Source organism: Leptotrichia sp. oral taxon 223, assembly GCF_013394795.1.
In the GTDB taxonomy this organism is placed as follows: Bacteria; Fusobacteriota; Fusobacteriia; order Fusobacteriales; family Leptotrichiaceae; genus Leptotrichia.
Genome location: NZ_JABXYU010000001.1, coordinates 749,728 through 865,070, shown reverse-complemented (window position 1 = coordinate 865,070; position 115,343 = coordinate 749,728). Strand labels below are relative to the sequence as shown.

General features: G+C 32.3%; 90 protein-coding genes, 5 tRNA genes, 6 rRNA genes, 1 other RNA gene, 3 pseudogenes and 1 other annotated feature (2 of these 106 only partly in view). Of the genes and pseudogenes, 76 read left to right on the top strand and 29 right to left on the bottom strand.

What is annotated here, in order from left to right; all coding sequences use genetic code 11:
- Positions 1 to 134: the start of a helix-hairpin-helix domain-containing protein gene (locus HW275_RS04050; protein WP_178935353.1), read on the bottom strand. The gene continues 448 nt to the left of window position 1, outside the view; only the first 134 of its 582 coding nucleotides appear in the window; the start codon lies at positions 132 to 134; its stop codon lies beyond the left edge, outside the window.
- Positions 135 to 1,036: 902 nt separating this feature from the next.
- Here HW275_RS04050 and HW275_RS04045 point away from each other — a divergent pair.
- The 7 genes from HW275_RS04045 to HW275_RS04015 all read left to right on the top strand — a co-directional run bounded on the left by HW275_RS04045 (position 1,037) and on the right by HW275_RS04015 (position 7,611).
- A complete protein-coding gene (locus HW275_RS04045) occupies positions 1,037 to 2,866 on the top strand; it encodes a DUF4153 domain-containing protein (protein WP_178935351.1) in 1,830 nt (609 codons plus the stop codon).
- 89 nt (positions 2,867 to 2,955) lie between these two features.
- Entirely contained in the window at positions 2,956 to 3,480 is a 525-nt protein-coding gene (locus tag HW275_RS04040) for an NAD(P)H-dependent oxidoreductase (RefSeq protein ID WP_178935349.1), read from the top strand.
- A gap of 324 nt (positions 3,481 to 3,804) precedes the next feature.
- Positions 3,805 to 4,437, top strand: a complete 633-nt coding sequence (locus HW275_RS04035; protein ID WP_178936401.1) for a hypothetical protein — start codon at positions 3,805 to 3,807, stop codon at positions 4,435 to 4,437.
- 229 nt (positions 4,438 to 4,666) lie between these two features.
- Positions 4,667 to 5,407: a deoxyribose-phosphate aldolase gene (deoC, locus tag HW275_RS04030; RefSeq protein ID WP_178935347.1), complete on the top strand. Its 741-nt coding sequence runs from the start codon at positions 4,667 to 4,669 to the stop codon at positions 5,405 to 5,407.
- A gap of 57 nt (positions 5,408 to 5,464) precedes the next feature.
- The gene (locus HW275_RS04025; RefSeq protein ID WP_178935345.1) at positions 5,465 to 5,845 is read left to right on the top strand and encodes a transaldolase family protein; all 381 of its coding nucleotides are present in this window, start codon (positions 5,465 to 5,467) and stop codon (positions 5,843 to 5,845) included.
- Positions 5,846 to 5,992: 147 nt separating this feature from the next.
- Positions 5,993 to 6,751: a DeoR/GlpR family DNA-binding transcription regulator gene (locus HW275_RS04020; protein ID WP_178935343.1), complete on the top strand. Its 759-nt coding sequence runs from the start codon at positions 5,993 to 5,995 to the stop codon at positions 6,749 to 6,751.
- 41 nt (positions 6,752 to 6,792) lie between these two features.
- A complete protein-coding gene (locus HW275_RS04015) occupies positions 6,793 to 7,611 on the top strand; it encodes a YdcF family protein (RefSeq protein WP_178935341.1) in 819 nt (272 codons plus the stop codon).
- A gap of 68 nt (positions 7,612 to 7,679) precedes the next feature.
- Here the strand turns inward: HW275_RS04015 and sfsA are convergent, their stop codons facing one another.
- Complete coding sequence (gene sfsA / locus HW275_RS04010) at positions 7,680 to 8,417, bottom strand: DNA/RNA nuclease SfsA (protein WP_178935339.1); 738 nt, start codon at positions 8,415 to 8,417, stop codon at positions 7,680 to 7,682.
- A gap of 161 nt (positions 8,418 to 8,578) precedes the next feature.
- On the opposite strand from sfsA, the gene HW275_RS04005 reads away from it, so the two are divergent.
- The 5 genes from HW275_RS04005 to pflA all read left to right on the top strand — a co-directional run bounded on the left by HW275_RS04005 (position 8,579) and on the right by pflA (position 16,423).
- Positions 8,579 to 9,403, top strand: a complete 825-nt coding sequence (locus HW275_RS04005; protein ID WP_178935337.1) for an undecaprenyl-diphosphate phosphatase — start codon at positions 8,579 to 8,581, stop codon at positions 9,401 to 9,403.
- Complete coding sequence (locus HW275_RS04000) at positions 9,404 to 10,927, top strand: coproporphyrinogen III oxidase (protein WP_178935335.1); 1,524 nt, start codon at positions 9,404 to 9,406, stop codon at positions 10,925 to 10,927.
- A gap of 481 nt (positions 10,928 to 11,408) precedes the next feature.
- Entirely contained in the window at positions 11,409 to 12,845 is a 1,437-nt protein-coding gene (locus HW275_RS03995) for a hypothetical protein (protein WP_178935333.1), read from the top strand.
- A 358-nt stretch (positions 12,846 to 13,203) separates the two neighbouring features.
- Complete coding sequence (pflB, locus tag HW275_RS03990) at positions 13,204 to 15,435, top strand: formate C-acetyltransferase (RefSeq protein WP_178935331.1); 2,232 nt, start codon at positions 13,204 to 13,206, stop codon at positions 15,433 to 15,435.
- A gap of 259 nt (positions 15,436 to 15,694) precedes the next feature.
- Positions 15,695 to 16,423 (top strand): pyruvate formate-lyase-activating protein, encoded by a 729-nt coding sequence (gene pflA, locus HW275_RS03985; protein ID WP_178936400.1) that lies wholly within the window; start codon positions 15,695 to 15,697, stop codon positions 16,421 to 16,423.
- Between the two features lie 52 nt (positions 16,424 to 16,475).
- Here pflA and HW275_RS03980 read toward each other — a convergent pair whose 3' ends face one another.
- A complete protein-coding gene (locus HW275_RS03980) occupies positions 16,476 to 17,129 on the bottom strand; it encodes a 2'-5' RNA ligase family protein (RefSeq protein WP_178935329.1) in 654 nt (217 codons plus the stop codon).
- Positions 17,130 to 17,251: 122 nt separating this feature from the next.
- Positions 17,252 to 17,959 carry a type 1 glutamine amidotransferase gene (locus HW275_RS03975; RefSeq protein ID WP_178935326.1) on the bottom strand — a complete coding sequence of 236 codons (708 nt, stop codon included), beginning with the start codon at positions 17,957 to 17,959 and terminating at the stop codon, positions 17,252 to 17,254.
- 176 nt (positions 17,960 to 18,135) lie between these two features.
- Between HW275_RS03975 and HW275_RS03970 the strand changes: the two genes are divergently transcribed.
- The 26 genes and pseudogenes from HW275_RS03970 to HW275_RS03845 all read left to right on the top strand — a co-directional run bounded on the left by HW275_RS03970 (position 18,136) and on the right by HW275_RS03845 (position 48,678).
- Positions 18,136 to 19,665: a nucleotidyltransferase family protein gene (locus tag HW275_RS03970; protein ID WP_255460009.1), complete on the top strand. Its 1,530-nt coding sequence runs from the start codon at positions 18,136 to 18,138 to the stop codon at positions 19,663 to 19,665.
- Positions 19,666 to 19,852: 187 nt separating this feature from the next.
- Positions 19,853 to 20,806: an alpha/beta hydrolase gene (locus HW275_RS03965; RefSeq protein WP_178935323.1), complete on the top strand. Its 954-nt coding sequence runs from the start codon at positions 19,853 to 19,855 to the stop codon at positions 20,804 to 20,806.
- A 97-nt stretch (positions 20,807 to 20,903) separates the two neighbouring features.
- Positions 20,904 to 22,232, top strand: coding sequence for an MFS transporter (locus HW275_RS03960; RefSeq protein ID WP_178935321.1), 1,329 nt, complete (start codon positions 20,904 to 20,906; stop codon positions 22,230 to 22,232).
- Positions 22,233 to 22,277: 45 nt separating this feature from the next.
- Positions 22,278 to 23,096: a transketolase gene (locus tag HW275_RS03955; RefSeq protein WP_178935319.1), complete on the top strand. Its 819-nt coding sequence runs from the start codon at positions 22,278 to 22,280 to the stop codon at positions 23,094 to 23,096.
- Between the two features lie 248 nt (positions 23,097 to 23,344).
- Complete coding sequence (locus tag HW275_RS03950; protein ID WP_178935318.1) at positions 23,345 to 24,271, top strand: transketolase family protein; 927 nt, start codon at positions 23,345 to 23,347, stop codon at positions 24,269 to 24,271.
- Positions 24,272 to 24,312: 41 nt separating this feature from the next.
- Positions 24,313 to 24,660, top strand: an RNA gene (gene rnpB, locus HW275_RS03945) — RNase P RNA component class A.
- 370 nt (positions 24,661 to 25,030) lie between these two features.
- Positions 25,031 to 27,295 carry a glycogen/starch/alpha-glucan family phosphorylase gene (gene glgP, locus HW275_RS03940; RefSeq protein ID WP_178935317.1) on the top strand — a complete coding sequence of 755 codons (2,265 nt, stop codon included), beginning with the start codon at positions 25,031 to 25,033 and terminating at the stop codon, positions 27,293 to 27,295.
- Positions 27,296 to 27,489: 194 nt separating this feature from the next.
- Positions 27,490 to 27,639: a 50S ribosomal protein L33 gene (gene rpmG / locus HW275_RS03935; RefSeq protein ID WP_178935316.1), complete on the top strand. Its 150-nt coding sequence runs from the start codon at positions 27,490 to 27,492 to the stop codon at positions 27,637 to 27,639.
- 16 nt (positions 27,640 to 27,655) lie between these two features.
- Positions 27,656 to 27,731 (top strand) — tRNA-Trp (locus HW275_RS03930).
- 172 nt (positions 27,732 to 27,903) lie between these two features.
- Positions 27,904 to 28,119: a preprotein translocase subunit SecE gene (secE, locus tag HW275_RS03925; protein WP_178935315.1), complete on the top strand. Its 216-nt coding sequence runs from the start codon at positions 27,904 to 27,906 to the stop codon at positions 28,117 to 28,119.
- A gap of 1 nt (position 28,120) precedes the next feature.
- Complete coding sequence (gene nusG, locus HW275_RS03920; RefSeq protein WP_178935314.1) at positions 28,121 to 28,747, top strand: transcription termination/antitermination protein NusG; 627 nt, start codon at positions 28,121 to 28,123, stop codon at positions 28,745 to 28,747.
- A gap of 134 nt (positions 28,748 to 28,881) precedes the next feature.
- Entirely contained in the window at positions 28,882 to 29,307 is a 426-nt protein-coding gene (gene rplK, locus HW275_RS03915) for a 50S ribosomal protein L11 (RefSeq protein WP_178935313.1), read from the top strand.
- Positions 29,308 to 29,417: 110 nt separating this feature from the next.
- On the top strand, positions 29,418 to 30,125 hold the full coding sequence (gene rplA / locus HW275_RS03910) for a 50S ribosomal protein L1 (protein ID WP_178935312.1): 708 nt from the start codon (positions 29,418 to 29,420) through the stop codon (positions 30,123 to 30,125).
- Positions 30,126 to 30,432: 307 nt separating this feature from the next.
- Positions 30,433 to 30,599: a sequence feature (ribosomal protein L10 leader region), on the top strand.
- 11 nt (positions 30,600 to 30,610) lie between these two features.
- Entirely contained in the window at positions 30,611 to 31,120 is a 510-nt protein-coding gene (rplJ, locus tag HW275_RS03905; RefSeq protein ID WP_178935310.1) for a 50S ribosomal protein L10, read from the top strand.
- 68 nt (positions 31,121 to 31,188) lie between these two features.
- Entirely contained in the window at positions 31,189 to 31,560 is a 372-nt protein-coding gene (gene rplL / locus HW275_RS03900; RefSeq protein ID WP_178935308.1) for a 50S ribosomal protein L7/L12, read from the top strand.
- Between the two features lie 748 nt (positions 31,561 to 32,308).
- On the top strand, positions 32,309 to 35,755 hold the full coding sequence (rpoB, locus tag HW275_RS03895) for a DNA-directed RNA polymerase subunit beta (RefSeq protein WP_178935306.1): 3,447 nt from the start codon (positions 32,309 to 32,311) through the stop codon (positions 35,753 to 35,755).
- 79 nt (positions 35,756 to 35,834) lie between these two features.
- Positions 35,835 to 36,290 (top strand): hypothetical protein, encoded by a 456-nt coding sequence (locus HW275_RS03890; RefSeq protein WP_178935305.1) that lies wholly within the window; start codon positions 35,835 to 35,837, stop codon positions 36,288 to 36,290.
- A 92-nt stretch (positions 36,291 to 36,382) separates the two neighbouring features.
- A pseudogene (gene rpoC, locus HW275_RS03885) lies at positions 36,383 to 40,449 on the top strand (DNA-directed RNA polymerase subunit beta').
- A 161-nt stretch (positions 40,450 to 40,610) separates the two neighbouring features.
- Positions 40,611 to 41,156, top strand: coding sequence for a guanylate kinase (gmk, locus tag HW275_RS03880; RefSeq protein WP_178935303.1), 546 nt, complete (start codon positions 40,611 to 40,613; stop codon positions 41,154 to 41,156).
- A 114-nt stretch (positions 41,157 to 41,270) separates the two neighbouring features.
- Positions 41,271 to 41,468, top strand: coding sequence for a DNA-directed RNA polymerase subunit omega (locus HW275_RS03875; protein WP_178935301.1), 198 nt, complete (start codon positions 41,271 to 41,273; stop codon positions 41,466 to 41,468).
- Positions 41,469 to 41,569: 101 nt separating this feature from the next.
- Positions 41,570 to 43,393: a DNA primase gene (dnaG, locus tag HW275_RS03870; RefSeq protein ID WP_178935299.1), complete on the top strand. Its 1,824-nt coding sequence runs from the start codon at positions 41,570 to 41,572 to the stop codon at positions 43,391 to 43,393.
- Entirely contained in the window at positions 43,386 to 44,564 is a 1,179-nt protein-coding gene (rpoD, locus tag HW275_RS03865) for an RNA polymerase sigma factor RpoD (protein WP_178935297.1), read from the top strand. The genes dnaG and rpoD overlap by 8 nt, the downstream gene beginning before the upstream one ends.
- A gap of 50 nt (positions 44,565 to 44,614) precedes the next feature.
- The gene (locus HW275_RS03860; RefSeq protein WP_178935295.1) at positions 44,615 to 45,565 is read left to right on the top strand and encodes an RNA polymerase subunit sigma; all 951 of its coding nucleotides are present in this window, start codon (positions 44,615 to 44,617) and stop codon (positions 45,563 to 45,565) included.
- Positions 45,566 to 45,591: 26 nt separating this feature from the next.
- The gene (locus HW275_RS03855) at positions 45,592 to 46,404 is read left to right on the top strand and encodes a Nif3-like dinuclear metal center hexameric protein (RefSeq protein ID WP_178935293.1); all 813 of its coding nucleotides are present in this window, start codon (positions 45,592 to 45,594) and stop codon (positions 46,402 to 46,404) included.
- 168 nt (positions 46,405 to 46,572) lie between these two features.
- Positions 46,573 to 47,847 (top strand): NRAMP family divalent metal transporter, encoded by a 1,275-nt coding sequence (locus HW275_RS03850; RefSeq protein WP_178935291.1) that lies wholly within the window; start codon positions 46,573 to 46,575, stop codon positions 47,845 to 47,847.
- 204 nt (positions 47,848 to 48,051) lie between these two features.
- Positions 48,052 to 48,678 (top strand): hypothetical protein, encoded by a 627-nt coding sequence (locus tag HW275_RS03845; RefSeq protein WP_178935288.1) that lies wholly within the window; start codon positions 48,052 to 48,054, stop codon positions 48,676 to 48,678.
- Between the two features lie 320 nt (positions 48,679 to 48,998).
- Here the strand turns inward: HW275_RS03845 and HW275_RS12255 are convergent, their stop codons facing one another.
- The 6 genes from HW275_RS12255 to HW275_RS03820 form a co-directional block, all read right to left on the bottom strand.
- Positions 48,999 to 49,574 (bottom strand): NAD(P)-dependent oxidoreductase, encoded by a 576-nt coding sequence (locus tag HW275_RS12255; RefSeq protein WP_255460074.1) that lies wholly within the window; start codon positions 49,572 to 49,574, stop codon positions 48,999 to 49,001.
- On the bottom strand, positions 49,564 to 49,848 hold the full coding sequence (locus HW275_RS12245) for an NAD(P)-binding domain-containing protein (protein WP_218975085.1): 285 nt from the start codon (positions 49,846 to 49,848) through the stop codon (positions 49,564 to 49,566). Before HW275_RS12245 ends, HW275_RS12255 begins: the two co-directional genes overlap by 11 nt.
- Positions 49,849 to 50,102: 254 nt before the next feature.
- Positions 50,103 to 50,672, bottom strand: a complete 570-nt coding sequence (gene cbiT / locus HW275_RS03835) for a precorrin-6Y C5,15-methyltransferase (decarboxylating) subunit CbiT (RefSeq protein ID WP_178935287.1) — start codon at positions 50,670 to 50,672, stop codon at positions 50,103 to 50,105.
- 83 nt (positions 50,673 to 50,755) lie between these two features.
- Positions 50,756 to 52,120 carry a PFL family protein gene (locus tag HW275_RS03830; protein WP_178935285.1) on the bottom strand — a complete coding sequence of 455 codons (1,365 nt, stop codon included), beginning with the start codon at positions 52,118 to 52,120 and terminating at the stop codon, positions 50,756 to 50,758.
- Between the two features lie 50 nt (positions 52,121 to 52,170).
- Positions 52,171 to 52,446, bottom strand: coding sequence for an ACT domain-containing protein (locus tag HW275_RS03825; protein WP_178935283.1), 276 nt, complete (start codon positions 52,444 to 52,446; stop codon positions 52,171 to 52,173).
- 243 nt (positions 52,447 to 52,689) lie between these two features.
- Complete coding sequence (locus HW275_RS03820) at positions 52,690 to 53,307, bottom strand: lipopolysaccharide assembly protein LapB (protein ID WP_178935281.1); 618 nt, start codon at positions 53,305 to 53,307, stop codon at positions 52,690 to 52,692.
- Positions 53,308 to 53,524: 217 nt separating this feature from the next.
- On the opposite strand from HW275_RS03820, the gene sppA reads away from it, so the two are divergent.
- The 12 genes from sppA to HW275_RS03760 all read left to right on the top strand — a co-directional run bounded on the left by sppA (position 53,525) and on the right by HW275_RS03760 (position 67,359).
- Positions 53,525 to 55,309 (top strand): signal peptide peptidase SppA, encoded by a 1,785-nt coding sequence (gene sppA / locus HW275_RS03815; protein ID WP_178935279.1) that lies wholly within the window; start codon positions 53,525 to 53,527, stop codon positions 55,307 to 55,309.
- Positions 55,310 to 55,552: 243 nt separating this feature from the next.
- A complete protein-coding gene (locus HW275_RS03810) occupies positions 55,553 to 56,701 on the top strand; it encodes a cysteine desulfurase family protein (protein ID WP_178935277.1) in 1,149 nt (382 codons plus the stop codon).
- 32 nt (positions 56,702 to 56,733) lie between these two features.
- Positions 56,734 to 57,924, top strand: a complete 1,191-nt coding sequence (thiI, locus tag HW275_RS03805) for a tRNA uracil 4-sulfurtransferase ThiI (RefSeq protein ID WP_178935275.1) — start codon at positions 56,734 to 56,736, stop codon at positions 57,922 to 57,924.
- A 37-nt stretch (positions 57,925 to 57,961) separates the two neighbouring features.
- Positions 57,962 to 59,530 (top strand): YihY/virulence factor BrkB family protein, encoded by a 1,569-nt coding sequence (locus tag HW275_RS03800; RefSeq protein ID WP_178935273.1) that lies wholly within the window; start codon positions 57,962 to 57,964, stop codon positions 59,528 to 59,530.
- Between the two features lie 19 nt (positions 59,531 to 59,549).
- Positions 59,550 to 60,986 carry a DNA recombination protein RmuC gene (rmuC, locus tag HW275_RS03795; protein ID WP_178935271.1) on the top strand — a complete coding sequence of 479 codons (1,437 nt, stop codon included), beginning with the start codon at positions 59,550 to 59,552 and terminating at the stop codon, positions 60,984 to 60,986.
- A gap of 58 nt (positions 60,987 to 61,044) precedes the next feature.
- Complete coding sequence (nadR, locus tag HW275_RS03790; RefSeq protein ID WP_178935269.1) at positions 61,045 to 62,103, top strand: multifunctional transcriptional regulator/nicotinamide-nucleotide adenylyltransferase/ribosylnicotinamide kinase NadR; 1,059 nt, start codon at positions 61,045 to 61,047, stop codon at positions 62,101 to 62,103.
- 295 nt (positions 62,104 to 62,398) lie between these two features.
- Positions 62,399 to 63,910: ribosomal RNA gene (locus HW275_RS03785) — 16S ribosomal RNA — on the top strand.
- A 43-nt stretch (positions 63,911 to 63,953) separates the two neighbouring features.
- Positions 63,954 to 64,030, top strand: a tRNA-Ile gene (locus tag HW275_RS03780).
- 12 nt (positions 64,031 to 64,042) lie between these two features.
- Positions 64,043 to 64,118 (top strand) — tRNA-Ala (locus tag HW275_RS03775).
- Between the two features lie 73 nt (positions 64,119 to 64,191).
- A 23S ribosomal RNA gene (locus HW275_RS03770) occupies positions 64,192 to 67,096 on the top strand.
- 57 nt (positions 67,097 to 67,153) lie between these two features.
- Positions 67,154 to 67,266: ribosomal RNA gene (rrf, locus tag HW275_RS03765) — 5S ribosomal RNA — on the top strand.
- Together the 16S, 23S and 5S rRNA genes with 3 tRNA genes alongside form the textbook arrangement of a ribosomal RNA operon.
- Positions 67,267 to 67,282: 16 nt before the next feature.
- Positions 67,283 to 67,359 (top strand) — tRNA-Asn (locus tag HW275_RS03760).
- A 68-nt stretch (positions 67,360 to 67,427) separates the two neighbouring features.
- Here HW275_RS03760 and sufU read toward each other — a convergent pair.
- The 10 genes from sufU to metF all read right to left on the bottom strand — a co-directional run bounded on the left by sufU (position 67,428) and on the right by metF (position 76,776).
- Positions 67,428 to 67,877 carry a Fe-S cluster assembly sulfur transfer protein SufU gene (gene sufU / locus HW275_RS03755; protein ID WP_178935267.1) on the bottom strand — a complete coding sequence of 150 codons (450 nt, stop codon included), beginning with the start codon at positions 67,875 to 67,877 and terminating at the stop codon, positions 67,428 to 67,430.
- A 44-nt stretch (positions 67,878 to 67,921) separates the two neighbouring features.
- Complete coding sequence (locus HW275_RS03750; RefSeq protein ID WP_178935265.1) at positions 67,922 to 69,127, bottom strand: SufS family cysteine desulfurase; 1,206 nt, start codon at positions 69,125 to 69,127, stop codon at positions 67,922 to 67,924.
- A gap of 32 nt (positions 69,128 to 69,159) precedes the next feature.
- Positions 69,160 to 69,648 carry an OmpA family protein gene (locus HW275_RS03745; protein ID WP_178935263.1) on the bottom strand — a complete coding sequence of 163 codons (489 nt, stop codon included), beginning with the start codon at positions 69,646 to 69,648 and terminating at the stop codon, positions 69,160 to 69,162.
- 89 nt (positions 69,649 to 69,737) lie between these two features.
- Positions 69,738 to 70,865 carry a Fe-S cluster assembly protein SufD gene (sufD, locus tag HW275_RS03740; RefSeq protein ID WP_178935261.1) on the bottom strand — a complete coding sequence of 376 codons (1,128 nt, stop codon included), beginning with the start codon at positions 70,863 to 70,865 and terminating at the stop codon, positions 69,738 to 69,740.
- A gap of 36 nt (positions 70,866 to 70,901) precedes the next feature.
- Positions 70,902 to 72,314, bottom strand: coding sequence for a Fe-S cluster assembly protein SufB (gene sufB, locus HW275_RS03735; RefSeq protein WP_178935259.1), 1,413 nt, complete (start codon positions 72,312 to 72,314; stop codon positions 70,902 to 70,904).
- A gap of 32 nt (positions 72,315 to 72,346) precedes the next feature.
- Positions 72,347 to 73,093 carry a Fe-S cluster assembly ATPase SufC gene (gene sufC / locus HW275_RS03730; RefSeq protein ID WP_178935257.1) on the bottom strand — a complete coding sequence of 249 codons (747 nt, stop codon included), beginning with the start codon at positions 73,091 to 73,093 and terminating at the stop codon, positions 72,347 to 72,349.
- Between the two features lie 249 nt (positions 73,094 to 73,342).
- Complete coding sequence (locus tag HW275_RS03725) at positions 73,343 to 74,233, bottom strand: immunity 49 family protein (RefSeq protein ID WP_178935255.1); 891 nt, start codon at positions 74,231 to 74,233, stop codon at positions 73,343 to 73,345.
- A 38-nt stretch (positions 74,234 to 74,271) separates the two neighbouring features.
- Complete coding sequence (locus HW275_RS03720; protein ID WP_178935253.1) at positions 74,272 to 74,796, bottom strand: HEAT repeat domain-containing protein; 525 nt, start codon at positions 74,794 to 74,796, stop codon at positions 74,272 to 74,274.
- Positions 74,797 to 74,945: 149 nt separating this feature from the next.
- Complete coding sequence (gene pdxK / locus HW275_RS03715; protein ID WP_178935251.1) at positions 74,946 to 75,758, bottom strand: pyridoxine/pyridoxal/pyridoxamine kinase; 813 nt, start codon at positions 75,756 to 75,758, stop codon at positions 74,946 to 74,948.
- Between the two features lie 142 nt (positions 75,759 to 75,900).
- Positions 75,901 to 76,776 (bottom strand): methylenetetrahydrofolate reductase [NAD(P)H], encoded by an 876-nt coding sequence (gene metF / locus HW275_RS03710; RefSeq protein WP_178935249.1) that lies wholly within the window; start codon positions 76,774 to 76,776, stop codon positions 75,901 to 75,903.
- Between the two features lie 516 nt (positions 76,777 to 77,292).
- Here metF and HW275_RS03705 point away from each other — a divergent pair.
- From HW275_RS03705 to HW275_RS03690, 4 genes are all read left to right on the top strand, one after another.
- The gene (locus tag HW275_RS03705) at positions 77,293 to 78,282 is read left to right on the top strand and encodes a PTS sugar transporter subunit IIB (protein ID WP_178935247.1); all 990 of its coding nucleotides are present in this window, start codon (positions 77,293 to 77,295) and stop codon (positions 78,280 to 78,282) included.
- Positions 78,283 to 78,297: 15 nt separating this feature from the next.
- Positions 78,298 to 79,104 (top strand): PTS mannose/fructose/sorbose transporter subunit IIC, encoded by an 807-nt coding sequence (locus tag HW275_RS03700; RefSeq protein WP_178935245.1) that lies wholly within the window; start codon positions 78,298 to 78,300, stop codon positions 79,102 to 79,104.
- An 18-nt stretch (positions 79,105 to 79,122) separates the two neighbouring features.
- Positions 79,123 to 80,040, top strand: a complete 918-nt coding sequence (locus HW275_RS03695) for a PTS system mannose/fructose/sorbose family transporter subunit IID (RefSeq protein ID WP_178935243.1) — start codon at positions 79,123 to 79,125, stop codon at positions 80,038 to 80,040.
- Between the two features lie 196 nt (positions 80,041 to 80,236).
- Positions 80,237 to 80,620, top strand: coding sequence for a DUF956 family protein (locus HW275_RS03690; protein ID WP_178935241.1), 384 nt, complete (start codon positions 80,237 to 80,239; stop codon positions 80,618 to 80,620).
- Positions 80,621 to 80,737: 117 nt separating this feature from the next.
- Here HW275_RS03690 and cobJ read toward each other — a convergent pair whose 3' ends face one another.
- The 7 genes from cobJ to HW275_RS03655 form a co-directional block, all read right to left on the bottom strand.
- Positions 80,738 to 81,487: a precorrin-3B C(17)-methyltransferase gene (gene cobJ, locus HW275_RS03685; protein ID WP_178935240.1), complete on the bottom strand. Its 750-nt coding sequence runs from the start codon at positions 81,485 to 81,487 to the stop codon at positions 80,738 to 80,740.
- Between the two features lie 49 nt (positions 81,488 to 81,536).
- Positions 81,537 to 82,907 (bottom strand): hypothetical protein, encoded by a 1,371-nt coding sequence (locus HW275_RS03680; protein WP_255460006.1) that lies wholly within the window; start codon positions 82,905 to 82,907, stop codon positions 81,537 to 81,539.
- Positions 82,908 to 83,085: 178 nt separating this feature from the next.
- On the bottom strand, positions 83,086 to 83,598 hold the full coding sequence (locus HW275_RS03675; RefSeq protein WP_178935238.1) for an HXXEE domain-containing protein: 513 nt from the start codon (positions 83,596 to 83,598) through the stop codon (positions 83,086 to 83,088).
- A gap of 2 nt (positions 83,599 to 83,600) precedes the next feature.
- Entirely contained in the window at positions 83,601 to 84,614 is a 1,014-nt protein-coding gene (gene cbiG, locus HW275_RS03670; protein ID WP_178935237.1) for a cobalt-precorrin 5A hydrolase, read from the bottom strand.
- 49 nt (positions 84,615 to 84,663) lie between these two features.
- Complete coding sequence (locus tag HW275_RS03665; protein ID WP_178935236.1) at positions 84,664 to 85,638, bottom strand: hypothetical protein; 975 nt, start codon at positions 85,636 to 85,638, stop codon at positions 84,664 to 84,666.
- A gap of 43 nt (positions 85,639 to 85,681) precedes the next feature.
- Positions 85,682 to 86,449, bottom strand: a complete 768-nt coding sequence (locus HW275_RS03660; protein WP_178935235.1) for an NUDIX domain-containing protein — start codon at positions 86,447 to 86,449, stop codon at positions 85,682 to 85,684.
- A 15-nt stretch (positions 86,450 to 86,464) separates the two neighbouring features.
- Positions 86,465 to 86,827, bottom strand: a complete 363-nt coding sequence (locus tag HW275_RS03655) for a DUF488 domain-containing protein (RefSeq protein ID WP_178935234.1) — start codon at positions 86,825 to 86,827, stop codon at positions 86,465 to 86,467.
- A gap of 603 nt (positions 86,828 to 87,430) precedes the next feature.
- On the opposite strand from HW275_RS03655, the gene HW275_RS03650 reads away from it, so the two are divergent.
- From HW275_RS03650 to HW275_RS03575, 15 genes and pseudogenes are all read left to right on the top strand, one after another.
- Positions 87,431 to 88,669: a D-alanyl-D-alanine carboxypeptidase family protein gene (locus tag HW275_RS03650; protein WP_178935233.1), complete on the top strand. Its 1,239-nt coding sequence runs from the start codon at positions 87,431 to 87,433 to the stop codon at positions 88,667 to 88,669.
- Between the two features lie 94 nt (positions 88,670 to 88,763).
- Complete coding sequence (gene murI / locus HW275_RS03645) at positions 88,764 to 89,549, top strand: glutamate racemase (RefSeq protein WP_178935232.1); 786 nt, start codon at positions 88,764 to 88,766, stop codon at positions 89,547 to 89,549.
- A gap of 62 nt (positions 89,550 to 89,611) precedes the next feature.
- Complete coding sequence (ruvA, locus tag HW275_RS03640) at positions 89,612 to 90,247, top strand: Holliday junction branch migration protein RuvA (RefSeq protein ID WP_178935231.1); 636 nt, start codon at positions 89,612 to 89,614, stop codon at positions 90,245 to 90,247.
- A gap of 326 nt (positions 90,248 to 90,573) precedes the next feature.
- Positions 90,574 to 92,085, top strand: a 16S ribosomal RNA gene (locus HW275_RS03635).
- A gap of 108 nt (positions 92,086 to 92,193) precedes the next feature.
- Positions 92,194 to 95,098: ribosomal RNA gene (locus tag HW275_RS03630) — 23S ribosomal RNA — on the top strand.
- Positions 95,099 to 95,155: 57 nt separating this feature from the next.
- Positions 95,156 to 95,268, top strand: a 5S ribosomal RNA gene (gene rrf, locus HW275_RS03625).
- A gap of 16 nt (positions 95,269 to 95,284) precedes the next feature.
- Positions 95,285 to 95,361 (top strand) — tRNA-Asn (locus tag HW275_RS03620).
- A gap of 213 nt (positions 95,362 to 95,574) precedes the next feature.
- A pseudogene (locus HW275_RS03615) lies at positions 95,575 to 95,859 on the top strand (ABC transporter substrate-binding protein).
- Between the two features lie 385 nt (positions 95,860 to 96,244).
- Positions 96,245 to 98,308 carry a transcription antiterminator gene (locus HW275_RS03610; RefSeq protein WP_178935230.1) on the top strand — a complete coding sequence of 688 codons (2,064 nt, stop codon included), beginning with the start codon at positions 96,245 to 96,247 and terminating at the stop codon, positions 98,306 to 98,308.
- Positions 98,309 to 98,373: 65 nt separating this feature from the next.
- Positions 98,374 to 98,808: a PTS sugar transporter subunit IIA gene (locus tag HW275_RS03605; RefSeq protein ID WP_178935229.1), complete on the top strand. Its 435-nt coding sequence runs from the start codon at positions 98,374 to 98,376 to the stop codon at positions 98,806 to 98,808.
- A 41-nt stretch (positions 98,809 to 98,849) separates the two neighbouring features.
- Entirely contained in the window at positions 98,850 to 99,161 is a 312-nt protein-coding gene (locus HW275_RS03600; RefSeq protein ID WP_218975084.1) for a PTS fructose transporter subunit IIB, read from the top strand.
- Between the two features lie 70 nt (positions 99,162 to 99,231).
- Complete coding sequence (locus HW275_RS03595) at positions 99,232 to 100,416, top strand: PTS fructose transporter subunit IIC (protein ID WP_178935228.1); 1,185 nt, start codon at positions 99,232 to 99,234, stop codon at positions 100,414 to 100,416.
- A gap of 1 nt (position 100,417) precedes the next feature.
- A complete protein-coding gene (locus HW275_RS03590) occupies positions 100,418 to 103,111 on the top strand; it encodes a glycoside hydrolase family 38 C-terminal domain-containing protein (protein ID WP_255460005.1) in 2,694 nt (897 codons plus the stop codon).
- 896 nt (positions 103,112 to 104,007) lie between these two features.
- A complete protein-coding gene (locus HW275_RS03580) occupies positions 104,008 to 105,105 on the top strand; it encodes an AAA family ATPase (RefSeq protein ID WP_178935226.1) in 1,098 nt (365 codons plus the stop codon).
- A 2-nt stretch (positions 105,106 to 105,107) separates the two neighbouring features.
- The gene (locus HW275_RS03575; protein WP_178935225.1) at positions 105,108 to 107,444 is read left to right on the top strand and encodes a S8 family peptidase; all 2,337 of its coding nucleotides are present in this window, start codon (positions 105,108 to 105,110) and stop codon (positions 107,442 to 107,444) included.
- A 38-nt stretch (positions 107,445 to 107,482) separates the two neighbouring features.
- Here the strand turns inward: HW275_RS03575 and HW275_RS12240 are convergent.
- Positions 107,483 to 107,581 (bottom strand): annotated as a pseudogene (locus tag HW275_RS12240) (relaxase); the annotation flags it as partial.
- Between the two features lie 144 nt (positions 107,582 to 107,725).
- On the opposite strand from HW275_RS12240, the gene tnpA reads away from it, so the two are divergent.
- The 5 genes from tnpA (at position 107,726) to HW275_RS03550 (ending at position 112,489) form a co-directional block, all read left to right on the top strand.
- Positions 107,726 to 108,181: an IS200/IS605 family transposase gene (tnpA, locus tag HW275_RS03570; RefSeq protein WP_178935224.1), complete on the top strand. Its 456-nt coding sequence runs from the start codon at positions 107,726 to 107,728 to the stop codon at positions 108,179 to 108,181.
- 156 nt (positions 108,182 to 108,337) lie between these two features.
- Positions 108,338 to 110,326, top strand: coding sequence for a translation factor GTPase family protein (locus HW275_RS03565; RefSeq protein ID WP_178935222.1), 1,989 nt, complete (start codon positions 108,338 to 108,340; stop codon positions 110,324 to 110,326).
- Positions 110,327 to 110,871: 545 nt separating this feature from the next.
- Positions 110,872 to 111,042: a hypothetical protein gene (locus tag HW275_RS03560; protein WP_255460004.1), complete on the top strand. Its 171-nt coding sequence runs from the start codon at positions 110,872 to 110,874 to the stop codon at positions 111,040 to 111,042.
- Positions 111,043 to 111,924: 882 nt separating this feature from the next.
- Positions 111,925 to 112,203, top strand: a complete 279-nt coding sequence (locus tag HW275_RS03555; RefSeq protein ID WP_178935220.1) for a type II toxin-antitoxin system RelB/DinJ family antitoxin — start codon at positions 111,925 to 111,927, stop codon at positions 112,201 to 112,203.
- 7 nt (positions 112,204 to 112,210) lie between these two features.
- Positions 112,211 to 112,489, top strand: a complete 279-nt coding sequence (locus tag HW275_RS03550; RefSeq protein ID WP_178935218.1) for a type II toxin-antitoxin system YafQ family toxin — start codon at positions 112,211 to 112,213, stop codon at positions 112,487 to 112,489.
- Positions 112,490 to 114,169: 1,680 nt separating this feature from the next.
- Here the strand turns inward: HW275_RS03550 and HW275_RS03545 are convergent.
- Positions 114,170 to 114,784 (bottom strand): helix-turn-helix domain-containing protein, encoded by a 615-nt coding sequence (locus HW275_RS03545; protein ID WP_178935216.1) that lies wholly within the window; start codon positions 114,782 to 114,784, stop codon positions 114,170 to 114,172.
- 152 nt (positions 114,785 to 114,936) lie between these two features.
- Between HW275_RS03545 and HW275_RS03540 the strand changes: the two genes are divergently transcribed.
- Both HW275_RS03540 and HW275_RS03535 read left to right on the top strand, forming a co-directional pair.
- Positions 114,937 to 115,143, top strand: coding sequence for a helix-turn-helix transcriptional regulator (locus HW275_RS03540; RefSeq protein WP_021770108.1), 207 nt, complete (start codon positions 114,937 to 114,939; stop codon positions 115,141 to 115,143).
- Positions 115,144 to 115,200: 57 nt separating this feature from the next.
- Positions 115,201 to 115,343, top strand: the 5' portion of a protein-coding gene (locus HW275_RS03535) for a Rha family transcriptional regulator (RefSeq protein WP_178935213.1). Its footprint extends 583 nt past the window's final position; the window shows 143 of its 726 coding nt (coding positions 1–143); it begins with the start codon at positions 115,201 to 115,203; its stop codon lies beyond the right edge, outside the window.

Genomic DNA, 115,343 nt, shown 5'->3' with positions numbered 1-115,343 from the left:
TTAGCCTTATTTTTTTTATAATTTTTTTCCTTACTAATCTCAATTTCAGGAATATTTTTATCCTCAATTAAAAGTCTTAAAAAATTTCCCCCAATTAACAGCATTATAAAAATAATGACATATTTTATTTTCATAAATAATCCCCCTTTTGATCATTTTATTTAACAATTTTTGAAAATCTGCCACTTAAATAAAATAACTTATATTTTATGACAAATTATACCACATTGATTTGTTATTTGATAGATAAAAAAATTAAAATTTAAATTTTATCATTTTTTTAAGCAAGGGAAATCAATCGCCATTTCCCTTTATTTCGCAATAACAGTTATTTTAACATATTTAAATAATGGCATGCTCAAGATAATAGCGAAAGTGCTATGCACTATCCCTGGCTCGTCTAAGCATTTTTAATTCAATTACAATATTTAATTGATTAAGATAAATAATAAAAAAGTTTTGCATTAATTGAAATAGTTCATAGAATATTTCGTCATTGATCCCAAGTTTTAGTCATAATAAACCCTATTTAAATAACGGATTTATTATAAACTTTTCCAACAAAGGATAAGATCTAGTATTTTCAAATAATCAAAATATAATTTTTTAGTTTCATAAATTGACGGAGCTTTTATTTGTTCAACTACGACTGTTTGACGACTGTAAGGAAGAGTTTCGGAGTTGGGCAAATAAAAGTCGTAGTCTAGCCATAGGTATTGCGTAGCAATCTTGCCACAAGTTTAATTATTAGAATAAACCTTTACTGCAAGATAAGGATTTGCGGCAATGAGCAATCCTGCGAAAATAAATAAAGAAAAAACATAAAATTAAAAAAAATATTTATTAACAAAAATAATACTAAAATAAAAATTTAGAAAATAACTTTGTTGAATTTTTTGAGGTAGAAAACAAGAAAATAAAATAATTTTCTCATTTTACTTTAATAAAAAGGTGCTATTATTATTATGAAATAAATAATTTGCTCTAATTATTTAATTTTTGAGAAGAGATTGAAATATGATAAGAGGTGATTTTTATGAAAAAAATTAGAGAAAATGTGAAAAAATTGCTTTTGCATTTTAAAAGTGGATTTGAGAGATTTCCGATAACGATTATTTTAACTTTTTTGCATTTTATTACAGGGGTGTATATAGCTGAAATTAGAAGTTTTGAGTCTGATTATTTTATTGAAATTAATTTGCTTTTGTTTGGAAGTGTTTTTATTACAGCGATGTTTGAAATGGTTCGAGAAAAATATTTTTATAAAAAAAATAGATGGCTAGTAAGAGGAATTTATTCGCTTATAACACTTGTTATATCAATTATTTTTTATGTAGAATATTTACGAACTAATGATTATTACAATATTTATTATTTTACATTAATTCCGATTTCTATAATTTTATTTTTATTAATCCCTATTTTAAAAAAGGAAAATAAGGAAAAATATTTGCAGTCAGTATTTTCAAGTTTTATTATAACAGGAATTTTTGCTGCGGTTCTCTGGGGTGGAATTGAAATAATACTGATAACAGTTAATTATTTATTTTTTAATTTTTATGATAAAGATAGTTTGTTTTTAAGATTATCTATGTACTTTTTCTGGTTTATAGTTGAAGTATTTGGAGAATCATTGTTTCTATCTTTATTGAAAAAATCTGATGATAATCTTGAAAATTATGAATTTCCGTTTATTTTTAATTTATTGATTAAATTTGTAATTATTCCGTTAATTATTATTTACACAGGTGTTTTATATATTTATATGGCGAAGGTTCTTATATCCATGCATTTGCCAAAAGGATTAATTTCTCACCTTGTTCTTTGGTACACAGCACTTAGTGTCGCTGTTATGATTTTAATAACACCATTTACACAGAAAGATAAATTTTTTGAGAACTTTAAAAAATATTTTCCATATTTTTCGATACCTTTAATTTTTGCTTCACTATTTGCAGTTTTTCAAAGAACGTATCAATATGGAATTACTGAAAATCGTTATTATGTACTAATTTCAATATTTTGGCTGTTTTTCTGCATGATTTTATACATAAGAAGAATGAATGTTACAGGAGTTTTCATAAGTTTAATTGTCTGTTTTATAATTTCAGTTTACACTCCGCTTAGTGCCAAAAATGTTAGTAATTTTAGCCAAAGTCAAAGATTGAAAAGAATGCTTGTAAAATATGGAGCTTTAAAAGATGGAAAAATTTCCAAAATTACACAAAAACTGACTGATGAAGAAGGTAGCCAGATTCATACAACGATTCAATACATATCTGATAACAGCACTATTGCGAAATTAAATTTCAAAAATGAAAAAGGTGAAGTTTATTCGACTCTTGGAGATTTGGAAAAAGGACTGGATGTGAAAGAATCTTGGAAAGATTATTATTACAGAAGTTATGATGGTGAAAATTACGAAGAACGGAAAGTTGTCACATATAAAGTAAAAAATATTGAAAATGCTGAAGTTATATCTGATATAGCAGGTTACGATAACTTTATATCTTATAAAAATGTTTATAATGAAGATTCGATAAATCAGGAAAATGAATCTGAAAAATATAAAATTATTTTAAAAAATAAAATAATCACAATAAACAGCAAAGATGGAACAGAACTTGCCAAAATAAATTACGAAGATGCAGTAAAGCAAATAGTGTCCAAATTAAAAACTTTAAAATTACAGGATGCAAATGATGCAGTGTATGAGGTTTCACAAAAAGATTTAGAATATATTGGAACAATAGGAAAAATTAATTATAAAATTTCTTTAAGAAGCATTAACGAAGAGACAGTAGATGGAAAACCAAAGGATTTGTATTATGATGAGTTTGATTTTATGTTTTCTGAAAAGAAATAGTTTTTGAAATAATCTTAAAACAGCCAAAACTCTTGAGTTTGATTTTAAAAAATGTTACTATGAATAAAAATGAAAGGAAAAATTAAATTATGAAAACTTTAATTATCTTGGCACATCCCGATATGGAAAATTCGAGAATTAACAAAAGATGGAAAGAAGAACTTGGAAAATATCCTGATAAAATCACAATCCATGAACTTTACAAGGAATATCCAGATTGGAACATAAACATTGAAAAGGAGCAGGAATTGCTTTCAAAACACGATAATATAATTTTTGAATTCCCGCTCTACTGGTACAGCAGTCCGCCAATATTAAAAAAATGGTTTGATGAAGTTCTTTCATATAACTGGGCTTACGGAAATGAATACAGGCTTAAAGTTAAAAACATAGGTTTTGCCGTATCTGTCGGAGGGCCGGAGCAGGAATATTCAAAAGAGGGTTCCGTTAGATTTTCGATGAATGAAATTTTAGTTCCTTTTGAAGCCACTGTCAAATACATTAAGGCAAATTTAATTCCCCATTATTTTGTTTTTGACACTGAAAATTTGAGCGATGAAAAGTTGTCAGAAAATGCTGAAAATTATATAAAATATATTTTCAATATAAAGTAGTTAAATTTAATAGAAGAACAATAAAAAATCGGGATTTTTCCAGCTATATTTTGACTTTCCAAAATTTTAAAAATTGCAGTCAGAAATTTGGCATTTAGCTTTAAACCAAGTTTGTTATTGCTTGTGGATTTATTCCGATTTTTTTGTGAAAGGAGAAAAATGACAATAAGAAGAAAACTTATGTTAATAAACATTTCTTTTATAACATTTGTATTATTAATTATATTTGTTTTTTTATTATATTTCCAATACACTGTTTATAGTTATATTTTAATTACCATATTAATATTGATTCAAGTATTGAGATTAGATAAAAAATTGCTCATGTATTATTATAAAAAATATATAAATATTTTAGATAAAGAACTTGATCCTGAAAAATTTATAGAAATTACGCAAAATGAATATAACAGAAATAATAATAAGCGTTATAGAAATTATATGAAACTGAATCTTTGTGCTGGATATTCTTCATTAGGAAAAGTAGAAGAAGCGTATCAAAATTTAAAAGATATAGATTTATCTAAAAAATCATTATTTAGAGAACAGGATAAAATATTGTATTATTATAATGAGGCTTTATTATTGCAGGAACTTGACAGAAAAGAAGAAGCGATAGTTATTTACAAAGAAAAAATTTTACAACTTAAAGAGAAATTTAAAACTAATAAGGAATTAGAAGGAATAAATCCTCTTATTGAATTTTTAAATGGTATTTTATTTTATGAAAATGACAATACAAAAATGATTGAAATTTTATCGGAATCATTAAAAAAATTAAGTAATAAACGTCAGATTCTAGTAATTAAAAATTTATTAGCAAATTATAAAGTAAAAGTAGGAGAGGTAGAAGAGGCAAAAGAATTATATGAAGAAGTTATTGAGAATGGGAACAAATTATATGTTGTGGAAAAGGCAAAAGAAAAGTTAAAGAAATTAGTAAATAACGAAAATTAAATTAATAAGTCGGGATGAATCTTTAAAGATTGTTCCGATTTTTTTGTAAAATGTACTAAAATTTATGTTTTATATTCATTTCATTGTTAATTTTTACTATTTTTATAAAAATTCAAACAAAAATGAAAAAATGTTGTTGACAAATGTTTGTTTATGTGTTATTATGTTTTTAGGAGGAAAGATGACACACATAATAAAACAAAATTGAAAAGTGTTATCGGAAAATATTATGAAAAAATTGACTAAAAAAGCAAATGAAATGAATTTAAAGGAATTGGCAGCGTATATTGATTATTCAGTTTTAAAGCCTGAATTTACAGAAAAAGAAATTGTTGAATTGACAAAAGATGGGGTGAAATTGGAGTGTGCTACGATTTGTATTAATCCAGCGTATATTGAATTATGCGAGCCATATGTAAAAGGAAGTGACACAATGTTGTGTCCTGTAACGGATTTTCCATTTGGAACAAGTTCTACTGAATCACGAGTTAAGCAAATTGAAGCAGTTGCGAAATATGATACGGTTAAGGAAATCGACATAGTTGCGAATTTTGGGCTGATAAGAAGTGGAAAATATGAGGAAGTTACAAAAGATATAAAAGCATGTGTTGAAGCGGCACACAAGTTTGGAAAGGAAATAAAAATTATTTTTGAAACGGATGCCTTGAATGAGGAGCAAATTAGAAAAACTTGCAAATGCTGTATTGAAGCAGGAGCTGATTTTGTAAAGACGAGTACAGGTTTTTTGACTGGACACGAAAATAAAGGGGCGATTCCTAAAGTTATAAAAATAATGCAAGAAGAAGTTGGAAATAAATGTAAAGTAAAGGGAAGTGGAGCAATACGGACAAGAGAGCATTTCCTCGAATTGATAGATATGGGAATAGATAGAATGGGGATTGGTTATAAATCTGTTCCAGTTGTTTTGAATTTGAAGGGTGAAAATGATAATAGTACAGACGAATATTAATATTATTTGATAAAAAACAAATATATAAATACAAATATAAAAATGGAGGATAAAATTATGAAATTCTTTATAAATCAATTAATCGGAAAAAATATAAAAACTAATGATACTTGGAAAAAAATGGTAAAAAAAGGACGAAAACTAGCAAACATTGATTTAGACAAAATAGTTGAAATACCAATGTCTCTTCAAGGCTTAAAGGCGTGTAAAGTTCTCTCGGGAGAAGGAATAAAAGTAAATATAACATCAATCTCTTATTCAGCACAGGCATTACTTGCAGCACGAGCAGGAGCAGATTATATTTCTCCAGTTATTGAAAATATAAAAGGAGTTGATACAGTAAAAGAAATTTCAGAAATGTTTAAAAGAGAAAAAATAAAAACTAAAATAATATTTGAAAAGAAAGAAATGCCATTGTATACTGCTAATTATGCGTAATAAAAAATATCCTTTTATTTAGTTTTTTTGTTTGATTTTTGAAAAAAATTATGTTATATTAAAAAAATAAGATAGGAAATATAATTTAAACATTAATTTTCATAAAATTAAACACAAAAAAGAAAAATTAGGAGTGTGAAAAGTTAAATGCTTGCAAGCGAAAGATTTGAAAAAATTGTAGAAATGGTAAATGAAAAGGGTATTGCAAATACAAAAGAGCTGGCTCAGATTTTGAATGTTACAGAAACTACTATTCGTAGGGATACAGAATTTCTGGAAAAACAGGGGAAAATTATTAGAGTCCACGGCGGTGCAAAAAGCATAAATCAAAAAACGGTTATGTCCAATCAAGATGAAAAGGATATGAAGGATCGTACAGAAAATTATGAAAAAAAAGATGAAGTGTGTAAAAAAGTGGCATCATTTATAAAGAATGGCGACTGTATTTTTCTTGACGGTGGAACTACAGTAGCTCCCATAGTAAAGTATCTGAAAGGAAAAAACGTAAAAATTGTAACAAACAGTATGCTTGTTGTCAAAGCCTTTAATGACAGCGATTCTGAATTGTTTGTGATAGGTGGGAAATATATAAAAGAGTATGATATGTCTGTTGGCTCAATTGCCTTAAATAATTTGTCAAATTTCAATTTTGATTATGCGATTTTAGGCTGTGCAGGACTGGATATTGAAAGACAGGTTGTTTATACAACCGAGATGGAAACAATGCTTATAAAGGAAAAAGCAATGGGGCTGGCTGTAAAAAAATATTTGCTGCTAGACGATTCAAAATTGTCAATACGAGGTTTTTACACATTTGTAAACACATTCGATTTTGACGCGATAATATGTAATAATTCTGAAAATTTGAACGAAGAAGAATTACCAGATAACTTTATAATTGTTTAATTAATTTGGTTTAAAAGCAGAAAAGAAAGGGTAAAATTGTAATGGATAAGAAAATTAGCAAATATGAAATTGCAAATTGTATCAATGTATTAGGAAATTTTTGTGGAAAGAGAGATATTGATGAATTAACAGCTTTTGAACTGATAAAAAAATATGGAGTTGAAAAAGCGGATGTGATGGTGCTTTTTGGCGGTTCTATTTTGGCTGGCGGGGATATTTTGGCAAATGCTATAAAAAATGATGTTGCTAGAAAATATGTTATTGTTGGGGGAAAAGGACATACAACGGCTTCATTAGAAAAACAGTTTTATAAATTATATCCAGATTCTGATAAAAGTTCCATTTTATCAGAAATTTCCGAAGCTGAAATTTTTAGAAATTATTTAAAATATAAGTATAATTTACAGCCTAATTTTCTTGAAATTTATTCCACAAACTGTGGAAACAACATTACAAACTTACTAAAATTACTAAAAGAAAAAAATATAGCTTTTAAAAATATAATAATTTCCCAAGATGCAACAATGCAGCTGCGAATGGAAGCTACTTTAAAAAAATACCTTTCAGAAAATATAAAAATTATTAATTTTGCAACCTATTCAGTCAAAGTTTGTGTTAAAGATGAAAAATTATGCTTTGAAAATGATATATTTGGAATGTGGGATATTGATAGATATATAACTTTGTTAATGGGTGAAATTCCAAGGCTTACAGATGATGAAGATGGATACGGACCTAAAGGAGCTGGCTATATAGCTCACATTGATATTCCAGAAGATGTTAAAAATGCCTTTTTGATATTAAAGCAAATTTATGGCGATAAAGTTAGAAAAGCCAATCCTTTGTATGCTTCTAAATAAATAATAAAAAAGAGCGTTCTTTTATAATAATTGAATGTTCTTATTTTTTGTATTTCAAATTTATCTTTTTAAAAATTCTTTTCCATAACTTCTATATTTTTCACAAAACACACCTTTCCATCTTCCCTATACTCCAAAAGCATTGGATAAATTTCCACTCCATTTTCCATTGCTTCATAAAAAGTTTCTGAAAATTTCCTGTCGATAATATGTTCAGGTGCAAAAATTTCAGACTTTCTAAATATGAGAATAAAGACAGCTGTTCTAAATCCTTCCTTTTTGAGTTCCATCAATTCTTTCAGATGTTTTAAGGCACGCACGGAAGGAGAGCCAGGAAATTGGGCAGTTTTTCCATTTACCAAAGTACAGCCTTTTACCTCAACATAAATTTTATCCTTTTCAGTTTCCAGATAAAAATCGAGTTTACTATTATTATGTTTAATTTCAGGCTTTATATATGAAGGCTTTCCAAATGGCGAAATTTCTGTATTGTTAAATATAGACTCTGTAATATACCGATGAAAAGCTGTGTTTATAAGTATAATTTCCCCGTGAACCTTTACTGCGATAACATCCCATTTAGTTTTTCTTTTTTCATTATCAGCACTTTTTATCAACAATTCTGCTCCATCAATCAATAATTCCGTCAATCTCCCTGTATCATGCAAATGAGCAAAATCTTCTTCAAAATATTTTTCATTTTCTGAACGCTTAAATTCAAATCTGACTGTAAATCGAGTAACTCTTTCCTTAAAATTCACAATTTTATCATAATCTATAGTATAAAGAATTTTATTTTTTTTCATTTGTTTTTCCTCTTTAAATATTTATGATTTTAGAATATCATATTTAAAATAAATAAACAAGAAAATTTTATGACTATTAATAAAGTCGGAAATATGTGATATAATAAATGATGATTTAAAGAATAAGATTAATGAAAAAATAAAAAAGAAAGGAAAATATTATGTTTGCAGATATTATTAAAGTGTTTATTTTAAGCCTTGTGGAAGGGCTTACAGAGTTTATACCTGTCAGTAGTACAGGGCATATGATTATTGTGGATCAGTTTTTGCAGCTTTCACAAAATGAGGAGTTTGCCAATGCATTTAAGATAATTATACAGCTGGGGGCGATTTTATCAGTAGTCGTGTATTATTGGAAAAGAATTTTTCCGTTTGCGAAGGGGCTTAGTCAAAGTCAGCGGATGGATATTGTTCAAATGTGGATAAAAATAGTGATTGCGGTGCTTCCTGCGGTTGTGCTGGGACTTCTGTTTGACGATATTATTGATAAAGTGCTGTTTAATTCGATAGTTGTGGCAGTAATGCTGGTTGTTTATGGAGTTATACTTATCTGGCTTGAGTCGAGGGAGAAAAAGGAAGGTGGAATTAATTCAATTACCCAAATGTCAGTAAAAACTGCGATTGGAGTAGGGCTGTTTCAATGTCTTGCGATGATTCCGGGAACTTCGAGATCGGCCGCTACGATTATTGGTGGAGTTTTGCTTGGGTTAAACAGAGTTTTAGCAACGGAATTTTCATTTTTTCTGGCGATTCCGACAATGCTTGGGGCGACACTTTTAAAACTAGTGAAACTTGGTACGGCTTTAAGCGGATATGAATGGTTCCTGATTGCTTTAGGGTTCGCTTTATCATTTGTATTTGCGTATGCTGTGATAAAAGTTTTTATGGATTATATTAAAAAGCATGATTTCAAGGTGTTTGGATATTATCGGATTGTCCTTGGGGTAGTTGTGCTGGTGCTATACTTTGTAGGAGTTATAAAATAGATGATAAGAGCAAATATTGAGATTAATCAGAATAAACTTGAGGAATTTATGCGTGTGCTTTTACCTGAGCATTATGATATTATTTCTGAAAATAGTGAAAATAATGTGGAAATTAGTGTGGATTTTGAAAAAAATCAGAGTGTGGAAAACTTTGACAAAAAATGTGGAAAACTGAAAGATTTAGAAAGTAAGAATACAGAAACAATCATTGTAAATACAGTGTTAATTGATAATAAAAATGGAAAAATCTTGAAAGAAGTAACATTTTCACATAAGAAAGTAAATGAAGAATATTTTGATCAGGCAGAAGTTATGGCAAAAAGTTCCTTGATGGAACTGTTTAATAAAAAAAATGAGTATAAATGGGGGATTTTAATAGGTGTGCGTCCTACAAAAATTGTAGGGCGATTTTTAAAAATGGGACTAACTTACAATGAAATTGATGAAATATTAGAAAAAATATATTTTGTAAGCGATGAAAAGAGAAAACTTCTGCTAGATATTGTAAAGCGTCAGGAGCCATATCTAGACAAGGAAACAATCGGAATTTATATTGGAATCGCCTTTTGTCCCACAAAATGTTCGTACTGCTCATTTCCAGCCTATCTGCTACGTGGAAAATATGCAGAGCGATATGACGAATACATAGAATCAATTTACCACGAAGTCCGTGAAATCGGACAATTAACACAGGAATTAGATTTAAAAATTAACACAATTTATATAGGTGGAGGAACACCTTCAATCTTAACGGCAGAAGAAATTGATAAATTGCTAAAAACAGTAAAAGAAAACTATAATTTGGATTATTTAAAGGAATTTACATTTGAGGCTGGAAGAATTGACACGCTGGATGAGGAAAAACTAGCTATTATTAAAAGCTATGGAATAAATAAAATCAGCATAAATCCGCAATCTTTTAATGAAAAGACTCTAAAACTTGTAAATCGTTATCACGACAGGAAGCAGTTTGACAATGTTTATAGGCTTGCCAAAAATCTGGGATTGGAAATAAATATGGACTTAATTTTAGGATTGCCACGTGAAATTACGGACGATATTTTGTACACAATGAATGAGATTTCCAAATATGATATGGAAAATCTGACAATTCATAACCTGGCAATAAAAAATGCTAGCCGTCTTAACAAAGAAAATTATGCTCACAAAGACATATTGGATTATGAAAAAATTTACGAAAAAATCGAAAATGTGACTAAAAATAAAGAACTTTTTCCATATTATATGTATCGCCAGAAAAATAGCTTTCAATGGGGAGAAAATCTTGGATATTCTTTAAACGGAAGTGAGTCGATTTATAACATTGAAATGATTGAGGAAAATAAGACAATCATTGGAATTGGGGCTGGTGCGATTACGAAACTTATCTGGTTTGACAAAGAAAAAAATCGGGATAATATAAAAAGGCTTGTAAATCCCAAAGATCCACTGGTGTGGATGAATGAGCTGGAAGATCGGTTGGAACATAAAAAGGCTGCAATTCAGAAATTATTTGAAAAATAAATTTTTAGGCGATTGTAAAAGTAATAAAGATTAAGTAACATCACTGCTTATAATCACAAGGGGTTAAAACCCCTTGTCAGGGAATGGAGAAAAATAATAAAACTAAAAATTTAAAATCAATTTTAAATTACATAACTATTCTGTTCAAATCTTGAAATTACTTAATTTTATCAGTTCGTATTTACATAAATAAATTCTTTTTAAATCTTTTTACATAAAATAATCAAAAAAATTTGAAAAACATTAGTGAATATTTTATAAATAAAATCGAAGAAATCAGATGATAATGGAAAGTATAATTTTATCTAATTTAATTTTAAATTAATTAATATAAAGTTGAGTAAAGCCAATATTTATGGGAGATTTTGGGAAAATGAGAAAGTAAAAAATCTCGTCTAAAAAAATAAACCTATAATTGTTATTATGAAAATGTTTGCAGGAATATTGCTGCATAGATAATAATTATGGGGTGAAACAGGCAGTGGAAATTGATTTTAATGAGAGCGATTTGTTAAAAGAGGTTTTAAATTTTAAAATTGTTAGCAGAAAGTATCTGGAAGAGAAATATGGATTTAAAAAATTAGACTATACGATTGAAAATGTAAATGATTTTTTACGGGAAAATAATAATGGGATAATTCATAAAAGTAAAAATTATTTATACTATTTTGGAAAGTATGACGAAAAGATATTCAAAGTAGAAGACAGAAGCATAAATATGAAAATGTCATTTAGAAGGGAGCTTATTTCGCTTATCTTGCTATTTAGGAAAGAAAAGTTGAACATTTACCAGTTTAATAAGCAAATAAATAGAACTCAGGAAAATACAAGAAATATTCAAAACGATCTGAAACAGATATTAAAAAATTTTAATATAAAATATTCAGAGTATATGAAGTGCGAAAGCGTTGAAAAACTGTTTAGAGAAAAAAATTACAATTTAAAAGAATTAGGTGAGGAGTACCTAAAGGAAGCACTATCAAAAAGACTGGAAAGAATTTATCTGGGAAGAGCAACATATCAGGAAAACTTTTATTTTAAACTGCTGCACAGAATTTTGGAAATGCAGAATATTAAGTACATAAAAAAGATACTTTTTTCATATATTGAAGAATTTACTAACATAATTTCATTAGATGAAAAATATGCTATGTTGACATATTTAATTTCAAATATAAAAAACAGCGATATAAAAAGTAGATTTAATGTTAAAAGAAATACTGAAAATGAAGAATATTTCTTAATGATAGAAAAAATTTTTAAAAAAGAAAGACTGGAAGTAAATTTTAAATTTGTAACAATATTTTACAAAAAGCTGCATAAAAAGCGTGAAAATTATAAAAAAATAATAAATGAAATTAATAATGGGTTAACATTAAGTGGCACTAAAAATGTAAAAGATACGGATGCGGATTTAGAAATAAGAAATATTGAAAAAGCAAACAGTCAGGATAAAATAAAAATTTATAGCATTGCTGAATCATCAGTAAATTTTGAAAATGAAAATTTACTAAACAAGCAAATAGTGAAGCAATATGTCCAACAGGACAAAGTTCCTGAAATCTCGACATTAGTGTTAATAGATCTGGAAGAAAAAGATATTTTGAAAAATTATAATAAGATAAAGAAAATCTTTAATTTTATAAACATAGTAAAAGTGGAGCATTTGACAGACTTTAAGAAGATAATTTCTAAAAATAGCAATGATTTTGAACAGATATTACTAGTTTCAAGTTCAAAATTTGTAAATGTAATAAAAAATTTTTCATATACGCCAATATATCAATTTGAAATTGAGAAAGAAAAGGGGGCTTTAAAAAATCGGGTTAAATTCTTAAAACAGATGATATATTTAAGAGCAATGATGTTACAGTATTTGGAATTTAAGACAGACAGAAGAATATTTTCCAGAAAATAAAAGTTTTAATAAATTTAGCAAGAAGACTACTGCTGCTACAAGTGGAAGATGAATTGGTTTTTTACAAAAAAGTAAAAAAATTTAGTAAAATGTCGCAATTAATATTGCAATTTATGAACATAAAAAATAAAAATAGACTTATAAAAGTCTTTAAGTTTCATAAGTTATTTTTTTCACTATTTATCGATACTTGTGTAGATTTTTATTATCAAAAAAAAAATAAAAATTTTTTAAAATATGTTTGCTTTTGTAAAATTTTTGAGGTATAATGATTATACAGTGAAAACAATATTATAATCATTACAAAATGAAACAAATAAATTAAAAAAAATAATTTGAAAGGATGTGTTGTTAAATAATGGATGCATGGAGAGGATTTAAAGAAGGAAATTGGAAAGACAACATTGATGTTACAGAATTTATCAGATTGAATTACACTGAATATTTAGGAGATGACAGCTTTTTGGAAGGACCGACGGAAGCTACTACTGAATTGTGGAAAAGTCTTTCAGAAAAATTTAAAGTAGAAAGAGAAAAGGGTATTTATGATGCAGAAACTAAAATACCTTCTCAAATTGACGCTTATGGAGCAGGATACATTAATAAAGATTTGGAAAAGATCGTAGGACTGCAAACTGACGCACCTTTAAAAAGAGCAATTTTCCCAAATGGTGGACTAAGAATGGTAAAAAACAGCTTAAATGCCTATGGGTATAAACTAGATCCAGAAACTGAAGAAATTTATACTAAATATAGAAAAACTCATAATGACGGAGTTTTTTCAGCTTATACTGAACAAATAAGAAAAGCCAGACATACAGGAATTATTACAGGACTTCCAGACGCTTACGGACGTGGAAGAATTATTGGAGATTACAGAAGAGTTGCACTTTACGGAGTGGACAGATTGATTGCAGATAGAGAAGAACAATACAAAAATTTAGATCCAGCTGAAATGACTGAAGACGTAATTAGACTTAGAGAAGAAGTTTTTGAACAAATTAAAGCATTAAAAGCATTAAAGAGAATGGCCGAAGCTTATGGATTTGACATTTCAGGACCTGCTACTAATGGTAGGGAAGCTGTACAATGGCTGTACTTCGCATACTTAGCCGCTACAAAAGATCAAAACGGAGCTGCAATGAGTATTGGTAGAACTTCTACATTCCTAGACATTTTCTTGGAAAGAGATTTGCAGGAAGGAACTTTAACTGAAAAAGAAGCTCAGGAAATAATGGACCACTTCGTTATGAAATTAAGAATAATCAGATTCCTAAGAACACCTGAATATGATGCATTGTTCTCAGGAGATCCAGTTTGGGTAACTGAATCAATTGGAGGAATGGGAGCAGATGGAAGATCAATGGTTACAAAAAATTCATTTAGAATTTTACACACATTGTACAACATGGGAACTTCGCCTGAACCAAACTTAACAGTATTATGGAGTGAAAAATTACCTGAAACTTGGAAAAAATTCTGTGCTAAAGTATCAATTGATACATCATCAGTACAATATGAAAATGACGACATTATGCGTCCACAGTTTGGTAACGATTACGGAATCGCATGTTGTGTATCACCAATGACAATTGGACACCAAATGCAGTTCTTCGGAGCAAGAGTAAACTTGCCAAAAGCGTTACTATATGCAATTAATGGTGGAAAAGATGAAAAATCAAAAATCCAAGTTACTCCAGAAGGTCAATTTGAACCAATTAAAGGTGAATACTTGGAATTTGATGAAGTTTGGGAAAAATTAGACAAAGTATTAGACTGGTTAGCTTCAACTTATGTTAAAGCACTAAATATCATTCACTATATGCACGACAAATATTCTTATGAAGCATTGGAAATGTCATTGCATGACATCAACATCAGAAGAACAGAAGCATTTGGAATTGCTGGACTTTCAATTATTGCAGATTCACTTGCAGCTATTAAATATGGTAAAGTAAAAGTTGTAAGAGATGAAGACGGTGATGCAGTTGATTATATCAATGAAAAAGACTATGTTCCATTCGGAAATAATGACGATGCGACAGATCAGTTTGCAGTAGACATTACAAGAAGATTTATGAACAAATTAAGAACTCACAAAATGTACAGAGATGCAACCCCTACACAATCTGTATTGACAATTACTTCAAATGTTGTATACGGTAAGAAAACAGGAAATACTCCTGATGGAAGAAGAGCTGGAGCACCATTTGGACCAGGAGCAAACCCTATGCATGGAAGAGATACAAGAGGAGCTGTTGCTTCACTTGCCTCAGTAGCTAAAATCCCATTTGAAGATGCAAATGACGGAATTTCTTACACATTTGCAATTACACCAGAAACATTAGGTAAAAATGCAAATGAAAAACAAACTAACCTAGTTGGATTAATGGATGGATACTTCAATCAAACAGGGCATCACTTGAATGTAAACGTATTTGGAAGAGATTTGTTGGAAGATGCGATGGAACATCCTGAAAATTATCCTCAATTGACAATAAGAGTTTCTGGATATGCAGTAAACTTTGTTAAATTGACTAGGGAACAACAATTAGATGTAATTAACAGAACAATTTCAAATAAAATGTAATATTTGAAGAATTTAGAAAATTAATTATAAAAATCTAAAGTAAATTTTTAATAATTTGCCAAAAATACGAAAAATGTCGCATAGTTTCATAAAATATGAGTTATGCGGCATTCTTTTCTATTATTTGTTTGACAGCTAATTTTTAGTTTACAGTAAATCTGTTTAATAATTTTTTTGAATAAGCAAACGGTTATTAATCAATAAATTTAAAATAAAATTTAAGTTATTGAAAAAAGGAAAGAGAGAAATTAATATGGAAGTGAAAGGATATATACATTCGTTTGAATCATTTGGAACTAAGGATGGGCCGGGAATTAGATTTGTGCTGTTTTTACAGGGATGTCCGCTCAGATGTCTGTATTGCCATAATGTTGACACGTGGGAGATTAAAGACAAAAAAATGGTGATGACTGCACAGGAAGTTATGAAGGAAATTCTGAAAGTAAGGGGATTTATAAAGACTGGAGGAGTTACTGTATCTGGAGGCGAGCCTTTAATGCAGCCTGAATTTTTGATGGAATTATTTAAACTTTGTCGTGAAAATGGGATTCAGACGGCACTTGATACATCGGGATACATCTTTAATGAAAAGGCAAAAAGAGTGCTGGAACTTGTAGATATGGTGCTTCTTGACATTAAGCAGATAAATCCTGAAAGATATAAAATATTGACAGGAGTAGAGCTTGACAACACACTAAAATTTGCAAAATACTTAAATGAAATTAATAAGCCGACTTGGTTAAGATATGTGCTGGTTCCTGGATATTCAGATGATGAGCAAGATTTGCGCGACTGGGCTAAGTTTACTTCGCAGTTGAAAAATGTGGAAAGAGTGGATATTTTGCCATTTCACCAGATGGGGCAGTATAAATGGGAAAAGGTTGGAAAGGAATACAAATTAAAAGATACGCCAACTCCAGATCGAGAATTGATTGATAAGGCAGAAGGGATTTTTAGATCTTATGGTCTAAAAATGCTGGATAAATAAAATTAAGGGAATTAGTTCTAGTTTTATTAGAATCAGTTCCCTTTTAAATTTTTTATTTTTTAAATTTTACTGAATAAATTATATTTTTTGCTTGTCCTAAATCATCAACTTGAGCGATTCCGATACCAATAACTTTAGATTTGAAGGGTTTAAAATCATATTTTGAAGTAAATGCGTCTATTTTAGCTGAATCTTCTGGAGTAAGTAAAGTTATGTGCGGATCAAAACTTGTAAATACGTTTGGAGAGCCGTACAAATTGAAAGATTTTACTTTTTCAGGAATAGATTTTGCCCAGTCGGGAACTTTTGCGTCCTTTGCACGATATTTGTTTAAGCTGACTGTTATTTCATCTGCAAGCTGCTGTATAGCTTCATTGTTTTGAGCATCAAGCATAAACCAGTTTCCGCCAGTTTTTCTTAATCTGTAAAATTCTATATCAAAAGGCTTTGTCTGATTTGCAATTTTGTTGACAGTATTCTTTATTGTTTTTAGTGTTTCAGGCTTGTATTCTGTAAGATAAAGTGTCAGATGAACGGCATATCCTTTGGAATAAAGGCTTTCGATTCCTACGTCTTTAAGTCCTTTTGAAATGTTTTCCACATTTTTAGTTGCATTGTTATCCATAATTACAAAAACATTATAATTTACATTGGAAAAAACATTGATACAAAACATTAAAAAAATTGAAAAAAATAATTTTTTCATAATAAAACCTCCTAAATTTTTTGTTTCAGATTACTTTTACTACAATTATACCTTAAAATATTTTAAAAACAAGATTTAAAAAATATTTTAGTTCAAATTTGACTGATTTCAATATGTTTATTTTATTTTTTGGTAAATTTGTCTAAAAATTTGTAAAGAAGACTATTCATTCCATCATAGTTATTGCTACGTATTGTTTGAGGAGATTGAACAAAAGGTAAAGTTTGGCTATCCTGCTCAAGAGTTTTATCTGAATCTATTAATAATTCAGTTAGAGCTTTTGTAAATTCGAGATGACATTGAAAGCCATAATGTTTTTCGCTATATTTTATAATCTGTCGTGGACACCCTTTACTTGTTGCCAAGACTTTTGCAGTATCTGTTAATCCTGGCATATCACTATGCCAATGCCCTACAATAGCCTGTTTTCCAAAATGTTTTATGTTATCATCTTCTAGTCCATCTTTTGTCAGTTCAATTGGAAAATTTCCTATTTCACGGAAAGGGCTTTTTTCTGTTTTTCCACCAAATGCCTCTCCCAGCAATTGAGCTCCAAGACATACTCCAACTACAAATTTATCTGCCTTTATAGCTTTTCTAATTAATTCAATTTCAGTTTTTGCATCAAAATAGGGAAATTCGCTATTATCTCCAATAGGACTCTGCGGTCCGCCCATCACAATTAAAAAATCAAATGAATCTGCATTTTCAGGTAACTTTTCATATTGATATACTTTTGTTGTAGAAATATCGTGTCCAGAAAGTGCCGCCCAAGCAAGGTAAGCTCCTGGTGCTTCAAATGTTTCGTGTAATATGAAGTGTATTTTCATTGTTGTTCTCCTTTAATTTTTGGATTTATTATATAATTTTTCGTCAGATATTTCAATAGAGAAATTTTGAAGTACAAATAGAAATTTTATAATAAAATTGAAAAAACTTATAAAAATCATCTTGATATATGGTATAATATTTGTAATGTGAGAAAAATTTTTAGGAGAGAAAATTGTTGAAAATAGGAATTGTAGCTGAATATAATCCGTTTCACAATGGACATTTGTATCAAATCAGGAAAATTAAGGAGATATTTGGTGAAGATGTTTTGGTTGTGGTTGTGATAAGTGGAGATTTTGTTCAGCGGGGGGAAATTTCGTTTTTGGATAAGTGGGAGAAAACACAGGTTAATTTAGAGTGTGGAGTTGGTTTGGTTGTGGAACTGCCACTTTATTATTCGATTCAGAATGCTGAGATTTTTTCAAGAATGGCGACACGAATTTTGGATTATCTGGGGATGGATGTTCAGGTTTTTGGAGCGGAAGAGGAAAATATTGAGATTTTGCAAAAGGTGCTTGAACTGCAGAAAAAACAGGATTATAAGGACAATCTTATGGAGTATATGAAAAAAGGCAACAGTTACAGCACTTCTCAAAGACTGGCATTAAAGGAATATAATCTAGATGGAATTGTGAAGTCGAATAATATTCTGGCTCTGGAATATATGCGTGAAATAGAGAATAATAATCTTAGAATAAAGCCATATGTTATAAAAAGAGAGGTTTCAGAATATAATGAAGAAAAAGTGTCTGAGGATAGAGAAGAATTTGCAAGTGCTTCGTTTTTGAGAAATGAATTGGAGAAGATTTTGGATGAATTTTCTCAAAAGGAATTTGCAAAAATAAAAAGATTATTTATTGAAAGTAAGGAAAATTTTTGTAAAAATAAAACGGATTATGATGGGAATTTTGACTTTAAAGGAAATAAAAAAATTGGTAAAATAAAAAATTCTATTACCAAAAAGAAATTTAATTTTTTAAAAAATGGAAAAGTAGAAAATTCAAAAGAAATTGTTGAAAAAAATTATAATTTTGAGAAAAATCAAAATACTGAAAAAAAAATTATACGAAAATTAGAAGAAATTCAGAAATTTGTACCAGAAAAATCATTTGAGATTATTTTTAAAAATTTAGAATGGAAGGTAAATAAGGGAATTAATGGGGATAAAATAAAGGAAGAAATCTTTAAAATTGTGAAATATAAGATTTTAACGGGAAAAAAAGAAAAAATAATGGAAATATATGATATAACTGAAGAAATTTATGCTAGAATATGTGGAGCAATGATAATTTCACAAAGTTATTTGGAATTTTTGAAAAATACAAAATCTAGAAATTTATCGAATAGACGTGTAGAACGGATTATTTTGAATATTTTACTAAATATAAAAGCTAAAATGATGGATTTTGAAATAAATTATGTAAGAATTTTAGGCTTTAATAAAAAGGGGCAGGAGTATTTGAAAAAAATTCGAGAAAATAATAAAATTGAAAACTTTAATGTGGAAAATGAGTTTCAGAAAAAAAATGTCTTTGTAAATTGGAAGGATATTGAAAAATTTGGAAATTCTGATAAAAATAATAAAAATTCAGAAATTCAAGAAAACTTTTTAGAAAAAATAAAAGTTGAGAAAAATGGATTTTTGATAAAGGAATTAATTTTAGGAAAAAAAGAGAAATTAAATCCCATAGTTTGTTTGGATTGAATTATTTTAATAAATAAAATATAAGAAATTGGAAAAGTGAAAAGTTATAAAAGTAAATAACAACAGTTTTTATACAGCGAAGAGTAAATACAGCTTGTCAGAAATAAGACAAAGATGAAAGTTTAAAAATATTATATTAATGAATTTTATAAATAAAAAATAAAAAGAATAGGAAGGGATTATAGGAATGGGATTGTTAATAATAATTAATGTGCTGTTTATGATATTTTTCTTTGTGATAGCGTATATGTCGATACGGTATTTTATTAATCAGATTGAGAAATATCCGAGAATTACATTTGAGGAAGTATACAACAGCAAAAAATTAAGACAAAAATATAATATTGAGGATAACAAGGCAAACCCTTATGATTACGGGTATAATTTTAAGGAAGTTGAGTATAAGTCAGGGAAAATACAGCTTTATGGGTGGCTTATTGAAAACAAGGAAGCTACAAAAACTATGATTATCTCGCATGGACGTGGTGTGAATAGATTGTCGTCGTTACAATATCTAGGAATGTTTAAGGATATTGGGCTTGACAAGGAGTATAGTTTTTTTATTCCAGATTTGAGAAATTCTGGGAAGTCTGACATAGCCAGAACTAAGATGGGATACTGTTTTGGGCAGGATATTTTTCATACGATGGAAATGTTGAATGAAAAGTTTGGGAAGAATAATTTTACGCTGTACGGGTTTTCGCAAGGGGGAATAGGATCTGCCATTGCGTCTAAAATGTATGTAAAAACGCTCCGAAAAAAAGGGATAGTCATTGATAAGCTTATACTGGACAGCTCAATTTCAAATATAAGAAAGAGAATTAAGGAAGATGCAAGAAAACGCCGTGTTCCAAAATTTATTGTAAGTGTTATTGTAAGAATTTTTAATTTAAGAGTTGGAAGCCATCTTGATAAACTGAGATTATCGTATTTGCTAAAAAGAATACCTACATTGATAATTCAGTCTAAAAATGATAAGGCTACAACTTATGGAATGCTTATGGAAGAGTATAACGAACTTGCACAGAATGAAAATATCAAGCTAAAAGTTTTTGAAAAAGGTTCACACACAAGAATTTATGCTGATCCTGAATGTAAAGATGAATATGCTGAGGCAGTAAAAGAGTTTTTAACAAATTAAAGTGATAAAAACTGAATAAATATAAAGTTTGAAGATACAAGTTATAACTTTTAGGTTTGTTTTAAGCAATATAAAAAACAGAAAGGTAGAAGATTTAATGAGTTCAAGATTAACGAAAAAAAGTTACATAATTTACGGGCTTGGGGTTTCATATTTTATGATTGACCAGATTTATAATCAATGGTTGTCATATTATTATTTGCCACCTGAAACGGAAAAAAATTTAGTTCCGTTGTTAAAGCCGCAGTATTTAGTTCTAGCATTTATTTTTGCGAGGATTATTGACGCAGTGTCAGATCCTGTTGTAGGATTTTTATCTGACAATTCGAAATCACGTTTTGGAAAAAGATCAATATTTATGCTAGTTGGAGGATTGCCACTTGGGCTTCTTACGATTATGTATTTTTATCCGATTAAAAGTTCGCAGATGGCAACACTTATTTATTTATCAGTCGTTGGAGGACTGTATTTTACGGCATATACTTTAGTTGCAGCACCGTATAATGCTCTAATTCCAGATTTGGCTTCAACTAAGGAAGAAAGGCTTAACCTGTCTACAATGCAGTCGACTTTTAGACTTATATTTACTGGGGTTGCGATGGTTCTTCCAGGGATTCTGATTTCAAAATTGGGAAGAGTAAATGGAGTGCTGAATACAGAAGTTGGAATACGTAAAACAGTAATTTTGATTACAATACTGTCAGTTTTAGGAATTTATGCATGTGTATTTTTTCTAAAGGAAAAGAAACTTACACAAAATCGTCCTAAGACTGAATCGTTAGGATTTATGAAATCAATTTCACATTTGAAGGATAAGGAAATTATTTTATATTTTTTAGGATATTTCTTTTTCTTTTGCGGATTTAACATACTTCGTGGAGATTTGACATATTATTTGAGCGCTGTAATGCAGAAGGATATTAAATATCTGACTGTAATATCAGTCGTGCTGTTTGGAATGGCGGGGCTGTTTTTTCCGATTACAAACAAGTTTGGGAAAAAATATTCTTATAAGAAAATATTGATTGTGGATATGCTGCTTTTAATAATTGGTACTTTTGGTCTATTGTTTATTAATAAAAATAATTCAATTTTTGCATATTTGCTTTTTGTGATTTGTGGAACAGGATTAAGCGGTGCAGCGTTTATTTTCCCACAGGCAATGCTTAGTGAAATTTCTGCAAAACTGTCAGAAACCAAAAAAGTAAGTTTAGAAGGCTTTATGTTTGGAATACAGGGAATGTTTTTAAAATTGGCATTTCTAGTGCAGCAAGTTGTACAGTCAACTTTACTTGTTGTGGGAAATCAGAATGTTCAGAATGGCGTGAAAGGTGCAACTGAAATTGGAGTTAAAGTGACACTTGTCGTGGCGTTAGTGCTGTTTGGCGTTTCGCTGTTCTTCTATAATTTGAAAAAAGAGGATTAATTTTAGCTAATTATTAATATTTATAAATAAAAAATGGAGGTTTTTATGAAAATTGAAGATTTGCAAAAAAAGGCGAAAACATTGAGAAAAGACATTATTGAAATGATTTACAGGGCAAAATCAGGACATCCAGGAGGTTCACTTTCGATTGCTGATATTCTGGCTGTGCTTTACTGGAAGGAAATGAACATTGACCCAAAAAATCCAAAAATGGAAAATAGAGATAGATTAGTTCTTAGTAAAGGGCATGCTGCTCCTGCACTGTATGCGGCTTTGATTGAAAAAGGATTTTTAGGAGATGAAGGGAAGAATCTTATTCCGACACTTAGAAAATGGCACTCTCCGCTTCAGGGGCATCCTGATATGAAAAAGCTGGCTGGAGTTGAAATGTCAACAGGTTCACTTGGGCAAGGACTTTCAGCAGCAAATGGAATGGCTTTGAGCGCAAAAATTTACAATAACGATTACAGAGTTTATACAATCTTAGGAGATGGAGAATTGCAGGAAGGGCAAGTTTGGGAAGCGGCTATGACAGCTGCACATTACAAGCTTGACAATTTAGTTGCGATAGTTGACTATAACAACTTGCAGATTGACGGAAAAGTTTCGGATGTAATGGATGTCGCTCCAGTTGGGGAAAAGTTCAAGGCTTTCAAATGGAATGTAATTGAGATTGACGGACACAATTATGAAGAAATCATAAATGCTCTTGACACAGCAAGAACTGTGAAAGGACAGCCAACAGTTATTGTTGTAAATACTGTAAAAGGAAAAGGTGTTTCATTTATGGAAAATAATGCTGGATTCCACGGAGCTGCTCCAAATGATGAAGAATACAAGAAGGCAATGGAAGAATTGAGTTAAAATAAAATAATAGTATTAATTAATTTGATTAAACCGAATATTAAGAAAAATTTCGTTGAAAGAAAAAATATTTATTAATTAAAATAATTTGTAATGAAAGAATCCTTTATACGAATGCTTAGTGATAAAATTTAACTAAGGAATACTTTAAGGGTTGCTGAATAAGTCTATTAAATTGTTACTTTAATTAGAGAATAGTATTAGAAAGTTTTTAAAAATAATGAAATAAAAAATAGGAGAATATGAGAATGGGAAAAAAATCAACTAGAGTGGCTTATGGAGAAGCGTTAGTTAAATTGGGAAAAGTAAATAAAGATGTGGTAGTGCTGGAAGCGGACTTGTCAAAATCAACAATGACTGCATATTTTAAAAAAGAGTTTCCAGAAAGACATATAAATGTCGGGATTGCAGAAGCTGATATGATTGGAACGGCGGCAGGTATTGCAACGACTGGGAAAATACCGTTTGCCTCAACTTTTGCACATTTTGGGGCAGGACGTGCATTTGATCAGATTAGAAACTCGGTGGCATATCCGCAATTAAATGTTAAGATTTGTCCGACTCACGCAGGAGTTTCGCTAGGAGAGGATGGAGGTTCGCATCAGTCAGTTGAGGATATGGCTTTAATGCGTGCAATTCCAGGAATGGTGGTGCTATCGCCAGCAGATGCGGTTGAAACAGAAAAAATGATTTTTGCAGCAGCTGAATACAAGGGGCCTGTTTACGTAAGATTGGGAAGACTGAATATACCAGTATTATTTGATGAAAACTATAAATTTGAAATAGGGAAAGCCGCAACTTTGACAGAAGGAAACGATGTGGCAATTTTAGCGACAGGACTTATGGTTTCAGAAGCTCTTGAGGCGGCGAAATTACTGGAAGAAAAAGGAGTGAAAGCAAGAGTGGTTAATGTTTCTACGATAAAGCCGCTAGATACGGAAATAGTCCTAAAAGCTGCGAAAGAATGTAAATTTATTGTAACAAGTGAAGAACATTCTGTAATTGGAGGGCTTGGAAGCGCAGTTTCAGAATACTTGTCAGAAGTTCACCCTACAAAAGTGATAAAACACGGAATACAGGATATTTTTGGACAAAGTGCAGATGGAGAAACTATGCTTACGAATTATGGGCTTAGAGCGAAGGATATTGTAGAAATAGTTTTGAAAAATATATAAATTAAATTGACAAAAATAGAGAAAAAATGTTACTATAAATTCAGGTTTTGGAGTTAGTCGCTTGAAAATTTATTTTTAAGAGGAAAGTCTGGACTTTGCAGGGCAAGGGAGGCAGCTAACAGCTGCTGGGAGAAATCTTAAGGAAAGTGCCACAGAAAATAAACCGCCTGTCCTTTCAGGTAAGGGTGAAAAGGTAGTGTAAGGGACTACCAGTAATTTAAGGAATTAAATTAGCTAGGTAAACCCCTCCCAAAGCAAGAGCAAGCAGAAAGCTGTTAAGAGGCGGCCCGTCTTGGCTTGATTGGTAGCTCGCTAAAATCTGTAAGTAATTATTGATTTAGATAAATGATTAACGAATACAGAATCCGGCTTATACCAAAGCCTGTGAAACTCAGAAATTTTCTGGGTTTTTCTTTTTTATTTCTGGCTTGAAAATTATATTTTTATTTTAATAAAATTTTGATTGGCAGTTTTTTAGCAATTGCTCGAACAATTTAAATTTAATTAGACTATAAAAGTCAAATAAAATAGTTGTTTAATTCAAGGTTTATAGGTTTTAAAAGCATTTACGTAAATGTCTTGACAAATTAAAAAAATAGGTATATAATATGCCCGCATAGTAAAACAACTTTAAAATTGGATACAAAAAATTAAAGCTATTCTATTGAAGTTATTAAGTTTAATGCTTTTAGTATTCCAATTTTGAAGTGTTTAATAACGAAAATTATAAAACAAATTTGAAAGGAAACAATTAAAATAGTGAACTACAATTTTACAGATTTTTTACAAAAAAGAAACGAAAAACAAATAAGTGAAATGACAAATCAGGAAATTTACTATAAATTACTTGAATATGTTAAAGAAAGAGCAGATGAAAAAACTACAAACAAATCTAAAAAGAAAATATATTATATTTCTGCAGAATTCTTAATTGGGAAATTATTGTCAAATAATTTGATTAATTTGGGAATTTATAAGGAAGTAAGGGAAGAATTGAAGGCAGCAGGGAAAAACTTGAGCCATATTGAAGAAGTGGAAACAGAACCTTCATTAGGAAATGGTGGGCTTGGAAGACTTGCCTCATGCTTTATTGATTCAATGTCAACTTTAGGAATCAATGGAGAAGGAGTCGGGCTTAACTATCACTGCGGACTGTTTAAGCAGATTTTTAAGAATAATGAGCAAAAAGCTGAGCCAAATTACTGGATAGAAGATCAAAGCTGGTTAAGAGATACAAACATTGGATATGAAGTAAAATTCAAAAACTTCAGTTTACATTCAAAGTTAAAAAGAATTGACATTTTAGGATATGAAAAAGATACAAAAAATTACTTGAATTTATTTGATATTGAAAGAGTTGACTACAATTTGATAAAAAATGGCATATCATTTGATGAAGAAAATATTGAAAAAAATCTGACATTATTCCTATATCCTGACGACAGTACAAAAAAAGGAGAATTGTTACGTATTTACCAACAATATTTCATGGTATCAAATGCGGCAAGGTTGATTATTGCTGAAGCAACTGAAAAAGGAAGCAACGTTCATGATTTAGCAGATTATGCGTTTGTTCAAATTAACGATACACACCCAAGTATGATAATTCCTGAATTGATCCGTATTATGACGGAAGAGCATGGTATTTCTTTTGAAGAAGCAACAGAAATTGTAACAAAAATGACAGGATATACAAATCACACAATTTTGGCAGAAGCATTGGAAAAATGGCCTCTAGACTATTTGGAAGAAGTTGTGCCAAATATTGTTGAAATTATAAAAAAACTGGATAAGGTTATAAAAGCTAAATATTCAGATGAAAAAGTACAAATTATCGACAAACAGAACAGAGTTCACATGGCAAATATGGATATTCACTTTTCTTCAAGCGTAAATGGAGTTGCTCATTTGCATACTGAAATCTTGAAAAATAGTGAACTTAAGGAATTTTATGAAATTTATCCTGAGAAATTTAATAACAAGACAAATGGAATTACATTTAGAAGATGGCTTGAAAGCTGTAACGAAGACCTGGCAGACTACTTGAAAGAATTAATTGGTACAGGATACCTAACAGATGCTGAAAATCTAAAAGAACTTTTAAAATATGTTGACGATAAAAATGTTTATGAAAAATTAGCACAAATTAAACATGGAAATAAAATTAAATTGAAAAAATATTTACAGCATACACAAGGAATCGTTATTGACGAAAACAGTATCATTGACACTCAAATTAAAAGATTCCACGAATACAAACGTCAACAAATGAACGCTTTGTATATAATTAAAAAATATTTAGACATCAAAAATGGAAAATTACCAGAAAGAAAGATAACAGTATTATTCGGTGGAAAGGCTGCACCAGCCTACATCATTGCCCAAGACATCATTCACTTAATACTTTGTCTATCAGAAATAATAAACAACGATCCGAAAGTAAACAAATACTTAAATGTTTACCTAGTTGAAAACTACAACGTAGGATTAGCTGAAAAAATTATTCCAGCAACAGATATTTCTGAGCAAATCTCGCTTGCCTCAAAAGAAGCCAGTGGAACTGGAAATATGAAATTTATGCTAAATGGAGCATTGACTCTTGGAACAATGGATGGAGCAAATGTGGAAATTCATGACCTTGTAGGCGATGACAATATCTACATTTTTGGAAAAAATAGTGATGATATAATTAAATTATACGAAACATCAGGTTATGTTTCAAAAGATTACTACAAGCAAGATGGAATAAAAGAAGTAGTTGATTTCATAACTTCTGATGAATTAATAAAAGTAGGAAACAAAGAAAGATTAGAAAGACTTCAAAATGAACTTATAAACAAAGACTGGTTTATGACATTAATCGACTTTGAAGATTACTACAACACAAAAGAAAGAATGTTTAAAGATTATGAAAATAAAGACTTGTGGTACAAAAAAGTAATAAATAACATAGCAAAAGCAGGATTCTTCTCATCAGACAGAACAATTGCACAATATGAAAATGAAATCTGGAAAACTAAATAAATTTTATAAGGCGAGGATTTAATATCCTCGTTTTTATTTTGTTATGGTAAAGTGAAAGTTTAATTTTTAATAGTTTTAGAAAACTTTAAAAAAAGTAAAGAAAATAGTATTGACAAAAAAAGGGGAATATGATAATATAAATAAGCTAGTTTATTCTGGTAATACCAATATTTTATTGGGAGGGATAGAAAACAATGAGAGTACAAGTTATTTTAGAATGCACTGAAACTAAGTTAAGACACTATGTTACAACTAAAAACAAAAAAACTCATCCTGAAAGATTAGAAATGAGAAAATATAATCCAGTGCTTAGAAGACATTCTCTTTATAGAGAAGTTAAATAGTCTCATAAAAATAGATAGGTCAGTAGTTCAATTGGTAGAGCGTCGGTCTCCAAAACCGAAAGTTGCGGGTTCGATTCCTGCCTGGCCTGCCATTTTATTTTATGGGAATTTTTTTTTAAAAAATTTAGTTTTGTTGAAATCATTAAGTAGACAAGTAAATTTTTTGTGATTATGCAGCTAAAAAAATAAATAGAAGTTTGAGATTTTTTAATCAGAGGAATAATAAAATGAATAAAAAATCTTGAAGGATTCTAGGAGAAAATCATGAGTAAATTTAATTTAAAAGAGACTTTCGGAAATTTGCGTGAAGAATATAAAAAAATATATTGGCCTGATAAAATCGAAGTTTATCATGTTACTGTAATTGTGATTTTGATGACAGCGTTTATTGCTATATATACACTTCTTTTTGATACAGCATTTAATTTTGTGCTGGCGAAAATAAGTGAAGTTTTGAGAAATCTTATAGGAGGCGCGTAAAGTGACTGAAGCAAAAGAAAAAGTTGAAGATGAAGTTGTATACGAAAAAAAATGGTATATAATTCACACTTATTCTGGTTATGAAAAAAAAGTGGCGGCGGATCTTGAGAAAAGGATTGAGTCGCTGGATTTAACAGACAGGGTTTTTAGAATTTTGGTTCCAGAGGAAGAAGTTTTGGAGGAAAAACGTGGAAAACAAGTAAAGGTTTCAAGAAAACTGTTTCCAAGTTATGTAATGATAGAAATGCTTTCTGTTAAGGAAGAAAATGAACTGGGATTAGGATACCGTGTTGACAGTGACGCCTGGTATGTAATTAGAAATACAAATGGGGTAACTGGATTTGTCGGAATTGGGAGCGATCCTATACCTTTATCTGATGAAGAGGCTTCAAATTTGCTGGCTAAAATTGGAATTGATGTTGACGGAGAAGGAAATACTCCTAGACTTGATATAGATTTTAGAATTGGTGAAGTTGTTGAAGTAAAAGGCGGATCCTTTGACGGGCAGCAAGGTGAAATTGCAGAAATTGACCATGAACATGGAAAAGTAAAAGTAATGCTTGAAGTTTTGGGACGTTTGACTCCAGTAGAAGTTGAATATACCGAGATAGCAAAAATAGACTATTAGCAGTTTAAATAGTAGTCTAAAAAATAACAATCAAAATAGAGAAGAAGTATTATTAAAGAATAATAATTAGCGAAATTTTAATTTGAAGAAAAAGTGGGAGATTTAACAAATTCAATTACCACAAAGGAGGAAAAATGGCTAAAGAAGTAATCGGAAAGATTAAATTACAATTAGAAGCGGGGAAAGCAAATCCTGCACCACCAGTAGGGCCTGCGCTAGGACAGCATGGGGTAAATATTGCAGAATTCTGTAAATCATTTAATGCACAAACACAAGATAAAATGGGATTTGTAATTCCGGTAGAAATTACTGTTTATGCAGATAGAAGTTTTACATTCGTTTTAAAGACACCGCCTGCATCAGACTTGCTGAAAAAAGCGGCTAAGGTTAAAAAGGGCGCTGGAAACTCTATAAAAGAAGTTGCTGGAACTATAACTAAAGCTCAGCTGCAAGAAATCGCAGAAACTAAATTGCCAGATTTAAATGCTGGATCAGTTGAAGCGGCTATGAACGTTATTGCAGGAACTGCAAGAAGCATGGGAATTAAAATTTCTGAATAATTAAAGTTATTCAAATTTTAAAAATTGGATAAATTAAAAATAAAATTTAAATGATTTAGAACAAGTGGGAGATTTAGTAAATTCAATTACCACAGAGGAGGAAATAATAAATGGCAAAAAGAGGAAAAAGATATAACAGCATTTCTCAAAAAGTAGATAAAATGAAAGTTTACACACCAGAAGAAGCGCTAGAATTAATTTTCGATACTAAAAGTGCTAAATTTGTGGAAACAGTAGAATTAGCAGTAAGACTGGGAGTAGATCCTAGACATGCTGATCAGCAAGTAAGGGGTACAGTTTCATTACCAAATGGTACAGGTAAGACTGTAAGAATTTTAGTTATCACAAGCGGAGAAAACATTGATAGGGCATTAGCTGCAGGAGCGGATTTTGCTGGAGATGACGAATACATTAACAAAATTCAGAATGGATGGCTAGATTTTGATTTAGTAATTGCTACACCTGACATGATGCCTAAATTAGGAAGATTAGGAAGAATTTTAGGAACTAAGGGATTAATGCCTAACCCTAAATCAGGAACAGTTACAACAAATGTTGAACAAACAGTTCAGGAATTTAAAAAAGGAAAAGTTGCATTTAAAGTTGACAAATTAGGATCAATTCATTTACCAATCGGTAAAGTTGATTTTACAAAAGAAGCTATCGTAGAAAACTTTAAAGTTGCACTAAATCAAATTATCAAATTAAAGCCAGCTGCTTCAAAAGGGCAATATTTAAGAACAGTTGCAATTTCATTAACTATGGGGCCTGGAATTAAAGTTGATCCATTATTGGCTGGAGTATTTGTGGCTGAATAGTAGTAAGTTAAGTAATCTTAATAATAATTTTTTGTTACCGGGTAGATTTTTTCTATTCGGTAATTTATACTATATGTTTTATATTTTTCAAAAATTAAATTACTAAAAATTAAAGATGCTTGGATTTTTTTTAAATCGAACTGATAGAACAAGTAAAAATTAAGTTTAGGAAGGATAGCTGAGATTTTTAAATTTAGTCTTAAGAAGTTTGAAGTAATGAATCCAGCAAAAAAAATAATTTTTTTGAAAGATACTTGCAATTTTGACAAAATTATAGTATAATACTATATATTGGTTTATTAAGTATAAATCATATGGAATATAACCAAAGACAGTAGGTAGAACGGAAGTTTTTTAAACCCTACCGAGGTAAATATTATTACAAATAGATATTAAAATTAAATAATAGATATTTTATATAGTATGATACCTCTGGGCTTATTGTTTTTGTTTCAGAGGTTTTTATTATAAGGAGGTGAAACAAATTGCCAGCACAAGCAAAATTAGAAGCGGTAAAAGGCTTAGTTGAAAAACTAAAGGATGCTAAAGCAGTAGTATTTGTTGATTACAAAGGAATCAGCGTTAATGAAGATACTGAACTTCGTAAAACAGCAAGAGAATCAGGAGTAGAATACTTCGTTGCTAAAAACAGATTGTTTAAAATAGCGTTGAAGGAAGCAGGATTTGATACAAACGTTGATGATCTATTAGAAGGGACTACGTCGTTTGCATTAGGATATGAAGACGGAGTTGCGCCATCTAAATTAATCTTTGATTTTGGAAAAAAATTAAAAGACAAAATATTAATTAAAGGTGGATTGCTAGAATCTGAAAGAGTTGACGTGCCAACTGTGGAAGCGCTAGCTAAATTACCATCGAGAGATGAGTTACTTGGACAAATTGCTTACGGATTGCTGTCGCCAGTTAGAATGTTGGCTGTTGCATTGACAAATGTTGCAGGACAAAAAGAAACTGGAGAACCAGTAGCAGAGTAATTTTTAAAATTATAAATAAACTAAAATAATAAAAATAAAATCAAGAAAAATTAGGAGGAAATAAAATAATGGCATTTAATAAAGAACAATTTATAGAAGATTTAAAAGCTATGTCTGTATTAGAATTAAAAGAATTAGTTGAAGCTATTGAAGAAACATTTGGAGTATCAGCTCAACCAGTAGCAGTTGCAGGAGGTGCAGCGGCAGGAGGTGCAGCGGCAGAAGAAAAAACTGAATTCGACGTAATACTGGTATCTCCAGGAGGAGCTAAATTAGCAGTAATTAAGGAAGTAAGAGGAATTACAGGATTAGGACTTAAAGAAGCTAAAGAATTAGTTGAAGCTGGTGGAAAAGCAGTTAAAGAAGGAGTTTCTAAAGACGAAGCTGAAGCTTTAAAAGCTCAATTAGAAGGTGCAGGAGCAACTGTAGAATTAAAATAGCAAGAAATGAATCAATAGTGAAGGCACTCTTAAAATACAGAGAGTGTCTTTTTCCACTATAAAACTTGAAAGAAAAGGTTTTTTCTTTTTTGTATTAATTTTTATAAAAAGTCAATTAAAGATTATTCATAATTATAGTAAAACACTTTAAATTAGAGATAAAATTAAAATATTGCATGCTTGCGTGCTGCAAAAGCTGATTTTATAACTTGTTTGAAGGAAGTTCGGGCATATAATAATTCATTTTAAGACTAAATATGAAAGTTTAAATTTTTGAAAACGGTATTTTTAGTCTATTTTTTAGTCTTTTATACAGCTATACAGAAGCGCTGTTTTAAAAACGTAGTCAGTTCACTTAAAATTGGAGTAGAAATTAACTTTCTGCTCTCGTTTTAAACTGGAATTGCTGTAATAGCGATTTTGTTCAAATATTGTTTTACTAGTTTTATTGCGGGATTTTATATTATTTTCCATTTGAATGGCAGAGTTATGAACTTTTTGTTAGTAAATAACAAAATATAATTTCTCTTTTTTATGGGATTTAGTATTAGACAGCTTTTAAGTATAATGTGAATATGAATAATCTTATATTTTTAGATTGCTTATTGGATAATTAAATTTTTTGTAATTGGATTATTGTTTGGGTAATTATGTAATAACAAATCGAAATTATGAGAACATTTTTTGATGAAAGTTTAATTTTTAAATTAAAGAAAGAATATGTTCTTTGTAGGGAGGAATTTTTTAAATGAACAAACTTATTGAAAGATATAGTTTCGGAAAAATAGTAGATAGAGGGGAAATGCCGCATTTCTTGGAATTTCAGTTAAATTCATATGAAGATTTTTTGCAGACAAAAGTGCCACCTCAAAAGCGTGAAAATAAAGGTTTTGAAGCAATCTTTAATGAAATTTTTCCAATCGAATCAAGCAACGGATTGTTGAAGTTAGAATATTTATGGTATGAAATTCACGATAATGACGAACCTTTAAATGATGAATTAGAATGTAAAAAAAGAGGTAAAACATATTCTGGCCAATTAAAAGTTAGACTAAAATTAACTAATAAGAGAACAGGGGAAATTCAGGAAACATTAGTTCATTTTGGAGATATACCACTGATGACTGATAAAGCCACATTTATTATAAATGGTGCTGAAAGGGTTGTTATTTCTCAATTGCACAGATCGCCGGGAATTACTTTTAACAAAGAATTGAATATTCAGACAGGAAAAGATGTGTTTATTGGGAAGATTATCCCTTATAAAGGGACATGGCTTGAATTTGAAACTGATAAAAATGACATCTTAAATGTAAAAATTGATAGAAGAAAGAAAGTTTTATTGCCTGTATTTTTAAAAGCAGTGGATTTTTTCCAAAATAATACGGAAATTATGAACCATTTCTTTGAGGAAAAGGAAGCGGAGCTGTCAGAACTTTATTCAAAATATAGAGATACCGAACTGGAAGAAGTTTTACGTTCGAGATTAGAAGGAAGCTTTATAAGAGAAGACATTCTGGATGAAGAAACTGGGGAATTTGTAGCAGAAGCCGAAGAAATTATTGATATGCCAGTTATTCAAAAGATAATAGATGCTAAAGTTGAAAAGTTGAGTATTTGGGAAGTGAGGCCTGAAGGCAGAATTATTGCTAACGCTTTAGTCCATGATAATACAAAAACCAATGATGAAGCTGTTATCGAAGTGTTTAGAAAATTGCGTCCAGGGGATTTGGTAACTGTGGACAGTGCCAGATCGCTTGTTAAGCAGATGTTCTTTAATCCGCAAAGATATGACTTGGCAGATGTCGGAAGATATAAAGTCAACAAAAGATTGAAGTTGGATGTTCCGGCGGATGTAATCGTATTAACGAAGGAAGATGTCTTACAGACTATCGAATATGTGAAAAATCTTGTAAGCGGAGAAGGATTTACTGATGATATTGACAATTTGTCAAATAGACGTGTAAGAGGTGTCGGGGAGCTGCTTTCCATCCAAATAAAAGGCGGAATGCTTAAAATGTCTAAAATGGTGAAGGAAAAAATGACAATTCAAGACATTACAACATTGACTCCACAAAGCTTGTTAAATACAAAACCATTAAATGCGTTAATTCTTGAGTTTTTTGGAAGTGGACAGCTGTCACAATTTATGGATCAGTCTAATCCATTGTCAGAATTGACTCACAAAAGAAGAATTTCAGCGTTAGGACCGGGAGGACTTTCAAGAGATAGAGCAGGATTTGAGGTTCGGGACGTTCATAACTCGCATTATGGAAGGATTTGTCCAATAGAAACTCCGGAAGGGCCAAATATCGGACTTATCGCTTCTCTTTCAACTTATGGAAAAGTTAATAAATACGGATTTATTGAAACTCCGTTTGTAAAAATAAATGATGGAAAAGCTGATTTTAATGATATTAGATATTTAGCGGCTGATGAAGAGGAAGGACTGTTTATCGCACAGGCTGATACTCCTATTGATAAAGACGGAAACTTCCTGACTGATGAAGTTGTGTGCCGTTATGGAGATGAAATTGTGCATATTGACAAATCAAAAGTTGATATTCTGGATGTGTCTCCTAAACAGCTGGTATCTGTTTCAGCGGGATTAATTCCGTTCCTGGAACACGATGATGCCAACCGTGCGTTAATGGGATCAAATATGCAGCGTCAAGCTGTACCTCTGTTAAAAACAGAAGCGCCTTATGTTGGGACTGGACTTGAAAGAAAAGTTGCCGTGGATTCGGGGGCAGTTATTACTTCAAAGGCGACTGGAACTGTAACTTTTGTAGATGCAAGAAAAATTATTGTAACAGATGATGAAGGAAAAGAATATTCTCACAGATTGTTAAATTTTGAAAAATCTAACCAGTCAATGTGCTTACATCAAAAACCAATCACTGATCTGGGAGATAAAGTTAAAAAAGGTGATATTATTGCAGATGGGCCATCTACTGCAGGTGGAGATCTGGCATTAGGTAAAAATATCCTATTGGCGTTTATGCCGTGGGAAGGGTATAACTTTGAGGATGGAATCCTTATTTCTGAAAGACTTAGAAAAGACGATGTGTTCACGTCAATTCATATTGAGGAATTTGATATTGAGGCGAGAACTACAAAACTAGGTGATGAGGAAATTACAAGGGAAATTCCTAACGTTTCTGAAGAAGCCTTGAGAAACCTTGATGAAAATGGAATTATAAGAATAGGGGCTCATGTAACTCCTGATGACATTCTCGTCGGAAAAGTAACTCCTAAAGGAGAAACTGAACCGCCAGCAGAAGAAAAATTATTACGTGCAATCTTTGGGGAAAAGGCAAAAGATGTAAGAGATACTTCGCTTAGACTTCCGCATGGGGTAAAAGGTACTGTTGTGGATGTGCTTGAGTTGTCTAAGGAAAATGGGGATGACTTAAAGGCTGGAGTAAATAAATTAATCAGAATTTACATTGCAGAAAAAAGGAAAATAATGGTTGGGGATAAAATGTCTGGACGTCATGGAAACAAAGGGGTAATTTCAAGAGTATTGCCAATTGAAGATATGCCACATTTGGAAGATGGAACGCCAATTGATGTTTGTCTTAATCCGCTTGGTGTGCCATCACGTATGAATATCGGACAGGTATTGGAAGTGCATTTGGGACTTGCAATCGGAGATATTGACAAATATATTGCAACGCCAGTATTTGATGGGGCAAGTGAAGAAGATGTTAAAAATTACTTGGAAGAAGCTGGATACAGTAGAACTGGTAAAGTAAAACTAATTGATGGAAGAACTGGACAGCCATTTGACAACCCGGTAACAGTTGGACGTATGTATATGTTAAAACTTCACCACCTGGTAGAAGACAAAATGCACGCCAGAGCAATTGGACCATATTCACTTGTTACTCAGCAGCCGCTTGGAGGAAAAGCCCAATTTGGTGGACAAAGACTTGGAGAAATGGAAGTTTGGGCATTGGAAGCCTACGGTGCGTCAAATATCCTTCAAGAAATGCTTACAGTTAAATCAGATGATATCAGTGGAAGAACGAAAACTTATGAAGCCATCGTAAAAGGACAAGAAATGCCAGAAGCAGACGCTCCAGAATCATTTAGAGTATTAATTAAGGAATTCCAGTCACTTGGACTAGATGTGGCCCTTTATGATAAGGACGGGGAACAAATTGAATTAGATAAAAATGTAGATGCTTAGTTTATGTAGTTGCAGCAAGGGGTTAAGTTCCTTGTCCAAAATTAATAAAAATAAAAAATAATTTTGGGAGATGGTATATATGAAAAAATTATTTTGTTTAGCATTTATTTTAACAGTTTTTGTAAATGTTAATACATTTTCTGTAACTAAAAAATCAAGTGCGAGTAAAAAAAGTCCATCAGGACAGACACAAACAGAACCTGTAAGGGTGGTTCTTAGATTTCTTAAGGAATATGCAAATTTAGGACCTGGTTATATTGACAATACAAACTTGATTTCAGATAAATTTAGAACTAAGTATTATAAAGAAAAAGCAAAATATATTGAAGAAAATGGCATTATAGATTATGTTCCAATTGTAGGAGGACAAAATCCTTCAGAAAATTATAAACTTATTTCATATAATCCAAATACCGGGATGGTAGTAGTTAAGCCAGTATATGCTGGATATGATAGCGAAATTGAAGAAATAAAATTACAAGTGAAACAAGTTAATGGAAAATGGATTATTGATGATTATGTGCAAAAATATTAAGTTATCATGATAAATTAAAAACAAGAATACAAAAAAGTTTTCCCGCTTTCTTTAAAAAAGTGGAATTAAAGAATAGAGGAGGCTCTTAACGAATGAGTATAAGAGATTTTGACAGTATTCAAATAAAATTGGCATCACCAGAAAAAATATTAGAATGGTCGTATGGTGAAATTACAAAAGCCGAAACAATAAATTATAGAACTTTAAAACCTGAAATGGACGGATTATTCTGTGAGAGAATATTTGGGCCATCGAAGGATTATGAGTGTGCCTGCGGGAAGTACAAGAGAATGCGTTACAAGGGCATGGTGTGTGAAAAATGTGGTGTTGAAGTGACAACTTCAAAAGTTAGACGTGAAAGAATGGGACATATAAAACTTGCTACACCAATTGCACATATCTGGTATTCTAAAGGTACTCCTAACAAGATGAGCCTTTTATTGGGAATCAGTACAAAGGAATTGGAGTCAGTTCTGTATTTTTCGAGATACATTGTAACTGATCCAGGAGAAACTGGGCTTCAAAAAGGTGAAATTTTGACTGAACGTGAATATAAACTATATGAAAATCAGTTTAAAAATGAATTTACAGCGAAAATGGGTGCTGAGGGAGTTCTAGCCTTGCTTGAGGAAATTGACTTGTTTGATTTGGAGAAAAAATTGCAAGGTGAAATGGATACAGAACATTCTGCACAAAAAAGAAGAAAAGTTATAAAAAGATTAAAAGTAGTAAGAGATTTGATAGAAGCCGGGAATAGGCCAGAATGGATGATTATGACTGTGCTGCCTGTAATTCCTGCAGATTTACGTCCAATGGTTCAATTAGACGGTGGAAGGTTTGCCACTTCTGACTTGAATGACTTGTACAGAAGAGTAATTAACAGAAATATAAGACTTAAAAAATTGATGTCAATAAAAGCTCCTGAGATTGTAATAAAAAATGAAAAAAGAATGCTGCAGGAGGCTGTTGACGCACTAATTGACAATGGTAGACGTGGAAAACCTGTTGTTACTCAAAATAACAGGGAGTTAAAATCGCTTTCTGATATGTTAAAAGGGAAACAAGGACGTTTTAGACAAAATCTGTTGGGAAAACGTGTGGATTATTCAGGAAGATCGGTTATCGTAGTCGGGCCAAGTCTGAAAATGAATCAATGTGGGCTTCCTAAAAAAATGGCGCTTGAGCTGTATAAGCCATTTTTAATGAGAGAGCTTGTAAAAAGAGAACTAGCTTCAAATATTAAAGTGGCTAAGAAAATGGTTGAAGAGGAAGATGAAAATGTATGGGAATTGATTGAAGAAATTATTAAAAATCACCCTGTTCTTCTAAATCGTGCTCCAACATTGCATAGACTTTCAATTCAGGCATTTGAGCCAATATTAATAGAAGGAAAGGCGATAAGACTTCACCCGCTCGTATGTTCTGCATTCAATGCGGATTTTGACGGGGATCAAATGGCGGTACACTTGGTATTGTCACAGGAAGCTCAAATGGAAGCAAAATTACTGATGCTTGCAACAAATAATATTATCGCACCGTCAAACGGTAGGCCGATAGCAGTTCCGTCACAGGATATGGTAATGGGATGCTATTATATGACAAAGGAAAGAAAAGGTGTAAAAGGGGAAGGGAAATCTTTTTCTAACAAAAATCAGTTAATTACAGCTTATCAAAATGGGCAAGTTTCAGTTCACGCACTTGTAAATGTAAGAATTGACGGGGAAACAATCAGGACTACACCGGGACGTCTTATGTTTAACACAATGCTTCCAAAAGAAGTGCGAGATTACACAAAAACTTTTGGTAAAGGTGAGCTGGCAAAGCTAATCGCTGAATTATATAAGAAATTTAGATTTGAAAAAACATCGGCATTGCTGGATAAAATTAAAGAATTTGGATTCCATTATGGAACACTTGCTGGAATTACTGTTGGAATTGAGGATCTGGAAATTCCAGAAAGCAAGAAGACTATTTTGGAAAAAGCTGAAAATGAAGTGGCTGAAATTGAAGAGCAGTATAAGGCTGGAGAAATTATTGATGCGGAAAGATACAGAAGAACGGTTGCAATTTGGGATGAGGCAGTTTCAAAAGTGACTAAGGATATGATGGACAATCTGGATGAATTTAACCCAGTTTATATGATGGCGAATTCTGGAGCCAGAGGATCTATTGCACAGATGCGTCAGCTTGGTGGAATGCGTGGACTTATGGCAGATACGCAGGGACGTATTATAGAAATGCCAATTAAAGCTAACTTTAGGGAAGGACTTAACATTCTTGAGTTCTTCATGTCATCACATGGAGCAAGAAAAGGGCTTGCTGACACAGCGTTAAGAACGGCGGATTCGGGATATTTGACAAGAAGGCTTGTTGATATCTCGCACGAAGTTATCGTAAACCACGATGACTGTGGATGTGAACATGGAATTGTCGTATCAGACTTGATGGATGCTGGAGAAGTAATTGAAAAATTAAGCGAAAGAATTTATGGAAGAAACTTGGCAACGGACTTGATTCACGATGGAAAGGTTATTGCTAAGAGAAATGCGTTAATAACAGATGACTTGATTAAAAAGATTGAAGAACTGGATATCCGTGAAGTAGAAATAAGAACACCTTTAACTTGTAAATTGGACAAAGGGGTTTGTAAAAAGTGTTATGGACTAGATCTTTCTAATCACAAGGAAATCCTGAAGGGAGAAGCAGTCGGAGTAATTGCAGCGCAGTCAATTGGAGAGCCAGGTACACAGCTTACAATGCGTACTTTCCATACTGGAGGGGTAGCAACGGCAGCATCTGTTCAGTCAGATTATAAGGCTGATGTTTCTGGGAAAATTAAGCTTAGAAATATTTCTACACTTGTAAATGACGAAGGAAAAGAAATCGTTGTTTCGCAAAATGGACGTATAATAATAGGAAAACATAGATATGAAATTCAGTCTGGCTCAATTTTACACGTAAAAGACGGAGACGCTGTCAAAAAAGGACAAGTGCTTGTGGAATTTGATCCTTATCAGACACCGATTATTACATCTGAAGAAGGTAAGGTGGAATTCAGAGATATTTATGTGAGAGAAAATATTGATGTTAAATATGGCGTTACTGAAAAAGTTGCAATCAAACCGGTTGAAAGTAATGATGTAAACCCTAGAATTATCATTTATACAGACGATGGCAAAAAAGTGGAATATGCAGTTCCATATGGTGCGTATTTGATGGTAAATGAGGGGATATAGTTAAAAAAGGGCAAGTTATTACAAAAATCCTTAAAACTGGAGAAGGAAATAAAGATATTACAGGAGGGCTTCCTCGTGTGCAGGAATTGTTTGAAGCAAGAAATCCTAAAGGAAAAGCGATATTGTCAGAAGTATCTGGTAGAATTGTGTTTTCGGATAAAAAGAAGAAAGGTATGCGTTTAATTCTTGTGGAAGATCCTGAGTCAGGTGAATTAATTCAGGAATATACAGTTCCAGTGGGAGAACATCTAGTTGTAACTAATGAAATGTTAATCGAAAAAGGTGCTAAAATTACTGACGGGCCTGTTTCGCCACACGATATTCTGAAAATAAAAGGGCTTGTAGAAGCACAGCAATTTATTCTTGAGTCAGTGCAGCAGGTGTACAGGGAACAAGGAGTTGCGGTTAATGACAAGCATATTGAGATAATCGTAAAGCAAATGTTCCAGAAAATCAAGATTAAGGAAGCTGGAGATTCACTGTTCCTTGAAGATGAATTAATTGACAAGAAAATTGTGGAACGTGAGAATGACATGTTGATTTCAAAGGGAAAACGTCCAGCAACTTATGAGCCAGTAATTCAAGGTATTACAAAAGCCGCAGTAAATACAGAAAGTTTCATTTCGGCATCATCATTCCAGGAAACAACAAAAGTTCTTGCAAATGCCGCTGTTGAAGGGAAAACAGACAGGCTTGAAGGATTGAAGGAAAATGTAATTATTGGTAAGAAAATACCAGGAGGAACTGGATTCAAAGATTATAAATATCTGGATGCAGTCTTAAAAAATGACATTGTGGAAGAAGAAGCGATGGAAGCTGGAGCGGATGGACAAACAGCGGAAATTACGCAAACTTTGGGAACATTGAAGGATAGTCTAAATGAAGCTATAGAAAATACTGAAGAAACAACGGAACTTAAATAATCAAGTCAGCCTTAAACTTGATATAAGAAATTATGTTTGGATTAAATAAATGTCCGGCTTAATATTCCGGCAGCATGAATTATCGTTATAAATATTGTGAATAGGGAGATTTATGAATATGAATTTCCCTTATTCATATAAAAAAGTAAAAGGTGGTTTTAATGAAAGGAAAACTAATTATCGTTTCAGGGCCATCAGGCTCAGGAAAATCAACAGTCACAAAATTAGTAAAGGATAGACTGAATATCCCATTATCAATATCAGCTACAACTCGACAGCCAAGAGTCGGAGAAATCGACAGAAAAGACTACTTTTTTTTAACTAAGGAAATATTTGAACAAAAAATAAGAAATGATGAATTTTATGAATATGCAAACGTCCATGGTAATTATTACGGAACATTGAAGGAAGTAGTGGAAAGAAATTTAAATAAAGGCTTAAATGTAATTCTGGAAATTGATGTTCAAGGTGCATTAATTGTGAAGGAAAAGAAAAAAGACGCTATTCTTGTATTCTTTAGGACAAAGGATATGGAAACGCTGGAAAATAGGCTTCGTAATAGAAAAACTGACAGTGAGGAAGTCATTCAGCTGCGTTTAAAAAATGCGGCAAAGGAGCTGGAATATGAGCCAAAATACGACTATACCATAATAAATAACGATATTGAGCAGTCTTGCAAAGAACTGATAAATATTATTAATTCCTAAGTCCCTTTAAAAATCTAACTGATACCCAAATAATCTTAGAGTCCGATTAAAACGGCTATAATTTTTAAGATTGATTTTAAAGCGGCTTTACTATATAAGAGGAGAATTATAAAAATGAAAAAAGAAAAAATAACAATAGATGAGCTATTGACTAAAATACCTAATAAATATGAACTTGCGATTATTTCGGGAAAAATTGCAAAAAAGGAATTTGCTAAAGGAAAACAGAAATCAGAAATAATGGATGAAGTTTTTAAGGACATAATGGACGACGAAGTGGAAGTTATTCGTGAAAATAATGAAGAAAATTAAAAAATTTTATTTAAAAAGTATTGACTATTTTGAAAAATAAATTATACTAATAGTGTGAATATTTTTTATGGAACTGTTTTTTGATGGAGGAATAAAAAATAATGATTTATGATGAAAAAGAGATACAAAAATTAATTGATAATCTGGATATTGTGCAAGTGATTGGAGAATATGTAAATTTAAAAAAGGCAGGTTCAGATTATAAAGGATTATCTCCTTTTAAAGATGAAAAAACCCCATCCTTTACAGTCAGTCCAGTGAAAAATATTTTTAAAGACTTTAGTACACAGATTGGCGGAAATGTAATTTCATTTTATATGAAAATTAACGACATTGGATTTATTCAAGCAGTGGAAGAATTATCACGAAAATATAATATTCCGTTAAAGAAAAATGAAAAGTTTCAGCTGATTAATCAGAAAATAAATGAGAAACAAGCCGAAAACAAAGAATATTTTGAAATAATGAACAAAGCTCAAATTTTTTTTGAAAATAATGTGGAAAAATATAACGAAGCATTAGAATATATGAAAAATCGGGATTTTTCTTTAGAAAATATGAAAAAATTTAAAATTGGATTTGCTTCTAACGTACGAGATGGATTATTTCAGTATTTGGTAGAAGAAAACTTTCCAGAAGAAAAAATAATAAAGCTGGGACTTGCTAAAAGAAATGAAAATGGAGAAATTTATGACAGCTTTAGAAACAGGATAATTTTTCCGATTTATAATATTGAAGGTAAAATAGTGGCATTTGGAGGGCGTATAATTGAGAAGAATACCAATTTGCCAAAATATCTTAATTCACCAGACTCGCCTATTTTTAAAAAAGGAAATGAACTTTTTGGAATAAAGTATCAAGGGGAAAATGTTAGGAAAAAGGGCTTTGCAATGTTAATGGAAGGTTACTTGGATGTATTGACGGCACAGAAGAATGGCTTTGAAAATGCGGTGGCAAGTCTTGGAACGGCATTTACCGAGGAACAGGCTCAGCTTTTGAAAAAATATACAGATAAGATATTAATTTCATATGATAATGACGAGGCTGGGAAAAATGCGGTAATAAAGGCAAGTTATATTTTGAAAAAATATGATTTTGATGTAAAATGCCTTGTTATGGATGGCGCAGAAAAAGATCCTGACGAATTTTTGAGAAAAAATGGGAAAAAGGCGTTTATAGAAGTTGTAAAAAAATCAGAGGAAGTGTTTGATTTTTTGACTAGAGAGGCTTCAAAGGATTTGAATCTGGAAGATATAAGCGGAGAGAGAAAATTTATAGAAAGGTTAAAACCGTTTTTTTCCAACGTTACAAACAATCTTACTAAAAATCTCTATTTACAAAAATTGGCAACTAATTTTAATATTAATGAATTTATTGTAAAGGAAGAGTTGAAGGATTTATCGAAAGAAGTTTTAAAGCGAAAAAAAAGAATAAGCTATGAAAACTGGAAAGTTCAATGTAAAAAGGAAAAAAAAGACTTAAATATCGAGCTGGAAGAACAGACGCTCACTTATATTTTGGAATTTTACAATTCTGAAAGGGAAAAGTGCGAGGAATTGCTAAACAAAAAGTTTAGTTATCCAATATTTAATGAACTTGTAGAAAAATTAACGGTAATAAATTTTGACATAATGCAGCTTGATAAAACAGATATTTCTGAGGAAAGCAGGGAAATTATTACGAAGCTGAAATTACGAGGGGATAACGGCATTAAAGATGAGGAAAGCTACTTCAAGGCGGTTTATTCTGGATGGCTTAAACGTGAAATAGATGATGAGAGAAGAAAAAGTGATGAAAAGAATGATAAAATAAGGAAATTTAAATTGAAAAGGATATTAACAAAGTTAGAAAATATTAGTAAAATTGATGAAATTGAAAAATTATATGATGAATTTATATTGATAAGGAGACCGGGTTATGTCTGATAAAAAACAAAATTTAAAAAATAGTCTCGCAAATTTTATAAAACAGGCACGAGAGCAAAAAGTTGTAAGTTACGAAGAAATAAATTCTGTTTTATCTATTGGATTTTCAACTGAAAAAATTGATCAATTAATAAAAAAACTGACTGATGACGGTGTTCAAATTGTAAATACGAAAAAAGAAAAAGAGGACTTGCTGAAAGTTCCTGATTCTTTAGCGGACATTGAAAAGATGGAAATATCAGATTTTGAAGATTCCCATGATGAATTTGTAGAGAATGAAATCGACGATTCGGAAGTGGATAAATTATTACAGACAGATCTATTGAAAATGGCGGAAAGTATGGATGTGGACGAACCAATAAAAATGTACCTGCGTGAAATCGGACAAATTCCATTGCTTAGCTATGAAGAGGAAATTGACTATGCTCAAAGGGTTTTAAACGGAGAAGAGGAAGCGAAACAGAAATTAATCGAGTCAAATTTAAGACTTGTTGTAAGTATCGCTAAAAAGCATACAAATCGTGGCTTAAAAATGCTCGATTTGATTCAGGAGGGAAATATGGGGCTTATGAAAGCCGTAGAAAAATTTGAATATGAAAAAGGGTTTAAATTTTCCACTTATGCAACTTGGTGGATTAGACAGGCAATAACACGTGCGATTGCAGATCAGGGAAGAACAATAAGAATACCTGTTCATATGATTGAAACAATTAACAAAATCAAAAAGGAAAGCCGTATTATTTTACAGGAAACTGGAAAAGAGCCGACAGCGGAGGAATTAGCCGAAAAGTTAGAATTGCCAGTGGAAAAGGTAAAAAGCATCCTTGAAATGAATCAGGATCCAATTTCGCTTGAAACGCCCGTTGGAAGTGAAGAAGACAGCGAACTTGGAGATTTTGTGGAAGATGACAAATTTGCAAATCCTTATGATGCAACAACAAGGGTTCTGTTAAAGGAACAGCTTGACGAAGTTCTAAAAACATTAAATGAGCGTGAGGAAATGGTACTCAGATATAGATATGGGTTGGATGACGGTTCTCAAAAAACACTGGAGGAAGTTGGAAAAATATTCAATGTTACAAGAGAGCGAATCAGACAGATTGAGGTAAAAGCGTTAAGAAAATTAAGACATCCGAGCAGAAGAAAAAAATTGGAAGATTACAGGAGCTAAAGATATTATTTAGCTCTTTTTAGATATTAAAACTAAGGGGAGAAAGAGAAATGCTAAAAAATATTTTTGAAGACATTAGAAAAAAAGGAAGTTTCAGCTTTGAAAAAATTATAGAAAATCATACGATGAATGATGATGAATTTTTTGAGTTTTTAAAATTTGTTCATTTGGAAAATATTCCAGAAGTTAGGACTTCAACTGACGGAAGTGATTTTATAGTTCTGGAGGATGAAAATATATTTATTGAAGAAAAAGATACAATAAAATTATATTTGGAAAATATAAAGGAAAAATATGAGGAACTTAAGAAAAAAAGTGAAAATGAGAAAGAAAAGGAAGAATTAATTGATAAATACTTAAAAATCGCAGTAAAAGAAAGCCTGCTTTATTCAAAATACGGATTTTCATTTCTGGATACAGTTCAGGAAGCTACACTTGGAATTATGTCGGGCTTGAAATATTACAATGAAATTATGAAAATTACAAAGGAGCCTGAATTTTTTGTAAAAAATTTTGCTGTAAAGTATATTTTGGAATTTCAGAAGGAACTTTTGAAAGACATTAAGTCATCTGAATTATCGTATATTTTATATTTGAAAGTAAAAGTCGATAAAAGCATGGGATTTTCAATGGATGAAATTAGCAAGCAGATGAATGTTTCAACAGAATACATCGAACAGCTTGAAAAACTGTTTGACGAGGTGGAGCCGGAGGAACTGATTGGAAATTCGCAGATATTGGAAAAGGCTGATAAAATTACACAAATGTATATTTTAGAAAATATTCCAAAGAAACTGAATTATCTGGATGAGCAGATTTTAGTTATGACTTATGGACTGGATGATAAGGTTTATACAGAAAAGGAAATAGCAAAATCTTTAAATATTTCAAGCCACAATGTAAATATTTTAAAGGAAAAGGCGCTTAATAAGCTGTCAATTGACTTGATGAGAAATGAGTTTGTGGAAAATAGCGAAGATGCAGATTATACAATAAATTAACTAAATTTATGAAAGGAAGAGAAATTATGAAACTATGGGAAATAATGGGAGAATTACAGACAATTTTCAGTCCAAAAATTGCAGAGGATTGGGATAATGTGGGACTTTTAATAGGAGATAACACAAAGGAAGTGAATAAAGTGCTGTTTTGTCTGGATGTTACGCAAAAGGCTGTACAAAAGGCGATAGACAAAAATGTTGACTTAATAATCTCACATCATCCGGTAATTTTTTCAGGATTGAAACGAATTACAAATGAAACCGCACATGGAAGGAAACTTTTAAAATTAATTGAGAATAAAATAGCAGTTTATTCGATTCATACAAATTCAGATTTCGCAATTAATGGATTAAATGACTTTATAATGGATAAATTGAATCTGGATGGGGAAAAAGTAATTTTTAATGAATGCAAATTTGATGATTATAACTCAATAAAAAACAAAATGGAGCGTGTACATGGTGGACTTGCCAGAATCAAAATATTGAATGAAGAAATGAAACTCGAAGATTTGCTTGAAAGAATAAAGGATTCACTTGGAATAAGCTATGTAAGGTATGTTGGGAATAAAGATGCATATGTACGAAAAATTGGACTTGTTACAGGTGGTGGAAGTTCGTTTATGTATGATATTGCTGATAAAATTGATGTGTTTTTGACAGGAGACTTGAGATACCATGAGGCTTTGGACGCTTTGGAAGATGGACGGATTCTGGTTGATGTGGGACACTTTGAAAGTGAATATTTGTTTGTTGATATGATGGAACAGGAAATGTCAAAATTTTTTGATGGGGAAATGATTCGGCATTTTGAAGATGAAGTATTTAAATTAGGATAAAATTATTTTAAAAATAATAGAATAAAAATTAAAAATATAAATAAAAACACTAAAAAATTTTGAATATCCAGTACAAAGTGTTATAATACCTTTATAATTTCAAAAATTTGATAATCAAATGATTTATTATAATTTTTGGAAAGATTAAGAGAAAAGGAAGGTATTTTTATGGCAACTACTTACTCAAACTGGTATCACAAGTTTAAAGCCTTCGGACCTGGTATTCTTATGGCGTCGGCAGCTATTGGAGGTTCTCATATTGTGGCATCTACGCAAGCGGGTGCATTATATGGGTGGCAATTGGCAATTATTGTTATTTTAGTTAATATTTTTAAATATCCATTTTTCCGTTTCGGGACACAATATACGTTGGAACGTAAACATTCATTAATTGAAGGATATGAAGAAAAAGGGAAAATCTATCTTTGGGTATTCTTTATTATGAATATATTTTCTGCAGTTATTAACGTAGCGGCAATTGGTATTCTGACAGCGGCAATTTTGGCAAATATCTTAAAATTGACATTTTTAAGCAACCTTACTCCAGCGGCGATGGCTTCAATGATTAACATGCTTACTACAATTGTTCTTGTAGGTTCACTTGCAATGCTGGTATTTGGAGGTTATAAACTGTTGGACAGTTCTTCAAAATTTATCGTTATTTCATTGACAGTTGCAACAATTGTCGCAGTTATTATTGCATTATTTAAACAACATCCTATGGCACCTGGTTTTGTTGTCCAATCTCCTTGGAAACTGACAGCACTGCCGTTTATAGTATCGTTAATGGGATGGATGCCTGCACCAATTGAAATTTCGGCAATTAATTCGATGTGGACAGTTAAAAAGCGTCAGGAAATGAAAGTGCCACGTAAAATTGCAATGCTTGACTTTAACGTAGGTTATTTTGTTACGACAATATTAGCTTTTGTATTCTTGGCACTCGGGGCATTGATTCAATATGGAACAGGAACAGCGATTAAAGGGGCAAGTGCAGCTTACATTGCCCAGTTTATTCAAATGTACTCAAGCGTTATCGGAAGCTGGTCAGGACTTCTTATTGCATTTATAGCATTTATGTGTATCTTTGGTACGACAATCACAGTTGTAGACGGTTATTCACGTGCCAATGCAGAATGTCTTAGATTAATTATGAAACAAGAGGAAGTTAAAACATCACATTTTAATATATGGATGACGTTAACAGTGGCTGTGGCAATGATTATAGTATTCTTTTTTACTGGAAACGTGGCAAAAATGATGAATTTTGCAATGATATTCTCATTTGTTTCAGCTCCTGTATACTCGTATCTTAACTTCTCACTTGTTAAAGATAACAACAGATTACCTGTCTGGCTGTGGTTCTTATCAGTGGCAGGAATTGTATATTTAACAGGGTTTACAATATTTTTCCTTGTTTATTTATCTGGGATTTTGAAATAATATCGTTATTTTAATTTTATAAAGAAAACCACCTTTCAACAAGATTTAGTGATTGTCATTGTAGGTGGTTTTTTCTTTTTTGGTTAATTAAACAATTTGATTATTTTTTAAATTTTCTATAATATTTTCAGATTGTTTTTCAAAAATAATGTGCTATAATTAACATAATTATATATTATTAAATAATAGAAAGTGGGAAATTTTATGAAAAATAAATTATTAATGCTTATTTTGACTTTTGTTATCTCTTCGTTTTTATTCAGTTATCCTGTTTTTCGTAGTGATAAAGTTAGTCTTAGTGAAGTTGAATTGCAAAAAAATAATGCTCAGATTGAGAAGTTATTGAGTGTGGAAAATTTGTTTCAAGTTACAGATGAAGATGTTGTGGCGTTTTTAGGCTTTTCTTCGCCAAACGAAGTTAAAGTAATGCGAATTTTAATGGAAGAGCAATTTAAAGATGCTTCTTTTATGATTACAAAAATTGAATATCGCTCTAATACAGTTGCAGCTGTTTCCTATGAATCAAATGTAAAAAATCTTTCTGAAAAAGACTATAATACTATTATTAAAACTATTGGATCTAAGTTTAAACAAAAATATGGATTTAATATAAGTGAAATTTCTAAGAAATCTTCATCAAAAATGCAGGAACAATTGTACTTAAAAGATGTTTTTTCAATTACGGCAGATGTGGCTCATACTGAAATTACAAAAATTAAAACATATAAAAGAAAATCAGGTTTTATTATGTTAAGCAAAACTAAGAATGGATGGGATATTTCAAATCAAGGTGTTGGAATGTCTTTTGGTAAGGTATATAAAGTTAAATAATACGAAAAGTATAAAAAATTTGTGTAATTCTCTAAATTTTAGAGTTTTACACAAATTTAAAATTATTATTTTTATTATTTATTTCCAGTAATCACATAAATCGGATTTTCTGCCATTGTTATACTGTTTGTCTTAAAAGTTACAGTTTTTAATCTTTTTTAAACTCAATTACACCTTTATTCATAATTGAATTACCTTTTAATATTACATTTTCAGTTTGTTCTAATAAATATAGAATCAGCCTTTAAAGTAAATATAAAAAATTGATAATAAAAGAAAAAGTTTTATTTTTAATAATTTTACGATTTCCTATCTTTTAATTAATCATTTTTCTTATTCAAAATTTCAAAAATAGCCGCCATATCTTGTTCTCCATACCCTTGTTCTAAAGCTTCTGAATAATTTTTAGTTGTATCTTCAATTAACGGTAATGATAATTTTCTATTTTCAATTTCTTCATTTGATAATTTTAAGTCTTTTGTCATATGTTTTAACATAAATGCCGCAGGATATTCTCTGTTTGTAAGCATATCTTTTTTTTCTTGAAATAGTGGTGAACTCATTCTAGAATCTGAAATAGCATTTACAATAGTTTCTGTATCTATTCCAAAATTTTGTGCTAATAATAACACTTCACTATAAGCTTCTCCAAATATTCCAAGTAAAGAATTTAATACTAATTTTGCTCCAGTTGCTTTTCCTAATTCTCCAAAATAATATGTTTTACTTCCTAAAATATCAAAAATTGAATATAAATCTTTGGTATCAGCTTCATTTCCTCCAACTAATATTAATAGAACTCCAGCAGTAGCAGCTCCTACTGATCCAGATACTGGTGCTTCAATATATTTTCCATTATTTTCAATAACAAGTTTTCCTACAGCTTTACTTTTCAGTAGGTGAAATTGTACTCATATTTACTATTTTTTTACCCTTTATTTTTGATAAAACATTTTCATTTAAAATTTCTAATGTCGCACTGTAATTTGAAATCATAAAGAATATAATGTCATTTTGTTCAAAAATTTCTTCCACATTTTTTGTGTTTTTAGCTCCTTTTTCTACAAGTAGTAAAGTTTTATCAAAACTTCTATTGTAAACTGTCACATCAACAGAACCTTCTAATAAATTTTTACCATAGGAGTTTTCATTTGTTCTAATCCTATCCAACCTATTTTAGCCATTATTTTATTCCTCTTTTTGTAAATTTAACTAATCCGCTCAGCCAATCCTGATGCCCATTTACATAACATTTGGAACAGTTTGAGCCAATGCTTTTGCAGGTGTTTATATTATTTTCTTTATAAATTATCCTCTCCTAAATTTTTTGGTAACTCATAATAACATAATAACACAATAATATATTTTTGTAAATACACACAATTTTGTAATAAATTTGTTGCATTTTATTATACAATCTATCATTATTTCTTCGCAGTAATCACATAAATCGGATTTTCAGCCATCATCATGTTAAAATCCTTAACCTTTCTATTTTTACTCACGATTAACTGACAAATATCCACATCTTTAAAATCATATTTTTTGAGTTCCTCAACAGCCGTAGATATATTTTCCAGCACAATAAAATTTAGCACCAGAATTCCATTTTCCGCAAGATTGTCATAAGAATATTTTATAATTTCAACCAGATTTCCTGCTGAACCTCCAATAAAAATTTTATTAAACTTTGTATTTAATTCTTTTAGTCCATCTGGAGCCATTCCTTTAATTACAGTAACATTTTTCAAATCAAATTTTTCTATATTCTTATGAATCAGCTCAACTGCCTCATCATTTCTCTCAATTACAAAAACTTTTCCGTTTCGTGCAAATCTTGCCATTTCCATACTTACAGAACCAGTTCCGCCACCGATGTCAAGGCACACGTCATCCTCCTCCAGCTCCATTTTCCCAATGCTTACAAAACGGATTTCCTCTTTTGTCATCGGAACTTTTCCCCTTAAAAATTCCTCATCTTTTATATGATACATTTTTACTCCTTTTTTTAAGTATAGTTTAAAAAGAAAGCCAAGAATAAATCCTAACTTTCTATTTTTATTATTTTATTTTTGAATTAATTTTTTAATGCCTGAATTGGAGGAGCCACTTTCCCACCACGATTTATAAGCACTGAACAGTCTAAATTATTTATGTTTATAATATCCGCTTCTCCGAGAAGACCTCCAAATATTGCTCTATCTCCCGCTTTCTTTCCAGGAACTGGGATTATTCTGACTGCGGTAGTTTTGCTGTTTACCATACCGATTGCCATTTCATCAGCTATTATTCCAGAAATTACGGCTTCTGAGGTATCACCTGGAATAGCTATCATATCAAGTCCAACAGAACATACACAAGTCATTGCCTCCAGTTTTTCAAGCGTCAAATACCCTTTGCTTGTAGCTTCTATCATTCCCTGATCTTCGCTTACTGGGATAAATGCCCCTGTCAAGCCTCCAACACGAGTTGCAGCCATTGCTCCACCTTTTTTCACAGCGTCATTTAATATTGCAAGTGCAAGTGTTGTTCCGTAAGCTCCAACTGACTCAAGTCCAAATTCTTCAAGCACATTTCCAACACTGTCGCCTATAGCTGGAGTTGGCGCAAGTGACAAGTCGATTATTCCAAATTCAACGCCAAGTCTTTCGGCAACTTCCTTTCCAATTAACTCACCCATTCTTGTGATTTTGAAACTTACTTTTTTTATTGCTTCTGTTATTTCATCAATTTTTGCTGTTTTTGAAATGTTAGCAAGTGTATGTCTTACAACCCCTGGTCCACTAATTCCAACGTTTAGCACGACATCTGGATTTTCTACGCCGTGAAATGCGCCCGCCATAAACGGATTATCAGGAACAGCATTTGTAAATACGACAAATTTTGCTGCTGCCAGTCCATCTTCCTCTTTGGAAAATTCAGCCAGTTCTTTTATAGTTTTTCCCATCATTTTTACAGCATCCAAGTTAATTCCTGACTTTGTAGAGCCTACATTTACAGAGGAGCAAACCCTGTCAGTTTCAGAAAGTGCCTTTGGAATGCTATTTATCAGCTTAATATCGCCTTTTGTAAAGCCTTTGTCAACAAGAGCGGAAAATCCTCCAATAAAGTCAATTCCAATTGTTTTTGCCGCTTTATCTAGCGCTTTTGCGAAAATTGAGTAATCTTCGGCATTTGTCGCATTTCCAATTATTGAAATGGGAGTGACTGAAACTCTTTTGTTAATAATTGGCATATTGTATTTGCTTGCCACTTCATCGGCAATTCTTACCAGATCTTTTCCATTTTCTGTAATTTTGTTATAAATGTTTTCTGCTGTCTTTTCGGCATCTGTGTCAATGCAGTCAAGCAGGCTTATTCCCATTGTGACAGTTCTTACGTCGAGATGCTGCATTTCAACCATATCTATCGTTTCCAGTATCTCATCAGGTAATAAATTCATTTTTCCCTCCTAAAATTCTTAAATAATTGCTTTTGAAAAATTCTGAAAAATTATATTCTGTGCATCGTCTTGAAAATATTTTCATGCTGCAGGAATACTCTTACTTCAATCTTTTCCTCAACATCCTTAAATTTTTCCTGTAATGCTTTCATATCTGTATTTTCAGGAGCTTCCACAAGCATAATCATTGCAAAAATGTCATTTTCAAAAACCTTTTGTGTTATGTCAATAATATTCAGGCTAAGTTCACTTAATTTTGTTGATACATTCGCAACAATTCCTGTTTTATCTTCTCCAATAACCGTAACAACAATTCTGTCGTTCATTCTGATACCTCCATTTTTTAGAATTTAAATTATTTTTAATATGTTAAATTATCGCATAAATTTAGTTATTTAGCAAGTGGGAAAATTTATGCTTAATTATTATTTGCATGCTGTAAAATAATCTGTGATGAGAACTGAAAACTTTCTATCTTTAAAAATTTTTTCAATTTTATTAATATCCTGCCTGCATTAGCTTTCTATAGGCTTCTTGAGCCTTTTTAGTTATTGGATCATCTTCATTTCCTAAATCCATTGCCATTTTGAAATATTTCTTAGCTTTTTTATATTTTTTTGTTTTTCATATAAAGACCCCAAATTATATGTACCTCCAAGATAACCTTTTTGACTAGATTTTAGAAACATTTCTTCTGCTTTTTTGTCTTTATTTTGTTGTCTATATAAAACTCCTAAATTGTTCATAGCTAGTTCATCTCCCTTTTGAGCAGCTTTTAAATACATTTCTTCTGCTTTATCATATTTTTCTTGCTTATAATATAAAAGCCCTAGATTATACATAGCATCAGAATTGCCCTTTCTAATAGCTTCTAAATACATCTTTTCAGCTTTATCAAATTTTTTTTGATCTTCATATAACATTGCTAAATCTTTCATAGCATTATCATTTCCCTTTTCAATAGCACTTAAATAAATTTGTTCAGCTTTGTCATATTTTCCTTGCTTATAATATAAATTACCTAAATAATTCATACCTTCAACATTACCTTCTTGAACAGCTTTTAAAAACATCTCTTCTGCTTTTAAATAATTTTTATTTTCATAATATGATCTTCCATCTTCTAAGTATCCAGCTTTTAATGCAAGTGATACAATAATAGTTCCCAATATGATAAGTTTTTTCATTTTAAATAATCTCCTTATAATCAATTTTTTATTTTATAAAATTATATTAATTACATTTATTATATATTATTTTTTATTTTTGTCAATAATTAAACAAAAATTAGAGTTTAGATATGCTGAATCTCTAAAAAACTTATTTGTTGATATTTGTTGTTTAAAGTGATATAATTTGAAAAACTTAGATTTACATAAAATCATACAAGGAGGAAAATAAAACATGAATTTTTGGAACTTTTTTAAAAGAGCTTTAGTATTTACGCTAAAAGAAATATATTCATTTTTTTTAAAACTTTCGTTATCTATATTTGTGATTTTTATTATTGGAATTTCTGCAATTGCAATTTTTAGTTCCAAAGATAAGAATGAAAAAATGAAAAAAAGCTATGAATATATACTTTTTAATGTTTCTGATGTTACAGAAGATAAAATTATCGGTTCAAACTTTCTGTCAGATGAAAAATTATCATATATGGATATTTTAAACAGCCTGGATGATATAAAGAATAACAAGCAGGTAAAGGGAGTCATTATTGCTTTGGACACAATAAACCTATCATCTGCAAAAGTAGAGGAATTATCCAAAAAATTTGAGGAATTGAAGGCAAACAATAAGAAAATATATGCTTTTGGGGCTTATATTACGAATGCCAACTATAAATTAGCTTCTATTGCAAATGAAGTAGTTATGGTACCCTCCACATCAGCTAGCCTTGATTTGACGGGATACCATTACTCGGATATTTATTATAAGGGGTTATTCGACAAGCTTGGAGTAAATATGGAAGTTGTTCGTATTGGAAATTACAAGTCTTATGGTGAAAATTATACTGGAAATGAAATGACGCCTGAGCTGCGTTCTGAATTGACTAGAATTTTGGAAAATAGATATGGGAAATTTGTGGCTGATATTTCCAAAAACCGTAAAATTGATAAAGATACTTTAAATAATGACATTATAAATGGCAATGATGTAAATTTAACACCGTTTGCTGCACGTGATAAAAATTTTGTTGATAAGCTTGAGCATTTTTCTGATTTTACAAAACGTCTGAATATAAGGGAAGACAATGTTGCGGATATTTACGACTATTATGAAAAAAGGGTAAGAGATGAAAAAGTAGGAAATTCAAGAAATGGAACGATAGCTGTAATTTATGCCGAAGGTTCAATTTTATATGATCCGACTGATGTTACAGAAGGCGTAATAACCCCTGATAACATACTTCAAAAAGTACAAAAGGCTATGCAGACTAAAAATTTAAAAGGAATCGTGCTGCGGGTAAATTCAGGCGGAGGTTCAGCGCTTGCCTCTGAAATAATTTATCAGGAACTTACAAAACTGAATATTCCGATTTATGTGTCAATGTCTGATACAACCGCATCTGGAGGTTATTACATCTCAATGGCAGGAAACAAGGTTTTTGCCAACAATGCCACAATTACAGGTTCAATCGGTGTAGTTTCAATGCTTCCAAAGCTTTACAATGTACAGGACAAATACGGGGTTCATTCAAATTCAGTATCAAAAGGGAAATATTCAGACATTAATGACAGTTTTGCTCCATTATCTGAGGAATCCCGTGCTAAAATCAGTCAATCAATGGAAGAAACATACAAGGAATTCAAATCCCGTGTTTCCAAAAATCGTAAAATGGATGAAAATACTCTTGAAGGCTATGCACAAGGAAAAATCTGGCTAGGAGATGAAGCCAAAAACATAAATCTGGTTGATGGAATCGCAAGTCTTGATGAAGTTATAAAAATAATGGCAAAAGACTTGAATTTACATAATAATTATGCTGTGGAAAATATTTATCTGGAGGAGGATTTTTCTCAAAAATTAAAATCACTTACAAAAATGGTTACAGAAAAATTCAGTCTGTCTGCACAGCTGCAAAAAAATATTCCACAAGCCAAAAAAGCATTTAACGAATACGATTTTGCGGTACAAAATCAAAATAAGCCGCTGTATTATTTAACATATAAATTAAATCTGTATTAAAAATAAACGGAGTAAAAGTGAAAATTGTTTGTATGACGGGACAATTTTTATTAAAAAGCTCCGTTTTTCACTTATTTATTTTTGATAAATTTCATAAAATATAGTATAATAAAAACAAGAATTTATAATAATTTAATTTTCACAAAATGAGGAATAGTAAAATTACTTTAAAATCAGAGTTTTGCCTAATTTGAAGTAATCTGATTTTAAAAGTTTGAGTATAATTTGAAACAAGGAGGAAAAATGATTTATTTGGATAATTCAGCCAGTACAAAGCCACGTAAGGAAGTTATAGATGTGTTAGTTCAGACGTTGGAGGAAAATTATGCAAATCCTGATGCAATTCACAATTTTTCCCATAAAATTCTATTAAAGATAAAAAATGCCCAAAAGACGGTAGCTGATTATTTAAAAGTGGAAGCTGACAGAATTTACTTTACAGCAGGTGGTGGAGATGGTAACAACCTTGTATTGCAGGGAATTATTAATGCAAATTCACGTACAAAAAAACATCTAGTTACAACAAAAATTGAACACCCGTCAGTTTATGAGGTGTTTAGACATTATGAAAATATAGGCTTTGAAGTGGATTATCTGAATGTAGATAAGGATGGATTCGTAAATCTTGAGGAACTTGAAAATGCGATTAGGGAAGATACAGCGATAGTTTCGATTGGGGCAGTAAATAGTGAAACTGGAGCTATTCAGGACTTGAAGAAAATTTCTGAGATTATTCATAGAAAAAATAAGGATACGTATTTTCATACTGATTTTGTGCAGGGATTAGGATGTACAAACATAAAATTTGACAAAATTCCTGTGGATGCAATAACGGTAAGCGGGCATAAAATTTATGCGCCAAAAGGAATTGGAGCAGTTTATATAAATAAACGTGTAAAAATAACAGATATAATTTTTGGCTCAAATGCTGAAAATGGCATTGTGAAAAGAACAATGCCTACGGAACTGATTCTGGCGTTTGCAAAGGCTGTGGAAATTTTGACAAAGGAAGAAAAAAAGGAAATGGCGCATTCGCAGAAATTAAAGGAAATGCTTGCAAATAAAATTTCTGAGAAAATTCAGGATGTAAAATTTAATTCCTTGCTTAGCATTGAAAAATCAAGTCCCAAAGTATTGAATGTGTCGTTTAACGGCACAAAAGGTGAGGTACTGACACATTTTCTAGGAATGTACCAGATTTATGTTTCCACAGGCTCGGCCTGTTCATCAAAAAAAGGGAACAGCAGAATACTTGAAGTTATGGGGCTTACTCAATCAGAACTGGATGGAGCGATAAGATTCAGTTTTTCACGGAACAATACGGAAGAAGAAATTGATGAAGTTGTGAAAAGACTTAAGGAAAGTGTGGAAAGAATAAGGAAAATGAGATAATATTTTTTTATTTAAAAACAGAAAGGAAAGAGATGAACAACTATACTGATAAAAATTTATTGAATGCGGTAGGGCTTTCATACGGAGAGCTGTCGCTGAAAGGGAAAAACAGAGGGCAATTTGAAAAGAAATTGAGAAATAAGATTAATAAGGTGTTAAAAGGATTTGATTATCAGTTATTTGATGATTTATCGAAATTATATGTTTTAATAAATCCTGAAAATTTGGATGAAATTACAGACAAACTAAAAAAAGTTTTTGGAATAGTCGGACTTAACCAGTCGGCAAAAGTTGAAAGAAATGATGAATTTATAAAGGAAAAAGTATTAGAATTTGCAAACTATGCTTATGAAAATGGAGCCAGAACCTTTAAAATAACGGTTAACCGAAGTAACAAGGGATTTGAGAAAAAATCTATGGACTATGCACGTGAACTGGGGGGGTATGTGCTTGTAAACAGTCCTTTTGAAAAGGTTAAAATGAAAGATCCTGATGTTATGATAAATGTTGACATTAGAAAAAATGTTTATATTTATACAGACAGAATAAAAACTTATGGAGGACTGCCACTTGGCTCAACTGGAAAGGGACTTGTACTTTTATCTGGTGGAATAGACAGCCCAGTTGCTTCATTTATGATGGCAAAAAGAGGAATGCGTCTAAATTTCATTACATTCCACAGCTTCCCGTTCACAAGCCGGCAGGCTCTTGAAAAAGTAAAGGAACTGACAGATATTTTATCACTTTATGTTGGAAAAACAAGACTTTATTCGTTAAATATACTAAAAATTCAGGAAGCGATAAATACTCAGACAAAAAAAGATTTGGCTACAATTCTAACAAGACGGGCCATGATGCGTCTAGCTGAAAGATTGTCGAATACTATGCAGTATCAGGCTTTAATTACCGGGGAAAGTCTTGGACAAGTTGCTTCCCAGACAATGGGAGGGCTTACGTGTACAAATGCTTCTGTGGAGAAACTACCAGTATTTAGGCCTCTTATTGGAATGGACAAGACGGAAATAATTGAAATTGCAAAGGAAATAGAAACTTACGAGAAATCCATTGAGCCTTATGAAGACTCGTGCGTAATTTTTGCTCCGAAACATCCAGTTACAAATCCTAAGTTGGAGGATGTGCTGGCAGAAGAGGCAAAAATTGAAAATTATGATAAAATTATGGATGAGATTTTTGAAGAGAAGGAATATTTCAATTTTGGATAAATTTAAATAAAAATAAAAGTATAATGGAGAAAAGTTTATGAAAGAAAAGAAAGATTTTCAAAAAGAAAAAAAAGAAGTAAAAGAAGGCGGATTTAAGAAAAAAATAGATGAAATGAAAAGAATGATTTACTTGATTTACAGAAACTACCGTGACGGAGAAACGCAAATACTTGCGATTTCCTTGACTTATTATTCACTTCTTGCAATTTTCCCAGTAGTTGCCCTTGTGTTAGGAATTACAAAAGGATTTGGACTGGATAAAATATTTATACAGAAGTTTTTTGAATTATGGCCAGGAAATAACAGCTTTTTAAGAGCAATTGTGGATGTTGCCCAAAGGCTCCTTTTATCTACGGAAAGCAGCATACTAACTGGAGTTGGGATTGTCATTCTAATTTATTCGGCAGTAAAAGTTTTAATAACATTGGAAAATTCATTTAATAAAATATGGAAAATAAATAAAAAAAGATCAATTACGAGAAGAGTTGTTGACTATATTGCAATTATATTTTTAGGGCCAATATTTTTTGTGCTGTTATCAGCTTTAAATTCAGTAGCAATTGAAGAAATAGCAAGACATTTTTCTGGAAATGCAGTAATTATGAACTTTTTTATTGGATTATTCGGGCCTGCAACATACATTATCCTGTTTAGCTATTTATTCTACATCATTCCAAATACAAATGTAAAAGTAAAGCCAGCTGTTTATGCAGGAGTTGTAACAACATTACTTACTTTTGGATGGAAATTGCTGTTTTTATTATTACAGTCGTCAATTACAAGATACAATATAATTTATGGAAGTTTAGCATTAATCCCTATTTTCTTAATCTGGGTACAGTATGTCTGGGTGACAATTTTGCTTGGCGCACAGATAGCCTTTTCAATTCAGACGTCTGATGAATTTTTATACAGCGAAAAAATTGAAATGCCGATAAAAGTAAAAAGGGAAGCTGGAATTTTAATTTTATCCTTAATTATTAAAAATTTTATTGAAAAGAAGCAATCTTTTACATATCAAAAATTAACGGATAGACTGGGAATGGAAGTGTTTTTTGTAAAGGAAGTTCTGTCTGACTTGGAAAAAATGGGATTCATTAATGAAGTTTTTTATGATAAAAATTCAGACAGCCAGTATCAAGTTGCATATAGCCCGGAATCCATAACAATTAGAGAATTTATGAAAAAATTTGATACAAAGAATATCGAATATTACGAAAATATTTTCGATAATCTGAATGAGGAAGATCAAAAACTTCTTGAAAAAATAAGGGAGAAATTGGCAATGAAAAAAATAGAAAGTCCTGAACCAGAGCCTGAAAGTGACAATACACCTGAAAAAGAGGAAGCAACTTATTCAGAATCAGAACAGCCTGAACATTTTCAAGATCCAATAAAACCAAGAAAGTCTGAAGAATTAACAATAGATTTTCAAATTTCAAAACAGAAAAATGAAAACTCGCAAGTAAAAGATTCTCCAAAAATAATACGAAAAGAAAAAATTAACCGTGAACCTGAAGTTCAAACTTCCAAAAAAGAAGATGAAAATTCTGAAAATACTCAAAAAAGAGTAAGATATGAAGATGGAACTTGGAAATTCTTTTAATTAGAAAAGGGGGATAAAAATGATAGTTATAGTAATAGTTGTCGCAATAATAAATATTTTTACAGTCGTTGGAACAATTATTTTTCTTAATAAAAAAAATATTGAAAATGAAGAAAAAATGTTGTTAAGTCAAATTAACGAAAATAATCAGCAAAATTTTGAGGAAAACAAGAAAAAATTTGATGAAATTGAAAAAACAATAAGCCTGAATGCAAAAAACAACTTGCTTGAAGGAATAAATAATTTACAAAATAAATTATCTGAAAATAATGAAAAATTACTTTTAAGATTTAACGAATTAGGACAAAATTTAAGTGGTACGATGAACGACAATAACCAGTTGTTATCTAAAAATCACACTGAAAATAGCCAATTTCTAACTTCCAGTATGAATAATAATATTCAAAAGCTGTCAGTTCGCCTAAATGAAAACAATACAGCATTAACAGGCGTAATGAATGAAAATAATCAGAATTTGACAAAAAATATAAACGAGTTTAAGGATGGGCTTACCCAAAATATAAATGAAAATTTTGAAAAATTAAGCCAAAAAATTGAAAACAGGCTTGATGTAATGAATATGAAAGTGGAAGAACGTTTATCAAAAGGGTTTGAGGAAACAACAAAAACCTTTGGAAGTGTGTTGGAACGTCTGAGCAAAATTGATGAAGCACAGAAAAAAATAGAAGCGTTATCAAGCAATGTTGTTTCACTTCAAGATATTTTAACAGATAAAAAAAGCCGTGGAATTTTTGGGGAAATCCAGCTTTATCAAATATTATCCTCAGTTTTTGGAGAAAAAAACGACAAACTTTACCAAAAACAGTACAAACTTTCAAATGGGACAATCGTTGATTCCATCATTTTCACTCCGGAACCGCTTGGAAATATCACGGTTGACTCAAAGTTTCCATTGGAAAATTATAGAAAGATGTATAACAACGAATTATCACAAATTGAAAGGGAAAATGCCAGAAAAGATTTTGTAAGTGATTTGAAAAAACATATAGACGCAATTTCCTCAAAATATATAATAAAAAATGAAACAAGCGAACAGGCAATATTATTTCTTCCAGCCGAAGCAATTTTTGCTGAAATAAACGCTTACCACACAGACATCATAGAATATGCCTACAAAAAAAACGTACGGATAGCTTCACCAACGACATTGATTTCAGTATTGACAGTAATTCAGGTTATGATGACAAATTTGGAGCGTGACAAATATGCGAATATAATTCAGCAGGAACTGGAAAAATTGAATGTTGAATTTACAAGATACCGTACTCGCTGGGACAATTTACAAAAAGACATTGAAAAAGTTTCCAAGGATGTAAAGGAAATTAACACGACTTCAAACAAAATAAGCAAAAGATTTACAGAGATTTCAAATGCAAAATTTGAAGAAAAAATAGAAAATAATAAAAATTTAAACATTTTAGAAATTGAAGAATAGATAAATTTAATAAAATTCAGCAAAAAAGTTTAGTTCAAAAAGGAGAAGAAATAAAAAAATGCAAAAAAATGGAATAATATTTGGAAAATTCTATCCATTGCACATTGGACACGTTGATTTTATCCAGAGAGCCAGCGGCTATGTAGAAAATTTATATGTCGTTGTATGCACCGATGATGACAGGGACAAAAAATTATTTGAAGAATCAAAGATGAAGAAAATGCCAACTGTAAAAGATAGAATCAGATTTGTAGAAAAAACTTTTAAACATCAGAAAAACATAAAGATAATACATCTTGCAGAAGACGGAATCCCCTTTTATCCAAACGGCTGGAAATTATGGAGCGAAAGAGTACAGGAAACACTTTTAAAAAACAAAATTAAAGTGGATGTGATTTTCACAAACGAAACTCAAGATGTAGAAAACTATAAAAATAATTTTTTAACATTGCCAAATTTTGAAAACACTTTCAATAAAAATTTAAAAATCCAATTAATAGATATAAATAGAAATAATTTTCATATCAGTGCAACGGAAATAAGAAAGAATCCATACAAAAACTGGTTTTTTATTCCAAAATACGTAAGAGAGTTTTTTGTCTTAAAGGTAGCAATAATCGGTTCAGAACATTCAGGGAAAACTAATTTAACTCATAAATTGGCCAATTACTATAATACAACTTATGTAAAAGAATACAGAAAAGAGTATATAAAAGAAGAATTGCAGAATCACATAGAAGTTATTCAATACTCTGATTATAACAATATTGCTTATGAACATAATAGAAGAATATTGGAATCTATTAAAAATGCTGATAAACTAACTTTTATAGATACCGAATTTTCTTCCTTGCAAACTTTTTCAATAATTCAAAATTGTCAAAAAAATCTAGTAATAGAAGATTTCATTAAACATAGCAGTTATGACATCCTGATATACATTGAAAAAAAATCAAATTCAAAAAATGAGAATTCTGAATTTGATAACATATTACAATGCTTGCTTGAAAAAAATAATCAAAAATTTATAAAACTATTTTATAAAAATAACAAAAGTCTTACAGAAAATTACATAAAAAGCATTGAAATAATAAATAAATATCTTGAAATAAATTAAAATAACTTATCAAAACAACAGTTTAAAAATCAAGAAACAATAAGTACTCTCTAAGAAATAAAAAACAGACTGCAAATAAAAATATGAAAAAAACCAAATTTTTTGAAAAAAAGTAGTTGACAAAGAAATCCAATTATGGTAATATATATCTTGTCGATACAAAACTGTGTCGAAGGACAATTGAGATAAGAATAGAAGAAGCAATAATGTGTAAAAGATAGATAAAAGTCAAGAATGCTTATGCAAATAAGATTCTCGTCAAGACAAAGGTGAAATTAAATATATGAAGATATATTGAATGAAGAGTTTGATCCTGGCTCAGGATGAACGCTGACAGAATGCTTAACACATGCAAGTCTTTGGCGAATCTGCGCTTGCGCAGGCTAGCCAAGGCGGACGGGTGAGTAGCGCGTAAAGAACTTGCCCTGCAGACAGGGATAACAGACGGAAACGACTGACAACACCTGATACGGTTGCCGGCACGCATGTGCCAGGCAATGAAAAGCGATGCTGCAGGAGAGCTTTGCGTCCTATTAGCTTGTTGGTGAGGTAACGGCTCACCAAGGTGACGATAGGTAGCCGGCCTGAGAGGGTGAACGGCCACAAGGGGACTGAGATACGGCCCTTACTCCTACGGGAGGCAGCAGTGGGGAATATTGGACAATGGGGGCAACCCTGATCCAGCAATTCTGTGTGCACGAAGAAGGCTTTCGGGCTGTAAAGTGCTTTCAGCAGGGAAGAAGCAAGTGACGGTACCTGCAGAAGAAGCGACGGCTAAATACGTGCCAGCAGCCGCGGTAATACGTATGTCGCAAGCGTTATCCGGAATTATTGGGCATAAAGGGCATCTAGGCGGCCAGGCAAGTCTGGGGTGAAAACCTGCGGCTCAACCGCAGGCCTGCCCTGGAAACTGCGTGGCTAGAGTGCTGGAGAGGTGGACGGAACTGCACGAGTAGAGGTGAAATTCGTAGATATGTGCAGGAATGCCGATGATGAAGATAGTTCACTGGACGGCAACTGACGCTGAAGTGCGAAAGCCGGGGGAGCGAACAGGATTAGATACCCTGGTAGTCCCGGCCGTAAACGATGATTACTGGGTGTGGGCATGAAGAGTGTCCGTGCCGAAGCTAATGCGATAAGTAATCCGCCTGGGGAGTACGGCCGCAAGGCTGAAACTCAAAGGAATTGACGGGGACCCGCACAAGCGGTGGAGCATGTGGTTTAATTCGACGCAACGCGAGGAACCTTACCAGATCTTGACATCCTGCGGATGCCCGCGAGAGCGGGCAGTGCCCTCGGGAACGCAGAGACAGGTGGTGCATGGCTGTCGACAGCTCGTGTCGTGAGATGTTGGGTTAAGTCCCGCAACGAGCGCAACCCCTATCGCCAGTTGCCATCATTAGGTTGGGGACTCTGGCGAGACTGCCTGCGAAGAGCAGGAGGAAGGTGGGGATGACGTCAAGTCATCATGCCCCTTATGATCTGGGCTACACACGTGCTACAATGGCCGGTACAGAGAGCTGCGAGGCGGCGACGCCAAGCGAACCTGCAAAGCCGGTCCAAGTTCGGATTGAAGCCTGCAACTCGGCTTCATGAAGCTGGAATCGCTAGTAATCGCAGATCAGCAATGCTGCGGTGAATACGTTCTCGGGTCTTGTACACACCGCCCGTCACACCACGAGAGCTGTCTGCACCTGAAGCCGCCGGTCCAACCGCAAGGGGGAAGGCGTCTAAGGTGTGGACAGTGATTGGGGTGAAGTCGTAACAAGGTATCCGTACCGGAAGGTGCGGATGGATCACCTCCTTTCTAAGGAGCCAGTTCACTAGCTGCTTCTTCTTATATGTCTTATGGGCGTGTAGCTCAGGTGGTTAGAGCACTGTGCTGATAACGCAGGGGTCGCTGGTTCGAGTCCAGCCATGCCCACCATATTTAAGTCTTGGGGATATAGCTCAGTTGGGAGAGCGCTGCCCTTGCAAGGCAGAGGTCAGCGGTTCGAACCCGCTTATCTCCACCAATTATGTTCAGGACAATGGGAAATGAATAGTAGGTAAAAGATTACAATGAACTGGAGTAAAAGTTATTCTGGAGAAAAAGCTAACAAGGGCACACGGAGGATGCCTAGGCAACAGCAGCCGATGAAGGACGTGATAAGCTGCGATAAGCCGGGAGTAGACGCACATAGTCGTTAATCCCCGGATTTCCGAATGGGCAAACCTGCATATCTGGAGGATATGCGTGAAAACGGTAAGCCCGCGAACTGAAACATCTAAGTAGCGGGAGGAAAGGAAAGTAAAAACGATTCCCTGAGTAGCGGCGAGCGAACGGGGAGAAGCCTAAACCGTGCCAGCGCCAAGCGGACAGCGTTGCTGGCACGGGGTCGTGGGACTTCCATTAACGGATTGTCATAATGTTTAAGCCATATGCATGTAAGCGGAATCAGCTGGGAAGCTGAACCAAAGAAGGTGAAAGTCCTGTAGGGCGTGAAGCGCATATGGCGACTGGAAGCACCCGAGTAGCGTCAGGCACGAGGAATCTGGCGTGAATCAGCGTGGACCATGTCACGCAAGGCTAAATACTGCTGTTGACCGATAGTGGAGAGTACCGTGAGGGAAAGGTGAAAAGAACCCTGAGCAAGGGAGTGAAACAGAATTTGAAACCGTGTGCCTACAAACGGTAGGAGCACTTTATGTGTGACTGCGTGGATTTTGGTTAATCATCCTGCGAGTTATGATTGGTGGCAAGGTTAATAAAGCGGAGCCGAAGGGAAACCGAGTCTCAATAGGGCGTTAAGTCGCCAGTCATAGACGCGAAACCTAGTGATCTAGGCCTGTCCAGGCTGAAGCTGAGGTAAGACTCAGTGGAGGGCCGAACTCACCGCCGTTGAAAAGTTGGGAGATGAGGCAGGTCTAGGGGTGAAAAGCCAATCGAACTAGGAGATAGCTCGTTCTCTCCGAAATGCATTTAGGTGTAGCCTTGACGCCAAGATATGCGGGGGTAGAGCACTGTATGGTCTAGGGGGCGTACTGCTTACCGAAACCAAGCAAACTTCGAATACCGTATATTGATCGTCAGGAGTGAGTCCATGGATGACAAGGTCCATGGACGAGAGGGGAACAGCCCAGACCGCCAGCTAAGGTCCCTAATTATGTCTAAGTGGGAAAGGAGGTGGATGTTCACAGACAACCAGGAGGTTGGCTTAGAAGCAGCCATGCCTTGAAAGAGTGCGTAACAGCTCACTGGTCGAGAGCATCTGCGCCGAAGATGTAACGGGGCTAAGACATAAACCGAAGCTGCGGAGGCGTGTCCACACGCCTGGTAGGAGAGCGTTCTGTAGGCCGTCGAAGGGACGCCGCAAGGCTTCCTGGAGGCATCAGAAGCGAGAATGCAGGAATGAGTAGCGAGAAGGCGGGCGAGAATCCCGCCGGCCGGAAGTCCAAGGTTTCCAGGGGAAGGTTTGTCCGCCCTGGGGAAGTCGGGACCTAAGCATAAGCAAAACTGTGATGGCGAATGGAAAACAGGTTAATATTCCTGTACCACTATTATCGCCCGAGAGACGGAGTGACGCAGGAAGGTATGTGGGAAGGCTGACGGAATAGCCTTTCCAAGGGCGCAGCATGGACACGCAGGCAAATCCGCGTGTCTAAATGTGAGACCTGATGGGGAAGTGCATTGGCATAAGCCACAGATCCTACACTGCCGAGAAAAACTTCTATCGATGAGAAATAGTGCCCGTACTGTAAACCGACACAGGTGGACAGAGTGAGAAACTTGAGGCCGACAGGATAACTCTAGCTAAGGAACTCTGCAAAATAGCCCCGTAACTTCGGGAGAAGGGGTGCCTGACATACCTGAGGGGAGAAACACCTCAAGGGGAAACAGGCCGCAGTGAAGAGTCCCAAGCAACTGTTTACCAAAAACACAGGTCTATGCTAAGCCGGAAGGCGACGTATATGGGCTGACACCTGCCCAGTGCCGGAAGGTTAAGAGGAGGATTGAGAGATCCGATTTGAAGCCCCGGTGAACGGCGGCCGTAACTATAACGGTCCTAAGGTAGCGAAATTCCTTGTCGGGTAAGTTCCGACCTGCACGAATGGTGAAATGATTTGGGAGCTGTCTTGGCTGGAGACCTGGTGAAGTTGTAATGCCGGTGAAGATACCGGCTACCTGCAGTAGGACGGAAAGACCCCGTGGAGCTTTACTGTAGTCTGGCATTGGGTTCTGGCTGTGTGTGTATAGGATAGTTGGGAGACTGTGAAGCCTAGGCGTCAGTCTTGGCTGAGTCGCCGTTGGAATACCAACCATATGCCGCCGGAATTCTAATCTGGTGACGGAGACAGTGCTAGATGGGCAGTTTGACTGGGGCGGTCGCCTCCAAAAGAGTAACGGAGGCGTTCAAAGGTTCCCTCAGGCTGGATGGAAATCAGCCTAAGAGTGCAAACGCATAAGGGAGCTTGACTGCAAGACTGACGGGTCGAGCAGGCACGAAAGTGGGAGTTAGTGATCCGGCGGTCCCGTATGGAAGGACCGTCGCTCAACGGATAAAAGCTACCCCGGGGATAACAGGCTGATACTTCCCAAGAGTCCATATCGACGGAAGTGTTTGGCACCTCGATGTCGGCTCGTCTCATCCTGGGGCTGGAGAAGGTCCCAAGGGTTGGGCTGTTCGCCCATTAAAGAGGCACGCGAGCTGGGTTCAGAACGTCGTGAGACAGTTCGGTCCCTATCCACTGCAGGCGCCTGAATACTGAAAAGTTCTGACCTTAGTACGAGAGGACCGGGTTGGACAGACCTCTGATGTACCAGTTGTCACGCCAGTGGCATGGCTGGGTAGTCACGTCTGGAACGGATAACCGCTGAAAGCATCTAAGCGGGAAGCCGGCTTTGAGATGAGTGTTCGCAGTATCCATGGAGAACACATGGCTGATAGGCCAGGGGTGTAAGTGCAGCAATGCATTCAGCTGACTGGTACTAATATTACATCCGCTTTTTAGTTGATCTTTTACTGCTACTATTTATTTCTCATTGTCTTAACTTGACAATTTAATTAAGTTTGGTGATGCTAGCAGCAGGGATACACCCGGTCACATTTCGAACCCGGCAGTTAAGTCTGCTTACGCCTACGATACTTGGATTCGTCCCGGGAAAATAGGCAGTTGCCAAACTTTTTTTCTTTTGTGTGTCTCCGTAGCTCAGCCGGTTAGAGCATCTGACTGTTAATCAGAGGGTCGTTGGTTCGAGTCCAACCGGGGACGCCACTTTTTTTTGTGAAAATATCATAAAGATTTAAAGAAAAAAGACTGATTTAACAGCCTTTTTTTTATATTTATTTCCCTTGCTTCTCACTTTTCTCTACAATTACTTTTAGCGAGTGCCAGCTTAGTGTAGCACATTTTACTCTTGCAGGCATTTGAGCCACATATTCCATAAGAACAGCATCTCCTAATTTTTTACTTTCTTCATTTGTTAATTTTTCTTCCTGCTTCATCATTTTGAAAAACAAATTTACTTTTTCCTTTGCTTCTTCCAACGTCTTCTCTTTTACTAAGTCAATCAGCATAGCCATAGAAGCTGTTGAAATAGCACATCCAGTTCCAATAAAAGCAGCATCTGTTATTACACCGTTTTCATTAGTTTTTATTTCAAGTGTCAAGTCATCTCCACAGTTTGGATTATGCCCACGTTCTGCAAATGTCGGATTTTCAATTTCACGATTTAGTTCCTTACGTCTACTATATTCCAGTATTGTCTGCTGATATATTTTTTCTAAATTCATATTAAACCTCCTTTTCAATTTTTTTTTCTTTTTATTTATTTTTCCTATAATTCAAAAACTTTCTTCACTTTTAAAAGCCCTTCTATCAGTTTATCAATATCCTTTTCATTGTTGTAAATGCTAAAACTTGCACGGCAGCATGAAGGAACTCCTAAATACTTCATTAAAGGCTGTGCACAATGATGCCCTGAACGGACTGCCACATTATACGAATCCAAGATAAATGCCACATCGTGAGAATGCACATTTTTTACATTAAAGGCAATAATTCCAGCACGCTCAACATCTTTTGTAAAATATGTTTCCACAAAATCTAGTTTTCTTAATTTTTCTAAAGCAATTTCCGTAAGAGAATTTTCAATTTCATTAATTTTTTCATAACTTATTTCTTCAATAAAATTGATTGCCTCTTCCAGTGTCACTGCTCCTTCTACATTCTGAGTTCCACCTTCAAATTTATTTGGAAGTGGTGCAAACGTTGATTCCTGTTCTGTTACAAATTCAATCATATCTCCACCGTATAAGAAAGGTGGCATTTTGTCAAGAATATCCTTCTTTCCGTACATAACTCCAATTCCCATTGGTGTAAATAATTTATGTCCTGAAAATACAAGAAAATCTGCATCCAGTTTTTGAACATCGTGTTTAAAATGCAGCATCGACTGTGCAGCATCCACAAGAATATGTATGTTTTTATTTTTATTTCGTGCAATTTCAATAATTTCCTTTATTGGCTGAATAACTCCTGTAACATTTACCACAGCAGAAATAGCTATAAGTTTTGTTTTATTTGACAGTTTATTTTTAAAATCTTCAATATCAAATTGTCCATTTTCAGTAAGATACACAAATTTTATCGTGGCATTTTTCTTTTTAGCAACAAACTGCCAAGGGACAATATTTGCGTGATGATTTGAAATTCCTAGAATTATCTCGTCATTTTCATTTATAAATTCCATTCCGTAAGAATAGGCTATTAAATTGATTGATTCTGTCGTACTTTTTGTAAAAATCACTTCTTCTGAATATTCTGCATTGATAAACTTCTGTATAGTTTTTCGTGCATTTGTCATCAAGTTTGAGGCTTCCATAGACAAAGTATGCGAGCCACGTCCTGGGTTACCGTTATATTTTTCATAATATTCCATAATTTTATCCAGCACTCTTTTTGGCTTTTGTGAAGTTGCTGCTGTATCAAGATAGTGATTATTTCTATTCTTAAATATTGGAAATTCTTTTCTATAGTCCATTTTTCCCTCCTCTTTATTTTTAATCATATTGATTATTTTTTTTCTTCTTTAAGTTTTAAATCTTTAAAAAATAATTCAACTCTTCTGTTGTTATATCTCCCATTTTTCGTTTCATTAGTATCAGAAGGCTCGCTTTCACCTTTTCCGATTATTTTAAAAGTAAATTTATTATCTAATCCATATTCTCTAAACAGTATTGCCACATTATTTGCTCTCATTAAAGATAATTTTTGATTATAATTTTTTGAACCAGTTGAATCTGTATGTCCTACAATATCAATTGAACCGCTAATTGCATATTTATTAAATGTTTCTGAAATTACTTTTAAATCAACTGCTTCACTTTCACTAGGAACTTTTTTATTTGTTTCAAAACCTCTAATAACACATTTTTTTTCAGTATAATAATCGCATGCAAAAAGAAGATTAGGTTTTTCGTCAAACACTATTCCAGGTACAGCTTCTCCTAAATTCACTAAGTTTACACTAAATAACAGCCCTAAAAATAAAATTTTTTTCATAGCGTTCTCTTAAAAATATGAATTTACCCACAAGCAATAAAAAATTATATCACTTTGTGGGTAATTTTTCAAATTTATATCTTGTTATTTTAAATTCTTCTTTCCAGTTCTTCAAATAATTTTTCTCTTAATTTTTCATCATCGATGTTATCCATTATTGGACGGAATGAAGATTCAACTATCAATTTTTTTGCTCTGCTTTCAGAAAGTCCACGGCTCATTAGATAAAATAATTTTGATTCATCAACTTTTCCGACAGAAGCGGCGTGTTCTCCGATGACGTCATCTTCGCTACAGAATAATGTTGGAATTGAATCAGCTTTTATTTTGTCATTTAGTAAAATTGCAAATTCACCTTCACGTCCTTCAGATTTACTAGAACCTTGCTTAAAGTAAAGGTTTCCACGAAATACTTTTTTAGCCGTATCTTTTACAGCCCCTCTTCCTTGAAGCTCTCCAATTGTTCTACGTCCACGGAAAACCACAGAGTATTCCAAGTCCAATTTTCTGTCTTCATCAGCAAGATATGCAGGCCATATATAAACTTCCGAAGAATCTTCCTCAAGGTAGGATTTGTGGCTTATCGCATTAATTTTTCCGCCTAATTCAACACTGTAATATTCAGTTTTTCCTTGTCCCAAAGTTTCTATCTTAGATGATTCAAAATTGGAACTATTTGTATTTAAAGTTTGTATTTTTATAATTTTTACTTCTGAATTTCTCCCAGTGAACACTTTTATAATCCCATTATGATAAACTGGTGCATCATCTTCTGAATCATAAGTAATAATTACTGTAACTTTTGCAAAGTCTTCCACTTCAATAACATTGTAGTCAACTAGGAAATTATTTTCTTTGTTTGCACGATAATTTAAGTAAATTGGCTTTTCAACAGTTTTTCTCTCTTTTATTTTCAAATATTTACCTTCATTATAAAAAACAAAGTTCTGTTTCTTGAAAAAATCTCCCAATCCATATTCATTATCATTTTTCAAACTTTCAAGTTCTTGTAGGGAATCATTTATATTTTTTATAACAACTCCATCCTGATTTTCATTTTTAACTTCCAGATTGTTAAATTCCTTAAAAGTTTCAGGTTCCTCATATTTATAGCCAACCCTCTTCCAATTAACTTTTTCAAGTGTTTTATATTCTTCAAAAATTTTTAATCTGTAATCACTGTTATCAAGATTTTGTATGCTTGATTTTTCTAACATTTTTACTCCTCTCATTTTTTAAGCAATGTCTTTAAATTATCCAATAGTTCCTTCAAGTTCCAGCTCTATCAATTTATTAAGCTCTACAGCATATTCAAGCGGAAGCTCCTTAGAAATTGGCTCAACGAATCCTCTTACAATCATCGCCTTTGCTTCATCCTCGCTAATACCTCTTGACATAAGGTAAAATATTGCCTCATCGCTTATTCTTCCAATTTTTGCCTCATGCCCAATATCTACGCTGTCGTTGTTAATATCAATTATCGGTATAGTGTCTGAACTTGACAGATTATCCAGCATTAGTGATTCACATTCCACAGTTGATCTTGATCCTGTTGCTTCTGGCAATACTTTTAAAAGTCCTCTGTAAAAAGCTGTCCCACCATTTTTTGAAATAGATTTTGAGTGGACTGTTGAACTTGTATGTTTTCCTTGGTGAATAATTTTACATCCTGTGTCAAGATATTGTCCAGCCGCAGCAAATGTAACTCCTGTAAATTCACATCTTGAACGATCTCCCTTTAGAATGCTCATTGGATAAAGCATGGAAACTCTTGAACCAAACGATCCTGATACCCATTCTATTACTCCGTCTTCTTCAACTAATGCTCTTTTTGTATTCAAGTTATACATATTTCTTGACCAGTTTTCGATTGTAGAGTATCGTAATCTTGCTCCTTTTTTGACAATCAATTCCACTGCTCCTGCATGAAGTACATTTTTTTTATATTTTGGTGCTGAACATCCTTCGATAAAGTGCAAATCAGCTCCTTCATCTACAATTATAAGCGTATGTTCAAATTGTCCCGCTTCGGGTGCATTTAGCCTGAAATATGATTGTAACGGCATATTTACTTTTACGCCTTTTGGCACATAAATGAAAGAGCCGCCTGACCATACAGCTCCGTGCAACGCTGCAAATTTATGATCATCAATTGTAATTAATTTCATGAAATATTCTTTTAGCATATCTTCATATTTTATAACAGCTGTTTCAATATCTGTATAAATTACCCCTTGCTCTTCCAAATCCTTATGAATACTATGATAAACCACTTCTGAATCATATTGCGCCCCTACTCCCGCAAGCGACTGCTTCTCAGCTTCTGGAATACCAAGCCTGTCAAAAGTTTCTCTTATGTAGCTTGGCACATCATCCCAGCTGTCATTCATTGGTGCTGAATCAGGCTCCAAATAATGAACAATATCATTTATATCAAGGTCAGATAAATCAGGTCCCCAGCTAGTCATAGGCTTTGAATTAAACACTTCCAATGCCTTTAATCTAAACTCAAGCATCCATTCAGGCTCATTTTTTCTTTCTGAAATTTTTTTAATAATTTCAGGTGTAAGCCCTTTATCAGCTTTATATCTGTAATGCCCTTCATCTTTTATATCATATACACCACGCTCAATGTCTGCAACATACGTTTTTTTTCTATTTTCCATTCTTCCCACACTTTCTTTTCCGTATTAAAATTTTATAATCCCAACTCTTCTTTCATTTTTCCATAACCATCTTTTTCAATACTTTCTACTAATTCCTGTCCACCTGTCTTAACAATTTTTCCATCCATCAGAATATGAACAAAATCAGGTTTCAAATAGTCAAGAACCTTGTCATAGTGAGTAATTATAAGTAAAGCTGTATCTTTAGTTTTTAACTTTTGAACACCTTCAAATACAACTTTTGTTGCATCAATATCAAGTCCAGAATCAGTTTCATCCAGAATAGCCAATTTTGGCTCTAAAACTGCCATCTGTAAAATTTCATTCTTTTTCTTTTCTCCACCAGAAAATCCAACATTTAAGTGTCTATCTGCATATTCGGGATTAATATGAAGTTTTTCCATTTTTTCTACTAGTTCATTGTGAAACTGCATTAAATATTGTTTTTTCCCAGTAACAGATTCTTTTGCTGTTCTCAAAAAGTCCTCCACAGTAAGTCCTGGTATTTCTTCTGGATATTGAAATGATAAGAAAATCCCCTTTTTAGCCCGTTCGTCTACAGCATCTTCATTAATATTTTCTCCATCCAGAATAATTTCCCCGTCAACAAGCTCGTGTTTTGGGTGCCCTACAAGAATACTTGCAAGCGTAGATTTTCCTGCCCCATTAGGCCCCATAATTACGTGAACTTCTCCTTTATTTATAGTCAAGTTCAGTCCTTTTAAGATTTCCTTCCCCTCTACTTCTGATTTTACATTTTTCAATTCTAACAAACTCATATTAATTTTACCTCCAAAATTTTTTATAAATATACTCCGATTTTGCTAAATTCAATTTAATTAAACTGAAAATTCACGTGAAACATATCAATTTTTTTATTCAGCCTTTAAACTAATTTTATCATAAATTTATTTGTTTATCAAATCAAATTAGACTTGTATATTTTATCAAAAAATTGTAATAAAATCAATTATGAAAATAATTTATTTATGCCTTTCTATATGATAATTTTTATTTTAATATTTAAATTAAGTAATCGGTACAATTATTGAGTAATCTTTTATCCATTCTATCCATTTTTCAGGTGTCAATGTTACCAAATCTATTTTTTTCATAAAATCGTATGGTTCTTCATAACTTTGTAGTGAGGTATTATCAATTAAATTTTTAGGAGCCGTTTTATCATTAATTCCTAAGTCAAATCCATGTAATAATGCTATTTTAGAATACATTAATACATAAATATTCAAATAAAAACTATAATTAATATCTGTATCAAAAAGAATTTTTTTAGCTATTTTAGGTTCTAATAATTTATGTATTGCTCGTTTCATTTTTTCTGTATTTTTATTTACTAATGCTTCAAAAAACATAAAATCATATTTTGTATATGCATAATAACTTTTAGTTAATGGTTCTTCCAAATATTTTTTGCTTCTTTTTTCTACTTCTTCAAAATCTCCTAATAGTGCTAAAATAGTTGTTTTTGATAAAAAAGAATTTCGATGTAAATCTTTTGATTTTATATAGGTGTTCTCTTTTGAATTAAAATCATTTGAAGTTATATAGTTTAAATTATTTTTTAAAAAACTTATCCATTCTTTATTATTTGACATAATTAATCCAAATAAACTATAGCTAGCCTTATAAAGTCTTGATTCTTTAGAAGTTCCTAAAATTTTTAATTTTTCTGAAATATGACAGTTTAACCTAAAAGAATTTAAATTATTTTCTATCAATAATTTTTTTGAAGCAAGTACTTTATACTCTGATGATAATGTTCTCATACAGGATAACTGATTTCCCTTTTTATTTTTAATGTAATCTATACATCTTTTTTCCATTTCAAAATCAAATTTATAATCAGATAAAATTTCATAATTTTCTTTGAACTTTTGTTCATCAATTAAAATATTCACTTATATTCCTCATTTCCACTCTAATTTTTATTATTTTCTTAATCTGAAAAATCACATCTTTCCAACTGCTTCATTGCATGTTTTCTTATCATTTCTTCATCACTTTGCAACAATAGTTTCAGTTTTTCTTTCGCCTTAGGAGTATTTATATCTCCTAAAGCAAAACAACATTTTCTCACTAATGCAAAATTATCATCCCAACGGTATTTTTCAAAATTTGAAATTGCCAGTTCGTATATACAGTTTATTGTATAAGGTAACTCCATTTGTTGGAGATAAAATACTATATCTTCATGTTTTCCGTGCCATTCTTCTTTTGTTAATTTGCATAAAATATCAACAAATTTTTCACTATATAATTTGAACATGTAAATTGCTGAAATTAAAATATCTATGCTGTCTCCATTTTTTTCATTATATGCTTGTTCCAACTCTGTTTTTATATACTCTATTCTTTCATCATCATTTTTTAAAAATTCCTTTTGTAACTGTCGAAAATTTATTTGTTTTTTATATTTTTTCCACATCAAATTTTCCAATTCTTCAAGACTAATTTTTTCCATTATTTATATTCTCCTATTTGATTTTCAGATAAAAAAATGTTGCATTTAATATTGCAATTTATGATAAGTTAAAATTTTACAAAAAAAGTATCCTCTTAAACACCTACTCCAAAGAGAATACTTTTTAAAAAACATATTTTTATTATTTATTATTTTAAAGCAAATGCTTTATGATTTAAAGGTCCAGTATAGTCGTTTAATTTAAAAGACTGTTTCAAGGCTTCTGTGATTAATTTTTTTGTAGTAGCAACTGCTTCGCTTACTGTGGCACCTTTTGCTAGTTCTGCTGTGATTGAGGCGGAGAAAGTACATCCTGCACCATGATTCCATTCTGTATCAATTTTTTCAGATTCAAAAAATTCAAAATCTTTTCCATCGTATAAGAAATCAATTGATTTTTCTCCAGCGAAAAATTTTCTTCCTTTTATAACAACATTTTTTGCACCTAAGTCACATATTTTTTTAGCCGCTTCCTTAGCTTCCTCAAGCGTGTCAATTTTTTCCATTCCAGCTAACTGCGCTGCTTCAAATAGATTTGGAGTAACAACAGTTGCGTAAGGCAATAAATGATTTTTCATGGCAATTACATTTTCAGGGAAAAGATTTTCAGTAGAGCCGCTGCTCACTTTACACACCATAACGGGATCTATAACAACTGGATTTTTACAATTTTTTAAAATAGAACCTACATATTCAATAATTTCAACTGTCGGAAGCATACCAGTTTTTAATGCATCCACTCCAATTCCATTTATAACAGTATCAATTTGCTCCTTAATAACGTCCAATTCAATTGGAAAAACTTTGTGAGCCCAGCTATTTTTAGGATCCATTGTAACAATAACTGTGAGAGCGTTCATCCCGTAAACTCCTCTTTCCTGAAAGGTTTTCAGATCCGCCTGTATACCGGCTCCTCCGCTTGTATCAGATCCTGCAATTGTTAATACTTTTTTAATAGACATAATGTTACCTCCTGTTTTGTATTTTTAATTATTTCAGTTTCAAATTATCAATAACCCTTGTTTTTATAAAAAATAATATGATAAAAACATCTATACAATCAAAACATTTCAAAAATTAATTTGTTAAATAAATATTTAAAATTTATCTTGCAAATTCAATATTTTTCATAATTTCTTTTGCTATTTCAGGTTTATTCATTGTATAAATATGAATTCCTTTGATTCCATAAGCTAATAATTCTATAATTTGTTCACTTGCGTACATTATTCCAGCCTTTTTCATAGATTCTGGATTATCTCCGTATTTTTCCAATAATTTATCTAATTTGTGAGGTACAGAGCATTTTGCCAGTTCTATAATTCTTTTTATCTGCTTTGCATTTGTAACTGGCATAATTCCTGCAACTAAAGGTACTTTTATATTTAGTTTTTCAGCTTGCTCCTTAAATTTTACAAAAACATCATTGTCAAAGAACATTTGGGAAGTCAAGAAATCTGTCCCGGCTTCGACTTTATTTTTCAGATGGAACAAGTCAACCAGATCATTGTTTTCATAGTGAGTTTCAGGATAAAATGCGCCTCCAATTGAAAAATCGTTAAATTCACTGTTTCTTCTCAAGTCGCTAATTAATTCAGAAGCATATTTATAGTCGCCTTTGTCATAAATTTCCTCTGTTTCCCCCTGTGGTACATCCCCACGGAGCGCCAGAATATTTTTTATATTACAACTTTTTGCTTCCTGCAAATAATCGTGAATCTCGCTTTTTTTACTTCCAACACAAGTCAAGTGGGCCAGAACTTCCGTTTTCAAATTATTTTTGATGTGTGAAGCCATTTCAATAGTTCCACCTTTAGTTTTTCCGCCTGCACCATACGTAACACTGATAAAATCAGGCTTGCACTCCACCAGTTCAGCTGTAACGTTTTTTAATTTCTCCTGCGAAAAGTTTTTGTTTGGTGGAAAAATCTCAAAGGAAATAAGATGCTCCTTTTGTTCAAACATATCTTTTATTTTCATTAAAACCTCCTAATCTAAAGTATTTCTAGTTTATTGTTTTTAAAAGTTCCTAAATTTCTATCTCTTTTTAGCTAATTCTTTTATATTGTACTACAAAAAAATTGTTTTGTAAATTTTTTAACTATATTTTTAGGGCAATCGCAAGAAAGAAATCTGTAACACTAAGACAAAATTATTGGGGAATTAGAAATACAAGGACAAAAATAGACAAGTTTTTTGCATTATTCGTTTTTAAAATTATAATTTTTACTGCAAAAACTATTACTAAGGCTAGTATCAAATTATATTTGTTTAAATATTATAAAATATCAAAAAATCCACTAAAAATCCATACTCATTAATTTTTTTTTATAAAATTCTTATAAAATACTTGAATTTCTGGAAAAATGTGGTACACTTATACTATGAGATTATTTACTTTTTATTTTAATAATAAACTCTTAGAAATTGAAAAAGAAGTTAAAATTATATAAAGTAAATACAAAAAATTATATTTTATTTAAAAGGAGGTTCAAAATGGTAGGAATTATCGTTGCAAGTCATGGTGAATTTGCGGCTGGTATAAAGCAGTCGGCTTCAATGATTCTAGGTGAGGCGGAATTGCTGGAATCAGTTGTATTTATGCCAAGTGAAGGGCCAGATGACTTATATAAAAAAATTCAAGATGCCATTGCTAAACTAGGAACTGAAGAAGTTCTATTTTTAGTTGACTTATGGGGAGGAAGCCCTTTCAACCAATCAAATCGTTTTTTTGAAGAAGCACCTGAAAAAAGAGCAATTGTAGCAGGACTTAACTTGCCAATGCTGTTAGCAGCTTTATCGGAAAGAGAAGACTTAAATACAGCTTATGAAGTAGCAAAAGCTATTGTTCCAGAAGGAAAAGATCAAGTTAAGGTTCGTCCTGAAGAATTACAGCCTAAAGAAGCAGCAGCAAAAGCAGCGGCTCAAGATGACACGCCAAAAGGAGCAATTCCAGAAGGAACAGTTATCGGAGATGGAAAAATAAAATTTGTTCTAGCCCGTATTGACACACGTCTGTTACACGGACAAGTTGCAACAAGCTGGACAAAAGCTACAAATCCAAACAGAATAATTGTTGTTTCAGACACAGTTTCAAAAGATGAATTACGTAAAAAATTAATTGAACAGGCGGCACCTCCAGGTGTACGTGCACACGTCATACCGCTTGACAAATTAGTAGCAATTTCAAAAGATCCAAGATTTGGAAATACAAAAGCATTATTGCTATTTGAAAATCCTCAGGATGCGCTTTATGTAATTGAAAAAGGTGTAGATATTAAAGAGCTAAATGTAGGATCGATGGCACACAGTGTTGGAAAAGTTATGGTTAACAATGTACTTTCAATGGATCAGAATGATGTTGACACTTATAAGAAACTTAGAGATTTAGGTGTTCAATTTGATGTAAGAAAAGTTGCTGCTGATAAGAGGGCAGACTTATTTAAATTGATTTCAGAAAAACAAAACGAAGGATTAAAACTTTAATTTTAGGAGGTTATTATGGATTTTAATATTTTATCAATTATTTTAATATTAATCGTCGCATTTCTAGCAGGAATGGAAGGTATCCTTGACCAGTTCCAATTCCATCAGCCAATTATTGCATGTTCGTTAATTGGAGTTGCGACAGGGCACATAAAAGAATGTGTTATGCTAGGTGGAGTTTTACAATTAATGGCTTTGGGTTGGGCAAACGTAGGGGCAGCTGTTGCGCCTGATGCGGCTCTTGCTTCTGTAGCTTCCGCTATAATTTTTGCAAAAAATAATTTTAAGGATCAGGGTACTGTAATTGGAACGGCTGTTGCCCTTGCAACTGCAGGACTAGTTTTAACTATGGTTGTCCGTACTTTATCAGTAGTTATTGTTCACCAGGCTGATAGGGAAGCGGAAAAAGGTAACTTTAAAGGCGTTGAATTATGGCATATGATAGCGCTTGTCTGTCAAGGGCTGCGTATTGCTATTCCTGCTTTGTTATTATTATTTGTTCCTTCAGATGTTATTCAGGGAGCATTAAGTTCATTACCAAAATGGTTTACTGAAGGAATGGCTATTGGTGGTGGATTTGTTGTAGCAGTAGGGTACGCAATGGTTATTAACTTAATGGCAAATAAAGAAGTATGGCCATTCTTCTTCCTAGGTTTTGCATTAGCACCATTAAATGAATTGACATTGATTGCAACTGGAATTATTGGTGTATGTGCAGCTATTATTTACTTAAATGTTACAAATAATAAAGGTAATGGTGGCGGAGATGGAGGTTCAGCTTCTTCTGGAGATCCGCTAGGTGACATTTTAAATGACTATTAATTAAAGGAGGAATAGGAAATGGCAGAAAATAATAAAATAAAATTAGAAAAATCAGATCGTTTTAATATAATGTTACGTTCACAATTTCTTCAAGGTTCTTGGAACTATGAACGTATGCAAAATGGAGGATGGGCTTATGCTATAATTCCTGCATTAAAAAAACTGTATCCAAATAAAGATGATGCTTCAGCAGCGTTAAAAAGACATTTGGAGTTCTTTAACACTCACCCATACATTGCTGCGCCAATTTTAGGAGTAACTCTTGCTTTAGAAGAAGAAAGAGCTAACGGGGCTCCAGTTGATGATGCGGCAATCCAAGGGGTAAAAGTTGGAATGATGGGACCGCTTGCTGGAATTGGAGATCCTGTATTCTGGTTTACAGTACGTCCAATTTTAGGAGCAATTGCAGCTTCATTAGCGGCAGGTGGATCAATGATAGCGCCTTTATTTTTCTTTATCGTATGGAATGCAATCCGTATAGCCTTTTTATGGTATACTCAAGAATTTGGTTACCAAAAAGGTGCTGAAATTACAAAAGACTTGTCAGGTGGTTTATTGCAAACAATTACTAAAGGAGCATCTATTTTAGGAATGTTTGTTATGGGAATACTGGTTCAACGTTGGACAACAATTAATTTCCCAATGGTTGTATCAAGAGTTCCTTTATCAAAAGGAGCTTATATAGAATTTCCAAAAGGGCCTATAGACGGTACTCAGTTACAAAAAATTCTTGGAGATGTAGCAAGCGGGCTATCGCTTTCTCCTGAAAAAGTAACAACTTTACAAGATAACTTAAATCAGTTAGTACCAGGATTAGCAGCTTTATTATTGACATTCTTATGTATGTGGCTGCTTAAGAGAAAAGTAAGTCCGATTGTAATTATCTTTGGATTATTTGCAGTGGGAATTCTAGGACATTTGGTTGGAATATTCTAAAAATAAGCAATAACTGCTAAAAATTCAATTTTAAATAATTGAAAAAGTTATGTAAAAGAAAGAAGTTGGAACTAAAAAGCCAGCTTTTTTCTAATTTTACACTTAAAATTTTTTAAAAACAGATTGTTTATTTATAGTTATTGTTTGATTACAAAAGTTTTAATAATAAATGAAGTTATAGAAATGAGGAATAAAAGTGGCTATTTCAATGAATACAAAAGTGTTATTTACAACAAAGGCAAATTCTCTATCAGGAATGATTGGAAATAAAAATGGAAATATACTTGTGGGAGACAAAGCCTTCGAATTTTATAATAATCGTAATCCTGAAGACTATATTCAAATTCCTTGGGGAGAAATTGTAAGAGTAAGGGCACAGATTTTTTTTAAAGACAAATATATTCGTGGTTTTTTCATAGATACTAAAAGTGCTGGCTCATATAATTTCGTTGTAAAAAATGCTGGAAAAACATTAAAGACAATGCGTGATTTTTTAGGAAATGAAAAGATTGTGAGAAATAAACCTGTCTTATCACTGAAAAGAGTGTTTGACTGGTTTAAGAAAAATAGAAAAAAATAGATTAGAAAAATAAAAATGGACTAACTTAATATTTTTGATAGTCCAATTTTTTTGTTTATTTAGTAATAATTTTTTTATAAATTGCATAAAGTTTTACTGTTAGCCCTTTAAAAAACATTAATATTCATATTTTTTCTCATACCCTCTAGGTGTAACCATTTTCCCTTTTTTCACAAATGTATTTGAATTTCCAATTAACACGATTGTAAGCATATTTATTTCAGAATCAAGCATTTTTTCAAGTGTTGTAATTTCATGCTCTTCATTTTCACGTCCAGCGTTTTTCACAATTGCAACAGGAGTGTCTTTTGATTTATATTTTAGCATAATTTGCTGTGCTTCCGTAATTTGTGTTGTTCTTCCTTTGCTTTTTGGATTGTATAAGCTTATGATAAAATCTCCCTGTGCTGCCAGTTCCAAACGTTTTTTTATTAATTTCCAGTCTGTCAGGAGGTTGCTCAGGCTGATTGTTACATAATCGTGCATAATTGGAGCTCCAACGATTGCGGCTGCAGCGTTTGCCGCTGTAACTCCTGCGATTACTTCAATTTCCACATCGTCTTTTTCATCAATAACTTCATACATTATTCCAGCCATACCGTATACTCCAGCATCTCCACTGCTAATCAAAGCAACATTTTTACCAGATTTTGCAAGTTCCAAAACTTCAATACATCTGTCAACTTCCTTCATCATAATTGAACTTTTTATTTCCGTATTTGGAAAATATTCCTTAATCAAGTCAGTATAAGTTTTATACCCAACAATAACATCACTTTTTTCCATCGCTTCATAAGCCTTAAAAGTCATATCTGCCTTTTTTCCCGGCCCGATTCCTACTACATAAATTTTCCCATTTTTATTCATTTTTTCCTCCTAAATTACTATATTTTAATAAATTTTTATTTTATTATTTTTAATCTCTTCCACCATATTTCGCTTCAATATTTTTATAATTTTCTCCCAATATTTCATTTGCAAATTTAAAAAAATCTAAATTTTCATTTTGAGCTGCAAAAACTGTTAATATTCTATCCTCATTTTCATCATCATACACATAAAATTTATTGTCTTTACTGTCAGTTCCTTTTCTTAAAAATACTCCTTCTGAAATTTCTTCATCTTCTTCTCTTTTTCCAAAAATAAGAATTCTAACAATTTTTTCTTTTTCTTTCAAATCTTTTAATTTTATTTTTTTCTCAAAATCTTTATTTTTTCCTAAAAAAACAAGTTTACAATTTAATCCATCACATCCAAATGTCCAATCAAAAATCTTTTTCTCCTTATCTATTCTTGTTTCGATATAGTCAAATTTTTTTTGATTAACAATTTGTTTTATTTGATCATCATCTGAAAGTGATTCAAAATTTTTTCTCTTTTCTTCTAAATAACTATCGTTTTCAATAGTTTCACCCTTTTCCGTATTTTCCATAAGCCTTTTATACATTTCAGTTTCTTGTAATCTTTTCATCAATTTTTCAAAGTTTTTCCCTTCCTTTGTTATCTCTCCAGAAAATTCTTTAAAAGCCAGTGTCACTTTGATTAACAAAGTAGTAATTATTTCTTTATTTTGATTATACTCAGCCACTTCCTTAGAAATCTGTTTATTCGCAATTTTATTTATAAAATCATTGACCATTCCTTCAGTATCACCTGTAACCGCTTTTAGAATACCACCAACCATAAAAAAAGTTAATTGATCAGAATAGGCTTCTTCATCAGAAATTCTGTATTTTTCTAGCAAATTTTTATTATCAAGTATTTTATCAATTTCATCCATTTTTTGCGTTATTTCATCTATTTTCTGTTTCATTAACTTAGAATTTCCATCTTCTTTTATATTTTCCGTTTCTTTTGATATATATTCAAAAAAATCTATTCCCTTCAAATAATACTGATTATTGCTAATCTTTTTAACTTTTTCAAAATACTCATTTTTTGTATCTTTGTTTTTGGAACAATTCCAGAAGTCCCTTCCCAAAACGAAATTTTTTCTATCTTCAGGAATATCCATTTTCAAATATTCTGAAATATATTTTTCCTTCTGAGAATCATTTGGTATTCCAGTCACAAAATACGATTCTATCAATCTTTCCAAGGCAACATAATTTCTTTTATCTTTCTGATAAAGTTTTTCCCATTCATCTTTACTTTCAGTTGTCCTTTTCCCATCTCCATCTTCTTCTACAAATCCTTCTCCAAATTTCTTATCCAATTTTACAGTTTCATCAATTATTTCTTGTTTAACACCTGCTTTTGACAAATCTTGCTGGATTTTTTCCTTCATTGTTAAGGCGACTAAATTTAGATTTATTAAAAAAAGGACTATGATTAGAAATATTTTTTTCATGTTATTTTACTTGTATAATATAGTTACATTATACAAGCTCCTTTCTTTAAATTTTTTATATTGATTATATATTTTTTAAATCTATTTTTTATTTTAAATATTTTTATAATTTTTTTTATTTCCACAGATACCTATCAATTTTTTTACTAATTTTATGTAAAAATAGTAAATTTAAGATCATCAGAAATCCAATTATTATAACACATAAAATTAAAATAACTAAATTAATTTCTTTATTTAAAATAACATTCCAGATTATTAAAATTCCTAAAGGGAAAATTATAAAAGAAGTTCGACTTCCTGGGGAAAATTTTCTATATCTAAGCGCATCATACATATGAGGTACTAAATGTGCAATATATACAATAAATAATGACAGTACTATTTCATACATACTAATCTCACTTGCTATAAAAAGTAATGTTGATAAAATTATAAATTCTTCAGCAATCATTAATGAAAGTGTTTCTGTAGATGGATAATTTCCCTTTTTCTTCATAAATAATTCATTTTTCATATCTTTTACAACTTTATTTTCCTCTACAAATTTTTTTATAAAAATTACTTCTTCAAATTCGTGTATCATAAATAATACTATTGCTATAAATGACAATTTATATATTTCCATTCTCACATTTCCTCCTCAAAAATTGAAATCGTAACTTCTCCCAGCTTCACTTTTTTTACCAAAAAATTTCCTTTTCTACTCGAAGCTAGATAGGCACAAGGCTCGGAAACTCCGTATACTCCGATTTGATTTTTTACAAATTCTGAACGCTCTTCAACTAAATTTTCTACTTCCAAAATTTTTTCTTTTCCAAAAAATTCTATTGGAATATTTAATTTAGTCATTGCTTCTAAAAGTCCAATTTCATCAGATTTTACCCAAGCGGATGCGGCTTTTTTTATCGAGTCCATTTCTAAATTTTGAGTTTCCATTACATAATTTATTTTTTCGATGATTTTTTCTTTCGGTGTATTTCTTTTGCAGCCGATTCCGAGAATAATATTTTTGGGAATAATTTTAGAAATTTCAATATTTTTTCTGTTTGAGACAATTATTGCTCCAGCACAATTTTTGGCATTTTCTACGATATTTTTTGGCAAATGAATGCTCACATTTTCTCCATTTACGATAAGCGAAGTAACTCTTTTGGCATCGTCCAGACTTTCCAATTTTGCTTTAATTTTTTGCGACAATGTGTCAACTGCAATTTTTCCACCAACATCAGAAGCTGTTGTAATTACTGGGATCGCTCCAATTCCATCCGCAATTTTTTTACATTCTTCATTTGCCCCTCCAAGATGTCCTGAAAGCAATGAAATCACAAAATTAGCGTGATCATCAATCGTTATAACTGCAGGATCAGTATCTTTGCTTTTAAATTTTCCTTCAATAATTCTGACAACTGCTCCAGTTGCCGCGACAAATATATGTAAATCATATTTATTAAATGTCTTTTCCAGTAAAATTGGCACTCTTTCATTTATTACAATTAAATCTTCATTATTTTCATTTTCAAGATTTAGCAAGTTAGCTACTCTTCCTGATACGTAAATATGCAAATTATTGTATACATTCTCTTTTATTTTTAAACAAGTTTTATAACCAGTTTTACTTACACAGTAAATCGCTGTTCTCATTTTTTCTCCTTTTCATATTTGATTTTTAAGCAATTTTTTATACTTATTTTTACAATTTTTCAAATATTCTATAAAGTTTACTTTTTTCTAATTTTTTTGAAAATTCTGCACTTTCTTTTTCATCATCTGACACTAATATTACCATTATTCTCAAATACATATTTTCCAATATTATATTGTATTTTATTGAATCTTCTGTCATTTTTTCATTATTTGCAACATTTTTTAAATAATAATCAGTTGCTTCTTTTATAGTTTTTATTTTAAATTCTCCATCCTGTTTCAAATCTTTTTGCATTATCTCATTAATTTTCGAAAGATTTAATAACAAATCAAAAGAGTAAACTAACTCATCTACAACACCAAATTCTCTTTTGTTTTCTTCTGATTGAAAGAAATCCTTAACTATTTTCATTTTTTCAACTTGTTTTTTAGATATTTCCTGCATTTCTTTCATTTTTTTTTCATTAGTTGCTGTATCTACAATAAGTTCGTTAAAATTTTTGCTGTCTCTTAATACATCAATATCCATCATCACTATTTCAATTAAATTATAGACAGCAGGTTCTTCCTTGTATTTTTCTTTAATTTTGTCAAAATATTCTTGAGCCTTTTTCTTTTCTCCTATTTGGTAATAATATAGCCCTGTTGCACTCCATTTTTCAAAATCGGTAATTCCTTTATCTTTTAAGTTTTCTTCATTTATTTTTTGTGCTTTTAAAGTATTCTTATTTCCACCTTTTTTCAAATACATTGCCGATAGATACTGCTTAATTACGATATTATTTTTATCTTTTTTCAGTAACATTTCTGCTCTGTCAATTAAACTGGCAATTTCATTTTGCTGTGGGATAATAGACATTTCACCTCTTGAATCTAGCAAAAAGTCCGATGTTTCATTAATTATGCTTTGCTTCACTCCTCTTTTTGAAAGTGTTTCCTGAACATTTTCCCGCAAAGTATACGCATTCAAGCCAAAATTGATTATTAAAAAAACTGTAATTGTGTAAATTATTTTTTTCATAACAAATATTCCTTCCTATTTTTTTATTTTTCTAAAAAATTTTCTACACTTCCATTCTGAAGACGTTAATCACCGCAGTTTCATAAGGATGTGCTTCCTTCACTAAATAATACGCCAGCTCCTCAAATTCTTTTTTTACTCTAAATTTCATAATTTTTTCATTGGCAACGCTCGCTTTTCCAACTTCTCCGTCAAAAGGATTCCCACCTTCCAAAGTTTTCCAATGTCCAATTCCATCAATTGTAGAATAAACATCTGCATAAAAGCCTTCTGTCAAAAGATTGTATTTTTGTAAGTTTTCCACAATTTTTTCCACATAATTTTCTGGAACAAAAACTTCAAAACAGCTGTATTTTTCTTTAAATTCTAGTTTTGAGCTCAATAAATTGTCATTTTCATAATTTAAAGTCAAATAAAAAAATGGTGTATTTTTAAACAATAATTCTAAAAATATTTTGTCGCCTTCCCACAATTCCAAATCCAAAATTTCATTTTTCGGAATCCATTTCAAATCCCCCTCATCACATTCCTTTTCCATCCCGGCAAAATCGGAACTTGTATAAACATACATGAATAAAGGCTCGTCTTCATTGTAATTAAAAATTACAAGCCCTCTGTATTTATAACTGTTCAGCTTGTATCCTGTTTCCTCCTGGACTTCCCGTATTAAACATTGCTCAGGTGTTTCCCCTGTTTCCAGTTTTCCACCAACGCCAATCCATTTCCCTTTATTTATATCGATTTTTTTCTTATTTCTGTATAGCATTAGATATTTATTATCTTTTTCAAGGTAACATAATGTCGCAATCATCTTTTTCTCCTCTTTTTACAACTTATTTTCCAAATACTTTTTTAAAATCGGAATATGACTAATTTCAGGAGTCTTGCTTGCAAAAAGTATTGTAACATTTCTTGAAGTCAGCTCGGTTTTTATTTTTTGTAAAAAGTTGTCAAAATCAGGATTTTTTTCCAGCTCGCTTAGATATCCCGCTGCAAACGTTTCAAAATTAATTCTTCCTTTGTGATAATCTTCCCTGAGTTCTTTTGTAGGTGTAATTTCCTTTGCCCAGTAATCAATTTTGGCATCTTCCTTTTTCATCCCCCTTGCCCATAGCCTGTCTGCAAACACTCTAAAACCATCATTTTTTTCAGGTTTCTCATAAATTCTTTTCCAGTTAAGTTTATTCATTTTTAATCTTTCCTTTTTTTTGATTTATATTTTTTATAATTATATCATATTTTTTAAAAAAATACTTTTAAATTTTGTAATGAGTCCAATTTGCCTTATAAAAAATAATATTATAACCAATCCACTTAAAAATTAAAGTAAAAATATGTAAAAAGCAATGGCTTACCATAGAACCTTCTGCTTTCGTTTTAAACTATAAGCTATGTATTGTTCAAAATAATATGGAAATAGCGGTTAATTTTTTATAATGTTCATAATAAAATCTTCTAAATTATTACTTAAATTTTATATCAATATAATTAACTATTTTTACTAAATGTATAATAAAAATACTTTAAAACTGAGTTCAAAAGTTATGACTATTTTATGAGAAATCCTAAAAGTATTTTTTTATAATATGTTATTAAAGGAATCCAGGTGATTTATCAAACTAACAGCACAAATAATAAAGAATTATTTTTATGATTGGGAGTACTTAAAAAGCACAATAAATCGAATTAAACAAGTTTTATCAAGAAATTTACAAATGAAAAACTAATAAGAAAATGTTATAATACTTTTTAGGAAAAATTATTAGATATGAAAAGAGGAAAGAAAAATAAAATGGTAAAAAAAGTAAAGTTTGGAAAAAAAAGTAAAAAACTAATATTTTCTATGGCATTTTTGGCTGTATCAGCATTTTCATTTGCTGAAGGGGAAGATTATCATGACTATAAGGCACTTCTAATAGGAGATGTTAATGGGAATATTATAAAGGAAGACAACAGTTTAGCAGTTCGTCCATTAGCCTCAGTTACTAAAATTATGACATCAATATTGACGCTGGATAAAATAAAAAGCGGACAAATTTCATATGATGATAAAGTGACAGTTTCATCTAAAGCTGCCTCAGTTCCGTATGGAATAAAATTAACGGCTGGAAAGCAGTATACAGTAAGAGATTTATTAAAAGCAACAATTATTAAATCGTCAAATAATGCGGCATATGCTCTTGCTGAGTACGTTGGAGGAGATGTTTCAAATTTTGTAAATTCAATGAATGAAAAAGCTAGAAGTTATGGATTAACTTCACTTAGATACTGTTCTCCAAACGGATTGCCGCCTAGCTATACAGGATCATGCATGGATCAGGGAAATGCACGTGATTTGTATAAATTGGCTCAAATAACGTTAAAAGACTATAGCGAGTATTTAAATTTTTCAAAAAATAAAGTAGACTATGTTGACAATGGAAATACAAAAGTAACTTCTACAAATACGCTTTTAGGAAATGTACTAGGAGTGGATGGAATAAAAACAGGTTACCACAATGCGGCAGGTTCTAACATTGTTTTAACGGCAAATAGAGGAAATGACAGAATGATAGCCATTATTTTAGGTTCAAACAGGGCAAAAGACAGAAATGCAATAGGGGCAAAAGAAATAAACGATTATTATGCAAATGGCTATGCAAGAAAAACAAATGTGAATAATGGCTACACTAATAAAAACACAGCTGCCAATAGCAGTTACAGTGCTGAAAATAATGGAAGTGCACAAAAAGGCAATAAAATAGAACAATTTTTCAATATGATCTTCAGAAAGAATAATAATGAAAATTCAGCTAAAAGAATGAAGATTATAAGCAAAAGTGATGTGATAGCAACAGCAACAATAGGAAATAGCAAATATAACTTATATCCATCCAAAGATGTTGAAATAACAGCTACTCAACGTCCTAACTTAAATTACACAGTAAATTTAAATTCAGGAATCACTAGAAAAAGCGTAGGAAAAATTGTAGGTACATATGTTGCAACTGACGGAACATTAACTTACAGTGGAGAATTAATTATGAAATAAAGTAAAAAGAAAAAAGAGCTGTTTTTTAACGGCTCAATTTTATTGCTTAATTAATAATTTTGAAGATAACGATTATTAAAGGAAAGGAAGTAAAATGTCAATTGGTGTATTTGACTCTGGAATTGGAGGACTTACAGTATTAAAGGAAATAAGAAAAGTTCTTCCAAGTGAAAAAATATATTATCTTGGAGACACTGCAAGAGTTCCATATGGGGAAAAGACAAAAGAATTAATTATCCGGTATTCAAAAGAAATAGTTGCATTTTTGTTAGAAAAAAACGTGAGCGCTATTGTAGTGGCCTGCAATACAGCAACAGCCTTAGCTCTAAACGAGTTAAAGGAAATATTTAAAATCCCAATTATAGGAGTAATTGAAGCAGGTGCAAGAACGGCAATAAATACCACAAAAAATGGTAAAATCGGCGTTATAGGGACAAAAGCAACGATAAAATCAGGAAAATACAAAGAAGAGATAAAACTTTTCAACACAAAGGCAGAAGTTATTCAGAAAGCATGCCCACTTTTTGTGCCAGCAGTAGAAGAAGGAATTTTAAGCGGGAAATTAGTAAATCAAATAATAAAAACATATCTTGATGATTTTGAAGGCAAAATTGACACGCTAATATTAGGATGTACTCATTATCCTTTATTAAAAGACGCTATCAGTAAAATTTATCCGAATATAAAAATAGTGGATCCGGCAAAGGAAACGGCTTTAGATTTAAAAAATATTTTACAAAAAAATGAATTTTTAAAGAATGATGCTAAAAAAAATGAAGAGGTAAAATACTATGTGACAGATGGACAGGAAAAATTTAAAGAAATTGGCATTATGTTTTTAAAAGAAGATATTAAAGAAGTGGAACTGATAAAACTATAAAATAAAAAATGAACACTCACACTATAAAAATAATTATAAAATATTTTAAGGAAAGGAAATAAATGTTTGAATACATTTCTGGAAAATTAACAATAAAAAAAATTGATTATATAGCTTTAGATATAAACGGTTTAGCATATAAAATTCATGTATCTCTAAAAACTTTTGAAAAGTTAGATAATATTGGAAGTGATGAAAAATTATACATTTATACAAATGTAAAAGAAGATGATATTTCATTATATGGATTTAAAACCCAAAATGAAAGAGAACTTTTTAAGGCGTTAATAACTATAAGCGGTGTAGGACCTAAGCTTGGAATTGCCATATTATCAACTTTTAATACACGAGAAATTATTGACATTGTAAATGAAAATGAATCAAAAATTTTCACAAGAGTTCCAGGACTAGGAGTAAAAAAAGCGCAAAAAATAATTTTAGACTTAAAAGATAAAGTAAAAAAACTGGATTTAGCAGAATCAATTGAAGAAATAAGCGATATATCATCAAGTAAATTGATAACATCAAATGCTTCAAATCCAGAATTGTTATTAATGAAAGAAGATCTAAAGCTAGCTTTAGAATCTTTGGGATATACAAATACCAATGTTGCAAAATGGATAACAGACAATGAATTAATAAAGGTAAAAGATATAAGTGAAGCCATAAAAATAATTTTACAAAAGATTCAAAAATAAAAAGAATTTAAAAGGTAAATAAAGATTTAAATCACAAAATACTTAATATATAAATTAAAAAACTAGATTTTAAGGTATCTTCTAAGAAATAAAAAACAGACTGCAAATAAAAATATGAAAAAAACCAAATTTTTTGAAAAAAAGTAGTTGACAAAGAAATCCAATTATGATAATATATATCTTGTCGATACAAAACTGTGTCGAAGGACAATTGAGATAAGAATAGAAGAAGCAATAATGTGTAAAAGATAGATAAAAGTCAAGAATGCTTATGCAAATAAGATTCTCGTCAAGACAAAGGTGAAATTAAATATATGAAGATATATTGAATGAAGAGTTTGATCCTGGCTCAGGATGAACGCTGACAGAATGCTTAACACATGCAAGTCTTTGGCGAATCTGCGCTTGCGCAGGCTAGCCAAGGCGGACGGGTGAGTAGCGCGTAAAGAACTTGCCCTGCAGACAGGGATAACAGACGGAAACGACTGACAACACCTGATACGGTTGCCGGCACGCATGTGCCAGGCAATGAAAAGCGATGCTGCAGGAGAGCTTTGCGTCCTATTAGCTTGTTGGTGAGGTAACGGCTCACCAAGGCGACGATAGGTAGCCGGCCTGAGAGGGTGAACGGCCACAAGGGGACTGAGATACGGCCCTTACTCCTACGGGAGGCAGCAGTGGGGAATATTGGACAATGGGGGCAACCCTGATCCAGCAATTCTGTGTGCACGAAGAAGGCTTTCGGGCTGTAAAGTGCTTTCAGCAGGGAAGAAGCAAGTGACGGTACCTGCAGAAGAAGCGACGGCTAAATACGTGCCAGCAGCCGCGGTAATACGTATGTCGCAAGCGTTATCCGGAATTATTGGGCATAAAGGGCATCTAGGCGGCCAGGCAAGTCTGGGGTGAAAACCTGCGGCTCAACCGCAGGCCTGCCCTGGAAACTGCGTGGCTAGAGTGCTGGAGAGGTGGACGGAACTGCACGAGTAGAGGTGAAATTCGTAGATATGTGCAGGAATGCCGATGATGAAGATAGTTCACTGGACGGCAACTGACGCTGAAGTGCGAAAGCCGGGGGAGCGAACAGGATTAGATACCCTGGTAGTCCCGGCCGTAAACGATGATTACTGGGTGTGGGCATGAAGAGTGTCCGTGCCGAAGCTAATGCGATAAGTAATCCGCCTGGGGAGTACGGCCGCAAGGCTGAAACTCAAAGGAATTGACGGGGACCCGCACAAGCGGTGGAGCATGTGGTTTAATTCGACGCAACGCGAGGAACCTTACCAGATCTTGACATCCTGCGGATGCCCGCGAGAGCGGGCAGTGCCCTCGGGAACGCAGAGACAGGTGGTGCATGGCTGTCGACAGCTCGTGTCGTGAGATGTTGGGTTAAGTCCCGCAACGAGCGCAACCCCTATCGCCAGTTGCCATCATTAGGTTGGGGACTCTGGCGAGACTGCCTGCGAAGAGCAGGAGGAAGGTGGGGATGACGTCAAGTCATCATGCCCCTTATGATCTGGGCTACACACGTGCTACAATGGCCGGTACAGAGAGCTGCGAGGCGGCGACGCCAAGCGAACCTGCAAAGCCGGTCCAAGTTCGGATTGAAGCCTGCAACTCGGCTTCATGAAGCTGGAATCGCTAGTAATCGCAGATCAGCAATGCTGCGGTGAATACGTTCTCGGGTCTTGTACACACCGCCCGTCACACCACGAGAGCTGTCTGCACCTGAAGCCGCCGGTCCAACCGCAAGGGGGAAGGCGTCTAAGGTGTGGACAGTGATTGGGGTGAAGTCGTAACAAGGTATCCGTACCGGAAGGTGCGGATGGATCACCTCCTTTCTAAGGAGCCAGTTCACTAGCTGCTTCTTCTTATGTCTCTGTTCAGGACAATGGGAAATGAATAGTAGGTAAAAGATTACAATGAACTGGAGTAAAAGTTATTCTGGAGAAAAAGCTAACAAGGGCACACGGAGGATGCCTAGGCAACAGCAGCCGATGAAGGACGTGATAAGCTGCGATAAGCCGGGAGTAGACGCACATAGTCGTTAATCCCCGGATTTCCGAATGGGCAAACCTGCATATCTGGAGGATATGCGTGAAAACGGTAAGCCCGCGAACTGAAACATCTAAGTAGCGGGAGGAAAGGAAAGTAAAAACGATTCCCTGAGTAGCGGCGAGCGAACGGGGAGAAGCCTAAACCGTGCCAGCGCCAAGCGGACAGCGTTGCTGGCACGGGGTCGTGGGACTTCCATTAACGGATTGTCATAATGTTTAAGCCATATGCATGTAAGCGGAATCAGCTGGGAAGCTGAACCAAAGAAGGTGAAAGTCCTGTAGGGCGTGAAGCGCATATGGCGACTGGAAGCACCCGAGTAGCGTCAGGCACGAGGAATCTGGCGTGAATCAGCGTGGACCATGTCACGCAAGGCTAAATACTGCTGTTGACCGATAGTGGAGAGTACCGTGAGGGAAAGGTGAAAAGAACCCTGAGCAAGGGAGTGAAACAGAATTTGAAACCGTGTGCCTACAAACGGTAGGAGCACTTTATGTGTGACTGCGTGGATTTTGGTTAATCATCCTGCGAGTTATGATTGGTGGCAAGGTTAATAAAGCGGAGCCGAAGGGAAACCGAGTCTCAATAGGGCGTTAAGTCGCCAGTCATAGACGCGAAACCTAGTGATCTAGGCCTGTCCAGGCTGAAGCTGAGGTAAGACTCAGTGGAGGGCCGAACTCACCGCCGTTGAAAAGTTGGGAGATGAGGCAGGTCTAGGGGTGAAAAGCCAATCGAACTAGGAGATAGCTCGTTCTCTCCGAAATGCATTTAGGTGTAGCCTTGACGCCAAGATATGCGGGGGTAGAGCACTGTATGGTCTAGGGGGCGTACTGCTTACCGAAACCAAGCAAACTTCGAATACCGTATATTGATCGTCAGGAGTGAGTCCATGGATGACAAGGTCCATGGACGAGAGGGGAACAGCCCAGACCGCCAGCTAAGGTCCCTAATTATGTCTAAGTGGGAAAGGAGGTGGATGTTCACAGACAACCAGGAGGTTGGCTTAGAAGCAGCCATGCCTTGAAAGAGTGCGTAACAGCTCACTGGTCGAGAGCATCTGCGCCGAAGATGTAACGGGGCTAAGACATAAACCGAAGCTGCGGAGGCGTGTCCACACGCCTGGTAGGAGAGCGTTCTGTAGGCCGTCGAAGGGACGCCGCAAGGCTTCCTGGAGGCATCAGAAGCGAGAATGCAGGAATGAGTAGCGAGAAGGCGGGCGAGAATCCCACCGGCCGGAAGTCCAAGGTTTCCAGGGGAAGGTTTGTCCGCCCTGGGGAAGTCGGGACCTAAGCATAAGCAAAACTGTGATGGCGAATGGAAAACAGGTTAATATTCCTGTACCACTATTATCGCCCGAGAGACGGAGTGACGCAGGAAGGTATGTGGGAAGGCTGACGGAATAGCCTTTCCAAGGGCGCAGCATGGACACGCAGGCAAATCCGCGTGTCTAAATGTGAGACCTGATGGGGAAGTGCATTGGCATAAGCCACAGATCCTACACTGCCGAGAAAAACTTCTATCGATGAGAAATAGTGCCCGTACTGTAAACCGACACAGGTGGACAGAGTGAGAAACTTGAGGCCGACAGGATAACTCTAGCTAAGGAACTCTGCAAAATAGCCCCGTAACTTCGGGAGAAGGGGTGCCTGACATACCTGAGGGGAGAAACACCTCAAGGGGAAACAGGCCGCAGTGAAGAGTCCCAAGCAACTGTTTACCAAAAACACAGGTCTATGCTAAGCCGGAAGGCGACGTATATGGGCTGACACCTGCCCAGTGCCGGAAGGTTAAGAGGAGGATTGAGAGATCCGATTTGAAGCCCCGGTGAACGGCGGCCGTAACTATAACGGTCCTAAGGTAGCGAAATTCCTTGTCGGGTAAGTTCCGACCTGCACGAATGGTGAAATGATTTGGGAGCTGTCTTGGCTGGAGACCTGGTGAAGTTGTAATGCCGGTGAAGATACCGGCTACCTGCAGTAGGACGGAAAGACCCCGTGGAGCTTTACTGTAGTCTGGCATTGGGTTCTGGCTGTGTGTGTATAGGATAGTTGGGAGACTGTGAAGCCTAGGCGTCAGTCTTGGCTGAGTCGCCGTTGGAATACCAACCATATGCCGCCGGAATTCTAATCTGGTGACGGAGACAGTGCTAGATGGGCAGTTTGACTGGGGCGGTCGCCTCCAAAAGAGTAACGGAGGCGTTCAAAGGTTCCCTCAGGCTGGATGGAAATCAGCCTAAGAGTGCAAACGCATAAGGGAGCTTGACTGCAAGACTGACGGGTCGAGCAGGCACGAAAGTGGGAGTTAGTGATCCGGCGGTCCCGTATGGAAGGACCGTCGCTCAACGGATAAAAGCTACCCCGGGGATAACAGGCTGATACTTCCCAAGAGTCCATATCGACGGAAGTGTTTGGCACCTCGATGTCGGCTCGTCTCATCCTGGGGCTGGAGAAGGTCCCAAGGGTTGGGCTGTTCGCCCATTAAAGAGGCACGCGAGCTGGGTTCAGAACGTCGTGAGACAGTTCGGTCCCTATCCACTGCAGGCGCCTGAATACTGAAAAGTTCTGACCTTAGTACGAGAGGACCGGGTTGGACAGACCTCTGATGTACCAGTTGTCACGCCAGTGGCATGGCTGGGTAGTCACGTCTGGAACGGATAACCGCTGAAAGCATCTAAGCGGGAAGCCGGCTTTGAGATGAGTGTTCGCAGTATCCATGGAGAACACATGGCTGATAGGCCAGGGGTGTAAGTGCAGCAATGCATTCAGCTGACTGGTACTAATATTACATCCGCTTTTTAGTTGATCTTTTACTGCTACTATTTATTTCTCATTGTCTTAACTTGACAATTTAATTAAGTTTGGTGATGCTAGCAGCAGGGATACACCCGGTCACATTTCGAACCCGGCAGTTAAGTCTGCTTACGCCTACGATACTTGGATTCGTCCCGGGAAAATAGGCAGTTGCCAAACTTTTTTTCTTTTGTGTGTCTCCGTAGCTCAGCCGGTTAGAGCATCTGACTGTTAATCAGAGGGTCGTTGGTTCGAGTCCAACCGGGGACGCCACTTTTTTTTGTGAAAATTCCATGAGGATTTAAAGAAAAAAGGCATAAAGTATTGTACAGTAGTGTATTAATGAATAGAACTGTTGTAAATATCAAGATAGTAAATTACTGCAAGAATATTGTTAACTAGACAAGAAAACTTTGTTTAAAAAGGTTTTTTGTCTTTTTTTGTTTTCAGGAAAGGAAATTTATCTTTTTTTAAGCAGTCGCTGCAATTATAAGTCATAATATTTCAGGAATAATATCGTTAAAGGAGAAGGGAATAGACAGTCCCAAAAAGCTTGAAGGTCATAAGTACGCTATATAGGATGATGAAATAGAAAAAGCAATATTAAAGAAAATCATAACTGATGACAGAGGAGATTTCAGCAAAGTTAAAATGATTCCAAACGCAGTAACAGATATGGTTACAGCACTTAAGACAGATATAAATGCTGTGTGGGTGTATTATGCATGGGATAGAATTGCAACAGAGCTTGCAGGACTACGGAATATTTAAAATAGATAAACTATCTCAAAAAAGAAAAATACTTACACATTTTTTTATTTTCTGAATATATTAATATTCAAAGAGTTTATATTTTTTAAATAGCTCTATGTCAAGTATGGGGTGATAAAAAGTTCAATAAGCTTAAGGATTTCTAAGTTTAATAAGCTTTTTTAAGTTGTTGAATTCTTGTTCACCCTACAGATATTATAGAGCTTATATTTTAAGATAATAAATAAATTAGTTACATTTCAAATACAAATCATGAAAATCAGAATAATATAAGTATACATATAAAATTATATAATTATGAAAAAATTTTTTCAATAAAATTTGAAAAAATAAAAATCTTGAAAAATATGAAAATCAGTATATATTATTAGTATAAGGAGACAAAATGGTAAAAAAGAGGTATTTTGAAATTATTAATCTGGTAATAAATTCAAATGATGAAATTACAATAAAAGATATTTCAAACTTATACAATATAACTGAAAGAAGTATCCGCTATGATATTGATGAGTTAAATGTATTTTTTCAGGAAAAGAATAATAAAGACATCGTTGAAATAAATAACAATAGATTAAAAATTTTATATTCAGAAAATGAAATAGAAGATATTGTGGAAAACATTAAAGAAAAGGAATATTTTTTGTCAGAAAATGAAAGGGTAAACATGTTATCTTATGAAATATTTCTTTCTAAAAATGAATTTATATTGCAGTATTTCACTGAAAAATATAATTTAAGTAAAACAACCGTAAGATATTCATTAAAAGAATTAAATAAAATTATTAGTGAATATGACCTTGTAATCGATATGAACAACAATAGAGGATATAAGATTATTGGAAGTGAAATAAATATAAGAAAATATATGATTAATATATTGAGGGAATATATGAAGAACACAAAGGAAAAGAAAATAGAATATGATCCCTTAAAAAAAATAATACAGAAATTTTATAAAAAAAGCAGAATAGAAAGATCTAAAAATACAATTAATAAAATACTGGATTATACAGAAAAAACAATCAGTGATGAAGCGTTTGAAACATTACAGCTATTTCTGTTTATTTCTCAGATAAGAAATGAAAATAGATACGAAATAGAAGAAGATGTGGAAAATAAAATTTTTCTTTCGAAAACAGTGGAATTTAATAAAATTAAGGAAATATTGGAAAAAGTTGAAAATATAAAAGAAAAAGATATTTATTATTTTGTTGATTTTTTTCTGGGTTCATATTCATATAACTCGGAATATTCCTATTTTTTAAACTGGATTTTGATAGAAAGCCTGATAGATCAATTTATAAAGTTGTTAAGTGATAGCTTGGGAATAAATCTTACAGAGGATAAAATTTTAAGGAAAGAATTGCTTAATCATATAAAACCTGCAATTTATCGAATGAAAAATAAATTTAAACTGACAGAAAGTATTTTAAGCGAAGTCAAAAAACAGTATATGGAACTTTTTGTAAAAACAAAATCAAGTTTGAAAATAATTTCTGATTTTATAAATTTGTCATTTGATGAAGATGAAGCGGCTTTTATTACTGTTATGATTCAAAGGGCTATAATGAGAAATAATCCTGCAACACTGTTCAAGAAAGATACTGACATATTGATTGTATGTGGATTGGGATATAGCAGTTCAAGATTTTTATATGAAAACATTAATAACAGATTTCAGGTTAACATAATTGATATAATACCTTTTAATCAGCTGGAAAATTACAATTATCTGGAAAAAGCTGATATCATTATATCAACATTGAATTTTAAGCTGGATGGTATAGATGTAATAACAGTTAATCCCATCATGAATGAAAAGGATATTTTAAAATTAAAAAATTATGGTCTTCCTGAAAAAAGATCAAAAATAAAGTTGACAGAGTTGTTAAATGTTATAAAGAAAATAACGGATGAATCAGAATTAAAAAAACAGCTGATGAAAAATTTTGAAGAGAACATTTATGATGACACGGAATCAAAAGCAGAAATTGGTAAAAGTTTTGTAGAATTACTTTCTGAAAAAAATATTAAGTTAAATGTCGATGCAAATGACCTTGAGGAAGTAATAGAAATTACAGGTAAGACAATGATTGATTCAGGGCTTGTGAAGAAAAAATATACAGAAGAATTGAAAAATCAGATTATACAGTATGGAAAATATATTCTGGTTGGTAATAAAACAATTTTGCCTCATGGACAGCTTTTAAAAAATGTAAAGGAAACAGGTTTTTCATTAATAACATTAAAAAAGGAAATAGATTTTTTTGGGAGTGAAATAAGAATAGTTATATGCCTTGCATCAAGAAATAAAGATGAGCATTTACGGGCTATACTTGAATTAAACAGATATTTGAAAAATCCTGATTTTGAGAATGAACTGTTAAATAAAGAGAATCCCGAAGAACTGATAGATTATTTGAAATTTCTAGAAATGGCTGATATTTGAATATTATAGAAGTTATTTCTGAAAAATGGAGTTGACTAAATTTATTAAATACAGGAGATAGAAAAATGGAGAATTTTATTAATAAGGATAACATTATTTTAGATTTGGAAACGGAAAATAAGAAAGAAATAATTAATAAAATGATAGATACAATATCTAATGAAAAATTAGTTGATAAGGAAAAATTTTTTGAAGATGTTCTGAAAAGGGAAAAAATGGAAAATACCGTTGTGGGATTTAAAGTAGCAATTCCTCATGGGAAATCAGAATTTATAAATTCTCCTCAGATAGTATTTGCAAAATTAAAAAAGGAAATTTTCTGGGGAGATCCGGATGAAAAGGTGAAATATATATTTCTTCTTGGGGTTCCTTCAGCTTCAGCAGGGGAACATATAAAAATTTTAATGAAACTTTCAAAAAAGATACTGGAGGAAAAATTTAGGGAAAAATTGGAAATAACAGATGACAAGGAAGAATTATTAAAAATTATTATTGAGTAAATGAAAGTAAAAAATAAACTGATATAAGGAGAAGAATTATTATGAAAAAAATTGTAGCAGTCTGTGCTTGTCCGATGGGACTGGCACATACATTCATGGCGGCAGATTCTTTAGAAAAGGCGGCAAAAGAACTGGGTGTAGAAATTAAAATAGAAACACAGGGAGCAGATGGAATTCAGAATGAACTTACAAAGAAAGATATAGCGGAATCAGATGCAATTATTCTTGCGTTGGCAATTACTCCACAAGGTATGGAGCGTTTTGAAGGTTATGATCCTTATGAAATTACTTTAAAAGAAGCCATCAGAGAAGGAAAAGAAATTTTGGGAGAAATAGTTGAAGAAATAGGATAATTTAATAAAGAATTGCATAAATATAGCAAAAAAATAAAAATTATAAAAAGAAATATGGGAGGTATTTAAAATGGCTCAATTAAAAAGAAAAAGAAAAAACAGTTTCTGGCAGGAATTTTATAAACATCTTATGACAGGTATATCCTATATGATACCTGTACTTATAATGGGAGGACTTATTGGTGCATTTTCTCAGGTAATTCCTTACGTAATATTTAAAATTGATCCAAGTGTATCAATTTTGGATGCAATAAAGACAGGACAGTATACAGGAATGAACTTACAGTTATTAAAATTGGCTTCATTGATGGAAAGTTTTGGATTTACATTATTTGGTTTTGCTATCCCAATGTTTGCGGCATTTGTGGCAAATTCTATAGGTGGTAAGACAGCCCTTGCTGCAGGATTTATAGGAGGTTACGTTGCAAATAAGCCTGTAGCCACTATAGGAATGGTTGATGGAGTTCTGGATAAAATTACACCGGTTCCTTCAGGATTTTTAGGGGCGTTTATTATTGCAATGATAATAGGGTATTTTGTAAAATATTTAAATAAGAGCATCAATTTACCAAAAAAATGGCTTGCATTTAAATCTACATTTCTAATACCTTTACTTTCTTCGCTTTTCTGTATGTTTGTGATGGTATTTGTAATAACTCCTGTTGGAGGATGGATAAATCTCCAAATTAGAGCACTTCTTGAAGCGGCAGGAGCAGCAGGACAGTTTGCATATGCTCTTGTACTTTCGGCAACTACAGCTTTTGATTTAGGAGGGCCTGTAAATAAGGCTGCAGGATTCGTGGCTTTAGGATTTACTACTGAGAAAGTTCTTCCGATTACAGCAAGAACAATAGCAATAGTTACTCCATCAATAGGTCTTGGACTGTCAACTCTGATAGACAAGAAATTAGTTGGAAGAAGAGTTTATAACAGTGAATTTTACGATGCAGGTAAGACATCCATTTTCCTTGCTTTTATGGGAATTTCAGAAGGAGCAATTCCTTTTGCACTTGAAAATCCTGGATTTACAATTCCTTTATACGTAGTTTCTTCGGTTATAGGGGCATTTTCAGGAATAGCTTTAGGTGCAGTACAATGGTTTCCTGAATCAGCAGTCTGGGCATGGCCTCTTGTAAAAAATCTTCCTGCATATATGATAGGAATAGCTGTAGGATCAATAATAATTGCAGTATGTAATGTGCTGTACAGAAATAAGCTTATAAAAGATGGTAAGCTGGAAGTGGATGAGTATTAATATGAATAAAAAATATGATTTTCCGATTATCCCGCATACACACTGGGACAGGGAATGGTACTTTACAACTTCCCGTTCTAAAATATATTCCCTGAATCATTTCAAGGAAATATTTGATGTACTGGAAAACAATAAAAACTTCAGTCATTTTCTTCTGGATGCGCAGCTATCCATTATAGATGACTATCTTGAATTTCATCCCTATGATGAAGATAGAATAAAAAAGCTTGTTAGAGAAGGCAAACTTATAATAGGACCATGGTATACACAGACAGACCAGATGGTAATAAGCGGAGAATCCATTATAAGGAATTTGTATTATGGAATAGAAAGGGCAAAAGATTTTGGAGCATATATGAAAACAGGATATATGCCTGATTCTTTTGGTCAGTCGGCTCAGATGCCACAGTTGCTTAATGGTTTTAACATAAAATACAATACCTTTAAAAGAGGGCTAGGGGATAGTCATTATCCTAAAAATGAGTTTTATTGGGAATCTCCTGATGGAAGCAGGGTTTTCAATATGTATCTTGACAGATATGGAAATTTTGTTTATTTTACATCTGAAACAGATAGTTTGAATAATTTAATGGCGAAATTGAAGGAAGAAACAGACAGAAGATCTCTAATAGGGACATTGATATTATATAATGGTGAAGATCAGAGACCAATTAGAAAAAATCTTCCTGAAATTATAGAAAAACTTAATAAGCTTAATCCTGATAGTAATTTTTACATATCTACCATTGATAATGTAATGGAGAAAGCGGAAAACAATGGATTTCGGTATGATACTGTAAAAGGGGAAATGACATCGGGACAATTCAGCAGGGTTCATAAATCTATATATTCTACAAGAGCTGACTTAAAGATAAAGAATAATAAGAATGAAAATCTTATAGTAAATATATCGGAGCCTTTAAGTTCAATAGCATATAAATCAGGCTTTGAATATGAAAATAAAGTTTTTGAAAAGGCATGGAAGCTTATGGCTGAAAATGCCGCTCATGACAGTATCGGTATGTGTAATTCTGATGAAACAAATAACAGTATTGAATATAGAAATGATACTGTAAAATCTCTAATGGATAATCTGAATGATTTAAAGATGAGAGAAATAGGATCAGCTATTCCTGAAAAAGATATTTTTCAGTTTCAAGTATATAATTTTCTTCCATACAGAAGAAGTGGAGTTTTAAAGACTGAAATTTTTACTCCTTTTACTGATGTAGAAATTTACGATACTGATGGTAATATATACGAAACCAAAGTTCTAAAAAGTGAAAAGCTTGAGGAAAGAATAAAAAATAAAATGAAATCGGAAGTAGGATTCAATACTAATGATAATCCCCGTTGGATAAAGGAAAATGCAGAAATATATAAAACTGAGTTGCTGATTTACCTGAAAGACATGTTACCTTTAGGATACAGAACACTATTTACGAGAAAAAAAGAGTCAGCTGTTAAGGTTTATGAATGCAGTACTGAAATGAATCAAATTGAAAATGAAATTTTGAATGTGAGAGTTCAGAAAAATGGTTCAATAATCATAAAAGATAAAAAGAATAATTTAGAAAAAGAAGGTTTTTTGATTTTTGAAGATTCTGGAGATGCAGGAGATACTTATGATTATTCAGAGCCTTATAACGACAGGATTTTAACAAGTGAAAATTCTGAAATCGAAATATTGGAAACAGAAAAAAATTCGCTGTTAAATAAAATAAAATATTCTGTAAAAATGAATATTCCTCATAATTTGACATCAAGAGAACAGGAACAAGATAATATCCAGATAGAATTTTTGGTAACTCTATCACTGGAAAAAGACAGTTCTCTTGTAAAAGTAGATATAGAAGTTGAAAATAAAGCTATAGAACATCGTGTACGTGTATTGTTTAAAACAGGAATAGAAAGTGTTGAATCTATTGCTGATCAGCAATTTGGAACAATTAGAAGGCCTGTTTATCTTTCTGAAGTTGAAAACTGGCGGGAAAATAGCTGGAATGAAAAACCTAGAACAATAGAACCAATGCAATCTTTTGTATCTCTTGCTAATGACCATGAAAATGTAAGCATTATAACAGATTGTGTAAGGGAATATCAGATTACAGGTGAAAAATTTGATACAATAGCACTCACTTTATTCAGATCAACACCAGAAATGGGAAAAGCAGAGCTTAAAGATAGACCTGGAAGAGCTTCAGGAATGGCTAACTGGGAAACACCTGATGCAAACCTGCTGAAAAATCTGAAGTTTAATTTTGCTATTTCTATTGGAAAGAATGAATATTCAATTTCAAAAATTTCGAATATATCTAAGGAATACTTAACTCCTTTCTATTATTATCAGGCTGCGGAATTTAAAAATGTGGATATTTTCTTTTTAATGAATAAACCTGAAATTCAGGATGTTCCATTTGATTATTCAATATTTTCTTCAGAAAATAGAAATTGTATTCTCAGCACTGTGAAAAAAGCAGAAAAGGAAAATGCATTAATTATTAGAGTATATAATCCTGATGATAAAAAGTCTACTGATTTTGACATTATATATCACGATGATATTAAAAATACATCTTTAGTAAAATTTGATGAAGAAACAGTTATGGATAATGTTGAATTCAGTTTTGCTGGAAATAAAATTAAAATTAATAATGTAAAAACTTGTCAGGTTTTGAGTATCAAGGTTAAATAATAAACATAAAAAATGGAAATGTCTCAAAAATAGAAGAAATAAGGGCTGTCTCAAAATGATTAAAATTTTGAGTTCAGCTTTTTTTGTTTAAAAAAAGAAAAAAACGAAATAAAATCTCGGTAAAATGGTATAATTGAATTATGACAAAAAACAATAACCATTCAATTAATTGTACTACATTTTTTCAAATTATCAATTGTTTTCGCCTATGGATATTGGAGTTAATATCTCCGAATCATCACCTGTTAGAGTAATTAGCAAATTATTGGAGGGATTGGACTATAGATATTTAATGCAAGCATACTCTAAAAACAGGCAGGGATGCAACGTTTATGAGAATGAAGGAGGACTACATGAAAAATGGGCAGCTGAAACCTGCATACAATTTATAGATAAACGTAAATTCTGAATATATTGTAGGACTGGATCTGTTCACCAATCCTACGGATGTAAGAACGCTTATTCCATTTTTATCAGTATTGGAAAGTAAAAACTTGAAATTTAAAAATATTATTGCAGATGCAGGATATGAAAGTGAAGAGAACTATGAATATCTTTTTAATAATAATTATACTCCATATACAAAACCACAAAATTATGAAAAGTAGAAAACTCGAAAATTTAAACAGGATATTTCTAAGGCGGAAAATATGTCGTTTGATGAAGAAACCGATACATATACGTGTGCAAATAAACAAAAACTTGAATTCAAGTATACGTCAAAATAAAAAAAAATAGAAGCTGAACTCAAAATTTTAATCATTTTGAGACAACCTCTTTTTTATTACCTTGATAACGATATGTAAAAAATAATAACGAAAAATACAATTATAATAACAAAAGATATTGAAATAAGTATAAAAATAATATATAATAAAAAGTAGGAGGTGGATGGAATGTATACAGAGATTTCTAAAATAATTGAAGGTGCATTATCTGGAGATAAGGAAAAGGTCTTTAATTATTCTAAAATATTAGCTAAAAATTTAGAAAATACTGGCGACTTATCATTGGCACGAAAAATAAATAATTTACTATCAAAAAAAAGAGGAAGTATATTATCTTTAGATTCATTATCATCTAAACCTGTTGATGGTGAAAGTAGAATGGATATGGTTGATATTTGTTACCCGATTATTGATAGAGAGAAATTAATTTTAAATAATGAAGTTACAAATGAAGTTCGAGATTTTATAAAGGGTTATGAAAATAGGGATAAATTATTAAAAGCTGGAATAGATGATTCTTGTACTTTGCTTCTTTATGGGCCACCAGGATGCGGAAAAACTTCGATAGCACAATACATATCTATGCAGACATGTCTTCCATTATTGACAGTGAGATTGGATGGAATGATTTCATCTTTGTTGGGAAGTACGGCAAAAAATATCAGGAAAATATTTGATTTTGCTTCAAGGCAGGAGTGTATTTTGTTTTTAGATGAATTTGATGTTATTGCTAAAATAAGAGATGACAAAAATGAAACAGGTGAATTAAAAAGAGTTGTAAATAGCCTTATTCAGAATATAGATGTTTTTAGTAAAGATAGTATTATAATTGCTGCAACAAATCATCATGAATTACTAGATCCTGCGATTTGGCGTAGATTTAATCGAGTATTAAGTGTAAATAAGCCTACGGAATTTGAAATTAATATACTTCTTAATATATGTATTAGTACATCAAAATTTAAATTTAATATAACAGACAAGAAAATTGAGAATTTAGCAACTTCATTAATTGGATTAAGTCATTCGGATATTAACACTATTATGAATAATTCTATGAGAAATGCTGTAATAAATGAAAAAAAAGAGATTGTTTCATTTGATATTTTAAGAGAAACTTTTTTATTTAAGAATCATTCGATAACTAATGAAGAAGATTTCATCAAATTTTTAATTCAAGGAGGAATGACCCATAGAGAATTACAAAGTCATGGATTTTCTCTAAGAAAGGTACAGATGATATCTAAAAAAGTAAGGGGTGAATAAAAATGAAAGAAACATTACCAATCAAATTTTTTGCTAAACGAGAAGAGGATAAGCAAAGAGTAGAAGGTGGTGGTGGAAAAGAACTTCCTAAATGGGTTCTTCATGGTGAAGAACTATATGAAAAATCTGTGGCATTATCGCGAGTTATAAAGGATGTATTAGAAGAAGAAAATTGGAATGAAAGAGATATACCAGTAATAATTGAAGTAAAGTTAAATAGAGATGCACATGCTAAAAGTCATAGAAGGAAAATTGAAAATATTTTTTTTACTAACAAGAATAATGTGATTGGAGTCACAGATGAAAATACTTTAGTTATTCGTGTGGATTCTCAAACAGATGGAGCTAAAATTGAAGAAAAAATAAGTGATGTTAAAAATAATGCGTATGGAATTTCTGGTATTGATAATATCATGAAATATAAGCCTATTGCATATAAAAGTGAAGGCATTTCTAACTATAAGGTAAAACTTTTTAATTTTAATGACTTTTCCACTAATAAAAGTCATAAAGCAAAATTTGAGATGTTTTTAAGAAATGAAAAGATTGAATTTATAAAAACAAATTATACGAAATCACTTATAATATATAAATTGCAAGATATATCTAACCTACAAATTGATAAACTTATAAACAATACATTGTTTGACTTAGCAGAAGAGTTTGTTCCCATGCCACATATATCAATCAATTTGGATATATTAAATAAAAAAGATAGTATAGAAATCAAAGAATATGATAGTGAGAAAAAAAGTGAAATTGTAGGTGTTTTAGATAATGGAATATGTAGGATAGACCCTTTACAGTCGTGGATTTATGGAGTTAGAAATTCACCATATCCAAATGAACTACTATTAGAAAATCATGGAACATTTGTTGCTGGTGTTATTACATATGGAGATGAACTTCAAGGTGAAGAAGTTGTTGGAGCTAAAAATATAAGAGTATTTGATGCTGCAATTTTTCCTGATACGCAAAAAGAAAGTATAGAGGAAGATGAATTAATACAAAATATTAGAGAAGTTATAAAAAATAATTATAAAGAAATAAAGATATGGAATTTATCAATAAGTATTGTTCGTGAAATATCTGAACAAAAATTTAGCGATTTTGCTATTGCATTGGACGATATTCAAGATGAGTATAATGTTTTGATATGTAAATCTACTGGAAATTGTACGAATTTTGCTAATGGAGATGCTATAGGAAAATTACATGAAGGAGCTGATTCTGTTAGATCATTGGTGGTTGGATCCATTGCTGATAAAAAAGAGAATGGTTGGATATCTGAGCCATATAATTTATCACCATTTTCAAGAAGAGGTCCAGGTCCAGCTTATATTATAAAACCTGATATTGTACATTTAGGTGGTAATGCTGGAGTTAACTCATGCAGAAAGATTATCCAAGGTGGTGTAAAATCATTTTCTAAAAATGGAGATATTGTTGAACAAGCAGGAACTAGTTTCTCAACTCCTAGAGTGGCTGCTTTAGCTGCAGGTTTATTAAACGAAATGGATGAGGAATTTGATTCATTGTTATTGAAAAGCTTAATAATTCATTCAGCTAGTTATCCTAAGAATACAGAAATACCAGAATTTGAAAGAACTAAATATCTTGGTTTTGGATTACCTGATACAGTTCATAATATATTATATAATTCTCCAAATGAAGCGACACTAATATTGCGTGATGTTTTACCAAAAGGAAACTTCATAGATATTAAAGATTTTCCTATGCCAGAATGTTTGGTAAAGAATGAGTTCTTTAATTTTCAAGTGATAGTAACACTTGTGTATGATCCTATTTTAGATCCAACTCAAGGATTTGAATATTGTCAGTCAAATATAGATGTAAGATTTGGTTCTTATGATGAAAAAATACCTAGGGATACAAGCAAAAATGGTATTTTAAATCCAATTGGAAGAAGTGGTACTCAAAATATACTGATAGGTTCATTGTACAGTAAGGTTAAAATGAAAGAATCATCAAAAGATTTTGCATTAAAAGAAAGAATGCTAATTCAGTATGGAGATAAATACTATCCAGTAAAAAAATATGCTGTAGATACATCAGAGTTAACAGATGGGAACAAAATAAAATATACAACTTCTGATAAAAAATGGTATCTTACAATAGATGGTACTTACAGAAGTAGCATTGAAGATAGAGCAGTTATTGAAAATAGAGAATTAAGTCAAGAGTTTTGCTTAATCATTACAATTAAAGATCCAACTAATACTTGTAATGTCTATAATGGTATTACACAAAAACTTGATGAATATAATTTTTGGCATAATAATATAAAAATATCTGAAAATATTAATGTTAATTTATAAAAATCCAAAGGTAGAAGAGGTAAGAAATTAATTACCTCCTCTTTATCCATATAAATATCATAGTTTTTACGTATCTTGTAAAGCTCGTCCATTGTGGATTTTGAGGAAAAATACTCTTGCATGAGGGTATTCTTTTTTTATTGGCTTTAGTCAGTTGAGTACGCAAAGCGTGCGAAACATAAAACCACCCGCTATGCGGGCGCGGAAACGTAATTTTGCAACAAAATACACCTTCCGTTATAATAGGTTTAAGCTACTATTAATGAAAGGAAGGTGTTTATATGGCTAATAAAACTAATAGCCTGTCTCATACTAAATGGATGTGTAAGTATCATATAGTATTTACACCTAAGTATAGACGAAAAGTTATATATAGTCAATACAGAAAAAGTGTGGGAGAAATTTTAAGAAGATTATGTGAATATAAAGGAGTTGAAATAATAGAAGGACATCTGATGAAAGATCACGTGCATATGCTGGTAAGCATACCACCAAAAATAAGTGTATCAAGTTTTATGGGATATCTGAAGGGGAAAAGTGCATTGATGATGTTTGATAAGCATGCAAACTTAAAATATAAATTTGGAAACAGACATTTCTGGTCAGAAGGATATTATGTAAGCACAGTAGGCTTAAATGAAGCAACAATAAAAAAATATATAGCCGAACAGGAGAAACATGATATAGCGATGGACAGATTAAGTGTAAAGGAATATGAAGACCCTTTTGAAGGGTGATCTTGACTTAAAACTTAATTGACAAAAAATCAGCTACATTTTATTCAATTTGAAGAAAAATGATAAAATTAACTTGATTTTTTCGTATTTCAAGTTAAAATTTAATGTAAGGTAAATTTCATTAATTAAAGAAAGCAGATACAGGGAGGAAATGTTATGAGAATATATGACAGCACTAACATTAGAAATGTCGGAATTTTGGGACATAGCGGTTCAGGAAAGAGTAATATGGTGGAGGGGCTGGAATTTACGGCTGGGCTTACCAATCGTATTTCAGTCAATGAAAATGACGCAAAAATTACTAATTCCTTGAGTTTACATGCAATTGAATATCAGGCTGCAAAATTTAATTTTGTGGATATTCCAGGATATGGGGATTTTTTTGGCGAAGTTGAATCAGGGCTTGCGGCAGTTGATGGAGCGGTTATTATTGTTGATGGGACTACAGATCTTACAGTTGGAACAGAAACAGCTCTGGAATTGACAGACAGCAGAAATATTCCACGATTTATTTTTGTAAATAAAATTGACAATGAAAAAGCTGATTATGAAAAGATTCTTTCACAGTTGAGAGAAAAATATGGTAAAAGAATTGCGCCGTTTCATGTACCTTGGGGACGTGGAGATGAATTTCGTGGACATATTAATGTAGTTGATATGTTTGCAAGGGAATTTGATAAAAACAAAAATGAATGTGCAACTGTGGAAATGCCCGCTGATATGGATGATGAAATAAATTCAATTCGTGAAATGCTTTTGGAAGCGGTAGCCGAAACAGATGAAGAATTAATGGACAAATATTTTAATGGTGTTGAATTTACAACAGCTGAAATTCATCATGGACTTAGACAGGGAGTGCTTGACTGCTCTGTAATCCCGGTTATTTGCGGTTCGACTTTAAAAAACATTGGGCTTCATACAACTTTTGACATGGTAAAGGATTTCTTGCCATCACCTAATGATAACAAGAAAATTGAGCCTGAAAAAAATACATTTGTATGTCAAATTTTTAAGACTACAATTGATTCTTTCTTAGGAAAAGTTTCGTATGCAAAAGTTTATTCTGGTGAAGTTAAGCAAGATAACGAAGTTTTTAATATAAATAGAAAAACAAAAGAAAGAATTGGAAAAATTTATACATTCGTTATGAATAAAATGGAAGAAGTTCAAAAGGGAATCGCTGGAGATATTGTTGTATTTTCAAAATTTAACAGTACAAAAACTTCTGATACATTGTCAACTAATGAAAAAGAAGCTGCCATAAAGGAAATAACTTTTCCAAAACCACAATTATTCGTGGCTATAGAGCCTTTGAACAAAAATGATGATGAAAAAATGTCTTCTGGACTTAATCGTCTAATGGAGGAAGACCCATCTTTCACTTGGCATAGAAACCTTGAAACAGGGCAGACAGTGCTAGGAGTACAAGGAGAACTTCATTCTGCAACAGTTATCGAAAAATTAAAAGCTAAATTTGGAATATCAATAAAAACTATCGAATTAAAAGTGCCGTACCGTGAAACAATCAAAGGAACTTCTGATGTTCAAGGAAAACATAAGAAACAATCAGGAGGACACGGACAATACGGAGATGTATTAATTAAATTCTCTCACGTAGACGAAGACTTTGTCTTTGAAGAAACAATTACAGGTGGAAGTGTTCCAAAATCATATATTCCAGCAGTGGAAAAAGGATTAAGAGAATCGCTAAAAGAGGGAGTTCTAGCTGGTTATCCAGTAACTAACATAAAAGCTGTCTTATACGACGGTTCATATCACGATGTTGATTCTTCAGAATTAGCCTTTAAAATTGCTGCAAACTTGGCTTTCAAAAAGGGAATGCTGGAAGCAAAACCAATTTTATTAGAACCAATTATGGAACTTACAATTATCATTCCAGAAGAATATATCGGGGATGTAATGGGCGACATCAACAAAAAACGTGGTAGAGTAATAGGAATGGAAGCCCACAAAAATACAAAACAAAAAATAGTAGCTGAAGCCCCAATGTCAGAAACATTCAAATACGCCAACGAATTGAAAGCCATCACACAAGGACGTGGATATTTTGAAATGAAACTCGTGAGATACGAAGAATTAATGGGAGACTTGGCACAAAAAGTAATTGACAGCAGAAAAAAATAAAACTTAACTAAAAATATTTTTTAATAATTTGAAAAAAGAGAGAAATTTAATAATATTATTTTTCTCTTTTTTTGTTTTGATAAAGTAAAATTAACTCCTATTTGAATAGTAGAAATTAGAAAATTCATGGAATTAAAGCTTTTTTACAAGATTACTATTTATACAAACTATGTAACTATTAAAATGTCCTTAATTAAATTTAATCATTAAATATCCGTATAAAGGATTCTTATACAGATTTTGAAAAATTGCTTATTGTTAATAAATATTTTTTCATAATTCTATGTTTTTTCTTTTTATATAAGCAAGGGAAATCGTCGCCATTTCCCTTTATTTCACAATAATGGTTATTTTAACATATTAATGCCATACTCAAGATAATAGATTATCTCTGGCTCGTCTAAGCATTTTTTTGAAATATTCCAAATTTTATTTGAGAAAGTAGTCGAAACATTCATTATTTGGATAAACCTTGATTACTACGAAAACGAAACTCGTTAACATTCACTTTTGCAAATAAAGATTAGAACAACTCTATAATATATTTGCTATATAATAAAAAATGGGTATTTAAGAAAAAGAAAAAGGAAAACAAGCCGATACGTACAAATTATTTCAGGGAAAAGTTTTATAAGACGCTGGAAGCATTAGAAATGAATCATAAGCCATACGATTGCCGAAAGACATTGGCAACTTTTATGAAAAATTACAAATAAATAAAAAAACTAAAAAAATGAAAAAGATAACTGAATACCTTTTTGGTACTGTATTACCTTGCTTTGTAAAAAATTGGCAAAAAAAATATGCTACCCTTGTGATAGCATATTTAAAAAGGAGTTTGAAGAAAAAACTTCTTTTTTAAGAGAAAGCCAGTAAAAATGGGTATAAAATTTAATTTGGGGACCAACGGGGGACCAACCTCAAAAAGTAAAAAAATGAAGTCGCTATTTATGGGGGTTTGTGAGTACCAATAAAAATACCACTACTTTTGCAATTTTAAAACAAAAAATCTAGCTAATAAAAAAAGGATTATTCACATTTGAGTAGTCCTTTTTTAATATAAATTATTTTCCAGCTGATTCAAATTCTATGTGAAATATGGTATAATTATGTTACCAATCCAAAGGCTAGTAGTGTATTTCATAATGGCACTACTCCAATATAATATTTAATGCAACCACTTAGAATTGGAAATGCAACCGAAAGTAACCAAAAACACAACCAATTTTAATGGTTGCAAAATGCTAAGGAATACAGCAATAATAAGGGTTAAAGGTAACAACCGAAAATAAAATTTGTTGGAAAATTACGGAAAAATTGCACCAAATTAATAGAATTTGCACCAAAAACAAAACTGGTGCAAACAGTACACAAAAGCAGGAATAATAAGTGATTGAATAGATAATAAAGAATCACGAAAAATGGCAAAACTTTTCAGTAAATGAGCTAATAAATAACCAATATTGGTGCAAACAATAAATACAATTGAACTTGATAAAATAATGGGCCTGATGTAGAAATTCAGATTTTTTTATTGCTTTTTATATATTTTAAGTGTATAATATATATATAATATAAATATTTAAGGAGTGATAAAGATGAGTGCAACAACTATAAATATAGATGATACCACTAAAAAAGAGGCACAGGAGTTATTCAAGGACTTAGGAATGAACTTAACTACAGCGATAAACGTATTCTTAAAACAGGCAATAAAAGAACAGAAGATACCTTTTGAAATTAGGAATCCACGTCCAAGACAAGAGTTATTGGCTGCTATTAAAGAGGCAGAAGAAATGGAAAGAACTGGCAATATGGGTAAAGGCTATTCGTCAGCAAAAGAAATGATAGAGGACATACTGGAAAATGAAGAATAATGATAAAATGATATACTCAATACATACAACTAAACAATTTCGCAAAAGTTTGAAACGTGTAGAAAGACGTGGATATAATACAAATTTATTAGATGAAGTTGTAGAAATGCTGGCAAAAGGGGAGAAGTTACCTGAAAAGAATAAAGACCATTCTTTGATAGGAGACTTTATAGGACATCGTGAGTGTCATATAGCACCTGATTGGCTGTTGGTATACAAGATAACAGAAAAGGGCTTGATACTGTTATTAACAGATACAGGAACTCACAGCGACCTGTTTGGATAAGATAAACGAATCACAGTTTATTAATTTAGCTGTGATTTTTTTATGCAAAAATGAAAAGGTACTTTGGAGAACTTAAAACAAAGCGAACGGGTTCGAAGCCCCAGAAAAAATATGTATGATGACTTTTTTAAGTTTTAGTTCTGTTCCGTTTTTTAGATGAATTATCATTAAAAAGCTAGTAAAAATAATATGTTAAAAGAATTTCAAAAAACAGTTTTTAGGAAATATGACAAAAAATAAAGCGATTTGAGAACATTTTACATCTTAGCCATAGTTTTATATCAAAAAGTTTACAAACGAACGTGAGTGGAATGTTAGCCACCTTAGAATTGATTTTAAGAATAAATGTTGAAATGTAAATTATAAAAATTTCACTTCAAAAAATTATGGAGTCAAATTATAAAAGCTGGTGCGGAAAATTTCCGTATCAGATTCAACAAGTAAAAAAATACTACAAATTACTACATAAATACGACGCCTTTAATTTAAGGTATCGCATTTGGGTTGGCTGAAATTTTAGCAGACCTATTCAAAAATGATGTGAGTAAAATATTTTACCTACGTACTTCACAGAGAAGAACACTGGAGCTACTACTTAAATTTAAGTAACAGCCAATAACAAATGGGCCTATTGTTAGAACAGCCTATAAAACCGCAATAGCACGTTAAGATTAAAAAATAAAATAATTTTTTAATGTAAATTAAGCGATTTAAGAGAGATTTATACTCTAGCCATAGATTAATGCCAAAATTTAATTTATCGAATGTGATACCCCCTTTACGTTCGTCTGTGGACGTCTTATGATTAAATTGAGAAATAGAAAATATAAATTACTAAAAAATACTAAAATTTGAAATAATCTTAGCTTGCTGATTCGTTGTAAAAATAATTGCAGGAAACACTAAATTTGAATTAGGGTATAAAAAAACTCCCTAAGTTAGATTTATGCAGTACGGATATAAAAACTTAACAAAAGCCAACAATTTAATTTCCATTAACATTAAAAAAATGTTTTATTTTTTAATCTTAACGTGCTTATCCGGATTTAAGGAATAGGCCCAAATGTAAATTAATTGTCTGTAAGTTTCACAATACTGTGAGTTTAAAAACAAGCTGTGGAAGTATTTTGATAAGTTAGGCAGTGAAATTATCAAAGAAATGAATTGAAAGCGTGTATGAGCTTGTATTTGGCTTATATGAGGTTAAATTAATTCACGGTACGAAAAATTTTCGTATCAGGGTTATCACTTATTCATCCTGAAAAAAATTATAAGGGAAATGTTGGTATAAAATCACGTTCGCCATAAGGGCGAGGGCAAAATATATTGCTTATTAACTTTTCCCCACAAATGGAGAAATAAAAACAACCAAAGGGGAGTTTATCTCTATTGGATGTATTCAATAATTATTCACGACCTAAGTTTAACATAGCCCGTTATCTGATATATAAATTTTATATACTGGCTAACAAAAGCTAACACAGTAGATTTTATCTATTCACTTCAAAGGGTGTCGCTTTTAACTACTCCCTTAACAATCCGTTCAATAGGGGTAGACAATTCGCCTAGTCCTTTAACTATGGGTAGGCGATTTGCCCAGTCGTTTAATTATGGGTGCACGATTCGTTCAGTCGTTTTGAGATGGCAGAAGTTTTGCGGTTTGATTTAGGGATTAATGAATTAATCAAAATCCTTTTCTAGTTCCTTTTCTTCTTCAATTTGTTTTTCTAGAATTTCCATATATGAAAGGCTTCCCGTTTCCCAATCTTCGCCAAAAGTATCAAATATAATTTTAAAATCTAACATAATCTTTTTTTTAGTCATAGAGATTAATTGTCTTAATTGTGTTATCTCAATTAAAGTGTCAATTTGTAATTTATCATTTTTACAATATAAAAGATTATCGTATATATCTAAAAAATCAAATTCAAATCCATTGTATAAAAGAAATTCCACTATCGCCTTTTCATCTTTTTTCAAAAAAACTTCTCTATCGTCCAAATCAATGAGAATATTTCTTAATTTTTTGTCAGGTTGGTATGTATCTGTAAATAAAATTTGATAATATTTTTCCATTTCATCCAATTCATCGACATTTTTGGTATCTTTTAACAATTCGTCAGGGGAAATATCGAAAGTTTTGCAAATTTTAAATAATACCGATTCACTAGGGGTTAAGTCGCCGTACTCATATTTTTGTATTGTTGAAATTGATAAACCTGTTTTATTGGCAAATTCCTTTTGTGTTAATTTATTTTTAGTTCTTAGTTCTTTTATTTTTTCGTTTATTTTCATAATTATTCACCAATCCAATCCATTTGCTTCTATAACTATCATATCACAAAAATCAAAAAATACAAACAAAAAATACTTGACACTTATATAGTATGTATGCTATATTTAAATAAAATACATACATAGTATGTGATAGTTAGGGGTGATAAAAAATGATTAACAGAAAATTATTGGATTCAAAAATGGTATTAAACGGAAAAACACAGGACGATGTAGCTAAATTATTCGGCTTTTCAATAGTTCCAGTAAACAAAAGATTTAATGGGAGAACTAAATTTAAGCCCGAAGAAATCGCAAAACTAAAAGAATTTTTAAATTTAACCAATGATGAAGTAGTAGAAATCTTTATAAACGAATAGGGCTGGGCTGAAATTTTAGCCGAGCAATATTAAAAAACAGGATAGGAGAGGTAAGAAATGAAAGAATTAGCAGTATTGAAAGAAAGTACAATGACAAGTAGAGAAATTGCAGAGGTAACAGGGAAAAGACACGCAGATGTATTAAGAGATATTAAAGATGAGATTGAAAAGCTGGAAAACAAAGGGCTTGATACTGAACG

Bases quoted from the DNA above. Each gene is read 5' to 3' on its own strand.
- HW275_RS04045 (WP_178935351.1), top strand. From the start codon at position 1,037: ATGAAAAAAATTAGAGAAAATGTGAAAAAATTGCTTTTGCATTTTAAA.
- HW275_RS04040 (WP_178935349.1), top strand. From the start codon at position 2,956: ATGAAAACTTTAATTATCTTGGCACATCCCGATATGGAAAATTCGAGA.
- HW275_RS04035 (WP_178936401.1), top strand. From the start codon at position 3,805: ATGTATTATTATAAAAAATATATAAATATTTTAGATAAAGAACTTGAT.
- deoC (WP_178935347.1), top strand. From the start codon at position 4,667: ATGAAAAAATTGACTAAAAAAGCAAATGAAATGAATTTAAAGGAATTG.
- HW275_RS04025 (WP_178935345.1), top strand. From the start codon at position 5,465: ATGAAATTCTTTATAAATCAATTAATCGGAAAAAATATAAAAACTAAT.
- HW275_RS04020 (WP_178935343.1), top strand. From the start codon at position 5,993: ATGCTTGCAAGCGAAAGATTTGAAAAAATTGTAGAAATGGTAAATGAA.
- HW275_RS04015 (WP_178935341.1), top strand. From the start codon at position 6,793: ATGGATAAGAAAATTAGCAAATATGAAATTGCAAATTGTATCAATGTA.
- sfsA (WP_178935339.1), bottom strand. From the start codon at position 8,417: ATGAAAAAAAATAAAATTCTTTATACTATAGATTATGATAAAATTGTG.
- HW275_RS04005 (WP_178935337.1), top strand. From the start codon at position 8,579: ATGTTTGCAGATATTATTAAAGTGTTTATTTTAAGCCTTGTGGAAGGG.
- HW275_RS04000 (WP_178935335.1), top strand. From the start codon at position 9,404: ATGATAAGAGCAAATATTGAGATTAATCAGAATAAACTTGAGGAATTT.
- pflB (WP_178935331.1), top strand. From the start codon at position 13,204: ATGGATGCATGGAGAGGATTTAAAGAAGGAAATTGGAAAGACAACATT.
- HW275_RS03980 (WP_178935329.1), bottom strand. From the start codon at position 17,129: ATGAAAAAATTATTTTTTTCAATTTTTTTAATGTTTTGTATCAATGTT.
- HW275_RS03975 (WP_178935326.1), bottom strand. From the start codon at position 17,959: ATGAAAATACACTTCATATTACACGAAACATTTGAAGCACCAGGAGCT.
- HW275_RS03965 (WP_178935323.1), top strand. From the start codon at position 19,853: ATGGGATTGTTAATAATAATTAATGTGCTGTTTATGATATTTTTCTTT.
- HW275_RS03960 (WP_178935321.1), top strand. From the start codon at position 20,904: ATGAGTTCAAGATTAACGAAAAAAAGTTACATAATTTACGGGCTTGGG.
- HW275_RS03955 (WP_178935319.1), top strand. From the start codon at position 22,278: ATGAAAATTGAAGATTTGCAAAAAAAGGCGAAAACATTGAGAAAAGAC.
- HW275_RS03950 (WP_178935318.1), top strand. From the start codon at position 23,345: ATGGGAAAAAAATCAACTAGAGTGGCTTATGGAGAAGCGTTAGTTAAA.
- rpmG (WP_178935316.1), top strand. From the start codon at position 27,490: ATGAGAGTACAAGTTATTTTAGAATGCACTGAAACTAAGTTAAGACAC.
- secE (WP_178935315.1), top strand. From the start codon at position 27,904: ATGAGTAAATTTAATTTAAAAGAGACTTTCGGAAATTTGCGTGAAGAA.
- rplK (WP_178935313.1), top strand. From the start codon at position 28,882: ATGGCTAAAGAAGTAATCGGAAAGATTAAATTACAATTAGAAGCGGGG.
- rplA (WP_178935312.1), top strand. From the start codon at position 29,418: ATGGCAAAAAGAGGAAAAAGATATAACAGCATTTCTCAAAAAGTAGAT.
- rplL (WP_178935308.1), top strand. From the start codon at position 31,189: ATGGCATTTAATAAAGAACAATTTATAGAAGATTTAAAAGCTATGTCT.
- rpoB (WP_178935306.1), top strand. From the start codon at position 32,309: ATGAACAAACTTATTGAAAGATATAGTTTCGGAAAAATAGTAGATAGA.
- HW275_RS03890 (WP_178935305.1), top strand. From the start codon at position 35,835: ATGAAAAAATTATTTTGTTTAGCATTTATTTTAACAGTTTTTGTAAAT.
- gmk (WP_178935303.1), top strand. From the start codon at position 40,611: ATGAAAGGAAAACTAATTATCGTTTCAGGGCCATCAGGCTCAGGAAAA.
- HW275_RS03875 (WP_178935301.1), top strand. From the start codon at position 41,271: ATGAAAAAAGAAAAAATAACAATAGATGAGCTATTGACTAAAATACCT.
- dnaG (WP_178935299.1), top strand. From the start codon at position 41,570: ATGATTTATGATGAAAAAGAGATACAAAAATTAATTGATAATCTGGAT.
- rpoD (WP_178935297.1), top strand. From the start codon at position 43,386: ATGTCTGATAAAAAACAAAATTTAAAAAATAGTCTCGCAAATTTTATA.
- HW275_RS03860 (WP_178935295.1), top strand. From the start codon at position 44,615: ATGCTAAAAAATATTTTTGAAGACATTAGAAAAAAAGGAAGTTTCAGC.
- HW275_RS03855 (WP_178935293.1), top strand. From the start codon at position 45,592: ATGAAACTATGGGAAATAATGGGAGAATTACAGACAATTTTCAGTCCA.
- HW275_RS03850 (WP_178935291.1), top strand. From the start codon at position 46,573: ATGGCAACTACTTACTCAAACTGGTATCACAAGTTTAAAGCCTTCGGA.
- HW275_RS03845 (WP_178935288.1), top strand. From the start codon at position 48,052: ATGAAAAATAAATTATTAATGCTTATTTTGACTTTTGTTATCTCTTCG.
- cbiT (WP_178935287.1), bottom strand. From the start codon at position 50,672: ATGTATCATATAAAAGATGAGGAATTTTTAAGGGGAAAAGTTCCGATG.
- HW275_RS03830 (WP_178935285.1), bottom strand. From the start codon at position 52,120: ATGAATTTATTACCTGATGAGATACTGGAAACGATAGATATGGTTGAA.
- HW275_RS03825 (WP_178935283.1), bottom strand. From the start codon at position 52,446: ATGAACGACAGAATTGTTGTTACGGTTATTGGAGAAGATAAAACAGGA.
- HW275_RS03820 (WP_178935281.1), bottom strand. From the start codon at position 53,307: ATGAAAAAACTTATCATATTGGGAACTATTATTGTATCACTTGCATTA.
- sppA (WP_178935279.1), top strand. From the start codon at position 53,525: ATGAATTTTTGGAACTTTTTTAAAAGAGCTTTAGTATTTACGCTAAAA.
- HW275_RS03810 (WP_178935277.1), top strand. From the start codon at position 55,553: ATGATTTATTTGGATAATTCAGCCAGTACAAAGCCACGTAAGGAAGTT.
- thiI (WP_178935275.1), top strand. From the start codon at position 56,734: ATGAACAACTATACTGATAAAAATTTATTGAATGCGGTAGGGCTTTCA.
- HW275_RS03800 (WP_178935273.1), top strand. From the start codon at position 57,962: ATGAAAGAAAAGAAAGATTTTCAAAAAGAAAAAAAAGAAGTAAAAGAA.
- rmuC (WP_178935271.1), top strand. From the start codon at position 59,550: ATGATAGTTATAGTAATAGTTGTCGCAATAATAAATATTTTTACAGTC.
- nadR (WP_178935269.1), top strand. From the start codon at position 61,045: ATGCAAAAAAATGGAATAATATTTGGAAAATTCTATCCATTGCACATT.
- sufU (WP_178935267.1), bottom strand. From the start codon at position 67,877: ATGAATTTAGAAAAAATATATCAGCAGACAATACTGGAATATAGTAGA.
- HW275_RS03750 (WP_178935265.1), bottom strand. From the start codon at position 69,127: ATGGACTATAGAAAAGAATTTCCAATATTTAAGAATAGAAATAATCAC.
- HW275_RS03745 (WP_178935263.1), bottom strand. From the start codon at position 69,648: ATGAAAAAAATTTTATTTTTAGGGCTGTTATTTAGTGTAAACTTAGTG.
- sufD (WP_178935261.1), bottom strand. From the start codon at position 70,865: ATGTTAGAAAAATCAAGCATACAAAATCTTGATAACAGTGATTACAGA.
- sufB (WP_178935259.1), bottom strand. From the start codon at position 72,314: ATGGAAAATAGAAAAAAAACGTATGTTGCAGACATTGAGCGTGGTGTA.
- sufC (WP_178935257.1), bottom strand. From the start codon at position 73,093: ATGAGTTTGTTAGAATTGAAAAATGTAAAATCAGAAGTAGAGGGGAAG.
- HW275_RS03720 (WP_178935253.1), bottom strand. From the start codon at position 74,796: ATGGAAAAAATTAGTCTTGAAGAATTGGAAAATTTGATGTGGAAAAAA.
- pdxK (WP_178935251.1), bottom strand. From the start codon at position 75,758: ATGTCTATTAAAAAAGTATTAACAATTGCAGGATCTGATACAAGCGGA.
- metF (WP_178935249.1), bottom strand. From the start codon at position 76,776: ATGAAAATAAAAGATATGTTTGAACAAAAGGAGCATCTTATTTCCTTT.
- HW275_RS03705 (WP_178935247.1), top strand. From the start codon at position 77,293: ATGGTAGGAATTATCGTTGCAAGTCATGGTGAATTTGCGGCTGGTATA.
- HW275_RS03700 (WP_178935245.1), top strand. From the start codon at position 78,298: ATGGATTTTAATATTTTATCAATTATTTTAATATTAATCGTCGCATTT.
- HW275_RS03695 (WP_178935243.1), top strand. From the start codon at position 79,123: ATGGCAGAAAATAATAAAATAAAATTAGAAAAATCAGATCGTTTTAAT.
- cobJ (WP_178935240.1), bottom strand. From the start codon at position 81,487: ATGAATAAAAATGGGAAAATTTATGTAGTAGGAATCGGGCCGGGAAAA.
- HW275_RS03680 (WP_255460006.1), bottom strand. From the start codon at position 82,907: ATGAAGGAAAAAATCCAGCAAGATTTGTCAAAAGCAGGTGTTAAACAA.
- HW275_RS03675 (WP_178935238.1), bottom strand. From the start codon at position 83,598: ATGGAAATATATAAATTGTCATTTATAGCAATAGTATTATTTATGATA.
- cbiG (WP_178935237.1), bottom strand. From the start codon at position 84,614: ATGAGAACAGCGATTTACTGTGTAAGTAAAACTGGTTATAAAACTTGT.
- HW275_RS03665 (WP_178935236.1), bottom strand. From the start codon at position 85,638: ATGAAAAAAATAATTTACACAATTACAGTTTTTTTAATAATCAATTTT.
- HW275_RS03660 (WP_178935235.1), bottom strand. From the start codon at position 86,449: ATGATTGCGACATTATGTTACCTTGAAAAAGATAATAAATATCTAATG.
- HW275_RS03655 (WP_178935234.1), bottom strand. From the start codon at position 86,827: ATGAATAAACTTAACTGGAAAAGAATTTATGAGAAACCTGAAAAAAAT.
- HW275_RS03650 (WP_178935233.1), top strand. From the start codon at position 87,431: ATGGTAAAAAAAGTAAAGTTTGGAAAAAAAAGTAAAAAACTAATATTT.
- murI (WP_178935232.1), top strand. From the start codon at position 88,764: ATGTCAATTGGTGTATTTGACTCTGGAATTGGAGGACTTACAGTATTA.
- ruvA (WP_178935231.1), top strand. From the start codon at position 89,612: ATGTTTGAATACATTTCTGGAAAATTAACAATAAAAAAAATTGATTAT.
- HW275_RS03610 (WP_178935230.1), top strand. From the start codon at position 96,245: ATGGTAAAAAAGAGGTATTTTGAAATTATTAATCTGGTAATAAATTCA.
- HW275_RS03605 (WP_178935229.1), top strand. From the start codon at position 98,374: ATGGAGAATTTTATTAATAAGGATAACATTATTTTAGATTTGGAAACG.
- HW275_RS03600 (WP_218975084.1), top strand. From the start codon at position 98,850: ATGAAAAAAATTGTAGCAGTCTGTGCTTGTCCGATGGGACTGGCACAT.
- HW275_RS03595 (WP_178935228.1), top strand. From the start codon at position 99,232: ATGGCTCAATTAAAAAGAAAAAGAAAAAACAGTTTCTGGCAGGAATTT.
- HW275_RS03590 (WP_255460005.1), top strand. From the start codon at position 100,418: ATGAATAAAAAATATGATTTTCCGATTATCCCGCATACACACTGGGAC.
- HW275_RS03580 (WP_178935226.1), top strand. From the start codon at position 104,008: ATGTATACAGAGATTTCTAAAATAATTGAAGGTGCATTATCTGGAGAT.
- HW275_RS03575 (WP_178935225.1), top strand. From the start codon at position 105,108: ATGAAAGAAACATTACCAATCAAATTTTTTGCTAAACGAGAAGAGGAT.
- tnpA (WP_178935224.1), top strand. From the start codon at position 107,726: ATGGCTAATAAAACTAATAGCCTGTCTCATACTAAATGGATGTGTAAG.
- HW275_RS03565 (WP_178935222.1), top strand. From the start codon at position 108,338: ATGAGAATATATGACAGCACTAACATTAGAAATGTCGGAATTTTGGGA.
- HW275_RS03555 (WP_178935220.1), top strand. From the start codon at position 111,925: ATGAGTGCAACAACTATAAATATAGATGATACCACTAAAAAAGAGGCA.
- HW275_RS03550 (WP_178935218.1), top strand. From the start codon at position 112,211: ATGATATACTCAATACATACAACTAAACAATTTCGCAAAAGTTTGAAA.
- HW275_RS03545 (WP_178935216.1), bottom strand. From the start codon at position 114,784: ATGAAAATAAACGAAAAAATAAAAGAACTAAGAACTAAAAATAAATTA.
- HW275_RS03540 (WP_021770108.1), top strand. From the start codon at position 114,937: ATGATTAACAGAAAATTATTGGATTCAAAAATGGTATTAAACGGAAAA.